104 protein-coding genes and 2 pseudogenes (2 of these 106 running past the window's edge) are annotated in these 114,791 nt (G+C 67.5%); 66 read left to right on the top strand and 40 right to left on the bottom strand.

The window, feature by feature from the left end:
* The 10 genes and pseudogenes from EV645_RS39425 to EV645_RS39385 form a co-directional block, all read left to right on the top strand.
* Positions 1–2,679, top strand: the 3' portion of a protein-coding gene (locus tag EV645_RS39425; RefSeq protein ID WP_130449984.1) for a helix-turn-helix transcriptional regulator. 102 nt of this gene lie to the left of the window's left edge; only the last 2,679 of its 2,781 coding nucleotides appear in the window; the start codon falls outside the window, past its left edge; it ends in the stop codon at positions 2,677–2,679.
* An 86-nt stretch (positions 2,680–2,765) separates the two neighbouring features.
* On the top strand, positions 2,766–3,812 hold the full coding sequence (locus tag EV645_RS39420) for a thioredoxin family protein (protein WP_157997264.1): 1,047 nt from the start codon (positions 2,766–2,768) through the stop codon (positions 3,810–3,812).
* Positions 3,813–3,826: 14 nt separating this feature from the next.
* Positions 3,827–4,102, top strand: coding sequence for a hypothetical protein (locus EV645_RS39415; RefSeq protein WP_130449982.1), 276 nt, complete (start codon positions 3,827–3,829; stop codon positions 4,100–4,102).
* 16 nt (positions 4,103–4,118) lie between these two features.
* Positions 4,119–4,361: pseudogene (locus tag EV645_RS43495) on the top strand (anaerobic C4-dicarboxylate transporter family protein); the annotation flags it as partial.
* Between the two features lie 73 nt (positions 4,362–4,434).
* The gene (locus EV645_RS39410) at positions 4,435–5,451 is read left to right on the top strand and encodes an anaerobic C4-dicarboxylate transporter family protein (protein WP_198682175.1); all 1,017 of its coding nucleotides are present in this window, start codon (positions 4,435–4,437) and stop codon (positions 5,449–5,451) included.
* 13 nt (positions 5,452–5,464) lie between these two features.
* Positions 5,465–6,814, top strand: a complete 1,350-nt coding sequence (locus EV645_RS39405; RefSeq protein WP_130449980.1) for a M20/M25/M40 family metallo-hydrolase — start codon at positions 5,465–5,467, stop codon at positions 6,812–6,814.
* 26 nt (positions 6,815–6,840) lie between these two features.
* On the top strand, positions 6,841–7,422 hold the full coding sequence (locus EV645_RS39400) for an HdeD family acid-resistance protein (protein ID WP_130449978.1): 582 nt from the start codon (positions 6,841–6,843) through the stop codon (positions 7,420–7,422).
* A 9-nt stretch (positions 7,423–7,431) separates the two neighbouring features.
* The gene (locus EV645_RS39395; RefSeq protein WP_130449976.1) at positions 7,432–7,869 is read left to right on the top strand and encodes a hypothetical protein; all 438 of its coding nucleotides are present in this window, start codon (positions 7,432–7,434) and stop codon (positions 7,867–7,869) included.
* A gap of 91 nt (positions 7,870–7,960) precedes the next feature.
* Positions 7,961–8,392, top strand: coding sequence for a hypothetical protein (locus EV645_RS39390; protein ID WP_130449975.1), 432 nt, complete (start codon positions 7,961–7,963; stop codon positions 8,390–8,392).
* Between the two features lie 842 nt (positions 8,393–9,234).
* Positions 9,235–9,426 (top strand): amidase family protein, encoded by a 192-nt coding sequence (locus tag EV645_RS39385; protein ID WP_130449974.1) that lies wholly within the window; start codon positions 9,235–9,237, stop codon positions 9,424–9,426.
* On the opposite strand, the gene EV645_RS39380 is transcribed toward EV645_RS39385, so the two are convergent.
* Genes EV645_RS39380 through EV645_RS39350 form a run of 7 tightly spaced genes read right to left on the bottom strand, consistent with a single transcriptional unit; the run spans position 9,416 to position 16,335 of the window.
* Entirely contained in the window at positions 9,416–9,787 is a 372-nt protein-coding gene (locus EV645_RS39380) for a YybH family protein (RefSeq protein WP_130449973.1), read from the bottom strand. The two genes, EV645_RS39385 and EV645_RS39380, sit on opposite strands and share 11 nt — an antisense overlap.
* Positions 9,788–9,797: 10 nt before the next feature.
* A complete protein-coding gene (locus tag EV645_RS39375; protein ID WP_130449972.1) occupies positions 9,798–10,757 on the bottom strand; it encodes an N-acetylglucosamine kinase in 960 nt (319 codons plus the stop codon).
* The gene (locus EV645_RS39370; RefSeq protein ID WP_198682155.1) at positions 10,754–11,848 is read right to left on the bottom strand and encodes an SIS domain-containing protein; all 1,095 of its coding nucleotides are present in this window, start codon (positions 11,846–11,848) and stop codon (positions 10,754–10,756) included. The genes EV645_RS39375 and EV645_RS39370 overlap by 4 nt, the downstream gene beginning before the upstream one ends.
* Entirely contained in the window at positions 11,845–13,209 is a 1,365-nt protein-coding gene (locus EV645_RS39365) for a family 4 glycosyl hydrolase (protein ID WP_198682154.1), read from the bottom strand. Before EV645_RS39365 ends, EV645_RS39370 begins: the two co-directional genes overlap by 4 nt.
* Before the next feature lie 26 nt (positions 13,210–13,235).
* The gene (locus tag EV645_RS39360; protein WP_130449970.1) at positions 13,236–14,072 is read right to left on the bottom strand and encodes a carbohydrate ABC transporter permease; all 837 of its coding nucleotides are present in this window, start codon (positions 14,070–14,072) and stop codon (positions 13,236–13,238) included.
* Positions 14,069–15,013 (bottom strand): carbohydrate ABC transporter permease, encoded by a 945-nt coding sequence (locus EV645_RS39355; RefSeq protein ID WP_130449969.1) that lies wholly within the window; start codon positions 15,011–15,013, stop codon positions 14,069–14,071. The genes EV645_RS39360 and EV645_RS39355 overlap by 4 nt, the downstream gene beginning before the upstream one ends.
* A complete protein-coding gene (locus EV645_RS39350) occupies positions 15,010–16,335 on the bottom strand; it encodes an ABC transporter substrate-binding protein (protein ID WP_157997263.1) in 1,326 nt (441 codons plus the stop codon). Before EV645_RS39350 ends, EV645_RS39355 begins: the two co-directional genes overlap by 4 nt.
* A 156-nt stretch (positions 16,336–16,491) precedes the next feature.
* Between EV645_RS39350 and EV645_RS39345 the strand changes: the two genes are divergently transcribed.
* The 5 genes from EV645_RS39345 to EV645_RS39325 all read left to right on the top strand — a co-directional run bounded on the left by EV645_RS39345 (position 16,492) and on the right by EV645_RS39325 (position 22,270).
* Complete coding sequence (locus EV645_RS39345) at positions 16,492–17,247, top strand: DeoR/GlpR family DNA-binding transcription regulator (protein ID WP_130449967.1); 756 nt, start codon at positions 16,492–16,494, stop codon at positions 17,245–17,247.
* Positions 17,248–17,650: 403 nt separating this feature from the next.
* Entirely contained in the window at positions 17,651–18,973 is a 1,323-nt protein-coding gene (locus tag EV645_RS39340; protein ID WP_130449965.1) for an ABC transporter substrate-binding protein, read from the top strand.
* Between the two features lie 11 nt (positions 18,974–18,984).
* A complete protein-coding gene (locus EV645_RS39335) occupies positions 18,985–19,911 on the top strand; it encodes a carbohydrate ABC transporter permease (RefSeq protein WP_130449963.1) in 927 nt (308 codons plus the stop codon).
* Positions 19,904–20,797: a carbohydrate ABC transporter permease gene (locus EV645_RS39330; protein WP_130449961.1), complete on the top strand. Its 894-nt coding sequence runs from the start codon at positions 19,904–19,906 to the stop codon at positions 20,795–20,797. The genes EV645_RS39335 and EV645_RS39330 overlap by 8 nt, the downstream gene beginning before the upstream one ends.
* Positions 20,798–20,854: 57 nt before the next feature.
* The gene (locus EV645_RS39325; protein WP_130449959.1) at positions 20,855–22,270 is read left to right on the top strand and encodes a hypothetical protein; all 1,416 of its coding nucleotides are present in this window, start codon (positions 20,855–20,857) and stop codon (positions 22,268–22,270) included.
* On the opposite strand, the gene EV645_RS42065 is transcribed toward EV645_RS39325, so the two are convergent.
* A complete protein-coding gene (locus EV645_RS42065; RefSeq protein ID WP_157997262.1) occupies positions 22,271–22,636 on the bottom strand; it encodes an MBL fold metallo-hydrolase in 366 nt (121 codons plus the stop codon). It lies immediately after the preceding gene.
* A 94-nt stretch (positions 22,637–22,730) separates the two neighbouring features.
* Between EV645_RS42065 and EV645_RS39315 the strand changes: the two genes are divergently transcribed.
* The 3 genes from EV645_RS39315 to EV645_RS39300 all read left to right on the top strand — a co-directional run bounded on the left by EV645_RS39315 (position 22,731) and on the right by EV645_RS39300 (position 27,780).
* The gene (locus tag EV645_RS39315; RefSeq protein ID WP_130449955.1) at positions 22,731–23,060 is read left to right on the top strand and encodes a type 1 periplasmic-binding domain-containing protein; all 330 of its coding nucleotides are present in this window, start codon (positions 22,731–22,733) and stop codon (positions 23,058–23,060) included.
* Between the two features lie 1,197 nt (positions 23,061–24,257).
* Positions 24,258–25,262, top strand: coding sequence for a LacI family DNA-binding transcriptional regulator (locus tag EV645_RS39305; protein ID WP_130449951.1), 1,005 nt, complete (start codon positions 24,258–24,260; stop codon positions 25,260–25,262).
* 355 nt (positions 25,263–25,617) lie between these two features.
* Positions 25,618–27,780 (top strand): CBM35 domain-containing protein, encoded by a 2,163-nt coding sequence (locus tag EV645_RS39300; protein ID WP_198682153.1) that lies wholly within the window; start codon positions 25,618–25,620, stop codon positions 27,778–27,780.
* 88 nt (positions 27,781–27,868) lie between these two features.
* On the opposite strand, the gene EV645_RS39295 is transcribed toward EV645_RS39300, so the two are convergent.
* Complete coding sequence (locus EV645_RS39295) at positions 27,869–29,344, bottom strand: PucR family transcriptional regulator (protein WP_198682152.1); 1,476 nt, start codon at positions 29,342–29,344, stop codon at positions 27,869–27,871.
* Between the two features lie 121 nt (positions 29,345–29,465).
* Between EV645_RS39295 and gabT the strand changes: the two genes are divergently transcribed.
* The gene (gabT, locus tag EV645_RS39290) at positions 29,466–30,821 is read left to right on the top strand and encodes a 4-aminobutyrate--2-oxoglutarate transaminase (protein WP_130449945.1); all 1,356 of its coding nucleotides are present in this window, start codon (positions 29,466–29,468) and stop codon (positions 30,819–30,821) included.
* A gap of 158 nt (positions 30,822–30,979) precedes the next feature.
* On the opposite strand, the gene EV645_RS39280 is transcribed toward gabT, so the two are convergent.
* The gene (locus EV645_RS39280) at positions 30,980–31,822 is read right to left on the bottom strand and encodes a GNAT family N-acetyltransferase (protein WP_198682151.1); all 843 of its coding nucleotides are present in this window, start codon (positions 31,820–31,822) and stop codon (positions 30,980–30,982) included.
* A gap of 80 nt (positions 31,823–31,902) precedes the next feature.
* Here EV645_RS39280 and EV645_RS39275 point away from each other — a divergent pair, with 80 nt between their 5' ends.
* From EV645_RS39275 to EV645_RS39260, 4 genes are read left to right on the top strand one after another with little or no spacing between them, the layout of a single operon-like run.
* Complete coding sequence (locus EV645_RS39275; protein ID WP_130449941.1) at positions 31,903–33,576, top strand: alpha-amylase family protein; 1,674 nt, start codon at positions 31,903–31,905, stop codon at positions 33,574–33,576.
* Positions 33,577–33,626: 50 nt separating this feature from the next.
* The gene (locus tag EV645_RS39270; RefSeq protein WP_130449939.1) at positions 33,627–34,178 is read left to right on the top strand and encodes a CGNR zinc finger domain-containing protein; all 552 of its coding nucleotides are present in this window, start codon (positions 33,627–33,629) and stop codon (positions 34,176–34,178) included.
* Positions 34,175–34,885 (top strand): AzlC family ABC transporter permease, encoded by a 711-nt coding sequence (locus EV645_RS39265; protein WP_130449937.1) that lies wholly within the window; start codon positions 34,175–34,177, stop codon positions 34,883–34,885. The genes EV645_RS39270 and EV645_RS39265 overlap by 4 nt, the downstream gene beginning before the upstream one ends.
* Positions 34,845–35,141 carry an AzlD domain-containing protein gene (locus EV645_RS39260; RefSeq protein ID WP_130449935.1) on the top strand — a complete coding sequence of 99 codons (297 nt, stop codon included), beginning with the start codon at positions 34,845–34,847 and terminating at the stop codon, positions 35,139–35,141. Before EV645_RS39265 ends, EV645_RS39260 begins: the two co-directional genes overlap by 41 nt.
* On the opposite strand, the gene EV645_RS39255 is transcribed toward EV645_RS39260, so the two are convergent.
* The 5 genes from EV645_RS39255 to EV645_RS39235 form a co-directional block, all read right to left on the bottom strand.
* Positions 35,128–36,138: an acetylxylan esterase gene (locus EV645_RS39255; RefSeq protein WP_130449933.1), complete on the bottom strand. Its 1,011-nt coding sequence runs from the start codon at positions 36,136–36,138 to the stop codon at positions 35,128–35,130. The genes EV645_RS39260 and EV645_RS39255 overlap by 14 nt on opposite strands.
* 119 nt (positions 36,139–36,257) lie before the next feature.
* Positions 36,258–38,201 carry a glycoside hydrolase family 127 protein gene (locus tag EV645_RS39250; RefSeq protein WP_130449931.1) on the bottom strand — a complete coding sequence of 648 codons (1,944 nt, stop codon included), beginning with the start codon at positions 38,199–38,201 and terminating at the stop codon, positions 36,258–36,260.
* 8 nt (positions 38,202–38,209) lie between these two features.
* Positions 38,210–39,025: a carbohydrate ABC transporter permease gene (locus EV645_RS39245; RefSeq protein ID WP_130449929.1), complete on the bottom strand. Its 816-nt coding sequence runs from the start codon at positions 39,023–39,025 to the stop codon at positions 38,210–38,212.
* A 2-nt stretch (positions 39,026–39,027) separates the two neighbouring features.
* Positions 39,028–39,933, bottom strand: a complete 906-nt coding sequence (locus EV645_RS39240) for a carbohydrate ABC transporter permease (RefSeq protein ID WP_130449927.1) — start codon at positions 39,931–39,933, stop codon at positions 39,028–39,030.
* A gap of 12 nt (positions 39,934–39,945) precedes the next feature.
* Positions 39,946–41,247, bottom strand: a complete 1,302-nt coding sequence (locus EV645_RS39235) for an ABC transporter substrate-binding protein (protein ID WP_130449925.1) — start codon at positions 41,245–41,247, stop codon at positions 39,946–39,948.
* Between the two features lie 160 nt (positions 41,248–41,407).
* Between EV645_RS39235 and EV645_RS39230 the strand changes: the two genes are divergently transcribed.
* From EV645_RS39230 to araA, 5 genes are read left to right on the top strand one after another with little or no spacing between them, the layout of a single operon-like run.
* Positions 41,408–42,439, top strand: coding sequence for a LacI family DNA-binding transcriptional regulator (locus tag EV645_RS39230; RefSeq protein ID WP_130449923.1), 1,032 nt, complete (start codon positions 41,408–41,410; stop codon positions 42,437–42,439).
* Between the two features lie 22 nt (positions 42,440–42,461).
* Positions 42,462–43,487, top strand: a complete 1,026-nt coding sequence (locus EV645_RS39225; RefSeq protein ID WP_130449921.1) for a LacI family DNA-binding transcriptional regulator — start codon at positions 42,462–42,464, stop codon at positions 43,485–43,487.
* 51 nt (positions 43,488–43,538) lie between these two features.
* Positions 43,539–45,203 (top strand): ribulokinase, encoded by a 1,665-nt coding sequence (araB, locus tag EV645_RS39220; protein WP_130449919.1) that lies wholly within the window; start codon positions 43,539–43,541, stop codon positions 45,201–45,203.
* Entirely contained in the window at positions 45,200–45,877 is a 678-nt protein-coding gene (locus tag EV645_RS39215; protein WP_130449917.1) for an L-ribulose-5-phosphate 4-epimerase, read from the top strand. The genes araB and EV645_RS39215 overlap by 4 nt, the downstream gene beginning before the upstream one ends.
* Positions 45,878–45,893: 16 nt before the next feature.
* Positions 45,894–47,393, top strand: coding sequence for an L-arabinose isomerase (araA, locus tag EV645_RS39210; protein WP_130449915.1), 1,500 nt, complete (start codon positions 45,894–45,896; stop codon positions 47,391–47,393).
* Here the strand turns inward: araA and EV645_RS39205 are convergent.
* Positions 47,383–47,757, bottom strand: coding sequence for a DUF1398 family protein (locus EV645_RS39205; RefSeq protein WP_130449913.1), 375 nt, complete (start codon positions 47,755–47,757; stop codon positions 47,383–47,385). The genes araA and EV645_RS39205 overlap by 11 nt on opposite strands.
* A gap of 20 nt (positions 47,758–47,777) precedes the next feature.
* The gene (locus tag EV645_RS39200) at positions 47,778–49,466 is read right to left on the bottom strand and encodes a cytochrome c biogenesis protein DipZ (RefSeq protein ID WP_130449911.1); all 1,689 of its coding nucleotides are present in this window, start codon (positions 49,464–49,466) and stop codon (positions 47,778–47,780) included.
* 89 nt (positions 49,467–49,555) lie between these two features.
* Here EV645_RS39200 and EV645_RS39195 point away from each other — a divergent pair, with 89 nt between their 5' ends.
* Together EV645_RS39195 and EV645_RS39190 are read left to right on the top strand one after the other, a co-directional pair.
* Positions 49,556–50,140 carry a patatin-like phospholipase family protein gene (locus tag EV645_RS39195; protein WP_198682150.1) on the top strand — a complete coding sequence of 195 codons (585 nt, stop codon included), beginning with the start codon at positions 49,556–49,558 and terminating at the stop codon, positions 50,138–50,140.
* Positions 50,137–50,979 (top strand): alpha/beta fold hydrolase, encoded by an 843-nt coding sequence (locus EV645_RS39190; RefSeq protein WP_130449907.1) that lies wholly within the window; start codon positions 50,137–50,139, stop codon positions 50,977–50,979. The genes EV645_RS39195 and EV645_RS39190 overlap by 4 nt, the downstream gene beginning before the upstream one ends.
* Here EV645_RS39190 and EV645_RS39185 read toward each other — a convergent pair.
* On the bottom strand, positions 50,942–52,345 hold the full coding sequence (locus EV645_RS39185; RefSeq protein WP_130449905.1) for an MFS transporter: 1,404 nt from the start codon (positions 52,343–52,345) through the stop codon (positions 50,942–50,944). The two genes, EV645_RS39190 and EV645_RS39185, sit on opposite strands and share 38 nt — an antisense overlap.
* A 46-nt stretch (positions 52,346–52,391) precedes the next feature.
* On the opposite strand from EV645_RS39185, the gene EV645_RS39180 reads away from it, so the two are divergent.
* Complete coding sequence (locus EV645_RS39180; protein WP_130449903.1) at positions 52,392–52,826, top strand: MarR family winged helix-turn-helix transcriptional regulator; 435 nt, start codon at positions 52,392–52,394, stop codon at positions 52,824–52,826.
* On the opposite strand, the gene EV645_RS39175 is transcribed toward EV645_RS39180, so the two are convergent.
* The gene (locus tag EV645_RS39175) at positions 52,823–53,764 is read right to left on the bottom strand and encodes an aldo/keto reductase (protein WP_130449901.1); all 942 of its coding nucleotides are present in this window, start codon (positions 53,762–53,764) and stop codon (positions 52,823–52,825) included. The genes EV645_RS39180 and EV645_RS39175 overlap by 4 nt on opposite strands.
* Before the next feature lie 132 nt (positions 53,765–53,896).
* Here EV645_RS39175 and EV645_RS39170 point away from each other — a divergent pair.
* Positions 53,897–54,730: pseudogene (locus tag EV645_RS39170) on the top strand (helix-turn-helix domain-containing protein).
* A 7-nt stretch (positions 54,731–54,737) separates the two neighbouring features.
* Here EV645_RS39170 and EV645_RS39165 read toward each other — a convergent pair.
* From EV645_RS39165 to EV645_RS39155, 3 genes are all read right to left on the bottom strand, one after another.
* Positions 54,738–56,792 (bottom strand): DUF222 domain-containing protein, encoded by a 2,055-nt coding sequence (locus EV645_RS39165; protein ID WP_130449899.1) that lies wholly within the window; start codon positions 56,790–56,792, stop codon positions 54,738–54,740.
* Between the two features lie 286 nt (positions 56,793–57,078).
* Positions 57,079–57,441, bottom strand: coding sequence for a MerR family transcriptional regulator (locus EV645_RS39160; protein WP_130449897.1), 363 nt, complete (start codon positions 57,439–57,441; stop codon positions 57,079–57,081).
* 25 nt (positions 57,442–57,466) lie between these two features.
* Entirely contained in the window at positions 57,467–58,102 is a 636-nt protein-coding gene (locus tag EV645_RS39155; protein ID WP_130450272.1) for an ANTAR domain-containing protein, read from the bottom strand.
* A 211-nt stretch (positions 58,103–58,313) separates the two neighbouring features.
* Between EV645_RS39155 and EV645_RS39150 the strand changes: the two genes are divergently transcribed.
* From EV645_RS39150 to EV645_RS39130, 5 genes are all read left to right on the top strand, one after another.
* Positions 58,314–59,747 (top strand): SpoIIE family protein phosphatase, encoded by a 1,434-nt coding sequence (locus EV645_RS39150; protein ID WP_130449895.1) that lies wholly within the window; start codon positions 58,314–58,316, stop codon positions 59,745–59,747.
* Between the two features lie 72 nt (positions 59,748–59,819).
* Positions 59,820–60,239 (top strand): hypothetical protein, encoded by a 420-nt coding sequence (locus EV645_RS39145; protein WP_130449893.1) that lies wholly within the window; start codon positions 59,820–59,822, stop codon positions 60,237–60,239.
* Positions 60,236–61,465 carry an NRAMP family divalent metal transporter gene (locus tag EV645_RS39140; RefSeq protein ID WP_130449891.1) on the top strand — a complete coding sequence of 410 codons (1,230 nt, stop codon included), beginning with the start codon at positions 60,236–60,238 and terminating at the stop codon, positions 61,463–61,465. Before EV645_RS39145 ends, EV645_RS39140 begins: the two co-directional genes overlap by 4 nt.
* Positions 61,466–61,467: 2 nt before the next feature.
* Entirely contained in the window at positions 61,468–61,761 is a 294-nt protein-coding gene (locus tag EV645_RS39135; protein ID WP_130449889.1) for a hypothetical protein, read from the top strand.
* Positions 61,748–62,089, top strand: a complete 342-nt coding sequence (locus EV645_RS39130) for a hypothetical protein (RefSeq protein WP_130449887.1) — start codon at positions 61,748–61,750, stop codon at positions 62,087–62,089. The genes EV645_RS39135 and EV645_RS39130 overlap by 14 nt, the downstream gene beginning before the upstream one ends.
* 1 nt (position 62,090) lies before the next feature.
* On the opposite strand, the gene EV645_RS39125 is transcribed toward EV645_RS39130, so the two are convergent.
* Positions 62,091–62,975, bottom strand: a complete 885-nt coding sequence (locus EV645_RS39125) for an MBL fold metallo-hydrolase (protein WP_130449885.1) — start codon at positions 62,973–62,975, stop codon at positions 62,091–62,093.
* 82 nt (positions 62,976–63,057) lie between these two features.
* Here EV645_RS39125 and EV645_RS39120 point away from each other — a divergent pair, with 82 nt between their 5' ends.
* Positions 63,058–63,921 carry a LysR family transcriptional regulator gene (locus EV645_RS39120; protein ID WP_130449883.1) on the top strand — a complete coding sequence of 288 codons (864 nt, stop codon included), beginning with the start codon at positions 63,058–63,060 and terminating at the stop codon, positions 63,919–63,921.
* On the top strand, positions 63,908–64,678 hold the full coding sequence (locus tag EV645_RS39115; protein ID WP_130449881.1) for an SDR family NAD(P)-dependent oxidoreductase: 771 nt from the start codon (positions 63,908–63,910) through the stop codon (positions 64,676–64,678). The genes EV645_RS39120 and EV645_RS39115 overlap by 14 nt, the downstream gene beginning before the upstream one ends.
* 242 nt (positions 64,679–64,920) lie before the next feature.
* On the opposite strand, the gene EV645_RS39110 is transcribed toward EV645_RS39115, so the two are convergent.
* Together EV645_RS39110 and EV645_RS39105 are read right to left on the bottom strand one after the other, a co-directional pair.
* A complete protein-coding gene (locus tag EV645_RS39110; protein ID WP_130449879.1) occupies positions 64,921–66,189 on the bottom strand; it encodes an ABC transporter ATP-binding protein in 1,269 nt (422 codons plus the stop codon).
* A 122-nt stretch (positions 66,190–66,311) separates the two neighbouring features.
* Positions 66,312–67,457: an N-acetylglucosamine-6-phosphate deacetylase gene (locus EV645_RS39105; RefSeq protein WP_130449877.1), complete on the bottom strand. Its 1,146-nt coding sequence runs from the start codon at positions 67,455–67,457 to the stop codon at positions 66,312–66,314.
* 140 nt (positions 67,458–67,597) lie between these two features.
* On the opposite strand from EV645_RS39105, the gene EV645_RS39100 reads away from it, so the two are divergent.
* Complete coding sequence (locus EV645_RS39100) at positions 67,598–68,377, top strand: glucosamine-6-phosphate deaminase (RefSeq protein WP_130449875.1); 780 nt, start codon at positions 67,598–67,600, stop codon at positions 68,375–68,377.
* A 21-nt stretch (positions 68,378–68,398) separates the two neighbouring features.
* Here the strand turns inward: EV645_RS39100 and EV645_RS39095 are convergent, their stop codons facing one another.
* Together EV645_RS39095 and EV645_RS42060 are read right to left on the bottom strand one after the other, a co-directional pair.
* Positions 68,399–69,727: a Gfo/Idh/MocA family oxidoreductase gene (locus EV645_RS39095; protein WP_130449873.1), complete on the bottom strand. Its 1,329-nt coding sequence runs from the start codon at positions 69,725–69,727 to the stop codon at positions 68,399–68,401.
* A gap of 11 nt (positions 69,728–69,738) precedes the next feature.
* Positions 69,739–70,389 (bottom strand): SGNH/GDSL hydrolase family protein, encoded by a 651-nt coding sequence (locus EV645_RS42060; RefSeq protein WP_157997260.1) that lies wholly within the window; start codon positions 70,387–70,389, stop codon positions 69,739–69,741.
* 93 nt (positions 70,390–70,482) lie between these two features.
* Between EV645_RS42060 and EV645_RS39085 the strand changes: the two genes are divergently transcribed.
* A complete protein-coding gene (locus EV645_RS39085) occupies positions 70,483–71,694 on the top strand; it encodes a putative glycoside hydrolase (RefSeq protein WP_130449869.1) in 1,212 nt (403 codons plus the stop codon).
* Positions 71,695–71,707: 13 nt separating this feature from the next.
* Complete coding sequence (locus tag EV645_RS39080; protein ID WP_130449867.1) at positions 71,708–72,964, top strand: alpha-amylase family protein; 1,257 nt, start codon at positions 71,708–71,710, stop codon at positions 72,962–72,964.
* A gap of 89 nt (positions 72,965–73,053) precedes the next feature.
* Here the strand turns inward: EV645_RS39080 and EV645_RS39075 are convergent, their stop codons facing one another.
* Positions 73,054–74,052: a LacI family DNA-binding transcriptional regulator gene (locus EV645_RS39075; RefSeq protein ID WP_130449865.1), complete on the bottom strand. Its 999-nt coding sequence runs from the start codon at positions 74,050–74,052 to the stop codon at positions 73,054–73,056.
* Positions 74,053–74,243: 191 nt separating this feature from the next.
* On the opposite strand from EV645_RS39075, the gene EV645_RS39070 reads away from it, so the two are divergent.
* From EV645_RS39070 to EV645_RS43035, 6 genes are read left to right on the top strand one after another with little or no spacing between them, the layout of a single operon-like run.
* A complete protein-coding gene (locus EV645_RS39070) occupies positions 74,244–75,839 on the top strand; it encodes an ABC transporter substrate-binding protein (protein ID WP_130449863.1) in 1,596 nt (531 codons plus the stop codon).
* A complete protein-coding gene (locus EV645_RS39065) occupies positions 75,836–76,840 on the top strand; it encodes an ABC transporter permease (RefSeq protein WP_130449861.1) in 1,005 nt (334 codons plus the stop codon). Before EV645_RS39070 ends, EV645_RS39065 begins: the two co-directional genes overlap by 4 nt.
* Entirely contained in the window at positions 76,837–77,739 is a 903-nt protein-coding gene (locus EV645_RS39060; protein WP_198682149.1) for an ABC transporter permease, read from the top strand. Before EV645_RS39065 ends, EV645_RS39060 begins: the two co-directional genes overlap by 4 nt.
* On the top strand, positions 77,736–78,722 hold the full coding sequence (locus EV645_RS39055) for an ABC transporter ATP-binding protein (RefSeq protein WP_130449859.1): 987 nt from the start codon (positions 77,736–77,738) through the stop codon (positions 78,720–78,722). Before EV645_RS39060 ends, EV645_RS39055 begins: the two co-directional genes overlap by 4 nt.
* Positions 78,706–79,668, top strand: a complete 963-nt coding sequence (locus tag EV645_RS39050; protein ID WP_130449857.1) for an ABC transporter ATP-binding protein — start codon at positions 78,706–78,708, stop codon at positions 79,666–79,668. Before EV645_RS39055 ends, EV645_RS39050 begins: the two co-directional genes overlap by 17 nt.
* A 30-nt stretch (positions 79,669–79,698) precedes the next feature.
* A complete protein-coding gene (locus EV645_RS43035; protein WP_242000941.1) occupies positions 79,699–80,094 on the top strand; it encodes a PASTA domain-containing protein in 396 nt (131 codons plus the stop codon).
* A 40-nt stretch (positions 80,095–80,134) separates the two neighbouring features.
* Here the strand turns inward: EV645_RS43035 and EV645_RS39040 are convergent, their stop codons facing one another.
* Positions 80,135–80,779, bottom strand: a complete 645-nt coding sequence (locus EV645_RS39040; protein WP_198682148.1) for an HAD family hydrolase — start codon at positions 80,777–80,779, stop codon at positions 80,135–80,137.
* 43 nt (positions 80,780–80,822) lie between these two features.
* Here EV645_RS39040 and EV645_RS39035 point away from each other — a divergent pair, with 43 nt between their 5' ends.
* The 3 genes from EV645_RS39035 to EV645_RS39025 all read left to right on the top strand — a co-directional run bounded on the left by EV645_RS39035 (position 80,823) and on the right by EV645_RS39025 (position 83,853).
* Entirely contained in the window at positions 80,823–81,476 is a 654-nt protein-coding gene (locus EV645_RS39035) for a class I SAM-dependent methyltransferase (RefSeq protein WP_157997259.1), read from the top strand.
* The gene (locus tag EV645_RS39030) at positions 81,473–82,492 is read left to right on the top strand and encodes a DUF4037 domain-containing protein (RefSeq protein WP_130449853.1); all 1,020 of its coding nucleotides are present in this window, start codon (positions 81,473–81,475) and stop codon (positions 82,490–82,492) included. Before EV645_RS39035 ends, EV645_RS39030 begins: the two co-directional genes overlap by 4 nt.
* A gap of 326 nt (positions 82,493–82,818) precedes the next feature.
* Positions 82,819–83,853: an enolase C-terminal domain-like protein gene (locus tag EV645_RS39025; RefSeq protein ID WP_130449851.1), complete on the top strand. Its 1,035-nt coding sequence runs from the start codon at positions 82,819–82,821 to the stop codon at positions 83,851–83,853.
* Here the strand turns inward: EV645_RS39025 and EV645_RS39020 are convergent, their stop codons facing one another.
* Positions 83,854–84,549 carry an SDR family oxidoreductase gene (locus tag EV645_RS39020; protein WP_198682147.1) on the bottom strand — a complete coding sequence of 232 codons (696 nt, stop codon included), beginning with the start codon at positions 84,547–84,549 and terminating at the stop codon, positions 83,854–83,856.
* Between the two features lie 123 nt (positions 84,550–84,672).
* Between EV645_RS39020 and EV645_RS39015 the strand changes: the two genes are divergently transcribed.
* From EV645_RS39015 to EV645_RS38995, 5 genes are all read left to right on the top strand, one after another.
* On the top strand, positions 84,673–85,686 hold the full coding sequence (locus EV645_RS39015) for an acetylxylan esterase (RefSeq protein WP_130449847.1): 1,014 nt from the start codon (positions 84,673–84,675) through the stop codon (positions 85,684–85,686).
* A gap of 91 nt (positions 85,687–85,777) precedes the next feature.
* Positions 85,778–86,191 (top strand): glyoxalase superfamily protein, encoded by a 414-nt coding sequence (locus tag EV645_RS39010; protein WP_130449845.1) that lies wholly within the window; start codon positions 85,778–85,780, stop codon positions 86,189–86,191.
* On the top strand, positions 86,188–87,153 hold the full coding sequence (locus EV645_RS39005) for an RNA polymerase subunit sigma-70 (protein ID WP_130449843.1): 966 nt from the start codon (positions 86,188–86,190) through the stop codon (positions 87,151–87,153). The genes EV645_RS39010 and EV645_RS39005 overlap by 4 nt, the downstream gene beginning before the upstream one ends.
* 10 nt (positions 87,154–87,163) lie before the next feature.
* Entirely contained in the window at positions 87,164–87,952 is a 789-nt protein-coding gene (locus EV645_RS39000) for a beta-phosphoglucomutase family hydrolase (protein ID WP_130449841.1), read from the top strand.
* A complete protein-coding gene (locus EV645_RS38995; RefSeq protein WP_130449839.1) occupies positions 87,952–90,321 on the top strand; it encodes a glycoside hydrolase family 65 protein in 2,370 nt (789 codons plus the stop codon). Before EV645_RS39000 ends, EV645_RS38995 begins: the two co-directional genes overlap by 1 nt.
* Before the next feature lie 20 nt (positions 90,322–90,341).
* Here the strand turns inward: EV645_RS38995 and EV645_RS38990 are convergent, their stop codons facing one another.
* Positions 90,342–90,611 (bottom strand): GlsB/YeaQ/YmgE family stress response membrane protein, encoded by a 270-nt coding sequence (locus EV645_RS38990; protein ID WP_130449837.1) that lies wholly within the window; start codon positions 90,609–90,611, stop codon positions 90,342–90,344.
* 115 nt (positions 90,612–90,726) lie between these two features.
* Positions 90,727–91,476, bottom strand: a complete 750-nt coding sequence (locus tag EV645_RS38985; protein WP_130449835.1) for a hypothetical protein — start codon at positions 91,474–91,476, stop codon at positions 90,727–90,729.
* 184 nt (positions 91,477–91,660) lie between these two features.
* On the opposite strand from EV645_RS38985, the gene EV645_RS38980 reads away from it, so the two are divergent.
* Together EV645_RS38980 and EV645_RS38975 are read left to right on the top strand one after the other, a co-directional pair.
* Positions 91,661–92,767 carry a DNA glycosylase AlkZ-like family protein gene (locus tag EV645_RS38980; protein WP_130449833.1) on the top strand — a complete coding sequence of 369 codons (1,107 nt, stop codon included), beginning with the start codon at positions 91,661–91,663 and terminating at the stop codon, positions 92,765–92,767.
* A gap of 31 nt (positions 92,768–92,798) precedes the next feature.
* Complete coding sequence (locus EV645_RS38975) at positions 92,799–94,193, top strand: ricin-type beta-trefoil lectin domain protein (RefSeq protein WP_130449831.1); 1,395 nt, start codon at positions 92,799–92,801, stop codon at positions 94,191–94,193.
* On the opposite strand, the gene EV645_RS38970 is transcribed toward EV645_RS38975, so the two are convergent.
* A complete protein-coding gene (locus tag EV645_RS38970) occupies positions 94,092–95,021 on the bottom strand; it encodes a DMT family transporter (RefSeq protein WP_130449829.1) in 930 nt (309 codons plus the stop codon). The two genes, EV645_RS38975 and EV645_RS38970, sit on opposite strands and share 102 nt — an antisense overlap.
* A gap of 82 nt (positions 95,022–95,103) precedes the next feature.
* Here EV645_RS38970 and EV645_RS38965 point away from each other — a divergent pair, with 82 nt between their 5' ends.
* A complete protein-coding gene (locus EV645_RS38965) occupies positions 95,104–96,000 on the top strand; it encodes a LysR family transcriptional regulator (RefSeq protein WP_130449827.1) in 897 nt (298 codons plus the stop codon).
* Positions 96,001–96,056: 56 nt separating this feature from the next.
* Positions 96,057–96,614 carry a hypothetical protein gene (locus EV645_RS38960; RefSeq protein WP_130449825.1) on the top strand — a complete coding sequence of 186 codons (558 nt, stop codon included), beginning with the start codon at positions 96,057–96,059 and terminating at the stop codon, positions 96,612–96,614.
* Here EV645_RS38960 and EV645_RS38955 read toward each other — a convergent pair.
* The 4 genes from EV645_RS38955 to EV645_RS38940 form a co-directional block, all read right to left on the bottom strand.
* A complete protein-coding gene (locus EV645_RS38955; protein ID WP_130449823.1) occupies positions 96,611–97,375 on the bottom strand; it encodes an SDR family oxidoreductase in 765 nt (254 codons plus the stop codon). The two genes, EV645_RS38960 and EV645_RS38955, sit on opposite strands and share 4 nt — an antisense overlap.
* A gap of 47 nt (positions 97,376–97,422) precedes the next feature.
* Positions 97,423–97,614 carry a DUF1918 domain-containing protein gene (locus EV645_RS38950; protein WP_242000940.1) on the bottom strand — a complete coding sequence of 64 codons (192 nt, stop codon included), beginning with the start codon at positions 97,612–97,614 and terminating at the stop codon, positions 97,423–97,425.
* Between the two features lie 64 nt (positions 97,615–97,678).
* The gene (locus EV645_RS38945; protein WP_198682146.1) at positions 97,679–99,097 is read right to left on the bottom strand and encodes a sensor histidine kinase; all 1,419 of its coding nucleotides are present in this window, start codon (positions 99,095–99,097) and stop codon (positions 97,679–97,681) included.
* A 22-nt stretch (positions 99,098–99,119) separates the two neighbouring features.
* On the bottom strand, positions 99,120–99,797 hold the full coding sequence (locus EV645_RS38940; protein WP_130449819.1) for a response regulator transcription factor: 678 nt from the start codon (positions 99,795–99,797) through the stop codon (positions 99,120–99,122).
* A gap of 124 nt (positions 99,798–99,921) precedes the next feature.
* Here EV645_RS38940 and yicI point away from each other — a divergent pair, with 124 nt between their 5' ends.
* Positions 99,922–102,171 (top strand): alpha-xylosidase, encoded by a 2,250-nt coding sequence (gene yicI / locus EV645_RS38935; RefSeq protein WP_130449817.1) that lies wholly within the window; start codon positions 99,922–99,924, stop codon positions 102,169–102,171.
* Here yicI and EV645_RS38930 read toward each other — a convergent pair.
* Both EV645_RS38930 and EV645_RS38925 read right to left on the bottom strand, forming a co-directional pair.
* Complete coding sequence (locus EV645_RS38930; RefSeq protein ID WP_130449815.1) at positions 102,120–104,918, bottom strand: glycoside hydrolase family 3 C-terminal domain-containing protein; 2,799 nt, start codon at positions 104,916–104,918, stop codon at positions 102,120–102,122. The two genes, yicI and EV645_RS38930, sit on opposite strands and share 52 nt — an antisense overlap.
* 159 nt (positions 104,919–105,077) lie before the next feature.
* On the bottom strand, positions 105,078–106,265 hold the full coding sequence (locus tag EV645_RS38925; protein WP_130449813.1) for an ROK family transcriptional regulator: 1,188 nt from the start codon (positions 106,263–106,265) through the stop codon (positions 105,078–105,080).
* Between the two features lie 106 nt (positions 106,266–106,371).
* Between EV645_RS38925 and EV645_RS38920 the strand changes: the two genes are divergently transcribed.
* Genes EV645_RS38920 through EV645_RS38900 form a run of 5 tightly spaced genes read left to right on the top strand, consistent with a single transcriptional unit; the run spans position 106,372 to position 113,950 of the window.
* The gene (locus EV645_RS38920) at positions 106,372–108,036 is read left to right on the top strand and encodes a type 2 periplasmic-binding domain-containing protein (protein WP_130449811.1); all 1,665 of its coding nucleotides are present in this window, start codon (positions 106,372–106,374) and stop codon (positions 108,034–108,036) included.
* A 58-nt stretch (positions 108,037–108,094) separates the two neighbouring features.
* A complete protein-coding gene (locus EV645_RS38915) occupies positions 108,095–109,003 on the top strand; it encodes an ABC transporter permease (RefSeq protein WP_130449809.1) in 909 nt (302 codons plus the stop codon).
* On the top strand, positions 109,000–109,905 hold the full coding sequence (locus tag EV645_RS38910) for a carbohydrate ABC transporter permease (RefSeq protein ID WP_130449807.1): 906 nt from the start codon (positions 109,000–109,002) through the stop codon (positions 109,903–109,905). The genes EV645_RS38915 and EV645_RS38910 overlap by 4 nt, the downstream gene beginning before the upstream one ends.
* A complete protein-coding gene (locus tag EV645_RS38905) occupies positions 109,902–112,058 on the top strand; it encodes a carbohydrate-binding protein (RefSeq protein ID WP_130449805.1) in 2,157 nt (718 codons plus the stop codon). The genes EV645_RS38910 and EV645_RS38905 overlap by 4 nt, the downstream gene beginning before the upstream one ends.
* Entirely contained in the window at positions 112,055–113,950 is a 1,896-nt protein-coding gene (locus EV645_RS38900; protein WP_130449803.1) for a beta-galactosidase, read from the top strand. The genes EV645_RS38905 and EV645_RS38900 overlap by 4 nt, the downstream gene beginning before the upstream one ends.
* Here the strand turns inward: EV645_RS38900 and EV645_RS38895 are convergent.
* Positions 113,926–114,791, bottom strand: partial view of a LacI family DNA-binding transcriptional regulator gene (locus EV645_RS38895; protein ID WP_130449801.1) — the 3' portion only. Its footprint extends 154 nt past the window's final position; 866 of the gene's 1,020 nt are visible here — the last part of the coding sequence; the start codon falls outside the window, past its right edge; its stop codon occupies positions 113,926–113,928. The genes EV645_RS38900 and EV645_RS38895 overlap by 25 nt on opposite strands.

The following is a 114,791-nucleotide window of genomic DNA, read 5'->3' as shown; positions in this document are numbered from 1 at the left end:
TCGGTTCGTGCTGGCGACGGCCGGGCCGTGGTCGTGCGCGGTGAGCCGGGTGTCGGCAAGTCGTCGCTGCTCGACTACTTGGTGGAGAGCGCGTCCGGTTGCCGTTTGGCGCGCGCGGCGGGCGTCGAGTCCGAGATGGAGCTGGCGTACGCCGGTCTGCACCAGCTGTTGGCGTCGATGGTGCACCGCTTGGACGGGCTGCCTGGACCGCAGCGGGACGCGCTGCAGACGGCATTCGGACTGAGCGACGGCCCGGCGCCGGACCGGTTTCTGGTCGGGCTGGCGACGCTAAGTCTGCTGGCCGACGTCGCCGAGGACCATCCGCTCGTCTGTGTGGTGGACGACGAGCAGTGGCTGGACCGTGCCTCTGCGCAGGTGCTCGGGTTCGTCGCTCGGCGGCTTGTCGCCGAGCCGGTCGGCGTGGTCTTCGCGACCCGGGCTGCGATCGACGACCTGGCCGGCCTTCCGGAGGTCGTGATGGAGGGCCTCGAGGATGCCGACGCTCGCGATCTTCTCGAGGCCTCGCTGTCCGGGCCGCTGGACGCGCAGGTCGCCGATCGCCTGATCGCCGATGCCGCCGGTAATCCGCTGGCACTGCTCGAGTTGCCGCGCGGGCTGACGCCGGCGGAGCTGGCCGGCGGGTTCGCGTTGCCGAACGCGATGCCGCTGCCCAGCCGGATCGAGGCGAGTTTCCGGAGAAGACTCGACGAGCTTCCCGAGGAGACCCAGCGCCTACTGCTCGTGGCCGCGGCCGAACCGATCGGAGATCCAGTCCTCGTCTGGCAGGCCGCTGAGCGACTTGGGCTTCCCGCCGACGCCGCGGCACCGGCGGCTGAGGCCGGTTTGTTGGAGGTCGGCGCACACGTCTGGTTCAGGCACCCGCTGGTGCGCTCAGCGGCGTACCGCTCGACCTCGGTCCGGAGTCGTCAGGAAGCGCATCGTGCGCTGGCCGACGTTACAGATCCGGTCACCGACCCCGACCGTCGCGCCTGGCACCTCGCGCACGCAGCGACCGGGCCGGACGAAGGAGTTGCTGCGGAGCTCGAGCGATCGGCGGAGCGGGCCCGCGCTCGCGGCGGGATAGCAGCTGCCGCTGCGTTCCTCGATCGTGCGGTCAGGCTGACAAGTGATCCGATCCAGCGTGCGGAGCGGGCGCTGGCCGCGGCAGAGGCGGGCTTCCAGGCCGGTGCGTTCGACGCCGCGCTCGGCCTGCTGTCCGTCGCCGAGGCCGGTCGACTCGACGACTTCGAGCGAGCTCGGGTCGAGTTGCTCCGCGGTCACATCGCGTTCGCCGCGGGGCGGTTCACCGACGCCCCTGGCCTGTTGCTGGCTGCGGCCGGACATCTGGAGAACTACGACCTGCAGCTCGCCCGCGAGACCTATCTGCACGCCTGGGCGGCCGCGGTCGGAGCCGGTCACCTGGCCGAGGACGGCATCCTGCTGTCGATCTGTCGCGCGGTCCGGACCCTGCCGCCCGACTCCGACACCGGCGATCCGCAACCGCTCGTCGTCCTGCTCGAGGGGCTCGCGGCGCTGATTGCCGACGGCCGGGCCGCGTCGACGCCTGCCCTGCTGCTGGCGGCGCGAATGTTCGCGAGTGGCGATCGCTCGGTCGACGAGATGCTGCGTTGGGGCTGGCTGGCCGCGGCGGTGAGCATCGCGGTCTGGGACGACGACGGCCGGCTCGCGATCGCCGAGCAGACGGTCCGGACGGTCCGCGAGTCCGGCGCACTCGCGCAGCTTCCGGTCATCCTGACCGTCCTCGGGACGGCCGCCCTGCTGAGCGGCGACTTCGCCCGAGCGGCAGCGGCAATTGCCGAAGGCGACACGATCGCGACGGCCACCGGAAGCCAGGTCGCGCCCCATGTCGCCCTGCGGTTGCTGGCCCTGCAGGGCAAGGAGAACGAGGCGTCGGCCATGATCGCGGCCACGATCGAGCAGGCCGGCGAGCAGTCCATCACAGCCGCCAACGCGTACTGGGCTGCGGCGCTGCTGCACAACGGCTGCGGCCGGTACGCCGAAGCAGCGGCCGCGGCGCAGCAGGCGACGTCCAACACGTTCGAGCCGTGGATCTCGACGTGGGCGTTGCCGGACCTGATCGAGGCTGCGGTGCGCGCCGGCGACGTCGACCTCGCACAGGGCGCGTTCGACCGGCTGACCGAGACCACCCAGCCGAGCGGGACCGATTGGGCGCTTGGGATTGAGGCGCGAGCGCAGGCCCTGCTGAGCGATGGCGCAGTGGCTGACAAGCTCTACCAGCAGTCAATCGAGCGTTTGAGCCACACGCAGCTGCGGCCGGAGCTTGCCCGAACCCGATTGGTGTACGGCGAATGGCTCCGCCGCGCGGGTCGACGTACCGATGCTCGCGATCAGCTGCGTCTCGCGCACGAGCTGTTCGAGGTGATCGGGATGGCAGCGTTCGCCGAACGTGCCTGGCGGGAGCTGGCGGCGACCGGAGAACGTGTCGGCCGGCGCGGTGAGGCCGTCTCCGGCGAGCTCACCGCGCAGGAATCCCTGATCGCCCGGCTCGCCCGAGACGGACTGTCCAATCCGGAGATCGGTGCGCGGCTGTTCCTCAGCGCGCGGACGGTCAAGTACCACCTGGCGAAGGTGTACACGAAGCTCGGCATCACCTCCCGTGCGCAACTCGACCAGGTTCTGCCTGGCCCAGGCCAGTAGCGGTCCGCCCGGACGACTGTCCACTGGCCGATGCGAGCCGGTGGACCGAACGGCCAGTGTGTTCGTGGGTCCCAGGAAGGGGTGCCATGAACCATTCACATCCGTGGCGTACCGCGTTGTCACGGTTCAGTCCGTTCGCGAGTGGCTGGAGCACGGTCGATCCGGGTGAGCAGGGCAGCGCCGGCCCGCTGGCGGCGCTCGGGCTGGCCACGAGCTGGCTCAACTCGCCTCCGCTGACGGCCGAGGCTCTCCACGGTCGCGTCGTACTGGTCGATTTCTGCACCTACACCTGCGTCAACTGGCTCCGGACGCTGCCGTACCGCCGGGCCTGGACGGAGAAGTACGGGCGGTACGGCCTGGCGGTGATCGGCGTCCACACACCCGAGTTCGACTTCGAGCACGATCTCGGGAACGTGCAGCGCGCCGTCGACGAACTCGAGATCGACCATCCGGTGGCGATCGACAACGACTACGCGATCTGGACTTCGTTCGAGAACCACTACTGGCCGGCCCTGTACTTCGTCGACGTGCTCGGTACCGTCCGGCACCACCACTTCGGCGAGGGCGAGTACGAGCAGTCGGAGTTGATGATCCAGGGGCTGCTGGCCGAGGCCGGTGCGACCGGCTTCGACCCCGAGCCCGTCCAGGTCGACGCGATCGGCGTCGAGGCGGCGGCCGGATGGGACGACCTGTGGTCACCCGAAAACTACCTCGGCTACGAGCGCGCGGAGAACTTCGCCTCACCCAACGGCACCGTCCTCGGAACCGTCCACGACTACGTGACGCCGTCGGACCTCGCCCTCAACCACTGGGCCCTGGCCGGCGACTGGAGCATCGACCGGCGGGCAGTCCTGCTCAACCGCGCGAACGGGACCATCACGTACCGCTTCCACGCTCGCGACGTCAACATCGTGCTAGCCCCGTCCATCGGCCGCGTTCCTTTCCAGGTCCGGATCGACGGCAGGCCGCCGACCGGAGCGCACGGTGCCGATGTAGATGCCGACGGCAACGGTCTCCTAGACCGGCCACGGCTCTACCAGCTCATCCGTCAGTCCGGCCGGATCACCGACCGGACCTTCGAGATCGTCTTTCACCAGGCCGGCGTACAGGCCTATGCCTTCACGTTCGGCTGACAAGGAGAGTCGTCATGCCTGAGCACCTCAGCAGCCACCATCGCGCCGTACTGCGGAAGATCTTCCAGCATCCCGTGAGTCACAACATCGAGTGGCACGACGTGCTGTCGCTGCTCGAGGCGGTCGGGACGGTCGAACGCCGTCACGACGGCAAGGTCGAGGTCACGGTCGGGTCCGAGACTGGGTTCTTCGACTTACCCGAGCACAAGGACACGGAGATCGAGGCCGTGGTCGGCATCCGCCGGCTGCTCGAGGCAGCCGGCTTCTCCGAAGCCGGTGCGCCGGACTGATCAGGAGGTCGAGCACATGTCACCGACATGGCAGGCAATACTGGAGGGGCTGGTCGTGCTCCTCGCAATCTTTCTCGGGGTCCGGACCGGCGGGATCGGTCTCGGCCTGTGGGGTGCGACCGGTACGGCGGTACTGATCTTCGCGTTCGGGGCCGACCCCGGCACGCCGCCGGTCGACGCGTTCTTCATCATCATCGCGGTGATCACGGCGTCGGCGGTGATGCAGGCCGCCGGCGGCATCGACTGGCTGGTGTCGATCGCGTCAAGGATCATCCGGCGCAACCCGCGCAGGATCACGCTCGTCGCTCCGCTGGTGGGCGTTCGCCTTCACGCTGGGCGCCGGTACGTCGAACATCTTCTTCGCGCTGATCCCGGTGATCTACGAGACGTCGTACCGCAACGGGGTCCGGCCGGAGCGGCCGTTGGCGGCGTCGACGGTGACGTCGGCGCTCGGGATCACGGCGAGTCCGGTGTCGGCGGCGATGGCGGCGTACCTGACTCTGCTTCCGGACGACTTCACGCTGGCGGACATCCTCAAGATCACGATCCCGGCCTCGATCGTCGCGTGTGTGGTGACGTCGCTCGTCCAGAACCGGATCGGCAAGAACCTGGCCGATGACCCGCAGTACCAGGCCCGGCTCAAGGAGGGTCTCGTCCCGCCGCCTGCCGAGGTGGGTGCCGACCAGCACCGGTCACTTCCGAAGACGGCCGCCCGCAGCGCGTACGTGTTCCTGGCTGCGGTCGTGGTGATCGTGATCCTGGGCCTGTTCGACGAGCTCCGGCCGACCGTGACCGTGGCCAAGGTGTCCGGGCCGCTCAGCATGACCATCGTGATCGAGGTGGTGATGTTCACCGCTGCACTGGTGAACCTGCTGTGGAACCGGGTCCCGCCGGGTGATGTCGTCAAGGAACCGCTGATGGAGTCCGGGCTGGTTGCGGCGATCGCCCTGTTCGGTATCGCCTGGATGGCGGACACGTTCCTGGTGAACAACCAGGAGACCGTGGTCAACCCGCTCGCCGATATCGTCAAGGACCATTCCTGGTTCCTTGCCGTGGCGATCTTCCTGGTCGCGGGCCTGACGACCAGTCAGTCGGCCACGACCCGGACCATCGTGCCGATCGCGCTCGCCTCGTTGTCGCCGGCAACGATCACGGCGATGTGGCCGTCGTTGGTCGGCGTCTGGCTGTTCCCGGCGAACGGGTCACAGATCGCCGCGGTGAACATCGACAAGACCGGTACGACGCGGCTGTCCAAGGTGCCGATCTGGCACTCGTTCACGATCCCGATGCTGGTGTCGTGGATCTCCGTGGTGCTCGTCGGACTACTGATCGCAAGCCTTGCGTACTAAGGAGGATCCAGCCATGAACCGCGACGACGTACGGAACAGGGTCGCCAAGATGATGCCGGAGCTGCTCGCAGACCTCGAGGGATTCACCAGGCTGGCTTCGATCGCGTTCCCCGGCTACCCCGCTGAGCCGGTCCATCAGATGGCGGCGAAGACCGTGGAGGTGATGCGCGCAGCGGGCTTCCGCAATGCGGCGCTGCAGGAGGTGCCGGACGGGTATCCGCCGGTCTACGCGACGGTCGACGGGCCGGAAGGTTCGCCGACAGTGATGCTGTACGCGCATTACGACGTACAGCCTGCCCCTCCCGAACAGAACTGGACGTCGGACCCGTGGACGCCGACGCGCAAGGACGACGGGAGGTTGTACGGACGAGGGATCTCCGACGACAAGAGCGGCTTGGTCATTCACGCCGGAACGATGAAGGCCTTCGACGGTACGCCGCCTTGTCACGTCAAGCTGATCGTCGAGGGGATGGAGGAGACGAACTCGAATCTCGAGGCGTTCGTCGCGGCGCACCCGGAGCTCTTCCAGTGCGACGTGTTCGTGGTCGCGGACATGGGCAATCTGAAGGTGGGGGAGCCGACGCTGACCACGACGCTTCGGGGTGATGTGGCCTGCATGGTGACGGTGCGGACCCTCGAGCACTCGCTTCATTCGGGGGTGTTCGGCGGACCGGTCCCGGACGCTCTCATGGCGTTGGCTCAGCTGCTGGCCACCTTGCATGATGCCGACGGCAACGTTGCGGTGGAGGGCGTGTCCGGGTCCGACTGGGACGGGTTGGACTTCTCCGAAGCGGACCTCCGCGCCGGTGCCGACCTCGTGGACGGCGTACGCATGATCGGGACGGGCACGATCGGGTCCCGCCTGTGGTCGAGGCCGTCGATCAACGTGATCGGGCTCGACATGACCTCGGTCGACGGATCGTCCAACGTGCTGATCCCCGAAGTACGAGCGAAGCTGTCGATGCGGATCGTCCCCGGCTCGTCTCCCAGGGCGGAGCTGGACGCGCTGGTGCGGCACCTCGAGTCGCACGCGCCGTGGGGCGCCGAGGTCACGGTGGAACGCACGAAGGAAGCGGCCCCGTTCCGGGCCGCGACCGACGGGCCTGGGTACGCCGCTGCTCGTCAGGCGTTGGCGGATGCCTACGGCTCGCCGGCTGGGGAAGCCGGGTCCGGGGGCTCGATCCCGTTGCTCCAGACGTTGCAACATGCCGCTCCGAACGCCGAGTTCATCCTCTGGGGAGCGGAGGACACGGCGCAGGCTCGGATTCACGCCTCGGACGAGAGCGTCGACCCGAGCGAGATCGAGGCGATGACGTTGGCCCAGGTGTTCCTCCTCCAGGACCTGGCCGCTCACAAACCGTAGGACCGATTGGAGTAAGGAGCTCAGTCATGAACACGAAGGGAAGTGTGGTCGGGGCCGTGTCCAAGGCGCTGGTCTGGCGCGGGCTGCTGGCTATCGCGATCGGCGTCGTGTCGGTCGTCTGGCCTCACATCACTGTTGGCGCATTCGTCATCCTGTTCGCCGTGTATGCCTTCATAGCGGCCGGCATGGATGCGGTCCGCGCCTTCACCAGCGGCGGGGCCGGAGGAGTCGTCGGCAATCTGCTGCTCTCGCTGCTGTCGCTCGCGGCCGGCGTGATCGCGTTGGTCTGGCCGGGGCCTACGGCAACGGTCCTGACGCTGATCGTGGGCTGGTGGGCGTTGTTCACCGGCCTGGTCGAGATCGCAATGGTGTTCACCAGCGGTCGTCGGGCCGGGGAGCGTGCCTGGCTGATTCTGAGTGGGCTGATCTCGATCGTTTTCGGCGTGGCGCTGTTCATCCGGCCTGATCTCGGAGCGCTGTCGCTGGCGACCGTCTTCGGCCTGTACAGCATCTTCTTCGGCATCAGCTCGCTTGTCGTCGCCCGCGACGGACACGACCTGCAACGCGCGACCCGGCGTACCGCCGAGGCCGTTCCGGATCCAAGTTAGGAGAGAATCATGAACTACACCGAGAAACTGCAAGAACTGCAGCAGCGCGTCGACGGCGCCGTGAAGGAGGTCCGGCAGGCCGCCACGGAGGACCACGAGCAACTTGAGGCGCGCATCGACAAGCACCAGCAGAACGTGCAGTCGGCGGTCGACAAGGGACAGCAGCGGATGGACAAGGCAGCTGACCAGCTCGACAGCAAATGGACCCAGGTCATGACCGACGCCTCCGCCAAGGTCGCCGACCTGAAGGCCAAGGTGGACCAACGCCGCCGCGAACACGACGCCGAGGCGGCCAGCACCGACGCCGACTGGGCCGAATCCGACGCCGCAGCCGCCATCGACCTGGCCTCCTGGGCCACCGACAACGCCCGCCTGTCAATTTTCGACGCCCTGGACGCCCGCGCCTACGCCAACGACCTCACCGCCCGGGCCGCCCAGCACAACTGACCCCACCTCGCGGAGGCCGTTGCCCCCAACAACGGCCTCCGCCCACCGCGAGTGCTGGCTAAGCTGCCTGGTGTGACTGTGGGGTCGACGGGTGGCAGCGGAGTGCTTTCGACGTGCTGTCGGGTCGCTGAACGCAGACCCGGAGTACAAGGATTTCTCGGTCTGGGGTACGGCGATGTACTGCTGGATGCGTGGCACGCAATGGCAGCAGGCGATTGTGCGGCTGGCTCGGAACATCCAGCTGGGAGTGCGGATGGACCTTGCCGGACTCGACGTTGGCCTGGCGTGGTGGTACGCGCCGCGGGTGCAGATCGAGCAGTACCGGACTGCGGTGGCGGACGATGGTCCGGGACGGCGGCTGGTTGCGTTCCTGCAGGGTGTCGAGCGGGACGGGTTCGCCATCTCGGGGGGATCTGCTGGAGCGGCCGCCGGAGCGTTGTGCTGCACACCATCCGCGCGCGGAGATGTCGCGGCACAAGTCGGGCCATCGAGGCAGTGGTCCTGGAAGGCATTGTGTCGCTGACTACCAGTAAGAAATGCTTCACGCAGGGGTAGCGAGACAGCAAGCTCCGCAATAGCCTGGTCTTCCCCGGAGGGTCCAAGCCTGGCGCCACCCCACACGCGCCGCTGGGCCCTTCGCCGCATATCAGGGTGGAGTCCAGAAGTCCGGCGGGCACTTGTCCGCATAATCGAACCTATGTTCTATTCTGTTCTCATGGGGACCAACCGACGCTACCCGAGGCAGCCGCTTCCGGATCTGCGGAGGCGGCACTGTTGGGTGCTTGCCACTGCATCGGAGCGCGGCCCCTGGCCGGGCTTGATTTTGGAGTGGCGGCGGACCAATGGGGACGGCTGGGCGCGAGGGCCCGGCGACGGGTTGTGCCGGCTGGGAATCTTCGTGGATGGGATGTCGCGTCCAGGCGGCTGCCGGACCACTCCCGGCTGCCATGATGCCTGCGTCCATCGCTTGGCATTCGTCGACAGTTCGGTCTCCCGCCTGCTCCGTCACTGCTCCGTGGAAGCCTGACAAGCATCGGTCATCGACGCGTGGCAATGAGTATCGAAACCGCAGGTCAGACGGTATATCGGCAGGCAGGTCCGATCTCCCCCCGCATGTACCAGGAAGATCCTCGACATCTTCGAAGGCACCCAACAAATCCAGCAACTGATTGTCGCCCGCAGACTGCTGGGGAAGACATCAGCTGAGCTCAAATAGCCTTATTGCAGGGCGTTCTGTCTCAGGCTGAGATCCTGCGCGACTATCCGATCGTCCTCACGCCCTCGTCGGCCTAGCCCGCCTTCAGGCAGGATCGCGACACCCGCGGGGTCGACGAGGTCGGAGCGCTGACCGCTGCCCAGTGGCCGATGATCGCGATCCCGGTGCTCGGGCTGCCGGCGGTTTCTGTCCCGACCGGTGTTGCTGATGGACTCCCGACGGGCGTCCAGCTCTTCGGCGGTCGCTACAGCGACCACCTACTGCTCGATGCGGCCGACCGGATCGAGGAACGCGCTGGTCGCTTCTGGCCGGACCTGCAGGAGGCTGTCGTCAGCCCCTGAGCTCGTCGGCAAGGTACGTGCCGGCACCGCGCTCGACCAGGCCGTGGTTGTTCAGTTGCAGGACCTCGTTGACGAGGGCCCCGGTGTGGTTGCGGTAGTTGATCACGATTGTGCTGAGTCCGGTGTAGACGTGAATGACCTCGAAGTGCAGGTCGGGGATCTTCTCCAGCCCGAGCGCCCAGTAACCGCGGATCGCCTGCTTGCCGCGAAGGACGCCCTGCGTCTCCGGAAGTAGCCGTGCTGCGACCGGAGAGGAGAACTCCGCATCTTCGGTGAAGTGCGAAAGCACCGCTTCGAGATCGTGCGCGTTCCATGCCTCTACCCATTGCTGAGCGAACTTCTCAGCCGCTGCAATATCCACGGAGCTCACCCTACCGGCCGACACCCGACGGATTAGCGCCGGACAGGGATGCGGCGTAGTGGGCTGCGCCGATTGCTGGGGTGTGGATGGGGGTGCGGAGGTCGTAGGGATGGTCTTGGGCTGCGAGGTGGTGTGTGAAGACGCGGAGGACTTCTGGTGCGGTGAGGACGCCGCCCGAGTAGGAGACGGGGACTGGGATTGCCGGGGGGAAGGCGAGGCGGGTGCGGGTGGTTTCTACCAGGCGGACCAGCTCGGTGGCGGCTTTGTCGATGATGCGCAGCGCGGCTGGGTCTCCGAGGGTGGCCGCGTGGACGGTCGGGCGGGAGAGGGCGGCGATGGCTCGGCGGCTTCCGTGCCAGCGGTTGAGGACGATGTCGACGAGGTCCAGGTCGGAGGTGAGGCCGAGGTGTTCGCGGAGTACGTCGAGGAGTGGGCCGGGCGGGAGGCGGCCGTCGCTCATCTGGGAGAAGGCTTGCAGGCCGCGGATCCCGATCCAGTAGCCGGATCCTTCGTCGCTGAAGAGTTCGCCCCAGCCGCCGACACGGATCCCGGTGTCGCCGCAGCGGCCGTACGTCATCGAGCCGGTGCCGCTGATCACGTTGATGCCGTCGGCCAGGGCGAGTGAACCGGCCCAGCCGCAGACCATGTCGTTGTCACAGCGGTACCGGTCGTGCCCGAGCGCGGACCGTGGCGCCGCGTCGAGCGTGGGCACGTCGGCGCTCACTTCTCCGTACGCCGGTAGTCCGAAGAACGCGTAGGTGATGTCGGCGGGCCGGATGCCGGCCAGCGCGCAGACGTGAGCCACGGCCTCGACCAGCACCCGCTCGACCAGCTCGACTCCTTCGCCGGAGCTTCTGCCGAGGTAGTAGCAGCTCGGCGCGTCCGCCTCGGCGATCACCTCGCCTGCGGCGCTGACGAGGCAGAGCGCCGTACCTGAACCGCCGCCGTCGACACCGAGGTAGGTGGTCATGGTTCGAGCGGGTGGATGCTGACGCCCTGGACGACGCGGTTGACCTCGCCGTCGGGGAACGGGTTGTCCGGCGTCCGGCCGAGCGCTACCGAGAAGCGCAACGCGAGTAGCTGAGCGATCACGACGTACGGCAGCGCAAGAAGGGCGTCGTCCACAGCGTCCACACCGTCGACGTGCCACGCGCCGTCGGAGGATTGCCCGTCGATGACCAGCACGTTCTCCGGGCCGATCGCGGTCCGGAGTTCGGCCGCGATATCCTCGTCGTACTGCCTGGTGTACGGGTCGTTGGACAGGTAGACGACCGCGAGGGTCCGCTCCCCGAGGACGGCCTTCGGTCCGTGCCGGAAGCCGAGTGGGGTGTCGAAGTAGCTGATCACCTTGCCTGCGGTGAGTTCGAGGAGCTTCAGCGCCGACTCGCGGGCCAGGCCGCCGAGAGCGCCGCTGCCGAGGTAGACGATCCGTTCGTAGCGACGATCGGCGTACGGCGCCAGGTCGTCCGCGCGGGTGAGGACCTGCTCGGCCGCGGTGGCGAGCTGGTCGGTCAGCTGGATGTCCTCGTCCGGGACGAGCACCAGCCAGGCGGTGAACAGCATCGAGGTAAAGCTCGACGTCATCGCGAAACCCCGGTCATTGGTTGCCGAGGGCATCAACAGTACGAGCGACGAGGCAGCGGCTCGGTGTTCGCGCGCCAGCCGGCCGTCCGCGTTGCAGGTGATGACGAGCTGATGGACCGAGCGCAGGCAGGTCGCCGCCAGTTCGGTGGCGGCGACGCTCTCCGGGCTGTCGCCGGAACGGGCGAACGAGACCAGCAGTGTCGGCACGTCCTCGGCGAACATCTCCCGCGGGTTCGAGACGATGTCGGTGGTCGCGATCGCCTCGACCCGGCGCTTCAGTTTCCGCGCGAGTGCCGGGGCCAGCACCTCGCCGACGAAGGCCGACGTACCGGCGCCGGTCAGCACGATCCGCAGGTCCGGCTGGGTGAGCACCGGCTTCAGGAACGCGGCGACCTCGTCCGACCTGGCCGCCAGCATCGCAGCGGCCTCACGCCAGACGGAGGGTTGCTGCACGACCTCTCGATAGGTGACGGTCACGCGGCGACCTCGTTCGCGGCAAAGCGATCCAGCAACGGGCCGTGGGCCTTGATCGCGTCGTCGAGGATGCCGGTCGCGACGGTCAGTCCCCCGACGAGCGGGTCCAGGACCAACGCCTGCAACGCGAGCGAGCGGTCGCCGGTCAGCGCCGCGCGGACGGTGATCTCCTGCTGCGGCGCCCGTGCGGCCAGCACGGCGGCGATCCCGTCCGGTAGCGCGCCGACCCCGAGGCCGATGATGCCGGCGGCGCCGACCACAGCCGGGACCTCGACGACCGCAGTCGACGGCAGGTTGGGGATCTTGCCCTCGTTCGGCAGGTTCACCGCCAGCTCGACATGGTCCTTGCCGGTAACGATGGCCTCGGCGATCGCCACCAGGCGCTCCGCCTCCTGGTTGTCGGTCCGGGGGAGCGGTGCCTTGCCGTCGGCCTGGGCGTGCAGGTTCTCCCAGAGGTCGTCCTTCTGGCCGATGTACCGCATGGTGGCGTCCCGGCCGCCCTGTAGGCCCCAGGGCAGGTCTGCCTCGTCGGCCGGGCTGCCGTCCCCGGCTCGCAGATACCCACCGAAGAACTCGGCGACATGCCGGTCGCCCGGCGCCGGATAGCGCCCGAACGCCCGCATCAGGTCGGCCGACACCGGCAGGTGCACGCCTTCCTCGCTGGTCGAGGGCGCGTCGATGCCGCCGGCGCGCCCGGCCACGAACTTCCGCAGCAGCGGATACGCGTCCTCGGTGCCGCGGCGGAGGTCGAGCAGCCAGCAGAGATGGTTCAGCCCGGCGAAGACGGCCTTCAATTCACCCGGCCGGTAGCCCAGGTCGGTGGTCAGTTTCGAGAGCGTGTGCATGGTGCCGTGGCACAGGCCGACGGCCTTGAGCCCCGTCTCGGCGGTGATCGCCCGGACGTTCGCGGTCAATGGGTTGGAGTAGTTGATCAGCTGGGCGTCCGGCGCCAGGTCGGCGACATCGTTGCCGATCGCCACCAATTCGGGCACGTGCCGCAGGGCCCGCAGTACGCCGCCCGGCCCCACGCTGTCGCCGACGGTCTGGGCGATGCCGTACTTGGCGGGTACCTCGACGTCGGCCCGCCAGCCCGCGGCCGCACCGACAGCGATCGTGGTGGTGACGAAACGGGCCCCGGGCAACGCTTCGCGCCGGTCGGTGTGCGGGACGAACTCGAGCTCGGCCCCTCGCTCGGCGGCGATCCTGCGGCCGACCCGGGCCATGGTCTCGGCGGCCTCGCCGTTCAGGTCGACCAGCTGGACGGTCCAGCCATCGAACGTCCGGGTGGACGCGAGGTCGGTCATCAGCCCCGGTGTGAATACCGTGCTGCCCGCGCCGATCAGGACGATGGACTTCTCACTCACGGATTTCCCCTTCAGAAAGTCAGTTGTCACTTGGTGCTGCCGGCCAGCAGGCCGTTGACGATGTAGCGGTTGAACGCCAGCGCCAGCGCAGCCGGGACGACGATTGCTAGTACGCCGGCCGCGTTGAGCAGGGTCGACGGGACTACGTGCCGTCCCTGCAGTGCGGCGATGACCACGGTCAGCGGCTGGGTGGACAGATCGCTGGACAGTACGAGCGGGAACAGGAACTGTCCCCAGGCGAACAAGAAGGTGATCAAAGCGGTCGAGATGATGCCCGGTCGCGCCAACGGCAGCAGCAGATGCCACAGCACTTGGAGGCGACGGGCGCCGTCGACGAGACCGGCCTCCTCGATCCCGACCGGCAGGCTGGCGAAGTAGTTGTGCAGGATCCAGGTCGCCAGCGGTACGAAGCCGGAGACGTAGACCAGCACGATGCCGGTGTAGGTATTTACCAGGCCGAAGGTGCTCATGATCCGGTAGAGGGGGATCAGCGTGGTGTACGCGGGGAACGCCATCGTCGCCAGAACCGCGTAGAACAACACGTTCCGGCCGCGGAACCGCATCCGCGCGAACGCGTATCCCGCCAGCGTGGCGAGTAGTACGGTCACGATCGTCGCGGCACCGCACTCGATCACGATGTTCACCGCCGACTGGCGGATCTGCGGCGCGATGTCGCTGTTGCCGCTCAGCAGGGCCGAGTAGTTCTGCAAGGTCGGGTTCGTCGGCAGGTAGTGGGCCGGCTTGGCGCGTGCGTCGGCTTCGGTCTGCAGGCTGGTCTTGATCGCCCAGTAGATCGGCCCGAGGGACCAGATCAGGATGAGCGCGACCCCGATGCTCCGGCCGGCGCCGGTACGACGCTTCACAGCTCGACCCTGCGGTAGACGAGGCGGACCACGACGAGCGAGATCAGCAGCGTGACGATGGTGATCAACAGGGACAACGCGTACCCCTGACCGAAGTCGAGATCCTGGAAGCTGATGAAGTACGTCTGCATGGTGACCGAGGCGCCGGTGTTGGCCGCCCCGTTCAGCACGTACGGCTGGTCGAAAACGTTGAGCGTCGCAATCACCGCTTGCACCATGGTGACCGCGATCCCCGGCCGGGCCAGGGGCAAGGTGATCCGGGTGAACGCCGACCACGGCGTACAACCGTCGATCTGGGCTGCCTCGTAGAGCTCGCCCGGGATGAGTTGCAGGACGGCGAGGATCAGCAGCACCGAGAGCGGCGCGATCTGCCAGACCTGGACGAGCTCGATCAGCGCGATCGTGAGCAGCCGGTTCTGGCCGAGGAGGACCGCGTCCCCGTCGCTGAGATGCAGTGACGACAGCACGCTGTTGATCAGGCCCGCGTTCGGATCGAAGATGCCGGTCCAGAGGATGCCCTCGACCACCCCTGGCATCGCCCACGGCAGGATCAGGACGGCGATCACGAGGCTGCGGCCGCGGAACGGCTTCTGCAGGACGACGGCCGCACCGATCCCGATCAGCGTCGATAGCGTCACACCGATCACGACGTACAGCGCGGTGTTGCCGATGCTGCCGACGACCGCGTGATCCTTGGCCAGCCTGACGAAGTTGCCGAAGCCGTCGAACCGGGTCGGCGGGTCCAGCGCGTCCACCTTGAAGAACGACTGCACCACGGTGAACACGGCCGGCACCAGGGCCAGGCAGGCGATGAAGATCATCACCGGCGCGATCAGGAGATAGGGCAGCAGGTCGGGGCGGGAACGGCGTACCGGAGCCGGGCCGGCCGGGATCTTGCTCTCGGCCGGCCGCGGTGTGGTGGTCGAAGAGGTCACGGTCACGACCCGGACGCCAGCTGGTCCGCCGTGTCGCCGATCGTCTTGATGGCCTGCTCGACCGACATCGATCCGGTCGCCGCGCCGTGCAGGTTGGTGTAGACCGCGTTGGAGAACTTCGGGTACCAGGACGGTGCGCCGCCCTCGAAGACGGGCTTCGAGCCTTGCAGCATCGGCACGAGGTCCTCACCGCCGACGAGGTTGCCCTTGGCGGTCATCTGCTTGACCGCCGACAGGTGCGACGGGATCGGGTACGTCGGGAAGGTCTTCTCCGGCCCGTTCACGCCGGCGAAGTCGGCCTGCTGCTCGGTCGCCGTGAACCACTCGATGAACTTGGCTGCGGCGTCCGGGTACTTGGCCTGCTTGGGGATTCCGATGCCGTCGGGGTTGCTGAGGTTCGCGGCCGGTCCGGAGGCACCCGGGGTCCGGAGGTACTTGACCTTGCCGACGACCGAGGACGACTTCTTGACGTTGTACAGCGTGCCGACGTTGCCGGAGTAGTCCGAGAACGTACTGGCGACCTGGCCCTTGGCCATCAGGTTCTGCTGGCCCTGCGAGTCGGTCACGTTGATGTTGCCGGGCGGCACGAGACCGGACTTCAGCGCGTCGACCATCCACTGGGCCGCCTTGTAACCGGGCGAGTCCGGGCTGGTGAACTGCGGCTTGCCGTCCTTGTCGAGGATCGAGCCTCCGAACGCACCGGTCGTCTCGTACCAGTACGTCGACAAGCCCTCCGCCGCGGCGAACGGGATGTTCAACGGGTACTGGACGACGCCCTTGGCCTTGATGGCCTTGAGTGCCGCGGTGTACTCGTCGAGCGTCTGCGGAGCCGGGTTGGCGCCGGCCTTCTGGAACAGCTCGGTGTTGACGGTCGTGACCATGAACGAGGCGTCGTACGGGATGCCGACCACGTGGCCGTCGACGGTGAAGGACGCGAGCTGCGGTACGTCGGCCGCCATCGCCTTGGTGTCGACGTAGGAGTCCATCGGGTAGTACCAGCCGAGCTTGCCGAGCTGACCGACCCGGGACCAGTCGACGTTGGTGGCGTCGGCGAAGTAGGTCTTCGCCGTGGCTGCGGCGGAGATCTTGCTCTGCAGGCTGTCCCAGTCGATGTTCACCCAGTTGACGGTGATGCCCGTTTCCTTGGTGAACGCGTCCAGGGCTGCCTTCGGGGGAGCGTCCGAGGCGAGCGCGACGGTGATGGTCACTCCGCTGGTCTGCGTCGATCCGCCACTGGCCTTCTTGTCGTTCGATCCACTGCAGCCCGCGAGGACCAGGGCCAGACTCGTGACACCGGCCAGCAGCGCCGTACGGGTACTCCTCAACATGGTTGCTCCGGGGGATCGAGTGCGCAAATGCGCAGTTCCACGCACGATGATGATTGAAAAGTAGTTCGATAGAAAACTTCCGGTCAAGGCATTCGAATACATGCGCAGCTTTTTGCGCGAGTGCGCACTTTATGTGCATCTTGTACAGTGCGGTTCGTGCGGAAGACGGAGCGGTTGAGCGTGATCCTCGATCAGGTAGGCCTGCAGGGCACGGTGGACGTCGCCGCCCTGGCCGTCGCGCTCGGCGTGTCCGGGGCGACCATTCGCCGCGACCTGCAGACGCTGAGCCGCAACCAGTTGCTGGTGCGCACCCACGGCGGAGCGATCTCCAACGAAGCCGGCGACGAAGTGCCGACCCGGGTCAAGGCCGCGCTGCGGCAGGCGGAGAAACGCGCGATCGGTCGCGCCGCCGCAGCGTTCGTCGAAGAGGGTTCGGTGGTCGGCATGACCGGTGGCACCACCTCGCTCGAGCTGTCCCGCGCCCTGGCCCAGCGACGCGGGATCACCGTCGTCACGAACGCGATCAACATCGCCTCCGAACTGGTCGGCCACGCCGGGATCCGGCTCGTCCTCGTCGGCGGTATCGCGCGCTCGTCGTACGAGCTGGTCGGTCCGGCGGCAGAGGCGATGCTTGCCAACTACCACCTGGACATCGCCTTCATCGGGGTCGACGGCCTGACCCCGGAAGAGGGCTGCACGACGTACGACGAGATGGAGGCGCAGACCGACCTGGCCTTTCTGCGCCGGGCCCGCCGCAGTGTGGTGATTGCCGACAGCTCCAAGATCGGCCGGGTGACGTTCGCGCGGATCAGCCTGATCTCCGGTGTCACAGACGTCGTCACCGACCGCGGAGCCCGCCCCGAGCAACTCGAAGCGCTGGAACGGGCCGGCGTTCGCGTGACCGCGGTCTAGCTGCGCTCAGCCACCACGAGTTGGAACATCTCGAAGGTCAGTACGCCGGGCACAGGGTGTACGCGTCCCACCAGGCCACGTCTTGTTTGTTGCCGTCGGCATCCAGTAGCAACCCGTGTGCGCGAACCGGGATCTCCACGCACTCCGACTCCGCGACCGCCACCGAGCATGACCAGCCCCGAGTGCCCGCGGCAGCACTGTAGCGATGTGCGCAGAGATGCGCACTTGCTCATCTAAGTGCTCATGTATTCGTATCCCTTGACCAGAAATGGGCAATACGGCTACGTTCGCATCAACTTCGCGCGAAACATGCGCATATCTGCGCAGTGTGCTCACTTGATCGGCCGGTGGCCGCCACCCCGCCGTGCGACACCCCGTTCACCGTCACAAAGGAGTCGAATCAATGGGCTTCAACCCATCAGGCATACGTCGTCGGCGGCGTCGGATCGCCGGCCTCGTCACGATCGGGACGATCGCGATGTCACTCGCCGCCTGCGGAGGCGGGGGATCCGATGACGCGGCCGGGGGCAAGGTCACGATCACGTTCATGAACGACCAGGTCGTCGCCGGCATGCCGCTCGAAGAGGCAATTCACAAGTTCGAGCAGGAGAACCCCGACATCAAGGTCGACGTACTCCCGGTTCCCTCGGAATCCGACTACGAGGCAAAGATGCGCACCTCGTTGGCCAGCAGCAACCCGCCGGACATCTTCCGGATCAACGACGACTACGTGCAGCAGTTCACGCAGAACGGCTCGCTGTTCGACCTCGCGCCGTACGTGAAGTCTGCAGGGCTCAAGGATTCCGACTACGCCACCCAGGTGTTCAACTTCGGTAAGCAGTCGGACGGTCGAATGACCTCGTGGCAGCTCGGCTACCAGTCCACGATCGTGTTCTACAACGTCGATGCCTTCAAGAAGGCCGGACTGCCGCTTCCGCCCGGTACGTGGAGCAGCAAGGGGTGGACGACGGCGGACTTCCTGGCCGACGCCCAGAAGATGACCGACGGCACCAAGATGTACGGCGCCACAGTGACCGCGGCGACGAACTACGAGCAGACGTTCACGCACAACAACGGCAGCCCGACCGGGGTCTACAGCGCCGACGGCAAGAAGTTCACGCTGGCCGACCCGGTCGGGGTCCAGACCGTCCAGTGGGTCGCGGACCTGACCTGCAAGTACCACGTCCAGCCGGCGTGGGCGGATCTGTTGCAGGACAACGCAGACATCCAGCTGTTCGCACAAGGCAAGACCGCGATGCTGTTCGAGCAGTCCGGGTCAGTGCCCTATCTGCGGCAGACCATCAAGAGCTTCGACTGGGACATCGCGCCGCCGCCCGCCGGGACCGCGGATCAGGCCAATGAAGCCAGCGTGGTGAGCTACGCAGTGCCGGCCAAGGCGAAGCACCACGACGCCGCCTTCAAACTGCTCAACTATCTCGCCGGTCCCGAGGCCGGCCAGATCTTGGGCAAGGGTGGCTCCTTCACCCCGGTGAACAACCAAGCTGCCGAGGCGATCTCGAAGGCGAGCTCCGGTGCGCCGAAGCACGCCGACCTGTTGGCCGAGGCGGCCCACCACCTCACAGCCGGGAGCAAGACCAACAACACCCTCGGCGCTCGTGCGATCTACCGTCCGGCGCTCGACCAGGTCTACAACTGCAAGAGCAGTGCTCAGGATGTGCTGTCGGGGGCGAGGCCGCAGGTCGAGCAAGCCCTTGGTCAGGGCTGAGGCCATACCCCATGGCGACTCACACAGCAGTGCGACGCGCTGAGGTTCCGCCGGAGCTCCGGCGGAAGCGGCGACGCCGCACCCTCGAAGGCTGGTTGTTCGCACTGCCGCTGGTGTTCGGCATCGTGGCCTTTCAGGCTGCGCCGATCGTCGTGTCGATGTACACGTCGTTCACGAGCTGGGACGGGTTCAACTCGCCCCGGCTCGTCGGCGGGCGCAACTACGTCGACCTGATCGTGCACGACCCGATCTTCCTGCAGGTGGTCCGCAACACCATCGTCTTCACGGTCCTGGGCGTACCGGCGACGGTCGTCCTGGCGCTCGTCCTGGCACTGCTCGGGAACCTGAAGATCCCGGGTACGGCGTTCTTCCGGATGGCGTTCTTCGCCCCGTACGTGATGAACGTCGTGGCGATCGGGTTCGTCTGGTACTACATCTTCGGACCGACCAACGGGCTGATCAACCAGTTCCTCCGGAACCTCGGAGTCACCGGCCCGGCCTGGCTCGCCGACTCCGCCTGGGTGATCCCGGCAGTGGTGGTCGTCAGTGCCTGGCAGGGCGTCGGATATCCGATGATGATCCTGCTCGCCGGCCTGCAGGGAATTCCGGAGGAGATGTACGAGGCGGCGCGGATCGACGGAGCCTCAGCCTGGTCACGGCTGTGGCGCATCACCTTGCCGTTGCTGACGCCCCAGATCTTCTTCGTCACCATTTCTCAGTTCATCGCATCGTTCCAAGTGTTCGGACTGATCTATGTCCTGACCAAAGGCGGACCGGGCTACTCGAGCAGCGTCTACATCTTCTATCTGTGGCAGGTCGCTTTCCAGCAGGGCAAGTTCGGTTACGCGGCGGCAATGGCCTGGCTGATCGTCGCGCTCATCGCGGTACTGACGTGGATCCAGTGGAAGCTGCAGAAGAAGTGGGTGTTCTATGACTGACCTGGCGGTCGACGACAGACCAGTCCTCGCGGATGGAGGGGACCGTAAACCTCCCTCACCCGGCAAGCGGAAGTTCAACGGGCGGCGGATCATCCTGATGATCTTCCTGTTCTTGCTCGCGTTGTCCTTCCTGACTCCGGCGTTGTGGATGCTCAACGCGTCACTTCGCCCGGAAGAGCACGTGATGGACTTCCCGCCGGGATTCGCTCTGTCTCATCCGCAATGGGGCAATTACACGACCGTGCTCCGCAACATGCCGGTCTACTTCCTCAACAGCGTGAAGCTGGCGGTCCTCAACGTTGTCGGTGGTTTGATCGTCTCGTCCCTGGCCGGCTACGCGTTTGCCCGGCTGACCTGGAAAGGCCGCGACGCCCTGTTCGGGATCGTGCTGGTGACGGCGATCGTGCCGAACATCATCTATCTGCTGCCGCAGTACATCCTGTTCCAGAAAATCGGCTGGATCGACACGTTGTTCCCGCTGTGGGTGCCGAGGGTGCTGACTCCGGTCTTCGGGACCTTTCTGATGCGGCAGGCGTTCAAGAGTCTGCCGGCCGGTTTGGAAGAAGCCGCGCAGGTGGACGGTGCGTCCACCTTCCGGACCTTTCTGACGATCATGGTGCCCCAGACCAAGCCGGCGCTGGCCGCGGTCGCGATGTTCACCTTCCTGGATTCCTGGAACGACCTGTTCGGACCGCTGATCTTCCTCACCTCGCCGGACAAGCAGACCCTGCCGATCGGACTGGCCCAGTTCCAGAACGAGTTCTTCACCCAGGTCGGACCGCTGATGGCGGGTGCGACAGTGACCGTCCTACCTGTCTTCGTCGTCTTCTTCCTCGCTCAACGCTATTTCATCCAAGGAGTTACCGGCAGCGGCTTCAAGGGCTGACTGTCCAGGATCACTTGGACCCCTTCAATTGCCACTCGACAAGGAGCACGCATCCAGATGTCAGACAAGTTCGTGGCCATCCAGATCGGCGCCGCATCATTCATCGACGAGGGAACCGACAAGGTATTGGACATCCTCGCCGACCGGGGCGGGGTGAACCAGCTGTTCCTGGCCACTCCGACCTGGACGAGAGGCACCGGTGGACGCCAGCTGCCCGGGCACCCGATTCCCGATCACGGCGTCCAGGAGTACGACCTCGACTGGATCGGCGGAAACTACGCCACGGTTCACCCTGAATTCTACGGGAACACCGTCCTCGGATCGATCGGCCGGGCGCCAGAGCATCCGGAGTACGACATGCTCGAGGACGTGATCCCGAAGGCGAAGGAGCGCGGGATGGGCTCGTACGCCTGGATCGAGGAGTCGAACTACTCCCAGGCTCTGCGCGACTACCCGAACTTCCCGAAGATTCTCGAGGTCGACCTGTGGGGCCGGCCGACCCTGCACACCTGTTTCAACAACCCCGACTACCGGAACTGGCACCTGAGCATCGTCGAGGACTACGCGAAGTCGTACGACCTCGACGGGATCGCGTGGTGCTCGGAGCGGCCGGGTCCGCTGAACCTCGCGATCCAGAAGCCGGTCGAGGCGGGCGAGCTCGGCTGCTTCTGTACGCACTGCCAGCAGCTCGGCCGGAACCTGGGGATCAACGTCGAGCGGGCCCGCGAGGGAATGGAGGCGGTGCTTGCCTGGAACAACAAGACGTCGTCGGGGGAGAAGGACCCTGACGGTGCGTTCACCTCGTTCTGGCGGATTCTCCTGCGTTACCCCGAGGTGCTGGCCTGGCAGAACCTCTGGACCTCGAGCCAGCGCCAGATGTACGCCGACATCTACGGTGTCGCCAAGGCGTCCAACCAGGACCTCCAGGTGGGCTGGCACGTCTACCACAACATCTCCTTCAGCCCCTTCTACCGGGCCGATCAGGACTATGCGGAGCTCGCCAAGGTCTCGGACTTCCTCAAGGTCGTGATCTACAACAACTGCGCCGGACCTCGCTTCTTCACCTGGGTCACCCAGATCTGCCGCACGTTGTTCGCCGACGCCACTCCGGCCGAGGTCTATCCGCTGATGCTCAAACTTCTGAACCTGGACGAGGGCGAGTTCAGCGATCTGTCCCAGATCGGCTTCAGCGCGGACTACGTCAGGCGGGAAACGGCCCGCGCGAAGGCCGGCGTCGAGGGTACTGAGACGAAGATCTACTCCGGCATCGACATCGACATCCCGGTCGGGATGAAGGAGGAGTACGACCTCACCTCCGGCGACAACCTGACCCGGTGCTCTCCCGACGGCGTCCGCGACGCGGTCACGGCCGCCTTCAGCGGCGGCGCCGACGGGGTCGTGCTCAGCCGCAAGTACTCGGAAATGTTCCTGGACAACCTCTCCGGTGCGGGTGACGCGGTCCGGAAGCTCTGATCACCGGATCTGTGGAGTCTCGGCGCGGCGGGCTGACGCCCGCCGCGCTGAGCCTTTGTCGGTTGATCTTGACGGCTCGGGTACTCGTCGAGTCAGGTGTAGTCGCTCGAGTACGTCGAGCCCCGCCAGCCACTGGTCGATGCCGCCGGCAACCGACTCCGCGAGGTACAGGTGGACCTCGTCGTAGACGACGTCACCGGCGATGACCAGGCCGATCGACGGGACGTGCAGAGCCGAGGTGCCGTCGGTGCCGGTGTGGCCCAGATCGATCGCGACCAACTGCTCGCCTTCCAGGCCGAATGTGTCACCAGCAAGCGGCTCGCCGACGACGGCCGGTACGGCGACCTCCTCCCGCCGCAGCCCCACGACCCGCTGATCACCACCGGCCGGCAGCCCAACCGCCGGTCCCGGCAAGCGTCGGTACGTCGTATTCGATGACGAGTGTGTCACCGAGGTTGCGGTGTCCCACCTGTTGGAGCTCGGCCATACCAGGTTGGCTTTCTTGAGTGGTCCGTCGGACAGCGACACTGCTGAACGACGTCGGCTCGGGTACATCGCTGCGATGAACAAGGCCGGCCTCGATCCCGGATTCGTTGCCCACGGCGACTACACGGCCGACGGTGGAGCGGCCGGCATGGCCGCTGACATGGTGCGGATGTCCTTGACCGGTCTCGGCGCGCGGGCAGTCGAACTATTGCTGACCCGACCGCGCAACGAAGAAATCCGCGAGGTCCTACAGCAGCCCATCGACCTAATCGTACGAAAGTCAACAGCACGACCCAGCACCTGAGAGCCCGTCGATCATCACAGTGAGGTCCAAGTCGAGATTCTCTGCATAGCGTGGATCGATCGGCTCGGGCTCGAACGGCAACGCACGCGGGCCTGGCTGTTCGCTCTGGCAATCCAAGCGGCATCCTGGCTCTGTCCACTGGAGGCAGGCCGCTGCACGACGCATACAGGTTTGAACCGCGATGCATTCAGGGGTTACGAAATCAGTGGCTCGGGCTGCCTTCGACTGCCAGGGTTGGTCGGATGTTGCTGATACTGACTGGTTCGAGTTGCTCGGGTAAGACGACGCTGGCCCGCGCGCTGGGCGACCGGGTGGCGGGCGCGGCTGTCCATGATCATGACGAGATCGGCGTACCAGACGACGCGGACACGCGCTGGCGAAATCGGACGACAGAACAGTGGATTCGGCGAGCCTTGGAGTACCAAGACCGTGGGCTGGATGTTGTCTTGACCGGGCAGTCCCCGCTCGGGGAGATTTTGGCCTCGCCCTCAGCGCCCCGACTCGACGGCATCGCGGTGTGTCTAGTGCACGTCGCCGACGAGGAGCGACGGCGGCGTCTCAATCGACGTGACGACGGTCGCTGGCCACCCGCAGTCCTCGACTCTTTCGTCGGTTGGGGTGCTTGGCACCGTGGGCACGCCGAAGACCCTCGCTACCGGCCTGGCGTGATCATAGACGGTAGCTGGGCGGGTATGGCCTGGGATCGATGGTCGACATGGACCAAGGACGATCGCCGGTGGGACACATACGTGCTCGACACCACGGGACGATCCATCGCTCAATCTGTCGATGACCTTGAGCACTGGGTCGTGGGTCAGCGCACCGCCCATCGCTCCGGTCGGCTTGCGCTCTCCAAAGGCTGGGTTGACGTCGAACCCTGATCCGAACGAGTGCTGTCTGGTACCCGGAACGTAAGTTCGTCATGCAAGAATGGATCGAATCGATTCGACCAGGTGTTGCGCTCCAGCGTCGGTGTGGGCGCAAGTTCGGCGTAACGGGCACTCTGGCGAAGACTAAGAGAGAGGCACATGGGATGCGCACATCGAGCGCTCAGACCTTCCTCAGGAGGGCTGGGTGTGGGCAACTGTCAGCGGTACGTGTGGTGCAGTACTGTCGACGGCTAATGCCGGTGCTCGACGTCGGACGGCGGTCGGAGCCGTGAACCTACGCATGTCGTGTCGCTAGGAAGAGAACGTATTGGCAACCATCGGTGACGTTGCGAGGGTGGCGGGAGTCTCCCGGAGCACGGTTTCCTATGCGCTCTCGGGGAAGCGGTCGATTTCGCCGGAGACTCGCCGCCGGGTGGACGATGCCATCAGGGAGTTGAAGTTCACCCCGAACGCCGGCGCACGGTCCTTGCGGACAGCGCAGACTGGCGTGCTGGGGTTGCTGGTCCAGTTCCACGAGGACGAGTTCGCGCCGGCGATGCTGCAGTACATCCTGCCGATCACCGAGACCGCCCGCACGCTCGGCTACGACATCTTGATGATGACGGAGAATGACGGAGCTGAAGCGCTCACGCGAGCGGCCGAGTCCGGAATGGTCGACGGCCTGATTCTCTTGGATGTCATCGATGGCGACCCGCGGGTCGACGCCCTGCGAGCCACCCATCAGCCAGGCGTCCTCGTCGGACTCCCCGGGGACACGCGCGGCTTGGACGTTGTGGACCTGGACTTCGTGGCCGCCGCACGCAATCTCGTCGACCACCTCGTCGAGCTGGGCCACCGTGACGTCGTACTGGTATCCCCGCCGCGGCACGTCTTCGACCGAGGCGGCACCTACTCCTGGCGGTTCCGTGACGCCGCCGTTCAGCGCGCCTCTGAGATCGGCCTGAAGTTGACTGCCCGCTATGGGGAGTCTCAGCAGCCGGCCATCGACGCGAACCTCCACGAGATCCTCGACGAGAGCCCGGACGCTACCGGGCTCATCATGCACAACGATGCGTCGGTCGCCGCGCTACCGCGCTTGCTGCACGAACGGGGCGTGCGAGTACCCGACGATCTGTCGGTCGTCAGCCTCTACTCTCGAGACTTCGCCCGGTGGTTCTCGCTGCCCTACACCGCGATCGAATCCTCGCCGGGGCTGCTGGGGAAGGTCGCCATCACGCAGCTGACCCAGCGCATCGCCCATGGGGACGATGCCGGCCCGCACGGAACGCGGCTCGTGGCGGCCGAGATTGTCGATCGCGGCAGCACCCGCTGAGTCGCCGCGCTCGTCCGTATCGAGCGCATTGCGGATCGCCTGAGGTGATGGTGTCGCCGACGGCGCTGGCCAAGTCCTGCGGCCGGACGAGTGACCTGCCTGCCGCGAGCAATCGCAACGTTGTCAGCCTCTTGTTGCCCGGCTCGATTCGAGTTATGTTCGTCGAACTGTCCGTCGAATCGATTCGACGACGACAGGGCCGAAATTACGACCGAGTGCCTCTCCCGGTCGTGATGGTCGGCTCGTCGTCGAGCACGCACACCCCGGGCGACTTCCCTTGCCTGCGTGTGCCTGTGACGTCCGTCATCGAAAGAGGAGAACCATGTCATCCAGTCAAGGACATCTATCGAACGGAGTGCGCCGTAGAAAGGGACTCGCCACCCTCGGCGCGCTTGTCTTGTCGGCCGCGCTCTTGGTCAGTACCCAGAAGCCCGCGTCGGCGGAGACGGCTGTCGAGGCCTCAGGCGCAAAGCAGTTGAGTGTCGACCTGTCCGCAAAGACGAAGCGGTCTACGGGTGTCGGCCTCGGCATCCTGTACGGCGTTACGCAGGACGGGTTACAGCCCTCCGATCAATTCATCGACCCGCTGAAGCTCAACGCGTTTCGTAGCGGTGGTTGGTATGCCGGCGGCTGGATCAAGGACAATTTCACGTTCGGAGCGGCCACGCAGGCCAACATCGACGCTGTCATCGCCGAGGCGAAGCGGTTGCAGCAGCCACCACGGCACAAGTTCGAGTACCAGGTCCTGCTCAGCGACGTGTTCGGTTCGACCGGCGGAGCGCCGGCGAGCACCCTGTGGCCGTGCACCAACGGCGACTGCAGCAACTGGATCAGCTTCATCGACGCGACCGTTACCCAGCTGCAGGCATCTCGTCAGGACTTCACCTACGAGATCTGGAACGAGCCGGACCTCAGCATCTTCTGGAGGCCGGGGGTGAACACGGACCAGTACTTCCAGATGTGGGACAGCGCCTACCGCGAGATCCGACGCCTTGCCCCACATGCAACGATCGCCGGCCCTTCGTTCGCATACACCCCTGAGCGGCGTCCGGAAGAATGGCAGACCTTCCTGGCCCATGCGAAGGCCGCTGGCACCGTCCCCGACGAGATCACCAACCACGACGAAGGGGACATCGACGACCCGGTGACGGTGGGCCAGTCGCTGGCCGACGCGCTGGATGCGAACGGGATCACCCAGCGGCCGCTCTCGGCGAACGAGTACCAACCGGCAGACCGGCAGACCGCTGGCGACACTGCCTGGTACAACGCCCGGCTCGCACAGTCGAACTATGCCAACGCCATGCGCGGAAACTGGATCTGCTGCACGATCCCGAACCTGACCGGCCTGCTTACCAAGACCCCAGCCGGCTGGGCGCCGAATGGCAACTGGTGGGCCATGCGAACCTACGCCGACCTGACCGGGACGCTCGTCTCCACCTCTGAACAAGTCGGGTCGACCGCGATCTCGGCATCCGAGGACCCCGCGGAGAAGCGAGCCGTCGCGCTGATCGGTGACATCCAGGGCGCGTACGTCGGGCCGACGGCGGTGAACTTCACAGGCTTGTCCTCGACGCCGTGGCTCGTGCGCAAGGGCGTCGTCCACGCGACCGTCTACCGGATCCCGGACCAGGGCCCGCTCTTCGCGCGCCAGGTTGTCTTCAGCCAGGACGTTAAGGTCAATGGCGATTCCATCGCCGTGCCCTTCGACTTCCAGTCGAAGCACGATGCGTACGGCATCTACTTGTCCTCGTCCGAACCGCAGGGGCTCTCGCTCGAGGCTCCGAGCGCAGTTCAGGCCGGGAGCACCTACACCGTCCCGGTCACGTTCACCAACGGCGGCGACCAGGTCGATCGCAAGGTCCAGACCGGTCTTGCCGTCTACACCGCGGCCGGCGAATCGGCCCCGGGGTTCACCATCACCTGTGGCGGCACCCGCGCAGCTGCCTGCCCCAGCGTTCCTGCGCTCGGCGCCGGACGAAGCGTCGTTGCGCAGTACACGGTGACCACGTCAGCCGACCTTGCTAAAGGCAACTATCGGTTCACGGCTACCGCGGCCGCCAAGTCCGAGGGGCGGGACATCTCTGTGCAGAACTCCTTCGACGTTTTGCAGCAGTGCGGGATCGGTGATGTCTGCGAGGCTGAGGACGGGACGCTCGCCGGTGGTGCGTGTCCGGCTACTGACCATCCGGGGTACACGGGGTCCGGCTTCGTCGCCTGCTTCACGTCACCCGGGGGGAGCGTGATGCAGCGGATCATGGCCCCGTCTGCGGGTACCTACACACTCGACCTTCGCTATGCAGCTGGTCCTAACGGTCCGGCTGGAACCCGGAGCGCTTCGGTGTCGGTGAACGGTGGAGCTCCCCAGCAGATTCCACTGCCCCTCACCGGGAGCTGGAACACCTGGGGAGACGCCACCATCCCGGCGAACCTCTTGGCCGGCTCCAACACGATCAGCGTCCTCTACGGGTCCGGCGATGCCGGATGGTTCAACCTCGACCACCTGGTGGTCACCCAGTAGCCGATCGATCGATTAACGCTCGCATCTAGAAGTCGCCCGTCCGTCACCGAGTCGCCCAGTGACGGACGGGCGGCGGTGCCAAATGGGCTTATTTGGAAGGGGTTCTGGACTGGAGGGCTACCCAGGCGTTGACTCGGGATTGGGGGTCTTCGAAGGAGGTGGTGAGGAGGGTTTCTATGTGGGTGATTCTGTTGCGGACGGTGTTGCGGTGGACGCCCAGTTCGGTGGCTGTGTCGCCGCGGGAGCCGTGGTGGCGGAGGAAGGTGGCGAGGGTCTCGAGGAGGATCGGGTCGGCGGCTAGTGGGGCGAGGTATGAGTTTGCGAAGGCGGCTGCCTGCTCGGTGCCTAGGAGGCCGATGACGCCGGTGTCGATGAGGTCGTCCCAGGTGCGCACCGGCGCCGTGCGGCCGGTTGCGGCTAGGGCGTGGCCGGCGGTGTCATAGCTGATACTGCTTTGCGGCAGAGGCATCGCGCGACCGACGCCGACCTGCAGCCCGACGTTCGCCAGCTGATGGGGGATGTCGTCCACCCGGGCTCGAAGGACCGCAATGAGTTCGCCGTCGAGGATGGTGGCGAGAATGTGCTGGTCCTCAAGCAGTGCGAGTGCGTCTTCGGTCTGCTCCCGCGTGCCCCGCGCCCGGATCATTCGGACCTCGGTCGGCAGTTTCGCGCCGGCGCCAGTGAGGGCCGTTGCCTCGAGCACTATTCGGGCGGTTCGGACGTCGTCGGCGAGTAGCAGTTCGACGGCGCGCGAACGGAGTTGGCGGTCGGTCGCGCGGCGCTCGTGGCGTCGCTCCAGGCTCAGGCTGAGCAGTGATCCGGCTGTCGCGATGGCCAGGCGGTCGGCATCGCTGCTCAGGCCGGGAACGAAGACCGCCAGCCAGGCCTCGGGACGGGATCGCACGCCGAGCGGCCGGATGATGGTGGAACCGGTCACCGACGACGAGCTTGCGGCCGCACGCAGGCCCTGCGCCTGGATCCGTTCGACGGCGCTCCGGACGTCGTCGAGCACCAGGTCGTCGGTCCGGCTGCCGAACGGGCCGTCGATCGGCTCGCCGTCGCGCGTGACGATCGTGGCGGCGCCGTCGACGAGGCTGGCAAGCCGCCGTACGAGCGTGGCCTCGTCCGCGACCTCGAGCGCAGCTCGGGTGAGGATTCGTTGTGCGTCCAGCGCGCGTCGGGCAACGTTCCCGCGGGCGGTTTCGATCATGCTGGCGGCCGTGCGGGAGACGGCCACGAAGGTCGTACGTCGCGGCACCTCGAAGAGGTTGAAGCCGAGATCCTCGCAGGACTGCCGGAGCGATTCCGGCGTCCGCTCATGCGTCAGCCCGACCCCGAGCCCGAGGGCAGCGACACCGGCACCGACGAGGCGCTCGACGTACTCCTGCCACTCCTCGGCCCACTCGGCGGTCTCGAGCCCGGTTGTCAGCAGCACCTCGCCGCCCTCGAGGTACGGCGTCGGGTCGACGAGCTCGCTGGTCGCCACCCAACGGACCTCGGCGCCCGCAGGGGACAGGTGCACCGGAGCCAGGGCCAGCTCCGGAACGGCCAACAGATCCCCCACCGTCACCACCCTGTCATTCTCGCACAAGGATCCGGTTTCGATTGTGCGAAGGCGACATGGCCACGAGCCGGTGCGAACTCCTACGGTCAGAAGTAACTGCACCCAAATTTGGAGCGCACCGATGACCGTTACCGTCACACAGCCCGCAATCGGCGGACCGCAGCTTCCCCAGGAGCGCCGTCTGGTGACCGAGATCCCCGGTCCGTTGTCGCGGAACCTCGCAGCTCGGAAAGACGGCGCGGTCAGCAGCGCTGTCGGGACGATGCTTCCGGTGTACGTCGCAGCCGCCGGTGGTGGCGTGGTCGTGGATATCGACGGCAATTCGCTCATCGACCTCGGATCCGGCATCGCTGTTACCACGGTCGGCAACAGCAATCCGCGAGTCGCGGAGGCAGTCGCCGCACAAGCGGCTGCCTTTACGCACACCTGCTTCATGATCACGCCGTACGACGGGTACATCGAGGTGGCCGAGGCGCTGAACCGACTCACGCCCGGCGATCACGACAAGCGCACGGCGCTGTTCAACTCCGGCGCCGAGGCGGTCGAGAACGCGGTCAAGATCGCCCGTTCGCACACCGGTCGGCAGGCGGTGGTCGCGTTCGACCACGGCTACCACGGCCGGACCAACCTGACGATGGCGCTGACCGCGAAAAGCATGCCCTACAAGAGCGGCTTCGGTCCGTTCGCGCCCGAGGTGTACCGCGCGCCGATGTCGTATCCGTTCCGCGACGGAGGCGCAGACGGCGTGACCGCCGCGCGCCGCGCGATCGAGGTGATCGAGAAGCAGGTCGGCGCCGCCAACCTGGCCGCTGTCGTGATCGAGCCGATCCAGGGCGAGGGCGGATTCGTCGTACCGGCTCCGGGGTTCCTGCCCGCGTTGGCCGCGTGGTGTACCGCGAACGGTGTCGTCTTCGTCGCGGACGAGGTGCAGACGGGGTTCGCCCGCACCGGCGACCTGTTCGCGTGCGAGGACGAGGGCGTCGTACCGGACCTGATCGTGACCGCCAAGGGCATCGCCGGAGGCTTGCCGCTGGCCGCGGTGACCGGGCGCGCCGAGATGATGAACGCCCCGCACGCCGGTGGCCTCGGTGGGACGTACGGCGGTAATCCGATCGCCTGCGCAGCTGCTCTGGCTGTGTTCGAGAGCATCGAGGCGGACGGGCTGGTCGATCGGGCAGGCCAGATCGGGGCGACGCTGGCGGAGCGGCTCACCGCGCTGCAAGCTGCCGATGCGCGGATCGGCGATGTCCGTGGTCGCGGCGCGATGATGGCGATCGAGCTCGTCGAGCCCGGCACGACCGAGCCCGACGCGGCCCTCACCCAGCGGGTCGCCGCGGCCGCGCACGCGCAGGGCCTTGTGGTGCTCGTCTGCGGCACCTGGGGCAACGTACTCCGGTTCCTGCCGCCGCTCTCGATCCCCGATCACCTCCTCACCGAGGCACTCGATGTCCTCGAACGGATCTTCAAGGACAGCTGATCTCAGACGAGGCTGTGGCGAGGGTGGGAGCCGCTTTCGGCTGCCGGCGCGCACGAGTGCGGACGTGATGAGCCATGGTTTCCCGGCAACGCACAGGTTGCGGAGACAGGCTCTGCGGCGTACTCGACACCGGAGGCTTCGGGCCGGCCGATCCCGCTTCAGTCCTTCACGAGGATGGCGCGGGTGTAGAGGAGGTCGAAGCCGCTGCGTTGGGCGTTCTGCTGGGACTTTGACGCCGGTTGGGTGGTGATGACACCGACGTCGCAGCCTGCTGCGGCGGCGTCGGCCAGGCGGGTCAGGAGGAGCGCGGACTGGATGCCGTGGCGGCGATGGGCGGGGAGGGTGGCGGCGCCTGCGAACTGGGCGATGCCCTTGGTTGTTCGGAGGCCGGCCCCGCCGGCGGTCTCGCCGTTCCGTACGGCGAGGTAGCGCGCGATGCCGGCTGCCGCGGCGTCGCGTTCGGCTTCGACGTAGGTGTCGCGCGGGAACTCCTCGCGCCACGAAACTCCCTGGGTGTCCGGTACGGCGACCGCGTCGGCCATCAGGTTCAGCCAGAGGTCGAGCTCGTCGTCACCGCTCGGCCGGATCTCGATCCCGTCGGGCAGCGTGACGTCGTACTTGTCGGCGATGGCGATGCCGAGCACGTTCTCGAACGACTCCAGCCGATAGCCGCGCCGGCTGAGGACGATGCCGATCTCGGGGTCGGCGAGATGCGGCAGTTCGACCTGCACGGGCGCGCCAACGGCGGCGTACGCATGCTCGATCTCGTCGAGTACGTCGTCGGTCGGTACGCCGCCGAAGCCGAGCCCGACGACCTTGTTGAACGGTGAGTCGTCGTCGGCGAAGCTTGCGAGGCCGCCGGCCATCGGGATCACGAACCCCCGCCCGTCGTCGAGCCGGCGGTGCGCGGCAAGGGCGGTGGCTTCGATGAGCTCGGTCTCGGCGCGCTCGATCCGCCCCGCCAGTTCGGCGTCGCAAAACAATGGTGTCCGCTCGGTCATCATGCCTCCTGCAGGCTTCGGGTCTCCGGATGTCTGTGTCGCAGACGCCGCGAGACGTTACACGCTGGGCACGGGAAGGTATGCGACTGACAGAGACGGCGGATGTGTGGTGGAAGAACGCGGTGATCTACTGCCTCGATGTCGAGACGTTCTTCGACACCGACTGTGACGGGTCCGGGGATCTGCGTGGGGTCGCCCAACGGATCGATCATCTGGCCGATCTGGGCGTGACGTGCGTGTGGCTGATGCCGTTCTATCCGAGTCCGGATCGCGACGACGGGTACGACATCACCGACTTCTACGGTGTCGATCCGCAGCTGGGTACGCACGGTGATCTGGTCGAACTGATCACGCTGGCCCAGGATCGCGGGATCCGGGTGATCGCGGACCTGGTCGTCAATCACACCTCGAACCAGCACCCGTGGTTCCGCAGCGCCCGCGCCTCGCGGCAATCGCCGTACCGCGGGTGGTACGTCTGGCGGGACGAGCCGCCGGCGAACCAGCACGAGGGCATCGTGTTCCCTGATCAGGAGACGAGCCTGTGGGAATACGACGACGAGGCGGGGCAGTACTACCTGCACCGTTTCTACAAGTACCAGCCGGATCTCGACATCGCGAACGCCGAGGTGCGCGAGGAGATCGAGCGGGTGATCGGCTTCTGGTCGCAGCTCGGGCTGTCCGGTTTCCGCGTGGACGCCGTACCGTTCCTGCTCGACACGTCCGGTGCCGAGGACGCCGGCAAGCTGCCGGATCCGCACGACTACCTGCGCGATCTGCGAGCGTCGCTGGACCGTCGGTACGGGCGGTCGATGCTGATCGGCGAGGTCAATCTGCCGTACGCCGAGACGCGCCGCTTCTTCGGTGACGAGGACGGCGACGAGCTGACGATGTGTTTCGACTTCATCGGGATGCAGCGGCTCTACCTGTCCCTGGCGCGCAACGATCCGGCCGAGTTGGTGGAAGCGCTGCGGCAACGCCCGCCGACTGCCGAGGAGAGCCAATGGGGGACGTTCGTACGCAACCACGACGAGCTGACGCTGGACAAGCTGTCCGAGAGCGAGCGCCAAGAGGTGTTCGACGCGTTCGGACCGGACAAGGACATGCAGCTCTACGGGCGCGGTCTGCGCCGGCGCCTGCCGCCGATGCTCGGCAACGACCAAGCGCGGCTCAAGATGGTCTACAGCCTGCTGTTCTCGCTACCCGGTACGCCGGTGCTGTTCTACGGCGAGGAGATCGGAATGGGCGAGAACCTCGCTATCGAGGGCCGGGGTGCCGTCCGCACGCCGATGCAGTGGACCTCCGGCCCGAACGGCGGCTTCTCGACCGCCGATCCGTCGCAGCTCAGGGCACCGGTCACCGAAGGGGAGTTCGGCCCTCAACACGTCAATGTGGCCGCCCAACGCCGCGACCCGGACTCCCTGCTCAACTGGGTCAAGCTGCTCATCCGGCGTTATCGGGAGTGCCCGGAGCTGTCGTGGGGAGAGTGCACGATTCTCGAGCACAACGCCCCGGCTGTCGTCGCGCACCGGTCGGAGTACGAAGGCGGCGCGATCGTTGCCGCTCACAACTTCGCGGCCGAGGCGACCGAGGTAACTCTCGCGGTCGCCGGCTCGGGCGTCGGACTCCGCGCCGTCGATCTGCTGCGCGACGAGACCACCGACCTGGCCGAGAACGGCACGCTGTCGCTGCGGCTCGAGCCCCATGCTGCCCGCTGGCTACGCATCGTCGGGCCGCAGGACCGCTACCTGCTCTAATGGGCAAAATCCATATAGCCTGTTAGAGTCGGGTCCGGAGGTGGTTCGGGATGGCGTATCGGCCGGAGTTGATCGGTGGGCACCTCGGGCTGGATCTCGTGAACACCGTTGCCTGGCGTCTGGATGCCGGGCGGACCGTTGATCGCTTCGCGGAGTTGGCGAATGTGGAGCGCTGGTTGCTCGCTGCCGGTGTGAGCTCGGGCGAGCCGGTGACGGCGCGGTTGCGTGACGATCTGGTGACCGCGCGGGAGGTTGCGTACGACGTACTCGCGCGCCTTGCGGTCGGAGGACAAGCCACCCGCGCGGCGATCGACGCGTTGCACGGGCTCATCGCCGGCGTTGTCGGGTCAGCCTCGGTCGAGGTGGATCCGTTCGGATGGCGAGCCGATGATGTGGCAGGCGCCGTACGGCTGGCGGTGTGGCGGTTGTTCGAGGATGAGGACCTCGGTCGGCTGCGTCAGTGCGGAGATGAGGGCTGCGGCTGGCTCTTCCTGGACCGGAGCAAGAACGGTTCGCGCCGGTGGTGCAGCTCGGGCGACTGCGGCAATCGGGCGCGCGCTCGAAGGCACTACGAGCGGGCCAGGGGAGGGACGACAGCATGAGGTCGCCCGATCGCGAGTCGTTCGTCGGCGGGCTCCGCCTCGGCGTCGGACCGGCGCTCGCGACCGGAGTGCTGGCTCTCAATTTCGGGGCCGAAGCGCGTGCGCGGGGTTGGGGGAGCGTGGAGACGGTGGCGTTCTCCGCCTTCGCGTTCAGCGGATCGGCGCAGTTCACGTTGCTGAGTTCGTTGTCCGGGGCAACCGTGCTGGCCGCGATCGTCGCGGCGATGGTGATCAACGTGCGGTACATGGTGATGAGCGTCGCGATTGCGCCGAGCTTGCGCGGTGGGCGGTTCGCCCGCGTGCTGCAGGCACAGGCGATCGTCGACGCGTCGTTCGTGGCCGCGCACGAGGAGGACAACCGGTACGACGTCTGGCGGTTGATCGGAGTCAGCGTCCCGCAATGGATCTGCTGGACCGCGGGCACGGCCGCCGGCGTACTGGCCGCGCCCTCCCCGGAGCTGATGCACAGGCTAGGTCTCGACGTGGCGTTCCCGGCGTTCTTCATCATCTTGCTGATCGACGAAGTACGCCGTTCTCGGCGCGCGGTCCTGGCCTGTGTGCTCGGCGCGATGATCTCCGCCGGATTGTTGTTCGTCACCGGCCCCAGCTACGCCTTGCTCGGCGCGGCTGCGGCCACCCTGATCGGATTGCGACGAAGGAGGCCCGATGAAGCTGTGGCTGTCGATCCTGGCCGTCAGCGCCGCTAACTGGCTGATGAAGGCGGCAGGCCCGCTGATCTTCGGGAAGCGGGACCTCCCGCCGGCCCTGGTCGATATCACCCGACTGACCGCACCCGCGCTGCTCGCCGGGCTGATCGTCACCGACCTCGGCCGCGACATCGACTGGACCGAGCTGATCGGAGTAGCCGTTGCCGGCACCCTCAATCTGTTGAGGGTGCCGATGCTCCTGTCCGTCACCGCCGGCGTCGCCACCACAGCCCTCATCCGCCTCACCTCGGCGTAGCGCCGGCTCCGGTTGACAGGTCGGCGAACCAGTCCAGTTGGGCGTCTAGTTGGTAGGCGCCGCCGCCCTCGTGTTCGTTGTGGCTGTAGATGTTGATGTTCTTGGCGACCGCGGCATAAGCGTTGTAGGCAGCGAAGACGGTTGAGGGTGGGCAGTTCGGGTCCATCAGGGCGACCGAGAACAGTGCTGGTGCCGTGGCCAGCGTGGCCAGGTTGACGCCGTCGAAGTAGCTCAGAGTCCGGTAGGCGGTTTCGACGTGGTCCCGGAAACCCCTCAGGTACTCGGTGATCTCGGCGTACGGCGGCTCGTCGGTGATCTGCACACCCCGCTGGAAGTGGCACAGGAACGGTACGTCGGGTGCGCAGCCGACCAGCTCGATCCCGGCCAGCCCGGCCAGGCCGGCCGCCGCGATGGCGATGCCGCCACCTTGGCTGACGCCCGTGACGATGATCTTGTCCGGATCCACGAGCGGAGACGTCCGGACCGCGTCCAGCGCGCGTACGGCGTCGACGAAGACCCGGCGGTAGTAGTAGGTCTCGGGGTCGGTGATGCCCGCGGTCATGAACCCCGGGCTGTGGTTGCGACCGGCGAACGCACTGTTGTCCGGGGTCGCGTCGGGGCCGCCGCTGTCGTAGCCCTGACCCCGGTTGTCCATCTGGAACAGGGCGTAGCCGGCTTGAGCCCACAGCGTGTTGCTGTGCGGGAAAGCGCGGCCGCCGGAGTACCCGAAGTACTGGACCACGGTCGGCAACGGGCCGGTCGTGCCGGCCGGGACGTGCAGCCAGCCCTTGATCGGCGTACCGCCGAAGCCGGCGAACGTGACGTCGTACGTGTCGATCACGGCGAGCTTGTTGTCGACCGCCGTGAACGTTGCGGACAGGTCGTGCGTGCGTGCATCCTCGATCGAGCGGCGCCAGAAGTCGACGAAGTCGTCGGGCTTGGCGACCTCGGGCCGGTACTCGCGGAGTTCGTCGAGGGGAAGGTCGAACATAGCCATGGGCAACCAATCTGAACCGGACGCATGAGCCTGCTCGTAGCCTACTGCGACCTCGCCGGCGGACACGTCGAAATCCGTCTGCTCAAAGGAGAATTGCCCTTACCCACAAGGGTTTCTCCTCACTGCGCCGGCAGCCAGACTCGCATGGTGGAAGGCCCGCGTTCGGCCCAGTCGTGGTAGGGGATGAGCGGTACTTCGACTGCGCTGGCGAGACTCGGTTCGGGATCGAGGTCGGCGTACGGCCAGGGGTGCTCATCGTCGTTCTGCACGATCAGGAGGCGTACGACGGGAGCACCGTCCTTCGCGATGATCGGGGTCGAGGTGTCCAGCCGGATGGCTGCGACGTCGTCAACGGCGCCGCCGCTGGCTGTGGCGAGGTCGACAGATTCCAGGCAGAAGACTTCCGGACCGCGTTCGACGGCGACGCACCCGCGGACGGAGTCGATGCGGCCGTCGGGGTGGACCACTCGCGGTTCCATCGGCAGGTCGAGCTCGACGCTGTCGCCGGCGCGGAAGGTCCGGCGTACGGCGGCCCAGCCCGGCTGTACGACCTCCGACGTCACGAGCTCACCAGCTGAGTGAACCCGCACTTCGGCGCCGTCGGCCCACGGCGGGATGCGCAGCGACAAGGTGACCGGATCGTCGATGGCGACAGGTGTCGTGATGCGAACGCTGCCGGAGCGCGGGTAGTCGGTGTCGATCTCGAGACAGACGACTTGTCCGCTTGTCAGACGAGTGCGAATACTGCTGGCGGCGTACTGATGGATCTGAATGCCTTCGCTGTCGGCGGTTGCGATGAACGCGTCGAGGCTGGCCAGGGTTCGCGCGACGTTCGGGGGACAGCAGGAGACCTCGAACCAGGGCGCTCGCAGCGAGGACTCGGCGCGGGGCGAGACCACGTCATCGGCGGCCGGCGTACCGGGAGTGCGCTGGTGCAGCGTATTGGCGTAGTAGAACGCCGTGCCCGAGGTCGATGGCGAGGTGGCGACCACGTTGAAGAGTGTCCGTTCGACGAGGTCGCTGTAGCCCGCGTCCCCGAGGGCCAGCGCCAGTCGCCAGCTCAACATCACCGACGCGACGCTGGCGCATGTCTCCGAGTAGGCGCGATCCGGTGGGAGTACCCAGTCCTCGCCGAACGCCTCGTCCTGGTGATGCGATCCCTGCCCGCCGGTGATGTAGGTGCGTCGGGCAACGGTGTTCCGCCACTGCGTCGCCAGCGCCGAGAGCAGCTCCGCGTCGCCGGTATCGACGGCGACGTCGACCGCTCCAGCAGCGAGATAGTTCGCCCGTACGGCGTGGCCGCGCGCCACTGTCGCCGTACGAATCGGCATGTCGTCCTGGAAGTACTGCTGACCCCACTCGATCTGCCGCAGCGTTCCCTGGCCGCGTCGCTCGATGAAGAGCCTGGCCTGCTCCAGGTACCGAGGCTCGCCGGTGACTCGCGCCAGCTCTGCCAGCCCGGTCTCGATCACGGCGTGCCCGCACACGCTCTGGATCCCCTCGGATCCGAAGGCGTCGCAGACGAGGTCCGCGGCCCGTGTGGCGATGGTGAGCAGGCCGTCATCGCTACCCGGACGGGTTCGCGCCCGCGCGACCGCGGCCTGGAAAAGGTGCCCCAGGCAATAGAGTTCGTGCCCCCACTCGAGGTCGGACCAGCGGGCCGGCTGGCCGGGACGTCCGGTGTAGGTGTTGAGGTAGCCGTCCGGCTCCTGCGCTGCCGCGGCCCTCGTCACGATCGATCGGAAAACCTCTTCCAGCTCCTGGTCGTCCGTACGCCCGATCTCCCAGGACAGAGCCTCGAGGAACTTGTACACCTCGGAGTCGGAGAATTCACGTCCGCGCCGGCCCGCCGGCAACGTGCCCCGGGCGGCGAGATCGAAGTTCGGCAGCCAGCCCTCGCGCTCCAGCCAGTGCTTGATGTGGGGCAAGGTGCCGGCCGCGTTGACGCGCTGCCGCTCGGCCCAGAAGCCGCCGGTGATATGTACCTCGTCCGATCCGAGCGGGCGAAACCGGCCGGAGCTCGGCGCGACCGGTACGAATCCTTGGCTCTCAGTCAGTGTCATCCCGTGTGTCATCCCTTGAATGCGCCCGACATGAATCCGCGGACGTAGTGGCGTTGAAGGAGAAGGAAAAGCACGAGGCACGGCAGCGCCAGTACCACGACGCCCGCCTCGGTGGCCCCGTAGTCGACGACCCCTTGGACCTGGACCCGCAGGTTGGACACGGCCAGCGGCAGGGTGAGCTTGTTCGAGTCGTTGATCAGGATCAGCGGCGCCATGAAGTCGTTCCACGCGGCGAGGAACGCGAACAGCCCGACGGTGATCAGCCCTGGTTTGACGGCGGGCAGGAGGACCCGCCACAGCGCCGTCCAGGTCGAACAGCCGTCCACCATCGCGGCCTCGTCGAACTCCCGCGGGATCGCTTCGAACGAGATCCGCATCATGAAGGTTGCGAAGGGCAACTGGAACATCGTGAGGACCAGCGCGACCCCGAACAGCGAGTTCTGCAGGCCGAGTTGGTTGAGCAGCACGTAGAGCGGGATCAGCAGCGTCGCGTACGGGACCATCAAGATCGCGAGCGTGGTCAGGAACAGCAGGTTCTTGCCCGGGAACGAGAACCTGGCGAACGCGTAGCCGCCGAGCAGCGAGATCAGCAGCGTGAGCACGACGGTCGTCAGCGAGACGAACGTCGAGTTCGCCAGGTACCGCCAGATCCCCGCCTGGTACGACGACAGCGTGGCGTAGTTGCCGAAGCCCCACCCGGAGCTTTGGCTCGTGCCGGCGTGCGGGGACACCGACGAGACGGCCGTCCACACCAGCGGGAACAGGAAGATGATCGCCAACCCGCCGGTGAAGATCCAGTACGGCGTTCGCAGTACGAACCTCATGCTCACCTCTCGTCGGTTCGGAAGGCGCGGAGTTGCAGGATGTTGATCAGCACCAGTGCGACCAGGACGATCACCGAGAGCGCGGCGGCGACGCCGAGGTCGTTCTGTCCTTGGAAGGCCACGATGTAGATCAGTTGCACCACAGTGATCGTGCTGTTGTCCGGCCCGCCCTTGGTGAGGATGTAGAACTGCTCGAAGGCCAGCAGCGATCCGGTGACGCACAGGATCGTGGTCAGCGCGAGCGTCGGACGGAGCAGCGGGAGAGTGATCCGGCGGAACGTCTGCCACCGGGACGCGCCGTCGACCCGCGCGGCTTCGTACACGTCACCCGGAATGCCCTGCAGGCCGACGAGCATCAGCAACATGTAGAAGCCGGCGAATCGCCAGACGATCAGGAACGTGGTCGAGTAGAGCGCGGCGTTCGGCGTACCGAGGAAGGACACACCGAGGCCGCGCAACGGGCCGGCCAGCGGCGAGTACAGCACGTAGAACAGCAAGGACGCGGAGGCCAGCCCCAGCGCGCTCGGGACCAGGAAGGATGCCCGGAGCAAGTTCTTCCAGCGACTGGATTCCTGCACGAGGAGTGCCAGTCCGAGGCCGAGCCCGATCAGCAGCACGGTGGCCAGCACGGTGTACTTGAGAGTGAAGACGATCGAGTCGGCGAAGAACCGGTTGTGGATGACCTTCGTGTAGTTGTCCGGAGCGTTGAATCCCTGGTTTCCGCTGAGCAGCGGCCACCGGGACACCGACATCCGGACGACCAGGATCAGCGGGATCAGGAACAGCACCACGACGAAGATCGTGGTCGGGGCGGCGTAGAGCCAGCCCTTGACGGCGCGCCGGCGACTCGACGAAGACACCGTCCTCGTCAGCCGCCGGGCGCGGCCCGTGGTTACGAACAAAGTCATCGGCAGCGAACCTCACTGCGACGACAGGACGCTGGTGATCTGCTGATTGTCGGGTTCCAACTTGCCGGCATCGCCGAAGACCTGGTTGCGGACCAAGGTGAGCCACGGGCTGTTGGCCGCGTTGTAGGCCTGCTGGAAGTTCAGCGCGACCGGAGTCTGGCCCTTGCCCGCAACCTGGTTGATCGTGACGAGTCGCGGATCCTTCGCGGCGTACTTGTTGTTGGCCAGATCCGTCCGCGAGACGACGTCGTTGTCCTTGGCAAGGACCTCGACCTGGGCGTCCTCGCTCATCATCCAGTTCAGGAAGTTCCAGGCCTGTGCGGCCTTCTTGGAATCCTTCGAGACGCCGATACCGTCACCGCCGACGAAGGTCGAGGAACCGCCGCCAGGTCCGGGGATGCCGGCGACACCGGCGTCGAACTTGGTGGTCGACGACAGCAGCGTCGCCGGGTAGAACATCAGCCCGACCTTGCCCTCGGTGAACCCTGCGGTCCAGGTCGCACCGGTCTCGTCCTTCGACGACGGCAGTACGGCTCCGGAAGACCAGAGATCGCGCCAGGTCTGGAAGATCTTCTTGCTGGTGTCGTTGGTGAAGTTGGCCTGGTTCCCCTCGGCGTTCATGACCTGGTCACCGGCCGCCCAGACGCTCGGGAACCACGTGAACACCAGGCAGCCGCCGCAGTTGAGGCCGGTAGCCGTGCCGTAGGTGTCCTTCTTGCCGAGGGCCTGGATCTTCTTGGCGTCGGCGGCGTACTCCTCGAGAGTGGCCGGCGCCTTCTCCGGGTCGAGCCCGGCCGCTTTGAAGAGATCCTTGTTCCAGAACAGCATCGACAGGTCGAGCACGAACGGAAGCACGTACTTCTTGCCGTCCATCGTCCCGGCCTTCATGTGGCCCTGGTTGATCTGGTCCTTGAAGCTCAACTGGTCGACGTTCGAACTGATGTCGCGGAAGAGTCCCTGCTTGACCCAGTTGGGCACGTAGACGATGTCGGCGGCGAACAGGTCCGGCAGGCCGCTCGAGCCGGCCGCGGCGCCCACCTTGGCGACGTAGTCGTCGTTCGGCACCACCGTGAGGGCGACCTGGTTCTTGTGGCTCTTGTTGTACGCCGCCACCAGGAGTTTCGCCTGCTTCTCGAGGGGGGCTCGGGTCCACAGAGTCAGGTTGGTTCCGTCGTCGGTGCCTTCGGCCCCGACGCTCACCGCTGACTCCGGGCTACTCCCGCCGCCACCGCACGCGGCCAGCGCCAGCACCGCCGTACTCACACCGATCGTCAACAGGGCCCGCAGCCGGCTGCCGCGCTGGAACGCGATCATTTCCCACTCCTCTGCTTGTTCACTGAAAACGCTTTCTCTCACCCTGGCGCAAAGAAAGCGCCATTCCCCGAAACAGACCGAAAAGGTTTTCTGTTGACGGTAAGGTAAGGGTGGGTCGAGTGGGGGTCAAGATCTCGGGACCGATCGGAGAAGAGGACGCATGGCGGGCACTGGCCGGAACGGCGACACGAAGGTGGTCACCCTCAGCGATGTCGCCCGGCTGGCGGGCGTCTCTGTCGCGACGGCCTCGAAGGCGCTCAACGGTCGTAGCCAGGTGGCGGCCCGGACCCGGGCCCGGGTGGAGGCTGCCGCGGAGCAACTCTCTTTCGTCCCGAACCGGATGGCGCAGGGCCTGCTCGCCGGTCGAACCGGCACGGTCGGCCTGCTGACCAGCGACCTGCAGGGACGCTTCGTGATCCCGATCCTGATGGGCGCCGAGGATGCCTTCGGGGCCGGCCGGGTCAGCGTCTTCCTGTGCGATGCCCGTGAGGACACGATCCGCGAGCAGCACCATCTGCAGGCTCTGCTCAGTCGCCGCGTCGACGGCCTGATCGTCGTCGGCAGCCGGACGGATCCGCGATCCACGCTCGGGCACGACATTCCGGTCCCAGTTGTCTACGTCTATGCGCCGTCCGACGATGCAGGCGACCTGTCCCTCGTCCCCGACAACGTCGCTGCCGGACGGATCGCCGTCGAGCATCTGGTCGCCTGCGGCCGGCGCAAGATCGCCCACGTGTCAGGAGATCCCGGGTACGCCGCCGCGCTCGACCGTGGGGTGGGCGTGGGGGAGGGCCTCGACGCCGCCGGTCTGAAGCTGGTCGGCGACAGCATGTACGCCGACTGGTCCGAGCGATGGGGACGGGACGCGAGCGCGGTCCTGCTGGACCGTCACCCCGACATCGATGCGATCGTCTGCGGATCCGACCAGATCGCCCGCGGCGCGCTGGACGCCGTACGGGACCGGGGCCGCGTCGTACCGGATGACGTGGCGGTGATCGGCTTCGACAACTGGGAGCCGATGGTCGAGGGCTCCCGCCCGGAGCTGACAAGCATCGACCCGAATCTGGAGCTGCTCGGCCGTGCGGCTGCCCAACGCGTCTTCGCGGCATTGGACGGAGACGAGCTCGGAGACGGCGTACATCTTCAGGCGCCACGGCTGGTGATCCGCGGCTCAACCGTGCCTCGAAGCTGAGCTGGATCCTTACTATCTGTCCATGGCGAGAGCGAGCGACGGCGTCGGACGGGCTCCGAGCATGACCGATGTGGCGGCCGCGGCCGGCGTCTCGCATCAGACCGTTTCTCGCGTGCTGAACGGATCGGAGCTGGTTCGCGCCGACACCCGCGCCCGCGTGGAGGCGGCGATCGCAGAGCTGGGCTACCGGCGCAACAACGCGGCTCGGCTGCTGGTGACGAACAGGTCGCGCCGCATCGGGATGATCGCGGCGCACCTTGTTCTGCACGGGCCGGGCATGATCGCCGTGTCGGTTCAGGATGCCGGCCACAAGGCGGGGTACGACGTCTCGCTGGTCGCGGTCGAGGACTTCTCGTCGCAGTCGCTCCGGGAGGCTGTCGGTCGCCTGCTCGACGAGGCGGTCGAGGCGATCGTCGTGGCCGTTGCGCATCGGGAGGCGCTCGAGCAGGTCAGATCGCTCGACGCGGCCGTCCCCATCGTCGTCGTGCAAGGCGTGAGCGCGGGACAGCCGATGGCGGTAGGGATCGACCAAGAGGCAGGTGCTCGCCTGGCGGTGGAGCATCTGCTCGACCTCGGTCACCGTCACGTCGCCCATGTGACCGGACCGCTGGAGTGGGTCGAGGCCGGTCAGCGTCGTACGGGCTGGCAGCGTGCACATGAGCAGCGTCATGTCCTGCCCGGGCCGGAGTTCGCCGGCGACTGGTCGCCGAAGAGCGGGTACGAAGCAGGTCTGCGGATCGCTGACGAACCGGACGTGACGGCCGTCTTCGCGGCCAACGACAGCATGGCCATCGGGCTGATGTCCGCCCTGCATGCGAAGGGTCGCGACGTGCCTGGCCAGATCAGCGTCGTCGGGTTCGACAACATGCCCGAGGCGCCGTACCTCTGGCCGGCTCTCACGACCGTCGACCAGGAATTCTCGCTGCTCGGCCGCCGCGCGGTCGAGCTGACCCTGCGGGCGCTGGAGGGGGATCTCGATCCGTCGACCCAGCTGATCAGTCCGGCTCTGGTCATCCGCGACTCGACGGCCGCACCGCGGCTCGGTTAGCGCTCTGCCAGCCTTGACAGCGCAGAATGTTAACGCTCACAATTTCATCTCATGAGCCCTGCCGAACAGTTCGTTGTCGGAGTGGACTTCGGGACGCTGTCCGGTCGTGCCGTTGTCGTCCGAGTCTCCGACGGGGCCGAGCTCGGTGCCGGCGTGCACGAGTACGCGCACGCCGTGATCGACGACCAGCTGCCCGCGACCGGCAAGAGGCTGCCGCCGGAGTGGGCGCTGCAGGTTCCCGACGACTACCGCGAGGTGCTGCGGACCGCCGTACCCGAGGCCGTCGCCGCCGCCGGGATCGACCCGGCGCAAGTGATCGGCATCGCCACCGACTTCACCGCCTGCACGATGGTGCCGTGCCTGGCCGACGGCACGCCGCTCAACGAGGTCGACGGACTCGCCGACCGGCCGCACTCCTACATCAAGCTCTGGAAGCACCACGCCGCCCAGCCGCAGGCCGATCGCATCAACGAGCTCGCGCGTGAGCGGGGCGAGAGCTGGCTGCCGCGGTACGGCGGGCTGATCTCGTCGGAGTGGGAGTTCGCGAAGGCCTTGCAGCTGTTCGAGGAGGACCGCGAGCTCTACGACCGGATGGAGCGCTGGGTCGAGGCGGCCGACTGGATCGTGTGGCAGTTGTGCGGCCGCTACGTCCGCAACGCGTGCACCGCCGGTTACAAGGGCATTCTGCAGGACGGCCACTACCCGTCGGCGGACTTCCTCGAAGGTCTCGCGCCGGGCTTCGGGACATTCGTTGCCGACAAGCTGGAGCACCCGATCGGTCAGCTCGGCTCCGCGGCCGGCACATTGACAGCCGAGGCGTCGGAGTGGACGGGTCTGCCGGCAGGTATCGCGGTAGCCGTCGGGAACGTCGACGCGCATGTGACAGCGCCGGCAGCTCAGGCCGTCGAGGCTGGGCAGATGGTCGCCATCATGGGTACGTCGACCTGTCACGTCATGAGCGCTGACGCGCTGCGCGAAGTTCCCGGCATGTGCGGTGTCGTCGACGGCGGCATCATCGCGGGAAGCTGGGGCTACGAGGCCGGCCAGAGCGGGGTCGGCGACATCTTCGGCTGGTTCGTCGACAACGCCGTACCGCCGTCGCATCACGAGGCTGCGGCCGCGGCCGGGGAGTCGCTGCACGAACACCTCACCAGGCTCGCCGCCGGGCAGGCCGTGGGCGAGCACGGGCTCGTCGCGCTGGACTGGCACAGCGGCAACCGGTCGGTGCTCGTCGATCACGAGCTCTCGGGCCTGATCGTCGGCGAGACGTTGGCGACGCGGCCCGAGGACTGTTACCGAGCGTTGCTCGAGGCAACGGCATTCGGCACGCGGGTGATCACCGAGACCTTCGGCGACAGCGGCGTACCGGTGAAGGAGCTGATCATCGCCGGCGGGCTGGCGAAGAACGCGCTGCTGATGCAGATCTACGCCGACGTCACTCGGCTTCCGCTCTCGATCATCGACTCCGAGCAGGGTCCGGCGCTCGGGTCGGCGATCCACGCTGCCGTCGCGGCCGGCGCCTATCCCGACGTACCGGCCGCCGCCAAGAACATGGGCAAGGTCAGACGCGGCGTCCACCTCCCCGACGAGGAGCGGGCCAAGGCCTACGACCAGCTGTTCGATCTGTACCTCGAGCTGCACGACTACTTCGGGCGGGACAGCAAGCTGATGCGCAAGCTCAAGTCGATCCGGCGCAGTGCCCTGGAGACCCGATGAGCGTGATCGGGGAAGTCGCCGGCACCCTGACCCGGCTGCGGTCCGAGGTGGCTCAGCTGCATGCGCATCTTCCGGCGTACGGGCTGGTGGTCTGGACGGCGGGCAACGTCTCCGCCCGGGTGCCCGGCCACGATCTGATGGTCATCAAACCGAGCGGGGTCGCGTACGACGAGCTGACGCCGGCCAACATGGTCGTCTGCGATCTCGACGGCCGTGTTGTCGACGGTGAGCACGCGCCGTCCTCGGACACCGAGGCGCAGGCCTACGTCTACCGGGAGCTGCCGCACGTCGGCGGTGTGGTTCACACCCATTCGCCGTACGCCGTTGCCTGGGCCGCGCGCGGGGAGGCGATTCCGTGTGTCACGACGATGTGCGCCGACGAGTTCGGCGGGCCGATCCCGGTCGGACCGTTCGCGATCATCGGCGACGACTCGATCGGCCGCGGCATTGTCGAGACGCTGCGCGACTCGCGCTCGCCCGCGGTGCTGATGCAGAACCACGGGGTGTTCACGATCGGGCCGAACGCCAAGGCCGCGGTCAAGGCGGCGGTGATGTGCGAGGACGTCGCCCGCACGGTGCACCTCGCCCGCCAGCTCGGTGAGCCGATCCCGATCGAGCAGACCTACATCGACCGCCTCTTCGATCGCTACCAGAACGTCTACGGACAACGATGATCGCCGGAAGGACCACATGTCTGTGAACAGCACGCTGCGCGAGGTCTGGTTCCTCACCGGCAGCCAGGGCCTGTACGGCCCGGGCACTCTCGAGCAGGTCGCCGACCAGTCCCAGGCCGTCGCCAAGCGGCTCGCCGGCGCCAACCTGCCGGTGGAGATCGTCTGGAAGCCCGTGCTGCTCGACGCCGGCGCGATCCACCGGCAGATGCTCGAGGCGAACAGTGCGCCGCAGTGTGTCGGCGTGATCGCCTGGATGCACACGTTCTCGCCCGCGAAGATGTGGATCGCCGGACTCGACGCGCTCCGCAAGCCGTTGCTGCACCTGCACACGCAGGCCAACGTCGCGTTGCCGTGGGCAACGATCGACATGGACTTCATGAACCTCAACCAGGCCGCCCACGGCGACCGGGAATTCGGCTACATCCAGTCCCGGCTGCACGTACCGCGCAAGACCGTTGCCGGCCACGTCGAGTCGCGGGACGTCCAGGAGCGGGTCGGGCACTGGGCCCGTGCCGCGCTCGGCGTCGCGGAGCTGCGGTCCCTCAAGCTCGCCCGGTTCGGTGACAACATGCGCGACGTCGCCGTCACCGAGGGGGACAAGGTCGAGGCGCAGCTGAGGTTCGGCGTATCGGTCAACACCTACAGCGTCAACGAGCTCGTCGCCGCGGTCGACGGTGTGGCCGACGCCGAGGTCGACCCGCTCGTGCAGGAGTACGCCGACACCTACGCGGTCGCGCCCGAGTTGCTGCCCGGCGGCGACCGGCACGAATCCCTGCGGTACGGCGCCCGGATCGAGCTCGGCCTGCGGTCGTTCCTGACCGAGGGCGGGTTCGGTGCGTTCACCTCGAACTTCGAGGATCTGGGCGGGCTCCGTCAGCTGCCCGGCCTGGCTGTGCAGCGGTTGATGGCCGACGGGTACGGATTCGGCGGCGAGGGCGACTGGAAGACGTCGGTGCTGCTCCGGGCGAGCAAGGCGATGGCTGAAGGGCTGCCGGGCGGCACGTCCTTCATGGAGGACTACACGTACCACCTGGTGCCGGGGGAGGAGAAGATCCTCGGCGCGCACATGCTCGAGGTGTGTCCGTCGCTCACGTCGGCGCGGCCGTCGCTGGAGATCCATCCGCTGTCCATCGGCGGTCGCGAGGATCCCGTCCGCTTGCGGTTCACAGCCGATCCCGGAGCGGGTGTCGTGGTCGGGATCGCCGATCTGGGCGACCGGTTCCGGTTGACGGCGAACGTCGTACACGTCGTCGAGCCGGATGAGGCGCTCCCGCAGTTGCCGGTCGCGTGTGCGGTGTGGAAGCCCGAGCCGTCACTGGCCACGTCCGCCGAATCCTGGCTGACGGCGGGCGGACCTCACCACACCGTGCTGACGACGGCTCTCGATCGCGAGGTGTACGAGGACTTCGCCGACCTGCTCTCCGTCGAGCTGGCCGTTATCGACGCGTCGACCACCGTGCGCGAGTTCCAGCGTGAGCTGCACTGGAACGACGTCTACCACCGCCTCACCCGCTGACGTCCTCTTCGAGGAGGGTGTTGCCGGCTTTGTCGAGGTAGGAGATCGTCAGGGCGTGGGTGTCGAAGATCCACGTCTCGATGCCGCTGTCGGCGAGAGCCTTGGACATCTTCACGTAGTCCTTCACCTTGAGGGCTTCGGCGAGCATCGCCCGATCGCTCACCTCGGCAATGGCGAACCTCTGGTGAGCCGGCGGCGTCGACACGACGTACCCGTCTGCGCCGCGATGCTCGGTGTGGCCGTCCGTCACGAACGACACGGATTCCTGTACGCCGATCTCCCTCAAGGCATTGAGGTACGCCGGGAGCGTTGTCGCCTTGCCGTGCGTGTCGTGGATCTCGTTGATCTGGTCGAGCGTGAACATGACGTTCACTATAAGGACGATCAGCCGAAGCTGAAGGTGAACGCGGAGACTCCTGCGGTGTAGGTGAGGGTCATCGTCTTGCGTTCGGCGGTTGACTTGTCGACCAGTTGATAGGCGTTCGGGGTGCCGTCGACCTGGATCACTCGGTCGGGTTCACCGGGGATCGAGACTATGACGGTGCCGTGGCCGGAGAGGACGTGGTACACCTTCGACGCGTTGAAGTTGATCCTTGCCTGGGAGCCGGTGGTCGACGTGACGCTCTGGGTGCCGACAGCCCAGTTGCCGCCTAGGCTGTACGTGTCATTCGGTTGCGCCTGATTGAGGCCGAAGGCAACGGTCTTGCCGGGCGTGAGCTTGCCCGACGTACCGGAGAGGTTTGCCGAGCGCGAGTAGGCCAGATAGGTCTCCGGCGTACGGCCGTCGACACCGACGTCGGCCTTGACGCTGCCGTCCACTGCCTCAGGCAGCTTCGTTTCCGGGTTGGCGGCGGTGAGGAGATCGCGGATCTGCTGTTCGGTCTGCGCGTAGTTGCCTTCGCCGAAGGTGATCGCGCGAACGGTGCCGTCCGCATCGATCAGGTACTTCGCCGGCCAGTACTGGTTCCGGTACGCCGTCCAGGTGGCGAGGTTGTTGTCCTGGACAACCGGATACTCGATGCCTTCCTTGCGGATTGCCGACTGGACGTTCCGTGCGTCCTTCTCGAAAGCGAACTCGGGGGAGTGGACGCCGATGATCTCCAGCCCCGACGACTTGTACGCCTTGTCCCACGCGAGCAGATGCGGCGTCGCGCGCTGGCAGTTGATGCACGAATAGGCCCAGAAGTCGACCAGGACGACCTTGCCCTTCAGATCGGCCAGAGTGGTGGGCGATCCGTTGAACCACTTCTGCGTACCGCGGAATTCCGGCGCCGCCCCACACGAGGCCAGCTCCGCCGCGCCCGGCGTGCACTTGCTGAGCTCGGCCGACGCGTTGCCGATGGCCGGCGCGAGCGCGCCCTGCACTGTCTTGTTCTCGGCGACCTTCTTCTCCAGCCCACTGGTGTACGACGGCAGCTCGCGCTGGATCACATCGGTGATGTTGAACGCCAATGCGCCGGCGAGCAGGATCATCACGACCCCGCCACCGATCCGGAACCCGCGTGCATGACTGCGGTACGCCTTGACCCGCTGGGAGATGCGCGAACCGGCCGAGGCGAAGATCAGCAGCGGCAGCGCGGCGCCGAGCGCGAAGGACACCGTGAGTACGACGGTCCGCCAGCCGATGTTGCCGGTGGCGCCCGCGACCGTGATCGCGGCGAGGACCGGACCGGCGCACGGCACATACAGCGTGCCGAGTCCCAGACCGAGAACGAACGCGCCGTTGTCGTTCCGGTTGATCTTGGGGAGCCGGTAGAACGGCTTCTCGATCAGGTGTCCGAGGGCCGGCACGATGAGGCCGAGTCCGACCAGGGTGAGGATGGTCAGACCGGCCCATCGGAGGAAGTCGTCGGGTAGTCCGAGCGCCGAGAGGATCACGGATCCGACCAGCGTGAAGACGCTGAAGCTCACGATGATGCCGACGATGATCTTCACCGGCCGCAGGTCGCGCCGGGTCGAGTTGTCGCCGGTTCCGGCCCCCGCGAAGAAGATGATCGGGAGCATCGGCAGGACACACGGGGAGACCCCGGTGATCAGACCGCCTATTAGTCCGATGAAGGCCAGCGTGATCATCAGTAACACCCCAAGGCGGAAGCTCGACAGGACACCGGTACTTCGTCCCAGCTCACCCCTCGGATGGGTCCAGACCGTATAAAGGACTGGTGACCGAGTCTGTGATCCAGTTGCTACGTGATCGCCGGAAGCAGGAGAGTACGCCGGGGAATCGCCCGACCGATGCGATGACCGGTCGGCCCGTCGACCTGCATCCGCATATCCACGACCGGGCAAGCCTGCAGGCGGCCCTTCGTGCTTCAGCCGCGATGCCCCTGCTCGCCGGTCCGCCCGTGGAGATCGACGGAACGCCGTACGTTGACGCCGGGGTGAGTGAGGGCACACCTGTGCGTACGGCGCTCGCGCAAGGCGCCTCGCACATCGTTGCCTTCCGCACGCGTCGCCTGGACGAGAAGCAATCGCCGCCGTCGCGCGGCGAACGGATCCTGATGACGCGCTGGTTCAGTCGCCATGCCCCGGGCGCCCTCGAGCCGTGGTTGCATCGCGTCGAGATCCGGGCCGAGGAGGAGCGGTTGCTGACGTCGCATCCGGCAACTATCCAGGTCCGTCCGCCGGTCGGAAGAGTAAGCATCGGACGTACGGAGCGGCGGCCCGATCCACTCAAGGCGGCAGTCGAGACAGGACGTCGTACGGCTCTCGATGCGTTGTCCGGAAGTGTTGAGGTGTCGGTGTGAAGACCGCCGTCGGTGTGACCTATACGGAAACCGGCACCGGACCGGCCGTCGTGTTTGTCCACGGCCTGCTGGTCGATGCGGGCCTCTGGCGCAAGGTCGTGCCGGAGGTCGCCAAGGCCGGCTTCCGCTGCATCGCGCCGAACTGGCCGCTCGGTGCACACCAGTTGCCGATGGCACCTGACTTCGACCTCACGCCGCCGGGTGTCGCGAAGCTCATGGCGGATTTCCTGACGGAGCTCGACCTCACCGACGTCACCATTGTCGCCAACGACACCGGCGGCGCCCTCACCCAGATCCTGATGGCCAACCATCCCGAGCGGATCGGCCTCGTGGTGCTTACGCCGTGCGACGCGTTCGAGGACTTCTTCCCATCGCCGTTCGACAAGCTCCCCAAGCTGGCCCGCCTCCCCGGTGCGATGTGGATCGGTAGCCGCCTGCTCCAGTACAACGCCGTACGTCGACTGCCCAACACCTTCGGCTGGCTGGCCAAGCGCGGTGTCCCGGCCGCGATCCTCGACTCCTACCTGCAGCCGATCCGCGACAGCGCCGAGATTCGCCGAGACGCCACGAGGTTCATCGCGAGCGTCGACAGCAGCTACACCCTCGCGGCTGCCGAGGTGCTGACCGAGTTCGACAAGCCGGTCCTCCTCGTCCGAGCGGCGGACGACCGCATCTTCGCACCGCACCTCTTCGAACGCCTGGCAACAACCTTGCCTGATGCGACGTTGGTCACCGTCCCGGACTCCTACTCCTTCATCCCGGAAGACCAGTCCGAGGAGCTGACCCGGCTGATCCTGGATTTCACCAGGTCCCGCGGTGGTCGGGGACCAGGAAGGTGATGGGGATCATCAGCAGCAGGATGGCGGCGAAGACCACGAAGCTGTGAGCTTGGCTGGCGCCGGCGTCGCTGGCGTGGTTGAGGATCGTGGTGGTGATGGAGACGGCGACGATGCCGCCGGATTGACGGAACATGCCGCGGAGGCCGGCGATCGCGGAGATCTGGTCGGGGGCGAGTTGCAGGCTGGCGTTGTTGGAGGCGGGGATGGACAGACCCATGCCGATGCCGGTGATGCCCGCGGCCATGGCCAGCCAGGCGTACGGCGTGAGGCCGTGCGGGGCGAGCGACATCAGCGTCATCCCGCCCGCGACCAGCACGAACCCGCCGACCATCGGAGCTCGATACCCGGTACGCCGGAGCGCGAACACCGCTAGCCCCGCGACGCAGATCATCCCGACTGCTCTTGCTGTGAGCAGCGTGCCGGCCTGGAGCGGCTGGATGCCGTACCGCGATTCGGCGTACAGCGGGACGAGCGCGCCGAAGCCGAGCATGGCTGCGCCGAAGAGGAAGTTGATCGTGTTCATGGCGCCGAAGCCGCGTCCGCGTAAGAGGCTGACCGGTATGAACGGCGCCGCATGCCGGTTCGCGTGCCGGACGAACAGGAAGCCGAGTGCCAGCGCCATCACCATCGACACGATGAACAGCGGATCGGTGGGCTCCGCACCGGCGCTGCCGAGCGAACTGATCCCGTACATGCCGAACAGCATCGTCAGTGCCAGCAGCGCCGCTCCGGTCCCGTCGATCCGCGAGGCGGCCTTCGGCGGGCTGCTCGGGATGAATTTCAGGCCCAGGACGATCAGCAGCAGGCCGATCGGGATGTTCACCACGAAGATCTCGCGCCAGGACCAGTACGTGACGATGATGCCGCCGATGATCGGGCCGATGATGCCGCCGATCGGGAAGATCGACGTGAACATGCCGATCGCCCGGTCCCGGTCCCGGCCGAACTGCTCGGCGACGATGCCGGTCGCGGTCGGCATGAACGCGCCGCCGCCGATCGCCTGGAACGCGCGGAAGATCACCAGCAAGTAGATGTTGTCCGCGAGACTGCAGCACAGTGAGGCGACCGTGAACAGCGCCGCTGCGCCGAGGAAGATCTTCTTCCGGCCGAACTGGTCGCCGAGCCGCCCGGCCAGCGGCATCACGATGATCTGGCCGAGCGCGTAGACGGTGATCGTCCAGCCGCTCCAGGTCAACTCGGCATTCAGGTCGCTGCGGATTGCATTCAGCGCCGTCGCCACTATGGTCTGATCGATCGATGCCATCAGCAGGGCGATCGCGACGATGCCGAAGACGAGCCGCCGGTGCGCCAGTGGCTCATCCGCGGACGGCTCGGTGATGACTGAGGGTGAACTCGACGGTTCCATCGATGAACAGACTACATTGCTTGCTGGCAGGCAATAAAGGGGTGACATGACTGACACCGAGACGTTGAGCAAGCTTCGCGGCGTGATCTCCAAGCTGGCGCGGGAACTCAACGCCACGGCGACCGACGAGGGCCTGACGCCGACCCAGGCGTCCGTCCTCGGCCTGATCACGTTCCGTGGCCCGCTCGGGCTGACCGAACTGGCTCAGCTCGAGGGGCTCAATCCGACCATGTTGTCGCGGGTTGTGGGCCGGCTGACCGAGCTCGGGCTGATCCAGCGCGACCCGAACCCGGACGACCTGCGCGCCGTCCGCGTCGAAGCCACCGACGCCGGCCGGCAGTTGCACGAACGCGTCAAGCTGCTCCGCACCGAGGCCCTCGGCGCCTGCCTAGACCAGCTCCCGAAGGCCTCGGCGCAGACGATCATCGACGCCCTCCCGGCTCTGGACGATCTCGCCCAGAGCCTCCGTGCGAATCGCTAGCGGACGTCGAGCTGCTTGAGCTGGTCCTCGGTGAGGGCCAGGGCGACACCGTCGAGCGCCGCTTCGAGCTGGTGGAGTTTGCTGCCGCCGAGCATCGGGCGGATGCCTTGGGCAACCAGCCAGGCGAGGACGACCTGGCTGCGGGTTGCGCCGGTCTGCTGGGCGACATCGTCGAGTGCGGCTAGGCGACGGGTGCTGCCGAGGTGGTCGTAGGCCTCGGGGATCTGCTTGTCCGGGTTGTCGTACGCGCCGGACAGGAGCGGCGTATAGGCCCAGACGTCGATCCGGTGCTCGCGCGCGTGGTCCAGCTGTTCCGGGCTGAGCTGGCCGAACGGGTGCGCCGTCGCCTCCGGCAGCGTGCCAGGGCGGACCTGGAGATAGGTGGCGCTGAGCTGGAGTGCGTCGATCGGCAGGAGCCCTTTGGATGCGGCATGTGCCCGAGCGCGTTCGATGCGCCAGGCCGGGTGGTTCGACGCGCCGATGCGTCGTACCCGGCCGGATTGGTTGAGTTCGGCAACGGCGTCGACGGTTTCCTCGATCGGCGTACGGCGGTCCTCCTGGTGGAGCCACAGCAGATCGACCTGATCGATACCGAGTCGCTCGAGGCTGCCGGCGAACGCGTCGTGGATCGCGCGCCGGCTCAGGCCCGCGCGCTGATCCGGCCACGAACCGGCCCACAGCGGTTCCGCGCCGACCTTGGTGGCGATGCGGATCCGGTCGCGTACGCCGGGGCGCGCGGCCAGCCACCGACCGAGCACACGCTCGCTCGCGCCACCGCGCCCGTCTTCACTGGCCCAGAACGCATAGCAGTCGGCAGTGTCGATCCAGACACCGCCACGCTCGACGAACCGATCAAGCAGCGCGAACGACGTGTCCTCGTCGACCGCCGTACCGAACATCATCGCGCCGAGCACCAACGGGGAAGTCAGAGAGTTCATGCCGACGACGATGCAACCTGGAGCGCACACCAGGTCAAGCCAACCCAGAGGGCCGACCCAAGGGAAAGAAAGAGGATTTCGAGTGGTGGCTGGCTCAGGTCGCCGGCCGCAAGTTCGACGGTGCCGCTACTTGTGAGGATCTACAGCTCTGGCGGCGGCTGCGCCCGTTTGCGGCTGGCACGTCTGGTGGTGGATGACGGTTTGGCCGGTGGCGCGGGCCGCGGAGCTGTTCCAGGTGGCGTGGCCGACCGCGAACCGGTGGGTTGTGCGCTACCGCGAGTTCGGTGAGGCCGGTATGTGGGACCGGTCATCTCGTCCACATCACCAGCCGAACCAGACACCGCCACACGTCGTACGCCGGATCGGCAGCCTGCGCCGCTGGCACCGGCTCGGCCCGGTGCAGCTCGCCGACCAGACCGGCGTACCCGCCTCGACCGTGCACGCCGTACTGACCCGATGCCGTCTGAACCGCTTGACCCATCTCGACCGGCACACCGGTGAACCGATCCGCCGCTATGAGCACCCCACCCGGGCGACATGCTGCACGTCGACGTGAAGAAACCGGCAACATCCCCGACGGTGGCGGCTGGCGTTACCTCGGCCGTGCGCAAGGCCTGAAGAACCGGGCCGCCACTCCAACAAGAAAATGGGAACCGCGTTCGTCCACACCGTGCTCGACGACCACTCCCGCGTCGCCTACGCCGAGATCCGCAACGACGAAACCGCCGCCATCGCAGCCGCGGTACTGCGCAACGCGGTCGCCTGGTTCACCGACCGCGGCATCACCATCCAGCGAGTCTTGTCCGACAACGGCTGGGCCTTCAAACAGCTCTACCCCACCGAACAAGCCCGCCGCGACGCCCTCCCCGCCGGGCTCCACCACTACAACCACCACCAACCCAGACCGCCGCCGGCAAACTCCCACCCATCACCCGCCTAACCAACCTCCCTGGGCAGTACATCTAGCTCCGCATCAGCTGTCGGGTGCGGGGTTAGGCAGGCGGTGTGTCCCGGTGGGGCCGATCTCGAAGATGAAGCCGTGGGGTGTGGTCCATTCGAGGGTCTTGTGGTCGATGCGGCGGACGTTCCAGCCGCGGGCGTGGGTCTTCACCCGATGGCCGAACCGGCTGAGCGGGGCGAGGTTGCGGGTACTGGTCTGACCGGCCGGGCCGTACGGATCGTAGGGCTGGATGTGATCGAGGTCGATCGTGCGATGGGTCTCGCGGGTGCCGTACGGGAACAGCTCGACGGGGTGCGTGAGTCGGACCCGTTCGCGGATCCGGGCAGGGATCTCGTAGGCGTCGGCGCTGACGGCGTCGTTGAGATCGATCACGGGCTTGACGGTGTACGGCGCGTGGCCGACGAGCTCGGTGAGTTGGTCGGCCAGCAGCGGACCGATCCCCTCGGCACGCAATACCCCGTTGCCGGTAGCCAGCGTCAGGTCGGTGAGATGCACGAAGACCTCGGTCTGCCCAGGACGCACCTGTCCACCGTCGCGACTCGCGGGGCTCGCGGGGTTGGCGTAGGCGTCGTGCTTGATCTGCGCGAGCCGCGCGTCCAGCGCCCGCTGGGCGGCGGTGTCCATCGGCACGCCGTCGTCGGGCTCGCTGCGCGGACCAGGAATGTACTCGATCGGCCGACTGTCGAACGGGTCGCTCGGTGGATCGGGATCGTACGGCCCCGCGCCATCGGCTAACGGGGGATCCCGCATTTCGACCGGAGCAGCCAGGTTGGCGTCACCGGCATGCACTCCGTCGTACGGCGGCCTTGCCGGCAGCGCCGCGGTGCCACTGCGAGGGTCTGCGGACGTACATAGTGTGTCGCTCGAGTGGTCGCGTGCGCGGTCGTACGGTGGGCCTGCCGGGGGCGCCGGAGTACCTCCGCGGGCCGGGTCTGTCGATGTACGCGGTGTGTCGCTCGTGCGGTTGCGCGGGCCGCTGTACGGCGGGCTTGCCGGGAACGCCGCTGTGCCAGCGTGAGCCGGGTCCGCCGACGTACAGGGTGCGTCGCTCGTGTGGTCGCGGGGGCCGAAGGCGTCGCGGTCTGCGGCCGATCGCGTGCCGAGGCCGGCCCGCGGGTCTGCTACGGCAGATCGCGTACCGCCGGGCGCTTGCGGGTCCGCTGCTGCGGATCGCGAGCCGGAGGCTGCTGCGGAGCTCGCCTTCGCGGAGTGCCGGCCAGGGGTGGAGGTGGCGGCGGTTGAGGCGGCGGTGCCCGTGGAGGTGCCTGTGGAGGTGGTGGTTGGGGTGGGGTGGTTGTGGGCTTGGGTGAGGAGTTCTTGGGTGAAGCGGGGGTCGGCGATGATGCCGATCGCGTCGGCGCGGCGGTGTTGCACTTGGCGGGTGTCGCCGATGGTTTTGAGGGCTTCGGCGATCGCGGCGATGGTCGCGTCGTGGCGGATCACCGCGCCGGCCGGGGCCTTCACGTAGATGGTCTTGTTGCCGTGCTCATCGCTGCGGCCGACGAACACGCCCCGCTCACGCGCGGCCTCGGCGGCTTCGTCGCGGGCCAGGTCGGGGTCGGCGTGGAATTTGGCGGCGCGGATGATCTTGTCGAGGCGGTACGGGGTGATGGAGTCGATCAGCGGTGCGACGCGCTTGTCGACGTACCGGGCGGCTTCCTCGGACAGTTTCAGGCAGAGCGTGGCGAGTTGGCGGGCTTTCCAGGGGGTGGCGTCGCCGGCTTGGACGCGGGCCCAGGTGAACGGGAACCGGTGCCGCAAGGCCAGTGCCTCGCCGAGGAACTGGCGTGCCACCATCGGCGAGATCCCGAGCATCACACCGAACTCGGCGATGGCGAACTCCGCGATCTCCGGGCAGCCGTCACCGCCCAGCACCACGGCGCGTTCCCTCCCGTCGGCGGACCGGCGGCCGGGCCGGATGCCGCAGACCGACGGGTGGAACCGGTCGGCGTAGATCTGGGCGTGCTGCAGCAGCCGCGCGTCGGCCCGGTTGGCCATCGCGCGGTGCTCGGCGGCCGACTCGAGCAGGTCGGCCGTCGAGAGCTCATCCAGATCGTTCTCGAACATGCGTTCGATTCTATCTGATAGACGCTCGCCTGCCAAATCGCCCAGCCGCCAAGAGCCCTTATTTACAAGGCGAATGCGTGCTTATCCCACCGCCGCAGTTGGGTCCTCCGGTCGAACCCCGGACCGCCTTCATCGCCCTTCTCAAAGCAATCGTGATGGCTGTGCTGGTTGGATCGTTCTTGCTCTGTCTGCCGGTACAAGCCGAGGGGAGGCAGGTACGTGGAGCCGCGGGCGGTCACCGAGGCTGGCCAGTACTCTAAATCTCTTGTTTTCTTGGTCTGCGGGGCTATTTGTCGAGTTGTTCGCGGTACCAGGCTGCTTTTTCTTTGAGGCGGGTGCGTTGGGACTCCAGTTCGGCGATTCGGCTCTCGACGACGTTGGTGTGTTCCTCGATCAGGGCTAGGCGTTCGGGCATGGTTTGGTCGGAGCGCGCGAGTTCGCCGTACCGGCGCAGGCGCTCGATCGGCATGCCGGTGTCGCGTAGGCAGCGGAGGAAGTCGAGCATGGCGAGGTCGTCGTCGGAGTACTGCCGGCGGCCGCCTGAGTTGCGCGCCACCGGCGGCAGGATGCCCTCACGTTCGTAGTAGCGCAACGTGTCGATGCTGAACCCGGACCGCTCAGCTGCCTCTGCCGGACCGTATGTAGTCATCCCCCGAGCCTAGACGCGCCCGCGGTCAGGATCGAGGGAGACTTCGGGTGTCGATGAGTTGGCGGGCGACGTCGTGGAGTTTGGTGTTGGTCTGCTGGGAGTAGCGCTTGAGGACCAGGAAGGCCCGGTCGCCGTCGAGGCCGTAGCGCTCCATCAGGATGCCCATCGCCTGGCCGACCAGCTTGCGGGCGTCGACTGCGAGGTTGAGGTTCTGCTCGCGGCGGGCGGTCGCGACGGCGACGGACGCGTGCCGGGCCAGGATGTGGGCGATCGCCTCCGCGTCCGGTCCGAAGGCATCCGGCTCGACGCTGTAGAGGCCCAGTACGCCGACGGTGCCGGCGGCGGTCCGCAGCGGTACGTCGAGAACGCTCCGCACTCCCAGCTCGAGGACCTTCTTGGCCCACTCCGGCCAGCGCAGCTCGGACGTGGTGTCGGGCACCAGGACAGTCGTCTGGCTGCGCATGCATTCGACCAGCGGCCCGGCTTCGCCGTCCATCTGGAAGCGATAGATCTCGGCCACAGTCGGATCGGTGACCGCCGGAACCTCCGGGTGTCCGCCCTTGGCGTAGAGCGCGACTCCGGCGTACTGACAGTCGACGGCCTGCAGAGCGAACTCCACCACCGCCTCGACCGTCTCCTCCACACCGCCCGCGTCGTGCATGTCCAAGGCAAGCCGGGCGAAGGTCGCGGCGACTTGATCCGGGTCGCGCAGGGAGGGCTGAGGCTCGATCTCATCCACCTTTCCATGATGCACCTCAGCCTCACCGCGAACAGGGCGACGCGGGACGTCAATTGCGCCGCGGGTGCGTTGACCGGCCCGGATTGGGCACAGGGAGGTCTCAGCCCGAGGTGGTTCTCGGAGGAGGTCGGGGATGGATGAGCAGGCTCGGCGGACCGCGAGCAGGTTGAGGGACGCGCCGCCCCCGACTCGATTGCCGGTGTTGCCCGGAGTCGAGCTGTCCGCTCGCTACCTACTGGCAGAGGCCGGCGCGACCACGGGTGGCGACTGGTTCGACACCCTGGTTCTCGACGACGACCGGGTCGCGTTGATGGTCGGCGACGTCGTCGGGCATGGAGCCCGCGCATCCTGGGTGACGGATCGGCTGTCTGCCGCGCTGTCGATGGCGCTGCTGGTCGGCGCGGATCCGGCGGCCGCGATCAGCCGGCTGGAGAAGTTCGCGAGCCGGGTGCCCGGCGCAGAGGCCGCCACGGTGTGTGCCGCCGTACTCGATCCTGTCACCGGGGACCTGACCTACTGCACCGCCGGTCACCCGCCGCCGCTGATCGCGTCGACGGACGGCAAGGCCCGGTACGTCGAACCGTCCGGCGGCACCCCGCTCGGTGCGCCCGGCGGCTACCAACTCGGTCATGACCACCTCGAGCTGGACGACGTGCTGTTGCTGTACACGGACGGGATCATCGAACGCCCGCAGAGCACCCCGGACCAGGCGACCGCCGAGCTGCTGAGCGCAGCCGCTGCGGCCGCCGTCGCCGGATCGCAGTACTCCGCTGAGCGCGTCACCGAGCAGGTGCTGGAGTTGGTCGCCGGCCATTCCGACGACGTCACGGTGCTCGCCGCTCACCGGCGTACTCCGGTGGTGGCGTTGACGCGGAGCGGCCCGGCTGTCCCGGCGACGGCGGCGCGGTTCCGTGACGAGTTCTCTGCTTGGCTGCGCGGTCTGGAGCCGGAGCCGGTCCTGGTGATCGGAGTGGAGAGCTCCGTCATCGAGCTGATGGCGAACGTGGTCGAGCACGCGTACTACGACTGCGCACCCGGTCAACTCGCACTGACGGCCGACCTGACGCCGAGCGGGGACCTGGAGATCTCGGTGCAGGATCGCGGCCGGTGGAAGGACTCGGAGCCGGCTGCCGACCGCGGGCACGGGCTCGCGTTGGCGGGTGCGACGGTTGACGACCTGACCGTCGAACGAACCCCGGCCGGTACGACGGCGACCGTGCGTACGGCGCTGACCAAGGCGCCGAGCATGCTCGTGGGGGAGGCACAGCCCGCAACCGAGCGGGCCGACTTCTCCGCGGCGGTCACCGGCGGGAGGCTCCTGGTCGGCGGCCCGATCGACATCGCCACCGCGCGCAGGTTCGACCGCATCCTGCGCGACGTGGCGCGCCACGCAACCCGACCGCTCACCGTCGACCTGTCGCGGGTGACGCACCTCGCCAGTGCGGGCATCCGGGTGCTCGCCGCCGCACTACGCCGCAGCGATCGGAAGCTCGAACTGGTCGCGCTGCGGGGAACTCCAGCCGACCACGTGCTCGCTCTGACGCAGCTCCCGCATCGCACGGCCTGAACCAGGTGTGACGCCGGGTACAGGTGCGTCGTACGACTATCGGGCCTCGGATGGTGACGCGTGCTGCGGTGGATGGCAGTCGGAGTGCTGGCGGCCGTACTTCTGGCCGGATGTGGTGATCCCGACCAGAAGCTCCGGGACAACGCTGCACAGACAGCGCGTACCGCGGCCTCGGACGTGAACACGACCCGCCTGGTCGTCGAGCAGCTGCAGGCGCACCGGCTTTGGATTCAGCCGGCCCGCCGGATGGTCGATGACGCTGAGAAGAGTCTCGGGACGACGGCCGACTCGTTCTCGACCCAGCAGCCGTCGACCGAGCAGTCGGCGAGGTTGTACGAACAGGTCAACTCGACGCTCGACGACGCGGTGGCCGCGGTGACGGCGGTCCGCATCGCGCTCGGGAACAGCGACCTGGCCGCGGCCGAACGGCAACTCGCAGCACTTCAACTGTCCGGCGAGGACCTCGATCAGGTCGGGGAGCTGGCGAAATGAAGAAGCTGCTCGGTGTCACGCTCGGGATCCTGACCGCGATCGGCGGGTTCGTCGACATCGGCGACCTGGTCACCAACGCACTGGTGGGCGCGCGATTCGGGATGCACCTGGCCTGGATCGTCCTGGTCGGCGTGATCGGGATCTGCTTGTACGCCGAGATGTCCGGCCGGGTCGTGGCGATGTCCGGACGGCCGGTGTTCGACCTGATCCGCGAGCGGCTCGGACCGCGGACGGGGTTGCTCGCGTTGGTGGCGTCGTTCCTGGTGACGCTGCTGACGTTGATCGCCGAGATCGGCGGTGTGGCGCTCGCGTTCGAGCTGGCGAGCGGGGTCAGCTATCTGTTGTGGATGCCGCTGGCGGCGCTCGCGGTATGGCTGGTGATCTGGCGGGTCAAGTTCTCCCGGCTGGAGCAGGCCTTCGGGTTGCTCGGGTTGCTGCTGATCGTGTTCGCGGTCGCGCTGTTCAAGCTCGGTCCGGACTGGGGGCAGTTGTTGCACCAGGCAACACAGCTGCATCCGATCGGGCACGAGGGCTGGGCGACGTACGCGTACTACGGGATCGCGTTGTTCGGCGCCGCGATGACGCCGTACGAGGTGTTCTTCTTCTCCTCCGGAGGGGTTGAGGAGAAGTGGACGCGCCGCGACCTGGGGACCGAGCGGACCAACGTGTTCATCGGGTTCCCGCTCGGTGGACTGCTGTCGCTGTCGATCATGGGGTGCGCGGCCGTGCTGTTCCTGCCGGCCGGGATCCAGGTCGGCACGCTGGGGCAGGTGGCGCTGCCGGTGGTCGTTGCCTTCGGCAAGATCGGGTTGGCGGTCGTGCTGATCGGGATGTTCGCGGCGACGTTCGGCGCGGCGCTCGAGACCGCGCTGTCGTGCGGGTACACGATCGCGCAGTACCGCGGCTGGCAGTGGGGGAAGTTCGTCCGGCCGCGGGAGGCGTCGCGGTTCCACGTGGTCATCATCGTGTGCCTGGTGCTGGCGGTGCTGACCCTGTTGACGGCGGTCGACCCGGTGAAGGTGACGGAGTACTCCGTGGTGTTCGCCGCGATGGCGTTGCCGTTGACGTACCTGCCGATCCTGATCGTCGCGAACGATCCCGACTACGTCGGGCGGGAGACGAACGGTCCTGTTCGTAACGCCGTCGGGCTGTTCTATCTGGCGCTGCTGACGATTGCGTCGGTGGCCGCGATACCGCTGATGATCATCACCAAGGCAGGAGCTTGATCATGTCGGGACGAGTCCTTCACGCGCAGTTGCATCTGCTCGACCGGCAGCTGATCGACCGGGCCGACGGTCATCTGGTCGGCAAGGTCGACGACGTCGAGCTCGACCTCGACGCCGACCCGCCGGTGGTGGCGGCGTTGATCTCCGGCCGGGTGGAGATCCCGGCGGGGCGGATCGCCGAGGTCGAATCGGCGGTGACGATCTCGACTGACGGCCTCGACCTGGATTACTACGACAACTGGATCGAGCACCACATCATCGACAAGATCCCCGGAGCCGGCGATGCGACTGAATGAGCTGCTCGGCCACCGGGTGATCGATGCTGACGGCAACGAGCTGGGCGGCGTCGCGGATGTGCGCCTGGTGCAGGACGGGCCGCTGCTGGTGTCGATGCAGCGGGCGTTGCGGGTCGACGGCCTGATCGTGGTCGAGAACCGGTCCACCCGGCTGTTCGGCTACGAGCGCCATGTCGGACCAGAGTTGCTGAGGCGCCTGGTCCACGCGCGACTGGGCGGCGTCTGGTACCTGCCCTGGCACGAGGTCGACGAAATCACCGCCGGCACCGTCACCACAACGAGCCGCGGCAACGACCTCCGTCCGCTCGAGGACATGGCGCGGTATTGAGCTACTCGGTGCAGAGGCAGTTGATGCCGTGCTCGATCCAGTCCTGGCCGGACCATTCGGGGTGACGCTCGATGAGGACGGCCTTGACCTCGGTGCGGAGGTCGGACTCGTTCATCGCGGAGTCCCGTCGGCGCCAGGTCTCGTCGCGGAGTTCGCGGAGGTAGTCGGCGACGGTGGTGAGGATCTCCGGGCCGCCGAGCTCGCCATGACCCGGTACGACGATCTTCGGCGCGGTGGCGGTCAGCCGATCCATCACGGACAACCAGCCGACGCCGGAGACATCCACGTCGTACGGCGGGAACCACGGGAAGATCGCGAACTGTCCCGTCTCGGCAAGATCGCCGGTGAACAGCACGCCGGCGTCCGGCACCTGGATGACCTGATCGCCCTTGGTGTGCCCGCGACCGGTGGCGCGCAGCTCGACGATCCGTCCGCCGAGATCGAGGTCGTGCACGTCGCCGTACACCTCGTCAGGCGTGGGGATCTCGACGTTCTCGAGCCGCTCGGCGATCGAGCCGCCGAAGCCGCGGAACATCTCCAGGTAGCCGGTGCCCTTGGCCTCCAGGTCGTCCGCCTGTGCGCGGTTGACCAGGTACGTCGCATGCCCCGCGAAGACCTGTGCGCCGAACGCGTGCTCGGGGTGGAAGTGGGTCGTGGTGAGGTACAGCCGCCGGCCGCGCGCCACCTCGGTCGCCAAGGCCAACACCTCCGAGGCGTTGGCGATGCCGATGCCCGTGTCGACGACCAGGACGGCATCGGTGCCGCCGATGATGCCGATGTTCGGCACGAGGTCGACCTGCTTGTTCGGGATCACGAGCAGGTCGGGCGCGAGTTCCAGGGCGTCGGCAACGCTGACGGCGGGGTCGGGCAGCAGTACATCGGTCATGTTCCGATCCCACCGCCTGCGCCGTGGCGCTGTCCAAGACCGATCCGCTTGCGGCGATACCGTGCGGGTATCGTCGCTGGTCATGGAGCTGCGCACCCTGCGGTACTTCGTCGCCGTTGCCGAGGAACTCCACTTCGGCCGGGCAGCGGTGCGGCTGCAGATGAGTCAGCCGCCACTGAGCCGGGCGATCAAGCAGTTGGAGCGAGAGCTCGGCGCCACGCTGTTCGACCGCTCCGCGGCGGGGGTCGCGCTCACGCCGGCAGGCGTCGTACTGCTGGAGGAGGCAAGGACCCTGCTGGAGCAGGCCGATCAGCTAAAGGCGCGGGTACGCGGCGCGGTCAGCTTCACGATCGGCATGCTGGGGGACAGCACCGATCCGGGCGCGACGCGGTTGGCGGCGGCGTCCCGGCAGCAGCATCCCGGTCTCGAGGTCCGTATTCGCGAGGCTGATCTGACCGATCCGACGTGCGGTCTTCGGGCCGGGCTCGTCGACGTGGCGCTGACCCGCGCGCCGTTCGACGAGACGGGATTGACCGTGCACGAGCTGCGGGCCGATCCGGTCGGCGCCGTACTGCGGGCCGATGATCCGTTGGCTCAACGCGATGAGTTGAAACTTGCGGATCTGGCGGATCGACGGTGGTTCCAGTTCCCGGCGGACACCGATCCGATCTGGCAGTCGTACTGGAACGGTGGTCAGCATCGGAAGGGGCCGGTCGTGCGGTCGGTGCAGGAATGTCTGCAGGCTGTGCTGTGGAACGGCACGGTTGGGTTGAGTCCGCTAGGGCACAACCCGCCTGGCGAGCTCACCGTCGTACCGATTCTGGATCTGCCGCCGAGCCGGGTCGTGACGTGCTGGAAGAAGGGGGAGACCAATCCGCTCGTGAAGTCTTTTGTTCAGCTTGCGTCCACCGCGTACCAGGGAGAATGGCCCGATGAGCGTTCTTGACAAGTTCTCGTTGGCCGGGCGGACGGCGTTGGTGACTGGCGGTTATCGCGGCCTCGGGCTCGCGTTCGCCACCGGATTGGCCGAGGCCGGCGCCGATGTGGTGATCGGGGCGCGCGATGCCGCGGCGTCCAAGGAGGCGGCCGCGCGGCTGGCCGAGGCGACCGGGCGGACGGTGATCGGCGTCGGTCTCGAGGTGAACGACCGCGCGTCCGGTCAGGCCGCGGTCGAGGCTGCGCTGGAGGCGACCGGTCGCTTGGACATCCTGGTGAACAACGCCGGCGCCTGCGTGCATCGGCCGTCGCTCGACATCCCGGACGAGGAATGGGACGAGGTGTTCTCGACGAACGTCGACGGCCTGTGGAAGCTCAGCCAGACGGCCGCGCGCCACTTCACCACCGTCGGCGGCGGCACGATCGTCAACATCGGCTCGATCTCCGCGCAGATCGTGAACCGCCCGCAGTGGCAACCGGCGTACAACGCGTCGAAGGCCGCGGTCCATCAACTGACCAAGTCACTCGCCGCCGAGTGGGCGCCGTTGAACATCCGCGTGAACGCCGTCGCGCCCGGTTACGTGAAGACCGAAATGGCGCCGGTCGACGAGCCCCAGTTCAAGGCCCGCTGGATCGACGACGCCCCGATGCAGCGCTACGCCGCACCCGAGGAGATCGCGCCGACGGTCGTCTTCCTCGCCTCGGACGCCTCCAGCTTCATGACCGGCTCAGTCGTGGTCATCGACGGCGGCTACACCCTCCACTAGCCGCTGTCCAACAGGCAGGGACGCTGGCGCCGGCCGAGACCACGGCCATCTGAGGGGTCAACCCCCGGCGTTGTCGGTTCTCCCCTCGTGTGAAGCGGGAGAACCGACAACTCAAGGGGTTAACCCCTCGTGTGTCCCGGGCCGTCATCACCGCAGCACCCCGTACTGCGGTGGTCTTCGCGTACGGCGGGCGCGTCGCCATACCGCGCCGGCGGCGTGAGCTCGGCCTGAGGAGGGTGAAGCTAGCGGGTGATGCGGTCTACGCGGCGGCCGGTTTGGTCGAAGACATGGATTCGGGTGGTGTCGAGGGCCAGGTGGATGCGCGAGCCGCGTTTCAGGTCGGCGTCGGCGGGGAGTTCGATGACCAGGTCGGCGCGGCGGTGAGTGGGAGGGGCGAGTTCTGCCGGGGCGGCTGTGCGGGCAGACCGGATTCGGGACAGGACCCGGGTCAGCGCCGACGCGGGCGCGTCCCGATGGGGGACGGCGTGCATCGGTCTCGCCTGGCCGACCTGGTCGGGGTTGACTGCCTCGATCCCGCACTCGACGAACGCGATGGATTGCTGCCCGTGGAACTCGAACGCGCGCAACGTCCCGGAGAGCTGGTTCGCGACGTCCTCGTTCGTGATGATGCGGAAGGCGTTCGAGCGGGCGCCGACGATGACCTGGGCGCCGTCGTGGTGGCGCAGGATCAGCGAGCGGCGGTCGGGCGGGGGCAGGGCGATGGACTGGGTGCCGAAGTCGAGCGCGACCCGATGGTGTGCGGTGACGCGGACGGTCGCGGACAGCAGGTTGATCCTCGGGGCGCCGAGGAAGCCGGCGACGAATGCGGTCGCGGGGTCGTTGTAGACCTGCGCCGGGGTGCCGACGTCCTCGATCCGGCCGTCGCGCATGACCGCGATCCGGTCGGCCAGCGTGAGCGCCTCGACCTGGTCGTGGGTCACATACAGCGTGGTGACGTTCAGGTCCCGCGTCATCGCGCCGATCTCCTGGCGCAGCTCGGTCCGCATCGTGGTGTCGAGGTTCGACAGCGGCTCGTCCAGCAGGAACACGTTCGGCCGGCGTACGAGCGCGCGTCCGATCGCGACGCGCTGACGCTGCCCGCCGGAGAGCGTCCGCGGCATCCGGTCGAGCACCGACCCGATGCTGAGGATCTGCGCCAGGCCGGCGGCGGTCGAGCTCGCGTCGTCGTCGCCATGGCCGGCGATCTGGAGCGGGAACATGATGTTCTCGCGGACCGTCCGGTTGGGGTAGAGCGCGCCGGTCTGGAAGACCATCGCCACCTGGCGATCCTTCGGCGGCAAGCGGGTTCCGTTGGTCCGGCCGAACCAGACCTCGCCGGCCGTCACCCGCTCGAGCCCGGCGATCATCCGCAGCAGCGTCGTCTTCCCGCACCCCGACGGCCCGAGCAGCACCATGAACTCGCCGTCGGCGATGTCGAGGGACAGCTCGTCCACGGCCAGGTGTTCACCCTCGAACACCTTGGACACCCCGTCGAGCCGGATCGCTGTCATCCCGTTTCTTATACGGGAAGACCAGGTTCACCGGCAAGCACCGAACCCCGCTTTGCAGGTACGTGCAGACGGCAAGATTGAGCACCTGACTGTTGCCTCAGGCAAGCGGTTGTGAGGTCTGGTCAAACGTCGGTCCGAGTGATGCCGTTGACGACGATCGTGACGAGGTCGCCGATACCGCCCTCGGGGGTGCGGGTCAGTTGAATGAGGTCGGCTCGGGCGCCTACCTCGAGACGGCCGCGGTCGGTCAGGCCGAGGAGGTTGGCGGGAGTGGTGGTGGCCATCGTGACGGCGGTGTCGAGGGGGAGACCGCCCCGGCCGGTGGACCAGCGGAGGCAGTCGAGGAGGGAGGCGCCGCTGCCTGCCAGGTACGGCGTACCTTGCAGGCGGAGGCTGCCGTCGGGGCCAACGGTGACTGCGCCGCCGACTGCCGTCTTGTAGTCGCCGGGGGTGCATCCGGCGAGGGCGGCGGCGTCGCTGGTGAGTACGCAGCGGGCGGGGCCCTTGGCGCGAACAAGGGCGGCGAACGTGTCGGCCGGAAGATGATGGCCGTCGGCAATCAGCCCGGCGGTCAGCGCATCCTCGTTCAGCTGCGCCCAGATCGGGTTGCCGTGCCGGTCGATCTGCGCGGGCAAGCCGTTCCCGAGGTGCGTCGAGAGCCGCCCACCCGCGGCCGCGAAAGCGTGAACCTCGTCAGCGGTCGCAAGCGAATGCCCGACCGACACCACCACACCGTCCGCGAGACGCCGAGTGAACTCGATGGCGCCTTTCCGTTCCGGGGCGAGGGTCGTGATGGCGATAGCGCCGGCTGCGGCCTTCTGCCAGCGGTCGAACTCGTCCGGGTCGGGGTCGCGGATGACCGCCGGATCGTGTGCACCGCGGGCACCCTCGGCGCTCGAGATGTACGGGCCCTCCAGATGCAGCCCGGGTACGCCGTACGCCACGACCGGGTCGGATGCTCGAGCCGCCGTCGCACGGGTGATGAGCGCGGTTGTGGTGGCGTCGTCTGCCGAGATGATCGTGGGGTAGACCGTTGTGACGCCCTGTCGCCACAGGGCGCGGACCAGGTCGGACAAGTCACTCGCCGGGCGTGAAGGATCGTTGACGTCCAGGCCGCCGTACCCGTTGAGCTGGATGTCGATCAGACCGGGAAGCAGCAGGAGGTCGGGCGCGGCCGGGTGGTCGGTGATCTCCTCGATGCCGTCGGCGGAGTACCGCACCCGCACGCGGCGGCCATCGGCGGTGTGACCTTCCAGGACCTCGCTCATGCTCGGGCTTCCTCCTCGGCTCCGGTGCTGGACTCGATGCTGAACTCGATGCTGGGACACACAACTACATCTTGGGCTCAGCAGCAAGACATGCTAGTTTGCTGCAAACGTTTGTAGTCAACCCGTCCAAGGAGTGCACCGTGCTCGACACCCGGACCCAGATCGAAGACCTCCGTCTCGAGGTCTTCGCCGCCACCGCGGACATGGCCGCCGCGGCCGCCGCCGGCACCGCCGAGGTGCTCACTCGCGCGGTCGCCGAGCGCGGCGCAGCGCGCGTCGTGATCGCCACCGGCAACTCGCAACTCGCCTTCGTCACCGCTCTCGCCGGGTACGACGTCCCGTGGTCGAAGGTCACCGTCTTCCACATGGACGAGTACGTCGGCATCGACGCGGACCACCCGGCATCGTTCCGGCGCTGGATCCGGGAGCGGATCGCGGCGCCGTTCGGCCCGGCCCAGGTCGAGTACATCGACGGCGAGGCGTCGGATGTCGAGGCCGAGTGCGCGCGGTACGAGGCGCTGTTGCGGGAGGCGCCGATCGACCTGACCTGCATGGGGATCGGCGAGAACGGACACCTTGCCTTCAACGAACCCGGGCAGGCCGACTTCGACGATGCGCGCTGGGTCCGGCAGATCTCGCTGACCCCGGAATCGCTGCATCAGCAGGTCGGCGAGGGTCACTTCCCGAACGTCGACGCCGTGCCGCCGACCGCGATCTCGCTGACCGTCCCGGCGCTGCTCAGCGCGCGGCACGTTCAGGTCGTCGCGCCGGAGAGGCGCAAGGCGGCCGCAGTACGCAACACGCTGACGCTGCCGATCGACGCGAGCTGCCCGTCGACGATCCTCCGGCGTACGGCCCACGCCACCCTGTACCTCGACGCCGACTCCGCCGGCGACTCGCTCGACCTGCTCCCTGCCTGACGCGTCCTTGCCCGGGTCCGCTCAAAGGACCCGGGCAAGGCCGAGCAGGGCAGGAAGATCGACCGGTCGGTGCGAGGCGATCGACTGGACGAGACCGTCGCCCATGGCAACGGCATACGCCGCCTCCGTGCTTGTTGCCATCAGCCCCAATTCGAGCGACTCGGGGCTCGGTCCAGCGAAGAGGTCGCGCCGCATCAGGGGGTCCGCGCCGCCGTGTCCGCCCGCCTCCGCAACCACCTCCAGGACTCGCGTCGGGCCGAAGAGCTCCGAGACGGTGACCTGGTCGGAGGTCGGCAGGGCGGCGCCGTCCACGGTCCGGCCGTGCAGCAGTTCGATCGATCCGTGGGTGCCACCAATGCTGACGCGGTACCCCTCCCAGGTGCTCGAGAAGTCCACCGAATAGGTCATCGAGGTCCCGCCGGGGTAGCCCGCGATCGCGCTGTAGGTGTCCTCGATGTCGATCTCGGCGTCGTACAGATAGAGCGGTCGAGACGCCGGATACTGACCGGGATAGTGGAGTCCGAAGAGGCCTTCGCGGGCTCCGTCCTCAACTGGGAACACCCCGGCTGCCTCCTGGGCGAGAAAGTACGGGTCCTTGGAGCGCAGTCCGCCGTCCGGACGATGCGGGCTCGAAGGGCCGTAGTAGTTCAGGGCGCCGTACCCGAAGATCTCCTCGGGCGCGGAGCCGATCCACCAATTGAGCAGGTCGAAGTGGTGCGACGACTTGTGCACCTGCAGTCCGCCGGAGAACTCGCGCTGCCGGTTCCAGCGCAGGAAGTAGCTCGCGCCGTGGCGCAGGTCGACGTGGTAGTCCATCACCACCCGGGTGACGCGCCCGATCGTGCCGGCCTGGATCAGCCGCTTCACCTCACGGTGCGCGGCCGGATACCTGAAGTTGTGGGTGACCTGCACGGTTGCGTCCGACTCGCGCTCGGCCGCAAGTACTTCCCGGGCGGCCGCACCGGTGCTGACCATCGGCTTCTCCGTGATCACATCCACGTCGTGCCGCAAGGCGCCGAGGATGTACTCCGCGTGGGTGTGATCGGGCGACGTGACGATCACCGCGTCCGGAGCGACCGTCGCGAGCAGTTCGTCATACTGCTTCTGCGCGAAGAACGGGATCGGAGTACGTCCGAGCCGTTCCAGGGCCTGGTTGAACTCGGCGACCCGGTCCGCGTCGGTGTCGACGATCGCCACCACCTCGGCGTACTCGGACAGGTCGTCCTCGTCGCTGCCGTACCCGAACCCGCCGTCGGCGGTGCGATCGGTCAGCCCGAGGATCGGAAGGACGAAGCTCGCCAGCCCGCGGGCGGACAGCCCGCAGACGGCGTACCGGCGGATCGAGGACATCGGGCGCTCCTTCAGTCGAGCAGTCGGCAGCAGGCGCTGTCGGCCGCGTACAGTCCAAGGCTCTCGAACAAGGTCCGCGCCATCACCCTGTGACCGCGGCCGCCGGGGTGGATCGGGTCGGCCATCCACTCGGCCGGCGCCCAGCCGTCACCGGCCGCGGTCCAGCGCGCGAAATGATCCACGAGCGGCACATCCCGCCGCATCGCCACGGCACGGATCGTTTCGGCGTACGCCGGGAGGTGGTCGCCGAGGTTGTACCGGCACGTCCGCAGTACGGCGGTCGGCGTCTGCGCGATCAGGAGCGCGCCGGTGTCGAGGATCGTGGTCAGCAGCGTGTCGTAGCGCCGCTCGAACTTCTCCAGCCCGTCCGGCCCCGCTTTCGCGTCGTTCGTGCCGACGCCGATCAGCACCAGGTCGGGGGAGAGGTCGAGCGCGGCGGGGAGCCGTCCGAGCGTGTCCTCGGTGGTCGCTCCGGAGACTGCCCAGCGGACGAACGAGTCGCCGTACCGCGTGAGCTCGTAGCGGACCCGCTCCTCGAGCAGCTGCACGTAGTCGCGCTCGGCGCCGGTCCAGTGTGCGCCCTGGGCGATGCTGTCGCCGATCGTCGACCAGCGGATCGGGTCGCCCGACTGCAACCGGGCCGTCACGGGGCTCTCTGCCATGACCGACACCATAGCAAGATTCTCTGCTATTGCGACAAACGTTTGCAGTCCGTATCGTCCAGCGCAGCCCGTCCGTCGCAGAGGAGCCCGCCCATGAGTGACGCCCCCAGAATCACGCACGGAATCACGCGCAGGAGTTTGCTTGCCGGGACGGCAGCCGCCGCCCTGCTCGCAGGTACGACGACGTCGGCCCAGGCCACGCCGTCCCTCACCCTCCCGAATCCGCCGGCTGACGGGATCGCCCGCGGCCAGGTGTTCGACAATCAGATCCCGGACCGCTCGGTGTACGCCGGTCTGGTCTCGTTCGTCTGGGGCGCGTCGAGTTTGGCGCAGCCGGCCGGCGCGGTGCCGTCGGCGTACATGCCGGCGTTCCGCGATTTCGACCAGACCCACACGCTGGCCTGGTATCAGGCGAACCATCCGGACTGGATCGCGTACAAGTCCGACGGTACGACGGTGGCGTGGGAGTTCGGCAACATGACCTACGTACCGATCGACTTCCAGAACCCGGACGTGCGGACGTTCTACTGGAACTCCTTCGTGCAGCCGAAGATCGATGCCGGATACCCGATAATTGCCTTCGACAACGTCCTGACCTTCAACGGGTACGGGAACGCCGGGCACTACAACGGTACGGACTGGGTCCCGCAGTACAGCGGTGACCGGGTCGACGATGCCTGGGCCGAGGCGGTGCTCGACTGGCTGTCGTATCTGTCCGGGCGTCTGCACGCGGCCGGGATCGGGATGGCCGCGAACATCACCTGGAACGCGTCGGTGAAGGTCGCCGACATGCTCTCGGCGGTGGGGCTGGTTGACGTGTACGTCGATGAGCAGGGGTTCACGGTTCATCGGCCGGAGAACTACAACGACTCGGCCTGGGACAACAAGTACAACTTCACGCGGCAGATCGCCGGGCAGACGTTGCACTTGGCAATCAACGAGACGACCGAAGAGACACTCGCGACCGCGACCCAGGCACAGATCGACTGGGCGGTCGCGAACTACCTGCTGTACCGCGAGCAGAAGAGCATGATGGCGCTCTGCGGGGTGGGCGAGTATCACGTGTTCGTCGATCGCCCGCAGTTGCACACGAACATCGGTACGCCGTCCGCCGCGCCGGTGCTCGACGCGTCCGGCGCCTACACGCGCCTCTACCAGCACGGCATGACGCTGGTGAACCGATCCTCCACGGCGACGGCCGTGGTCACTGTTCCCGCCGGGACCTGGACCGATCTGCACGGCGCCACGGTCTCCGGCCAGCTGACGATGCCGCCCAATTCCGGCAGCGTGCTGTCGAACCTCTGAGAGGAATCCGTCCATGAGACTCCGCCGAATGTCCTCGGCCGCGCTCGTCGTCGCGGTCGGCCTGGGTCTGCTCACGCCGACCGCCCAGGCGAGTGAGCCCAGCTGGTCCGGGGGCGGTTGCCCGGCTCCCCAGGCCGATGTCCCGCTGCCCGTGACGCGCGATCACGGCGTACTGCAGGCGCAAGTGTTTGATCGGCAGGTGCCTGATCCGTCTGTCTATGCGGGTCGGGTGGGCTTCGTTTGGGCTGCGTTGCAATCTGCTCAACCTGGTGGTGTGTTGGCCAGTTCTTATGTGACCGCGTTCCGGAACGCGCCGGCGCGGGAGTACACGCCGGAGTGGTTCAAGACGAATCACCCGGACTGGATCGAGTACACCCCGGACCGGACCACGCCGGCTTGGGAGTTCAACAACCAGGTGTATACGCCGATCGACATCAGCAATCCGGCGGTTCGGCAGTGGTACACCTCTACGCTGATCGATCCGGCGATCGCCGCCGGGTTCAAGGTGATTGCCGTTGACAACATCGGCGTACGGAACGACTTCAACGTCAGTGGTCACTACGACGCGAACGGTCAATGGGTGCAGCAGTTCGGGACCGATCCGAAGGACCCGGCGTGGGTCGCGGATGTGCTCGACTGGCTGCGGTACCTGCGAGACTACGCGCATGCGCGTGGGGTGGCGGTCGCATTCAACCTGACGTTCAACGGCAGTCTGCACGACCAGTTCCAGGACAAGTCGCCGGAGTACATCGCGGACCTCGACCAGATGATCGACATCTCCGACATCTGGCTGAACGAGCAGGGCTTCACCGTGCACCGCGTCGAGAACGTCACCGACGACGAGTGGCAGCTGATGTTCGACCTGCTCCGCCGGCACCGCTGCAAGCCGTCCGTGGTGATGAACAAACTCCCAACCGCGTACTGGAACGAGGCCACACCCGAGCAGCGCCAGTGGGTAGTCGCCAACTACCTCCTCTACCGCGAGGCCCCCGCAATGCTGGAAAGCACCGGCAGCAAGGACTACGCCGCCTTCAACGAAATCCCCGAAATGGCAGCCGACCTCGGCACCGCGATCACTCCACCCCTACGCCGCGGCCCGGTCCTGTGGACCCGCCTGTATCGCGAAGGCATGACCGTCGTAAACCCGTCTTCAACCCAGTCGACCAACCTCTCCCTCCCACCCGGCACCTGGACCGACCTCCACGGCGTCCAGTACTCCGGCCACATCATCGTGTCGGCAAACACAGGCCTGGTCCTCAAGAAGAACTAGCCCGTAGCCTGAAGTGGTGACTGGGGACCTGCAATATCAGGTCTCCGGTCACCGTTTCGGGTCCCAGGCTGCATCAATTGCAGGGTGGTTCAGCGGGGAGCGGTTGGGGCTACGCCGGTGGAGCCTCGGATTACCAGGCGGGTTTCCAGGCGGACTGTTGTTGGGGTGGTGAAGTCTTCGCCTTCGCGGAGTTGGTCGAGGAGGAGGTCTACGGCGGCTGAGCCTAGTTCGGCGGCGGGAACGTGGATCGACGTCAGCATGGGGTGGGTGACGGTGGACAGGGGGCTGTCGTCGATGCCGATGACGCTGATTTCGCGGCCTACTTGCATGCCGCGTTCGGTGAGGCGGGACATCACGCCTAGCGCGATCAGGTCGTCGTACGCGATCGCGGCCGCGGATTCGGCGGACTGCAACAGATCCGCGGCGCGCATGCCGGCTTGGATCTGGGGCTCGAAGGGGCCCAGTTCGCGGAGCTCGAGACCGTGTTCCGCGCACGCAGCGGCGAGGGCGTCTCGGCGTTGTTGGTTGGACCACGAGCGTCGCGGGCCGGCCAGGTAACAGACGCGGGTGTGGCCGAGGGACATCAGGTGTTCGACGGCTTCCGACATGCCCTCGGATTCGTCGATCACGACGCTCCCGGCGCCTTCGACCTCGCGGTTCACGAAGACGACCGGCAGTTGCTTGGCGAGGCGGGTCAGCTCGGCGGGGTCGGTCCGCGGTGATGCGAGGATCAGCCCGTCCACCTGCCGGCTCAGACCGCGGGCGAGCTCGAGCTCGTCGGCGACGTGCTCGTCGGTGTCGGCGATCAGTACGGAGTACCGCTTGTCGCGGGCGCGGGCCTGGACCGACTTGATGATCGGCGGGAAGAACGGGTTCGCGATATCCGGGACCACCAGGCCGATGGTGTCGGTGCGCCCGGACACCAGCGAACGGCCGGCCCGGCTCGGCGCGTACCCGAGCTGCCGGGCGACCCGCTCGATCCGGGTCCTGGTCTCGGCGTTGACCTTGTCCGGATCGGTGAGCGCGCGCGAGACGGTCGACGTCGACACGTTGCAGGCCGCGGCCACCTCCGCCAGCGTGACAGCCATCTCAGCTCCCCGGGATCGTGGATAAGTCCTGGCATCGTAGCGCAAACGATTGCCGTGATCATTGACCCTGATTGTAACCACTTGGACGGCTTTCCACTGCAAACCGTTGACTCTTGCTGCAAACGTTGGCAGTCTCGTCTCACCCCGGCCGATCCGGCCGTGGATCGAAGGGAGATCCCGTGCGCCCCAGGATGAAATTGACAGCGGTCGTGGCCGGTCTGGCTGCGCTGGCCGGCCTGACTGCTTGCTCAGGGGGCAGCAGCAGCGCGTCCGGGAGTACCCCGCCGTTGACCGTGGCGGCGTACTCGCAGCCGACGTTGCAGCCGAACTTCAACCCGTTCTCGGTGAACGCGTTGCGCGGCACGATCGGGCTGATCTACGAGCAGCTGTTCGACTTCAACACCGCGCACCAGAACGAGTTCATGCCGAGCCTGGTCACGAAGTACACCTGGGCCACCGGCGGGAAGGCGATCGACCTCGCCCTGGACAACCGGGCGAAGTGGTCCGACGGCAGCGCGCTGACCGCCGACGACGTGATGTTCACCTTCGACTACATGAAGCAGCACCAGTTGCTCGCGCTTCCGGTCGACAAGGTGACCAAGACCGCCGACGGCGTACACCTCACCTTCACCAAACCGGCGTACGCCGCGATCCAGGACCTGGGCCGGACCGTGATCGTGCCGAAGAAGGTCTGGGCGACGAAGGACCCCGACACCGACACGAACCTGAAGCCGATGGGCAGCGGCCCGTACTCGCTCGGCCAGGTGACCGGCCAGCAGGCCACCTTCAAAGCGCGCGACGACTACTGGAAGCAGAAGGTCCCGGTCCCGCAGATCACGTACGTGACCACCAGCAGCACCAACCTGCTCACCCAGCAGCTGGTCCGCCACGAGATCGACCTGGCGTACGCCGGGATCCCGGACGTGAAGAACCAGTTCGTACAGCGCGACCCGGCCCAGAACCATCTCTGGCCGATCTACGCGAGCATGAAGCCGCTGATGCTGAATCTGAAGCGCAAGCCGTTCGACAACGTACACGTCCGCAAGGGACTCGCACTGGCGATCGACCGGAAGGCGGTCACCGACGCGTACAACTCGGGCGTCTACGCGCCGGTGGGTCCGACCGGTCTGTACCAGGGGACCTGGTCGTCGTGGATCGCGCCCGCCGACCGCGATCCGGTGAAGCCGAACAAGGCTGCTGCGCTCGCCGAGTTCGCCCAGGCCGGCTACAAGCAGCAGGGCGGCAAGCTGATCGGTGCCGATGGCAAGCAGTTGAAGCTGCGGATCCTCACGGTCAGCGCGTTCGCGGACGGGATGGCGTATTCGCAGGAGCTCGCCGGAGAGCTCGCTGCGCTCGGCATCGACGCCGCCGTGAACGGCGTGCCGTCGGCGGCGTACACGGGTGACGAGGACAAGCGCGACTTTGACGCGATCTACGGTGACGCGTTCACGTTCGGCACGAACCCGTACACGTTCTACAACAAGATGCTGTCGGCCAAGTCGAAGACCAACGTCGTCGGCTGGGACGATCCGGCCACCGAGTCCGCTCTCGGAGCGCTCGCGCAGGCCGCGCCGGATGCGCAACTGGCGGGCTCCAAGCCGTTGCAGCAGATCATGCTGACCCAGCTCCCGGTCATCCCGGTCGCGGTGAAAGGTACGCCGTACATGTACAACACCGAGCACTGGACCGGCTGGCCGAGTGCCGATGATCCCTACACGACGCCGGATCCGGGTGCGATCAGCGGGGTGTTCGCGGCCAAGCTGTTCCTGTCCCTGAAGCCGGCATGACGCGACTTCTCGGTACGCCGTTCGTCCAGCGGATCGGGTTCTACCTGTTGGCCGCCTGGTCCGCTGTGACGATCAACTTCGTGCTGCCGCGGCTGATGCCCGGTGATCCGGCGTCGGCGATCCTGTTCAAGATGTCCGAACTCGGCCCGGTCTCGGATCAGCAGGAAGAGTTGGTGCACCGGCTGTTCGGCGGTGCGCGCGGGCAATCCTGGTGGCACGAGTACGTGAGTTATCTGAACGGGATCCTCCACCTGGACTTCGGCCGGTCGATCTCGTTCTACCCGGCGACCGTGTCGTCGGTGGTGAAGTCCGGGTTCCTGTGGACGCTGCTGCTGGTCGGCAGCGCGACCGTGATCGCGTTCGTGCTCGGAACCAGCCTCGGCATCGTGGCCGGCTGGCGGCCGGGCCGTGCGGTGGACTCGGTCGGCAGCCTGGTGTCGATCTTCCTGCACTCGCTGCCGTACTTCTGGGTCGCGTTGATCCTCGTGTACGTGTTCGCGTTCACGCTGGGCTGGTTCCCGCTGTCCGGCGGCGCCGACATCGGGGTCGTGCCGGGGTTCACGCCGGACTTCCTCAACAGCGCGGTCCGGCACGCGATGTTGCCTGCCGCAACCATCGTGCTGACCTCGGTGAGCGGGTGGATGATCCACATGCGCAACATGATGGCCTCGGTGGTGAACGAGGACTACGTGCTGCTCGCACAGGCGAAGGGCCTGGCCGGTCACCGGGTGGTCTTCTCGTACGCCGCGCGGAACGCCGTACTGCCCAGCATCAGCGGGTTCGCGGTGTCGATCGGCATGGTGGTCGGCGGTTCGCTGCTGACCGAGATGGTGTTCAACTATCCCGGCCTCGGCAGCCTGCTCAACCAGGCGATCGTCAACGTCGACTACCCGTTGATGCAGGGCCTGTTCCTGATCATCTCGCTGACCGTGCTGGCGGCGAACTTCGTGGTCGATTCGCTCTACGTGCTGATCGACCCGCGCACCCGGGAGGCGGCGTGAAGCGACTGATGGGCGGTGACCGGAAGGTGACCGTCGGGCTCGTGATTCTGGCCGTGATGCTACTGATCGCACTGGTCGGACCAGTGCTCGTCAGCCTGGTCCTCGGCCAGTCACCGACCAAGCTGCACGCCGGTCCCGCGCTCGCCGGACCCTCCGCCGATCACTGGTTGGGTACGACGTCGTCCGGCGTCGACGTCTTCGCGCAGTTCATCACCGGTACGCGCGTCTCGGTGTTCGTCGGACTGGTCGGCGGGACGATCTCGACGTTCCTCGCCGTACTGTTCGGGCTGGTCAGCGGCTATCACACTGGCCGGACCGGTGCCGCCCTGACCGGATTCGTCAACATCTTCCTGGTCATCCCGGGGCTGCCGTTGCTGCTCCTGATCGCCAGCTACACGCGCGGCCGGGGCGGCTGGGCGGCGGTCGCGTTGATCATCGGTCTGACCAGTTGGGCCGGTGGTGCGCGGGTGAAACGGGCGCAGACGTTGTCGCTGCGCAACCGCGACTTCGTTGCCGCCGCGCGGTACAGCGGGGACAAGCAATCGAGGGTGCTGTTCATGGAGGTCGTCCCGCATCTCGCGCCGGTGATCGCGTCGACGTTCCTGTTCGCGGTCGTCGGATCGATCGCGGCGGAGGCGGGGCTGGACTTCATCGGCGCCGGCAACACCAACACGGTCAGCTGGGGCACGATGCTCTACTGGGCGCAGTCGCAGGGCGCGCTGCAGAGCGGGGCTTGGTGGTGGTTCCTGCCGCCCGGTCTCGGGATCGCCCTCGTCGGTACGGCGGCCGGTCTGGTGAACTTCGGCATCGACGAGTTGTCCGATCCGCGTCGTCGTACGCTCCGCGCCGGATCCAGGCCGAAGCGGCGCAAGGTTCGCCGTACGGAGGTGGCGGCATGACGTTGCTCGAGGTACGCGACCTGGTCGTCGAGTACGGGACGGTGCGGGCGGTCGACAAGGTGTCGTTCGACGTCGGGCGCGGCGAGATCTTCGGCGTACTGGGGGAGAGCGGCAGCGGGAAGACCACGCTGATGACCGCGATCACCCGGCTGCAACGCCCGCCCGCGCGGATCGCCGGTGGCACGGTCGCCTATCGGCCGGCCGACGGCACGCCGGTGGAACTGGTCGGCTGTACTCCGAAGCAGTTGCGTGAACTGCGCTGGGAGCGGGTGGCCGTGGTCTTCCAGAGCGCGATGAGCTCACTGAACCCGGTGATGCGGGTCGGCACGCAGTTCGCCGACGCGATCCGGGCGCACCGGTCCGTCAAGCGTGCCGAAGCGTGGGACCGGGCCGCCGAGTTGCTGGAGCTGGTCGGCATCCCGCGCGACCGGGTCGGCAGCTACCCGCACGAACTGTCCGGCGGGATGCGCCAGCGCGCCGCGATCGCGTTGTCGCTCGCCTGCCGGCCGGACCTCGTCGTGATGGACGAACCCACCACCGCAGTCGATGTGGTGATGCAGCGCCAGATCCTCGACAACCTCAAGGAACTGCAGGCGACGTTCGGCTTCTCGGTCCTCTTCGTCACGCACGACCTGTCGCTGCTCGTCGAGCTGGCCGACCGGATCATGGTGATGTACGCCGGTCGCGCCGTCGAGATCGCATCAGCCGAGGACATCTACCGCGACCCGCAACACCCGTATACCCAGGGACTGCGGGACTCGTTCCCCTCGCTGCATGGACCGCGCCGCGAGCTGCGCGGGATCGGTGGCGCGCCGCCCGACCTCAGGCACCTGCCGACCGGCTGCGCGTTCGAACCTCGATGTCCGCAACGCGTCGACGACTGCCGGGAGACCTTGCCGTTGCTGATCGAACGCGACCGTACCCAGGCAGCCTGCCTGCTTCTGGATGACCGGCTGGAGGTGCGACATGCTGGAAGCCGTTGACGTCACGAAGCGGATGGCGCTGCACGGTCGTCGCCGTGGGCAATGGTTCACCGCGGTCGACTCGGCGTCGCTGAAGCTGGAGTCCGGCAAGGTGCTCGCGCTGGTCGGGGAGAGCGGTTCGGGCAAGAGCACGCTGGCCCGGATCCTGACGCTCGGCGACGAGCCGTCCTCCGGGACGATCCGCTTGGCCGGCAAGGAGGTCAGCCTGCGTCGGCGGGCAGATCGGCAGGCGCACTTCGGCCAGGTCCAGCTGATCATGCAGGACCCGTTCGCCTCGCTGAACCAGCTGCACCGGGTCCGCTACATCCTCAGCCGACCGCTGCGGAACTTCGGGGCGAGCGGCGACCTGACCGACCGGATCATCGAGCTGCTCGAACGGGTGAACCTGACACCGGGGGAGCAGTACATCGACAAGTACCCGCACGAGCTGTCCGGTGGCCAACGGCAACGAGTCGCGATCGCCCGTGCGCTGGCGGCGGATCCCGTCGTACTCATCGGCGACGAGCCCGTGTCGATGCTCGACGTGTCGATCCGGCTCGACGTACTGCGGTTGTTCGCGGACCTGTGCGCGCAGGACGGGCTCGCGATGCTGTACATCACGCACGACATCGCCAGCGCCCGGTACTTCGCGGACGAGATCAACGTGATCTATGCGGCCCGGATGGTCGAGGGCGGGCCGGCCGAGGAGGTGACGCAGCGGCCGCGGCACCCGTACACGCAGCTCCTGCTGGAGTCGTCACCGGACCCGGATCGCATCGGCGAACGCAGTACGTTGCCCATCGTCGACACGTCGAACGAGCCCGTCGACCGCGAACAGGAGCTCGCGGGCTGCCCGTTCGCAGCCCGCTGCCCACACGCCATGCCGATCTGCTCCGAGCAGCCGCCGCCCACGACCACGTTCGCCGAAGGCCACTGGTCCCGCTGCTGGCTGCACACGGAGAGTTAGGTCCGCGGGCGATCGGGGTATTGGTAGTAGGTGGCCAGGGGATGGTTTGCGATCGCGCTCGGCTCGCTGCTGCTACTGACAGCGTGCGGGGGAGCAGGCACCGTCGGGGCCCAACCGACGGTGACAGTCACAGTCACTCAGACCGTCACCGCACCACCAACCAGCACGCCACCGCCGTCCTCGGCCGTGCGCCCTTCCGCGCAGGCCGGGGTCGTGCCCAACGTGGTCGGCCTGAACCATCAGTTGGCCCAGGACACCATGCAAGCCGCAGGCTTCTACTTCCTGACCGAAGAGGACGCCACCGGCCAGGGCCGCCTGCTGATCGACGACCGCAACTGGGTCGTCGTCTCCCAGCAACCCGCCGGCGGCACCCACGCACCTGCCGACACCAAGATCATCCTGCGCTCCAAGAAGATCGGTGAGTAGCCGGTGAACCGGGCGAGCTGCTCGACCTGCTCGCGCTCATTCAGCTCAGCTGACGGATTGCCTCGGTGATCGACTCGGTGACCGGGGCGCCGGTCGCCTCCAACGCCGAGCGCGTCATTGCGCCGGTCGAGACGAGGATGCACTGGGTGCCGGCTGCCTGGGCGGCCTGGCCGTCGTCCACGACATCGCCGATCAGTACGACGGTTGCCGGGTCGAGCTGCTGCGCCTCGAGATGGCGGATGAGGCTGTCGGCCTTCGAGCCACCGCCGACGTCACCAGCCAGTCCGTCGATCCGCGTGAAGTACGACGTGAGCCCGTACTGCTCGACTGTCGGAGTCAACCGCCCGTGGAACCACATCGACAGCAACGACTGGGTCCGCCCGCTCTCGATGCATTGCCGCAGTACGTCGAGGGTGCCGCTGGCGAGCTCGCACGTGTGCAGCAGCGCGTCGTACCGCTCGTGGTAGAGCTTGTCGACCCGCGCCCACTCCTCGTCGTCGAGCGTGCGCTGCAGGATCTGCTCGTACGAGACCTGCATGGGCCGCGCGTACGCCGCCTGCCAGTCACCCCAACTGAGCTCCGGCCGACCGAACCCGACACAAACCTCGTTGACCGCAGCTAGTACGGCGTGATTGTCATTGAGTAGCGTCCCGTTCCAGTCCCACACCACATGCGAAGCCTTCACCGGGGTAACTGTAGACGGGCTCTCAGACCGGAAAGGTGAAGTAGTGGGTCAGATCACCGAGCTGACACAGGTAGTACCGGCGGACCCCGGGAAGCCTGTCCGTCCAGAAGCAGCGGCCAGTCAACGGTCCTCGCGCGAGCTCGCCGAGGACCCGACAACTTGGTCGCAAGACCAGGCGGACGAGGTCGTACGGCGCTACACCGAGCTGGCTCCGGTCTGGGACGGTGACCGTGGCGGCTACCGCTCTGTCCCGCTGACCGACGCACTGCACCGTGGTGGCCCGTGGCCGGACGGACTGTGCTTGGAGGTCGGCTGCGGGACCGGACTGCTCTCCGCACTGATCCAGGGCGTCTGGCCGAAGGTGGTCAGCCTCGATCTGACCTGGGCGATGCTGAGCCGATCACCTGCTCCGTGGCGCGTTCTGGGCGACGCGTCGCAACTGCCCGCCGGCGACGCATCAGCGCAGGCGGTCGTGCTGGCTGACGTACCGCTGTTTGCTGATGAGGTTGTGCGCACGCTGACGCCGGACGGTGTGGTCGTGTGGTCCAACGCGCTCGGTGAGGACGCCCCGCATCACGTGCCGATCGGGACCGTGCTGGACGCACTGGAGAGGGCCTCGCAAGCGGACTGGTCTGCTGTTATGTCTCATGCGGGCTGGGGTCTGTGGGCCGTGCTTCGTCGAGGGGAGGCGGCGTGAGCTTCCGGAGTGCGGCGGACATAGGAGTCGGGTTTCACGCGGACGTGATTGCACCTCTGGTCGGGGACGTCGGGTACGCGGCCGGACTGCTCGGCTGGGGATCGGATGTGCTCGGGTACGACACGGAGCGCTCGACGGACCACGGGTGGGGTCCGCGAGTTGTTGTGCTGGTCGATACGGGTGAGGTCGAGCGGGTGCGGAAGGCCATCGACGACGGGCTGCCGAACGAGTACGACGGGCATGCGGTCCGCTTCGGCTGGGACAGTCAGGAGCCAGTCCACCACGTCACCGTCGCGACGCTGGGCGACTGGCTGCGCGGACAGCTCGGATTCGATGCATCGCAGGGCATCGAGATCGCGGACTGGTTGGTCACGCCGCAGCAGCAGTTGCTAGGTGTCGTGGCTGGTCAGGTGTACGCCGACGACGGACGGCTCGCCGCAGTACGTGATGCGCTCGCCTGGTATCCGGACCAGATCTGGCGGTGGCTGCTCGCTTGCCAGTGGTCGCGGATCGCCCAGGAAGAGGCGTTCGTCCAGCGCACGTACGAGGTGGGAGACGAGCTCGGGTCGCGGGTTGTCACAGCTCGCCTGGTGCGTGACGTGATGCGCTTGGCGCTGCTGCAGTCGCGGATCTATGCGCCGTACACGAAGTGGCTGGGTACGGCGTTCGCGCGCCTCGACCACGCCGACGGTCTGGACCAGGCGCTCGCCGACGCGACAGCAGCCGTGCGGTTCGCTGATCGCGAGCAGGCGCTCGTCACGGCGTACGAGCTGGTCGCACGCCGCCACAACGCGCTCGGCATCACCGAGCAGCTCAACCCGGCACCACGTCCGTACTTCACCCGGCCCGCACAGGTGATCGATGCCGGCCGCTTCGTGCACGCGTGCCTGGCGACCGTGACCGACGAGGCGGTGGCGCGCTGCGGGCTGATCGGATCGATCGACCAGTTCGCCGACAACACCGACGTACTCAGCAATCCGGAGGCCTTCCGCAAGTTCATCGCCGTCTACCGTTGAACTCCAGAAAACGAACAAACAAACAGAAGATTTGAAGACGGGTCAGGCCGGGCGCACGGCGTCGGAGGTCAGCACGCACTCGTGCTCGGTCGCGAAGAGACGACCGAGCTCGTACGTCGGGAGGGCCCCATGGACCAGCTTTCCGGAACAATATTGCCCCTAGGCGCAAACTTCCTTCCGCAGAGCAGGCCGGAACCGCCGGCCTGATACGGCACATGGTCACCACGTCCGGTCGTCCAGGGCCGGAGCCCGCAGCCGGCGGACCGGGCCTCTTCTCGTTCTTGAAGGTCTCCCGGGGCTTCTGAATAGGCCACTATCGTTGAGCGATGACCCTTGCCAGCCATGTCGTCCGCTCCGTCACGACTGCCGACCACCACTACGACTACCTCCGCACGATCGGGCGCAACTCGTTTCTCGGCAGTCACGGGAACGGGGGCAAGCAAACTGTGTATGTCGTGGAGACCGATCGCGGCGCCATCGGCTGGGGTCTGCCGTTGTACGACGCTGACCCGCGGGCGCTGATCGGCCGCAACCTGGCCGAGTTGATCGACCCGGATCGCGGCGTTATCGATCCGGCGGCGGAGTTCCTCGACTACCCGCTGCACGACCTCGCGGCCCGGATCCTCGACGTACCCGTCTATGCGATGCTCGGCGGCCGCGGCTCGACCCGGGTGCGCTGCTACAGCGGCGGCATCTACTTCGACGACCTCGATCACGGGTTGGAGGCGATCCGGACGAACCTCGCGCAGGACCACGCTTTCGGGTTCCGCGACTTCAAGCTGAAGATCGGGCGCGGCCACCGCTGGATGGATTCGCGGGCCGGCCTGGCGCGCGACATCGAGGTGACCCGGCTGACGCGCGAGCTGTATCCGGACGCCGGGATCCTTGTCGACGGCAACGACGGGTTCAACCTCAACGGCCTCTTCGAGTACCTCGACGGCGTCACAGACTGCGACCTCTACTGGATCGAGGAACCGTTCCAGGAACGCCGACCCGATCTGCAGGCGCTCCGCGAACGCCTGCAGACCATGACCAACCGGCCCAAGGTGGCCGACGGCGAATACGGCCCGGACGTCGACCACGTCCTCCGTCTGGCCCGTGAAGGCCTCATCGACGTAGCCCTGATGGACGTCATCGGCCACGGCCTCACCGCCTGGCGTCTCACCATGCCGCAACTCGCCTCCGAAGCCTCACCGCACGCCTGGGGAGTCCCACTCAAGACGTTGTACGCCGCTCACCTCGCAGCCGGTCTCGGCAACATCCCGATCGTCGAAGGCGTCCCGGGGCCCGGCGCATACACGCTGGAGGACGGGTACGTCGTCCTGTCCGAGGAGCCGGGCTTCGGCCTTGCCGCGCCGTAGTCAGGTCAGCGGTTCGCCGCCGTCCACGCGCAGCGTCGTACCGGTCACGAAGGTGCTGGTCATCGCGAACAGGACGGTCTGCGCGACGTCGTCCGCCGTACCGATCCGCCGGGCCGGGTTGCGCCGGCTGATGTCGCGGAAGTAGTCGTCCTTGCCCGCGCCGAGCCCGTCCCACGCGCCGGTGTCGATGACGCCGGGGGAGATCGCGTTCACCCGGATCGGCGCCAGTTCCAGCGCGAGCGAGCGGGCGAGCACGTCGGCGGCGCCGTTGGTGATTGCGACCGCGAGCGTGCCGACGGCGATCTTCGCGGCGGCGACACCGGAGAAGATCGTCAGCGAGCCGCCTTCGTTGATCCGCGGCGCGAGGTGCTTGGCGAGCATCAGCGGGCCGATCACCTTCGTGTCGAACGACGCACGGACCGCGTCCCGGTCGAGGTCCGCGATCTTCCCGCGGGCCCGGGCCGATGCGGTCGAGACGATGTGGTCGACGGTCCCCAGCCGCTCGCCGAGCGACGCGATCGAGGCCTCGTCGGTCAGGTCGACGTACTCGGTGGTGATACCCGGCTCACCGTCGTACGCCGCTTTCAGCTTGTCCTGGCTGCGGCCCGCGGCGACGACCTGTGCGCCGGCGTCCCGTGCGGCCAGGGTCACCGCTCGGGCGATGCCGCCGCCCCGGCCGACAACCAGAACTGTCATGCCTTGAAGTGTCATGACGCTTACCGAACACGGGCGGACGCCAGGTTCGCATCCGCCACTGGCTGGCCTCCGCGGTTTGGACACCGTTTTCCGAAGGATCGCGGTTGGGCGTAAATTTCCCTCATGGCCATGTTCGACCTTTCCCTCGACAAGCTCCGTGAGTATCGGCCCGACGTGGCCGCACCCGCCGACCTGGTCGATTTCTGGCGCCGTTCCATCGAGAAGGCGCGCACCGACGATCTGTCCGCCTCGTTCACGCTGATCGACAACAAGCTCGCGCTGATCGACACCTACGACGTCACGTACGCCGGCTTCGGCGGTACGCCGGTCAAGGGCTGGCTGCACGTACCGGCAGGCGCCACCGGCCCACTGCCGACCGTCGTGCAGTACCACGGGTACTCCGGCGGACGGGGCTTCCCGCACGCGACCACGCTGTGGGCGCAGGCAGGCTATGCCCACTTCGTGATGGACACCCGCGGCCAGAGCTACGGCGCCGGCGGTCTGGACGCCACGCCGGACGACACGCCGTACGCCGGTCTGAACCACACGCCAGGCTTCATGACCGCGGGCATCACCGATCCGGAGACCTACTACTACCGCCGTGTGTACATCGACGCGGTCCGTGCACTCGATGCCGTGAAGACGTCGCCGCTGGTCGACCCGGCCAAGGTGATCGTCACCGGCGGCAGCCAGGGCGGTGGCATCTCGATTGCCGCGGCCGGTCTCGCACCGATCGCCGGGATCGAGCTGCTCGGCTGCGCGCCCGACGTACCGTTCCTGTGTCACTTCGAGCGGGCGCTGCAGATCACCGACAAGGACCCGTACGGCGAGATCACCCGGTACCTGAAGGGGTTCCGGCAGGACGTCGACGCGGCACTTCGGACGCTGAGCTACTTCGACGGTGTCAACCTCGGCCGGCTGGCCACGGCGCCCACGCTGTTCTCGGTCGCGCTGATGGATGCGACCTGCCCACCGTCGACGGTGTTCGCGGCGTACAACCACTACGGCGCCACCGGGAGCGAGCAGAAGGACATCGAGGTCTACCAGTACAACAACCACGAGGGCGGCCAGACGTACCAGCAGCTGGCCCAGCTCGACTGGTTCGCGCAGATCTTCGAGGCATCTGTAGTCGGCTGATCGATGGACCGATGAGTTTCTGGGGCGGCCGTCGTTACACGGTTATTGATGTCGGTCAGACTGGACCGACGGTGACCGCGGGAGGCCGCAGATGGACTGGAAACTCGAGCTCGTGATCGTGCCGGTGTCGGACGTGGATCGGGCCAAGAAGTTCTACACCGACCAGCTCGGGTTCGCCGAGGACGTCGACCACCGGGCCGGCGACTCGTTCCGGGTCGTGCAGCTGACCCCGCCCGGGTCGGCGTGCTCGATCACGATCGGGACCGGGGTGACCTCGGCGAAGCCGGGCAGCTACCAGGGCACCCACCTGGTGGTGAAGGACATCGAGGCGGCCCGGGCCGAGCTGGTCGGCCGTGGTGTGGAGGTCAGCGAGCCGTTCCACTTCGGTGCCCAGGGCAAACAGGACGGCCTCCACCCGGAGCGCTCCGACTACGGCACCTTCTTGTCCTTCGACGACCCGGACGGCAACAACTGGACCGTCCAGGAGGTCGGACACACCTCATGACCACGCTGGAGGAGGCGGCGTTCGCGGGCGACGAGGCCGCGTTCGCCGACCTCGCGGGGCGGCACCGGCGCGAGCTCCACGTGCACTGCTATCGCATGCTCGCGTCGTACGACGATGCCGAGGATGCCGTGCAGGAGACGCTGCTGCGGGCGTGGCGCAGCCGGGACCAGTACGACGGGCGCACGTACTTCCGCGCCTGGCTGTACCGGATCGCGACCAACGTCTGTCTGGACGTGACCCGACGACAGACCAGACGCAGTACGTCGCCCGGCGACATGGTCTGGCTCCAGCCGTATCCGGACCGGTTGCTCGACGAGATCGCTCCACCGGCCGACCAGCCCGATGCCGTCGCGGTGGACCGGGAGACGATCGAGCTCACGTTCCTGATCGCCCTCCAGGCCTTGCCTGCTCGTCAGCGTGCCGCACTCATCGCGCGTGACGTCCTCGGTTGGTCGGCGTCGGAGACTGCCGGTCTGTTGGAGACCAGCGTGGCCGCGGCCAACAGTGCGCTCCAGCGCGCCCGCGTGACGATGCAGCAGCGCCTGCCGGCGCGACGGTCCGACTGGAGTGCGCCACGCCCGACGGCCGAGGAGCGCGAGGTGCTGGATCGCTTCATCGACGCGCACCAGCGCTGTGACGCAGCGGCCGCGATCGCGATCGCGGCCGAAGACCTGCGGATCTCGATGCCGCCTGACCAGTTGACGTTCGACGGTCTGGCCGCGTGCCTGCCGTTGTTCGAGCGGGGCATGGGGCCGAAGCGCGACGGCGAGTGGAAGTTGGTGCCGACCTCGGCCAACCGGTTGCCTGCAGCAGCGTCGTACCTGATGCGTCCGGGGGACACGGTGTGGCGGGCGTTCAAGCTGGACGTGCTGTGGGTGAGCGACCACAAGATCGTGGAGATCACCACCTTCGGCTACTCCCGATTCCCTGCCTTTGGCTTGCCGGACCGGTTGACCCCCTAGTGTGGTGACCATGCTGGGACTACCTGCGGGGATCCGGGCCTGTCTGTTCGACCTGGATGGTGTGCTGACCGACACCGCTGCCGTCCACGCCGCCGCGTGGAAAGAGATGTTCGACCTGTTCCTCCGTGATTATTCGGCGCAGCACGGGATACCGTTCCAGCCGTTCGACGCGCGGTCGGAGTACGACGCGTATGTCGACGGCAAGCCCCGCGCGAACGGAGTGCGCGACTTCCTGACCGCGCGCGGGATCACGCTGCCCGACGGTGCGACCGACGATCCGCCGGACGCCATGACGGTGAACGGCCTCGGCAACCGGAAGAACGAGGCCGTCCAGCGCCGGATCCGGACCGAGGGCGTGCACGTGTTCGAAGGCTCCCGGCGATACCTCCAGGCCGCCGAGCAGGCCGGACTCCGCCGCGCGGTGGTGTCGTCGAGCGCGAACACCCGCGAGGTGCTGGACGTCACCGGACTCGCCAAGTATGTCGAGCAGATCGTCGACGGCGTGACGATCCGGACCGAAGGCCTGAAGGGCAAGCCGGCGCCCGACACGTTCCTGGCCGCGGCCAAGGGCTTCGGCGTCGACCCGTCCGAGGCGGCCGTGTTCGAGGACGCGCTGGCCGGTGTGGCGGCCGGCCGCTCAGGCCACTTCGGCCAGGTGATCGGAGTCGACCGCGTCGGGCAAGCCGCCGACCTGAAGTCGCACGGCGCCGACGTCGTGGTCCGCGACCTGGCAGACCTGCTGTCAGCCGATGTGTCAGCCGATGTGTCAGCCGACGTGTCAGGAAAGGTGGGGGGCTGATGATCGATCGAGGCCATCACCCCATCGAGCCCTGGCGACTGCGCGAGACCCGTCTCGCGCTGGACAAGCTGGCGCAGTCGGAGTCGCTGTTCGCCCAGTCGAACGGCCACATCGGCCTGCGCGGCAACCTCGACGAAGGCGAGCCGTACGCGATTCCGGGCACGTACCTGAACTCCTTCTACGAGCAGCGCCCCTTGCCGTACGCCGAAGCCGGCTACGGCTATCCGGAGTCGGGGCAGACGCTCGTCGACGTGACCAACGGCAAGCTGATCCGGCTGATGGTCGACGACTCGCCGTTCGACATCCGGTACGGGTACCTGACCAAGCACGAACGCTCGCTCGACTTCCGCACCGGCATCCTCGAACGCGACGTCGACTGGACTTCACCGGGCGGCAAGCGGATCAAGGTCCGCAGCCGTCGGTTGGTGTCGCTGACCCAGCGCGCGGTCGCCGCGATCGAGTACGTCGTCGAGCCGGTCGACCAGCCGGCCCGGTTCGTGATCCAGTCCGAGCTGGTCGCCAACGAGGCGCAGCCGAAGCTGTCCGACGACCCCCGTGTCGCGGCAGTGCTCGACAACCCGCTGAAGCCGGTCAGCCACGACGGCGGCGAGCACGGCGTCGTGCTGATCCACCGGACCACGCGCAGCCAGCAGTTGATGGCGGCTGCGATGTCGCACGAGGTGGACACCACCGTCCGGTACGCGATGGACCAGGACGTGCGCGAGGACTGGGCCCGGACCACGGTGATTGCTCACCTGCAGCCCGGCGAGAGTCTGCGTGTAGTGAAGTACCTGGCGTACGGCTGGTCGAGTTTGCGTTCGGAGACAGCGATCCGGGACCAGGTCGCAGCGGCGATCGCGAGTGCACAGTTCTCGGGCTGGGACGGACTGACCAAGCAGCAGGTCGACTTCCTCGACGACTTCTGGGACGGCGCCGACGTCGAGGTGCAAGGTCATCCGGAGCTGCAGCAGGCGGTGCGGTTCGCGCTCTTCCACGTGCTGCAGGCCGGCGCGCGCGCCGAGCGTCGCGCGATCCCTTCCAAGGGACTGACCGGCGCCGGGTACGACGGGCACACGTTCTGGGACACCGAGGGCTTCGTGCTGCCGGTGCTGACCTACACCATGCCCGACGCGGCCGCCGATGCGTTGCGCTGGCGACATTCGATCCTCGAGCTGGCCAAGGAGCGGGCGGAGGTGCTGGGCTTCAAGGGCGCGGCTTTCCCGTGGCGGACGATCCGCGGCCAAGAGTGCTCCGGCTACTGGCCCGCCGGTACTGCGGCGTTCCACCTGAACGCCGACATCGCGGAAGCGGTCATGCGCTACCACACCGCCACCGCCGACGACGGCTTCCTCGAAGAGGTCGGGCTGGAGTTGCTGGCGGAGACGGCCCGGCTGTGGATGTCGCTGGGACACCACGACCGCGAAGGGCGTTGGCATCTGCCTGGCGTGACCGGCCCGGACGAGTACAGCGCCGTTGCCGACGACAACGTTTTCACCAACCTGATGGCGGCGCGCAACCTGCGGTTCGCGGCGGAGGTATCGGTCAAGCTGCCGGCCAGGGCCCGCGAGCTCGGCATCGACGCCGAGGAGGAGGCCGCGTGGCGCGACGCGGCTGCTGCCGTGTATGTGCCGTACGACAAGGATCTCGGCGTACATCCGCAGTCCGAAGGGTTCACCGGGTACGCCGTGTGGGACTTCGACGCCTACAAGGACAAGTATCCGCTGCTGCTGCACGCGCCGTACTTCCAGCTGTATCGCACGCAGGTGGTGAAGCAGGCCGACCTGATCCTCGCGACCTTCTGGTGCGGTGACGCGTTCACCGCCGAGGAGAAGGCGCGGAACTTCGACTACTACGAGCGGCTGACGGTGCGGGACTCGTCGTTGTCCGCGTGCGTGCAGGCTGTGATGGCCGCGGAGGTCGGGCATCTGGACCTTGCGTACGACTATGCGTACGAGGCCGCGCTGATCGATATGCGCAACCTTCACCACAACACCGGCGACGGGCTGCACATGGCGTCGCTCGGTGGTGCATGGAGTGCGCTGGTCTGCGGCTTCGGCGGGTTGCGGGACCGCGACGGCCACCTGTCGTTCGATCCGGCGCTGCCGATCGGGCTGGGCGGGCTGAGCTTCTCGATCCGCTGGCGCGGGGTCCGGTTGAAGGTGGAGATCGATCCGGTGGCGGTGAAGTACACCGTGCACAACGGCCCGGACGCCGAGATCACCCTCCGGCACGCCGGGGAGGAGATCACGGTCCGGGCCGACAAGCCGGTCGTTCGGACGCTGGAGAAGCGGCGCCCGTTGCTGCCCCGGCCGCCGCAACCGCCGGGCCGCGAACCGCGGCCGGCGATGGCGATCAACGAGGGCGGCTAAGGCGGCGTGCTCAGTGCTGCTTAGCGGCTGATGGACGAGTTCTTGCGGCGGGCCGACAGTGACTCGGCCGTGCCGACGAGCAGCACCGACGAGATCACCGCGATGATGAAGCCGAACACGTTCAGCTCGAAGATGCTGCCGGTGCCGAGGATCGCGGCGATCGTGCCGCCGATCACCGAGCCGGCCAGGCCGAGCAGCAACGTGGCGAGCAGGCCGAGCTTCTGCTTGCCGGGCGTGAAGAGCCGGGCCAACGCTCCGATGACGAGTCCGGCGACGATGAAGCCGATCATGACTGAAGACCTCCGAGGGTCGAACGGTAGGACTCCAGTCTCCGGCCGCGGCGGGGCAAGCGGCAGTGGAGTTCTCCCTGATCGGACCCGGACCCGACCCTGGGATCAGCTCCGGTCAGCTTCGGGCGGTGGTGATGACCAGGTCGCTGTTGGGCTTCAGCCTCGGGGTTGCCTGGAGTTCGCTGAGCACCGCGGTCGCTAGCTGATCGGCGGCGTCCCGGTCGCTGTGCAACAGGGCCTGATAGCTGTTGCGGCAGGGTGAGCCGGGGGCGAGGATCTCGACGTACTGCTCGATATCCGACAGCGTCGGCTTGCCCTTGACGACGTCCGCGGTGCTCTTCGCGCACCTGATCAGCGTCGGCTGCGTCCTGGCGATGCTGTTCTTGCCGAGCACCTGGTCCGCGAGTGCCTTCGACAGGAAGTACTGCGCGGTGGTCGACTTGTCCTGCAGGTACCGCGCCGAGGCGAACTCCTTGAGGCTGTCGCTCAGCACGCAGACCCCCCACTGCGGCGGTACGACGATGACCTGGTTCTTGGGCATGAACACAGGGATGTCCAGGACCCCGGCGAGGCCGCCGCTGTTGTTGACGGCGATCAGTGCGGCCCGCGACGCCAGATCGGTCGGGTTCCCGGCCGGCGCAGCGATCAGCCGGCTGGTGAAGCCCGCGTCCGGCATGATGATCGCCGTCAGCCCGCCGATGTTCTTGAGCAGCAACGACGTGCGGGTCGGATCGGTCGTCGCGGCCAGCGCGACGCCGTCCGCCTGGGCCTCCGGCGGGAGTTGCTCGGTGGAATGGGCGCAGTCGGCCGCGGCCTTGACCGGACCCGTGGTCCGGGGAAGAACGATCGAGGGGGTTTCGGTCACCGGGCTCGACCCACTCGAACCTTCGGCGCTCGTACAACCGGCGACTGCCAGCAGAACTACACCGGACATAACTGTCCAACCACGTAGCGCCACGATCTATCCCCCCTGCCCCCGAGCCCAAGGTCCCCACCTAGCCCAGCCTTCGTCCCAGAATACTGTCCGATCGGTCGCTTAGTCTCTCTTTGTGACCGTTCTTCATCAGTTGTCGAAACGAGACGCCAGGCGGCTGGCGGTGCGCGCACAGCTGCTGACGAGTGAGCGGCCCGACGATCTGTTCGACATCGTGCGCGGGTTGAACGCGATCCAGCTCGACCAAACGGCGTATGTCGCGCCGAACGCGGACCTGGTTGCGTGGAGTCGGCTCGGTTCGTCGTACGACGCTGCCGAGCTCGCGGATGCGCTGGCGACGCAGCAGTTGCTCGAGCTGCGCGGGTTCGTGCGGTTGCCGGAGACATTAGCGCTGTTCCGGGCCCAGATGGAGGCGTGGCCGTCGGACGGCGAGTCGCTGGACTGGCAGCAGTACCGCGGCGACTGGGTGAAGTCCAACGAGGGCTGCCGGCTCGACATCCTCGAGCGGCTGCGTCAGGACGGTCCGCTGGTGATGCGCGAGCTGCCGGACACCTGCGTGCGGCCGTGGAAGTCGAGCGGCTGGACCAACAACCGCAACGTGTCGCAGCTGCTCGAGTTCATGATCCAGCGCGGTGAGGTGGCGATCGCGGGTCGTGACGGACGCGACCGGCTGTGGGACCTGGCGTCCCGGATCTACCCCGACGAGCCGGTGGTTCCGCTGGAGAAGGCGGCCCGGATCCGCGAGGAGCAGCGGCTGAGTTCGATGGGGATCCTGCGGGCCAAGGGACCGGCGTGCCCGGGCGAGCCGCTCGACGCCGGCGAGGCGGGGGAGCGGGCGGTGGTCGACGGCGTCCGTGGCGAGTGGCGGATCGATCCGGAGCTGCTCGGTCAGCCGTTCACCGGGCGGACGGCGATCCTCTCGCCGCTGGACCGGCTGGTGTACGACCGGAAGCGACTCGGCGAGATCTTCGACTTCGACTACCAGCTGGAGATGTACAAACCGGTCGCGAAACGTAGATGGGGGTACTTCGCGCTGCCGATCCTGCACAACGACCGCCTGGTCGGGAAGGTCGACGCGATGTCGGACCGCAAGGCCGGGATCTTCCGGGTCGACGCGATCCACGAGGACGAGCCGTTCTCGAAGACGCTGACCGCGGCCGTGCACCGCGAGATCCGCGATCTGGCGAAATGGCTGCGCCTGGAACTCGTGCTGACCCCTTGACGCGGGGCCATGTTCACGTAAACATCACCGGGTGAGGTCAACCGCTCGCAGTATCGCAACCGTCCTGTTGTCCCTCGTCACGCTGGCCTCAGGGCTGGCTTCTGGGCTGGCTCTGCCGGCTCAGGCCGGTCCGCCGCGGACCGACGATTTCCGCGGCGTGAACTGGGCCGATCCGCGCGACAACTACGCCCACGACGAAGTGGTCCCGTCCGGTCTGAGTACGGCGGACGACTACCGGACGACGTACCGCAAGGCGACCGGGATCGTCGGCGAGTTCCGCAAGGAGCTCAAGGCGAACACGATCCGCCTGCCGATCAACCCGTCGAGCGTCGGCACCCCGTGGTGGAACTCGTACCGCGCCGCGATCGACGCGTCGGTCGCGAGCGGCTACAAGGTCATCCTCAGCTACTGGGAGGCCGACAACGCCAAGGACGGTCGGGTCGACGACCCGGCGAAGTACGCCGCGATGTGGGACACCGTCGTGAAGGCGTACGGGCGCAACCCGCATGTGTACTTCGAGCCGATGAACGAGCCGTTCGGGTACTCGCTGACCGAGTGGGTGTCGCTGACGTCGGCGTGGATCGCCCGGCACCGCGACGTACCGCGGGGGCGGATCGTGATCTCGGGCACCGGCTACAACGACAACGTGACCGGGGTCGGCGCGGCGCCGGAGCTGAAGGGCACGCTGCTGTCGCTGCACTTCTACGGCTTCTGGGCGTCGGATACCACCGAGGCCGCCTGGCTGGCGAACCTCCGGCCGCGGATCGGTTCGTACGGCTGGCGCACGATCATCGACGAGGCCGGCTCGCCGATGACGATCGGCCTGAACTACGGCAACCACGAGGGCAACGTCTACACGGCGTACCTCGGCGCGCTGACGCAGGTCGCCCACGAGCAGAAGATGGGCATCGTCTACTGGCCGGGTCTCCGCACCGGCGACTCGTACTCGATGACAACGCAGGTCGGGCCGAGCGATCTCCAGGTCAACAGCCAGAGCGGCCGGGACCAGCTGTGGTGGGGCTGGGGTCTGCTGAAGAAGGAGCCGACGAACACCCTGCCGCCTGCCCCGCCGGGTGAGCCCCTTCGAGGTGTCGCGAGCGGCCGGTGCGTCGACGTACCAGGCTTCTCGACCAGCCCGGGTACAGCGCTGGACCTGTGGGACTGCAACAACGGCGGCAACCAGTCCTGGAACCAGACTGCCAGCGGTCAGCTGACTGTGTACGCCGACAAGTGCCTGACGGCCGGCGCCTCCGCAGCCACCATCGAGAGCTGCAGCGGCGCCGCCGACCAGACCTGGCAGGTGAACGCCGACCAGACGGTCAGCTCAGCCGCTGGCTGCCTCACGGCAAACGGAACCGGCAACGGCGCTGCGGTCATCGTTGCCCCCTGCAACGGATCCGACGACCAGAAGTGGACCCGCTCCTAGCCGCGCGTTGCGTTCGATGGCTTGGCCCCAGGTGGTGCCGGCCAGGAGGAGTACGGCGCCGAGCGCGGCGGTGATCGTCAGCTGCTCGGAGCCGAGTCCGATCCCGATGGCAACCGCCCAGATCGGCTCGGTGCCGAGCAGCAGGCTGGCCCGGCTGGCTGAGGTGCGCTGGACCGCCCACGTCTGCACGAGGAACGCGAAAACGCTGCAGAACAAGGCGAGATAGGCCATCTGGAGCCAGCCCACGGCGGCGATCGCGGGCAGGTGATGTACGGCGGGTACCGCGAAGAGCGCTGTGCCGACGAGCGTCTGGACTGTTGTCAGTTGCAGAGGCCTGAGGCCGGTGGCAAGGCGACCGACCAGTGCGACATGGCCGGCTCGGACGACGGCGGCAGCGAGCATGAGGAGGTCGCCGACGCCGGGGACGTGGAGTCCGTGGCTGGACATCAGCAGGCCGACAGCCCCGACGCAGATCGCCGCCGCGAGGTAGAACCGCGGCGGGAGCCGGCGACGATCGAGCAATGGGGTCAGGACGAGCGTGAGGCTGATGATCAGCCCGGCATTGGCGGCGCTGGTGTGCGTCACGCCGTACGTCTCGAGGATCAGTACGGCGGCCTGCGTGAGGCCGAGGATCCCACCGATCCGGAGCTCCTTGCGGCTGATCCGTCGTACGAAGAGCAGCAATGCGACCGCGGAGATGGCATACCGGACGAAGAGCACAGTCAGCACCGGCGTGGACGCGGTCGCGGTCTTGGCGGCGAGGTAGCTCGAACCCCAGACGATGGCGACCAGCAGGAGCAGGAGATCGGTACGGCGGGAGGCGGGCACGACTCCAACGGTGACCGCTGGCGACGTTGAAGCCAAGTACCACCTTCTTAAGCAACCCTGTAGAACACCTACAGTATTGAAAATGGACGAACGACAGCTGCGAGTACTCCGCGAAGTCGGCGAACTGGGAAGCGTGACGGCCGCGGCCGAGGCGATGCTGGTGACCCCGTCCGCGATCTCGCAGCAGCTCAGGCTGTTGCAGCGATCGATCCCCGTCGCGTTGACCGAGCGCGACGGCCGGAGAGTGGTGCTCACCCCGGCCGGGCGTGCGTTGGCAGCGGCGGCGGCCGACGTGGAGTCGGCGTTGGCGCGGGCCCGGCAGGTGGTGGACGACTTCGCCGAGCAGCCGGATGCGGTCGTGTCGGTGTCCGCGTTCCACAGCGCGGCCGCCGCGTTCTTTCCGTCGCTGCTGCTGGCGGGGGACGGGCCGCGAGTCAGCTTGCACGACGAGGATGTCGCGCAGGACGAGTTTCCCCCGTTGACCCGGGAGTACGACGTGGTGCTTGCGCATCGGATGGATCATGCCGCCGCCTGGCCGCGGACGGTCGCGGTCACGCCGTTGCTGCACGAGCCGTTGGATGTCGCCGTACCTGTTGGTCATCGGCTGGCGTCGAAGTCCTCGCTGGCACCGCGGGAGGTGGCAAGCGAGCCGTGGATCACGGTGCACGACGGGTTTCCGTTGATGGCGACGATCGAGGCGATCGGGGCGGCGGCGAACCAGCGACTCGAGTTGGTCCACCGCGTCAACGAGTTCACGGTGGTCACGGAATTGGTTGCCGCGGGCGCCGGTTTGGCGTTGATCCCGCGGTGGACCGCCAGGTCACATCCGGGGGTCGTGCTCGTGCCGATGCGGGGCGTGCACGTACGGCGGCACATCGACGCCCTGCACCGACCTGAACGCACGGCTCGGCGGGCCGTGCGGACGACGCTCGCGAACCTACGGGCCGCGGCCGCGACGATCCGGACCGCGAGCACTTGATAGCCTCCTGACAAGTTCGCTCCCCGCCCGGAGCAGTCGTTCCGGGAGAGGGAGACATGACGGGAAGAGTGCGCGGCGTCCTCGCTGCGGTCGGGGTGCTGGGAGTGGTCGGCGCGATCGCCGGGCCGATGGCGGCGGCGCAGAACCGGCCGCCCGGCGTACCGCGTGGCGAGATCGCGATCCCGGTCGCGCCGGTGTCGAGTGTTGCGTCAAGCAACGGACCGCTGCGGCAGCTCGAGCCGAACGGACCGTTCCGCGGTGCCCGCGCGGTCGTCGTGATGGTGTCGCACGGCGCACGGACCAGCGTTCGGCTTCATGTCACCGGCGCCGAGCATGCCCGCGGCACCTTCGGCGCGCATCTGCACACCGGCCCTTGTGTGGCAGGCGACGGCGCCGCCGCCGGACCGCACTACAACACCGACGTGATCGCAGGCCGCAAGCCAGTCCGAATGGACCGTGAGCGCGAGATCTGGCTCGACTTCACGGTCGGCCCGAGCGGCGCAGGTACGGCGTCAACCGTCGTCCCCTTCGCGCCGAAACCCGGCAACCGCTCCATCGTCATCCACGGCACCACAGGCGCCCGCGCCGCCTGCCTCCCACTGACCTGGGACTAAGCGGACCCGCCGTTGCTCTTCAGCAGTTGGCCGTTGATCCATTGGCCTTGCGGGGAGCAGAGGAAGTCGACCAGGTGAGCGGTGTCCTGGGGTGTGCCCAGTCGGCCGAGTGGGGTTTGCTGGAGGCAGGCGTCGCGGACCTCGTCGGTCATCCAGCCGGTGTCGATCGGGCCGGGGTTGACGACGTTCGCGGTCACGCCGAGCTCGGACAGTTCCTGCGCCGCCGCGAGCGTGATGCGGTCGAGTGCTCCCTTGCTCGCGCCGTACGGGAGATTGTGGACGGTGTGGTCGCTGGTCAGCGCGACGATGCGGCCGGTGCCGTGGGCTCCGGTGAAGCGCTGGGCGAACTCGCGGATCAGCAGCCAGGTCGCGCGGGCGTTGACCGCGAAGTGCCGGTCGAAGCTCTCGATGGTCGTGTCGAGGATGCTCGAGTCGATGGACTCGCAGTGGCACATCACCAGCGCGGTGACCTTGCCGAGCTGCTCCTCGGCGGCAGCGAATATCCGCTCCGGCGCCGCCGGGTCGACGAGATCGGCCTCGATCGGCACCACGGTTGCACCGAGATCGCTCAGCTCCTTGACGATCTCGTCCGTCGCACCAGACTGCACACCCCACTGCATGCGGTCGTCGTACGCCGTCCAGTAGCTGAAGGCGATATCCCAGCCCGAGGCGGCCAGCTGACGGGCGATACCGGCGCCGATGCCGACGGTACGGCCGACGCCGGTGACGAGGACGACTGGGCGGGCAGCTGACTGAGTCATGCCGGCGATCCTGCTCGACGGCCCGCCCGGCCGGCAACCGGATTGTTCTACGTCCTATGGACTATGTGCGCGTCCGGCCCCGGGAAGAACAGCGACTCGGTGTCGGTGTCGCTCCAGTGCACGAGGTACGGCGGTGCGCCGTCCGGATCGTGTACCTCGACGATCTTCCCCTCGCGCCGGTGTGCCAACAGATGGCTGCTCTCGACCACAACCTGGTCGCCTGCTGCCGCTTTCACCACACCCACCTCCTTCCACCCCCAGCTTCGTCCTGCCAGGCGGCCCGCACCACCCCCCAGAGAGGGTCTACTCGATGTTCGGTAGCGTGACGGTGGCCGTCGTACCTCCGGCGCTCGACGAGGTCAGCGTGATCGTGCCGTTGTGGGCGCGGGTGATCTCCTGGGCGATGGACAGGCCCAGCCCCGAGCCGCCGCTCGCGCGGGAGCGGCTGGTGTCGAGCCGGACGAACCGTTCGAACACCCGCTGGCGATCCGCCTCGGGGATCCCGTCGCCGTCGTCCTCGACCGTAATGATCGCCGATCCGTCCTTCTCGGCCGTGCTCAGGTGGACACTGGTGTGCGCGGCGCGAGCAGCGTTGTCGACGAGGTTCCGCAGTACCTGACCCAACCGGGCCGGGTCGCCGACCACCCGGACCGGACGGACGTCACCGGTCACCTTCAGCTCGGGCATCGAGCTCCGCAACCGCTGGATCTCGGCCGCGACCAGATCGTCGAGATCCACGTCCGTCTGCCGCATCCGGATCCCGGTGTCGTCGGCCTTGGCGAGCAGCAGCAGGTCCTCGACGAGTTGCCGCATCCGGTCGGTCTCGGTCTCCATCACCGCACGCAGCTCGTTCCACGCCTGCCCGGTGGTGTCTGCCTCGATGACCTCCAGCGCCGCGGTCAGCGTGGCCAACGGCGAGCGCAGTTCGTGACTGGCGTCCGCGACGAACGCTCGCTGCGTCGTCTGGCCGGTCTCGAGCCGGTCGAGCATCTCGTTCATCGTCACCGCCAGCCGCGCGATCTCGTCCCGCGTCTCCGGCACCGGGACCCGCTCGGTCAGGTCCCGCGTGCCGATGCCCTGCACCCGGGAGCGGATTCGCTCCACCGGACGCAGCGCCTGCCCGACCATCAGCCACCCGGCCACGCCGACCACGATCAGCAGCGCCGGGAACCCGATGATCAGGTACTTCGCGACCGTGGTGACCGTCTGCCGCTGCGTCTCAACCGACGACGCGACCACGACCGTGTACGTCTGTCCGTCGTACGACGCTCCTTGCGCGACGATCAGGTAGTTGTGATCGTCGTCGATCAGCGGCATCTCGCCGACCTCGGCCCGCATCAGCGCGCCGGCCGGCGGACGGAAATCGGTCAACGGCGTGTTGCCGACCCGGCTCGACGAGGCGGCGATGACGCGTCCGGCCGGGTCCAGGACCTGGACGAGCTGGGTCGCGCGGGTCGTCTCGACCAAATCGCGCGCGAGGCCCGCCGTACCCTCTGAGCTGATCTGGCCGGCCACATCTCCGACCCGGCCTTCAGCCGCGTCGGAGACCTCGGTGATCAGGGCTCGCTGCAGAAGGAGGAGCAAGGCGGCAGCGCCGAGCATCATCGCGACGGCGACCACGATCACGGCCGCAGCCGTCGAGCGACTCCGCACGCTCGCCTGCCGCAAACCACCCGCGGTCCGGTACCACCCGTCGACCCGACGTCGCACGACCGTGCTCACCCCGCCAGTTTCGCAGGTGCGGCTATCCGCCCTCGGGGTTGAGTCGGTATCCCATGCCTCGGATGGTCTCGATGGCGTGCCGGGCGAAGGGGGTGTCGATCTTCTTCCGGAGGTATCGCACGTAGACCTCGACCACATTCGGGTCGCCGTCGAAGGCCGGGTCCCAGACCGATGCCAGGATCTCGGCCTTGCTGACGGTGTCGCCGCGGTGCCGCATCAGGAACTCGAGCAGGCCGTACTCGCGGGGCGTGAGCGTGATCTCTCGCCCGTCCCGCTCCACTCGCCGCCGGGCCACGTCCAGCGAGAGGTCGCCGGCGGTCAGCACCACGGGCCGCTCCGGTCCGCCGCGCCGGATCAGCGCCCGCAACCGGGCGATCAGGACCAGGAAGCTGAACGGCTTGGTCAGATAGTCGTCCGCTCCGAGGTCGAACGCGTCGGTCTGGTCGTACTCGCCGTCCTTCGCGGTCAGCATCAGCACCGGCGTCCAGATCCCGCGCGCCCGCAGCATCTCGAGCACGCGATACCCGTTGAGCTTCGGCAACATGATGTCCAGCACGATCACGTCGTAGCTGTGTTCGGTCGCGGCCCACACCGCGTTCTCGCCGTCGTGCACCATCTCGACGACGAACCCGGCGTCGGTCAGACCGCGGTGGACCGTGTCGGCCAACCGCAGCTCGTCCTCGACCATCAGCACTCGCATCCACCCAGTGTCACTGAGGCCCGCTGAGAATCCGCTGAGAGGTGGACAAACTTGACGCGATGAAGGCGGCCCACCTAGCGTTGTCGAAGCGCTTCGACAACGCTTTCGGGAGAGGCTGGCCAGGATGAAGTTCAGCGACGGGTACTGGCAGCTCCGCGAGGGATTGACACGGTTGCGGCCCGCCGAGGTCGAGAGCGTGCAGGCGGGGGAGCGCGAGCTGACCGTGTTCGCGCCGGCCAAGCGGATCGAGCGGCGCGGCGACACGCTCAACCAGCCGATGTTCACGGTGACGTTCTCCTCGCCGTCGCGCGGGGTGATCGGGGTCCGGATCGGGCACCATCTCGGCGGCCTGCCCGCGCGACCGACGTACCGCTTGAACGCCGATGAGGATCATCCGGTGAAGGTGGACGTCGGCGCCGCCGAGGCGCGGTTGACGTCCGGGGAGCTGAGTGTGGTGATCGCTCTCGAGGGTCCGTGGGACGTGCGCTTCGAGCAGGACGGGAAGCCGCTGACCAACTCCGGCGCGCGGAGCGTAGGCCTGATTACCGATTCCGACGGCAAGCATTACGTCCACGAACAGCTGGCGCTTGGCGTCGGCGAGACGATCTACGGCCTGGGCGAACGCTTCGGTGCGTTCGTGAAGAACGGCCAGATCGTCGACACCTGGAACGCCGACGGCGGCACGTCGAGCGAGCAGGCGTACAAGAACGTGCCGTTCTATCTCAGCAGCAAGGGGTACGGCGTACTCGTCGACAGCCCGGCCCGTGTGTCGTTCGAGGTCGGCTCGGAGGTCACCTCCCGCAACCAGTTCAGCGTCGAGGGCCAGGAGCTCGGGTACTACGTCTTCGCCGGTCCGACCCCGAAGGACGTCCTGCGCCGCTACACCGCGCTGACCGGGCGGCCCGCCCGCGTGCCGGCGTGGTCGATGGGGCTGTGGCTGTCGACGTCGTTCACCACGGACTACACCGAGGAGACGACGAGCGGGTTCGTCGACGGCATGGCTGAGCGGCACCTTCCGTTGAGCGTGTTCCATTTCGACTGCTTCTGGATGCGTCAGTTCCACTGGTGCGACTTCCTGTGGGACCCGATCGCGTTCCCGGATCCGGCCGGCATGGTTCGCCGGCTGAAGGACCGCGGTCTGCGCGTCAGCCTGTGGATCAACCCGTACATCGCTCAGCGGTCGGTGCTGTTCGAGGAGGGCAGTCGGCTCGGTTATCTGCTCAAGCGACCGGACGGCTCGGTCTGGCAGTGGGACATGTGGCAGGCAGGGATGGCGATCGTCGACTTCACCAACCCGGACGCGACCGCGTGGTACCGCTCGAAGCTGCAAGCCCTGATCGATCTGGGCGTCGACTGCTTCAAGACCGACTTCGGCGAGCGCATCCCGACCGACGTCGTCTGGCACGACGGTTCCGATCCGGAGCGGATGCACAACTACTACGCGCAGCTCTACAACGCGGCCGTGTTCGGACTGCTCGAGGAGAACCGGGGCGAGGGCGATGCGGTGCTGTTCGCCCGCTCCGCGACGGCCGGCGGGCAGCAGTTCCCGGTGCACTGGGGCGGCGACTGCGAGTCGACATTCGAGGCGATGGCCGAGTCGTTGCGCGGCGGGCTGTCGCTGGCCGCGTCGGGGTTCGGGTACTGGAGTCATGACATCGGCGGATTCGAGGGCTTGCCCGATCCCGCGATCTTCAAGCGCTGGGTGGCGTTCGGGCTGCTCTCGTCGCATTCGCGGTTGCACGGCTCGTCGTCGTACCGGGTGCCGTGGGCGTTCGACGATGAGGCGGTCGACGTACTGCGGAAGTTCACGAAGCTGAAGCTCTCGTTGATGCCGTACCTGATGACCGCCGCCGCCGAGGCGCACCAGGACGGGGTGCCGATGATGCGGCCGATGGTTCTGGAGTTCCCCGACGATCCGGCGGTCGCATATCTGGATCGCCAGTACATGCTCGGTGCGGATCTGCTGGTCGCGCCGGTGATGAGCTTCGACGGTGAAGTGCCGTTCTACCTGCCGCGTGGGCGATGGACGTCGTTGCTGACCGGCGAGGTGCTGTCGGGTCCGGGCTGGGTTCAGCAGACGCATGCCTTCGACAGCGTGCCGTTGTTCGTGCGCGAGGGCGCCGTGATCCCGATCGGGGCGGTCGACGATCGGCCGGAGTACGACTGGGCCGACGGGGTCGAGTTGCGCTGGTTCGCACCGAGCGAGGGGCAGACGACCGTGGTCGAGCTGCCCGACGCCGACGGGGGAGTGGCGGCCGTGATCGAGCTGACTTTGCGCGACGGTGAGGTCGAGTCGCGTGTGGTCGAGGGCGTGTGTGAGCGCTACACCGTCAAGCTCTCGAGTACGACGTCCGCCGCGGAGAAGACTGCGTAGAGCGTTCGTACGCCGGTCGCCGGGGCGAGCTGTGTGGTGATCGGCCTGAGCTGGCTTGAGAGGTGGACTGTGCCGAGGAGCTCACCTTGCAACGGGTCGTCGAGGCGGAGTGCGATCGTCGCCGGCCCGGTTCCGCGGTTGGCGGCGGTGACGGCGACGGCTGTTTCGGAGTTCAGCTGGACGTCGTGAAACGCCAACCAGGCTTGGGGTTCCAGCGAGACGGTCGTCTCGTCGGACAGCGTGATTCCGCAGTACTCGTCGAAGCTGGTCGCGGCGAGTCCGAGCGTTCGCGGCGGGATGCGTTCCCCGCGCACATCGAGGGTTGTGGTCAGTCGAAGGTCGGTGCTGGATCGGCCGACCATGACGCTGTGGCGCGCCGACTCGACGCAGTGGCGGTCCCGCGTCACGTCCCAGAAACCTAGGTCGGTTGCAGCGACGATCAGCTCGATCTCGGCGCTCTCTCCGGGTGCGAGCGACAGCCGGCGGAACCCACGGAGCTGTCCGAGCGGTTGCTTGACGCGTGAACGCTGCTGACGGGTGTACAGCTGGGCCACCTCGGTGCCCGGCCGATCGCCGGTATTGGTAACTGTGAAGGTGACTCGGACCTCGCCGTCGGACGCGATCGACGGTGCGCTCAGCTGCAGATCGGCGTACCTGAAGGTCGTGTAGCTCAGGCCGTGGCCGAACGGGTAGAGCGGTGTGCCACGGTAGTACAGGTACGTTGCGTCGGTGGTGATGATGTCGTAGTCGAGCAGGTCGGGGAGGTCTGCCGCGGAGTCGTACCAGGTCTGGGTCAGTCGTCCGGCCGGGTCGTGGTCGCCGAACAGTACGTCGGCCAGCGCGCGACCGTACTCCTGCCCGCCGTGGGCGGACCAGAGGATCGCCGGCAGATGCTGCTGTGCCCAGCCGATCGCGAACGGGTAGCTGCTGCTGAGCACGAGCACCGTGCGCGCGTTCGCGGCGTGGACCTGGCGGATCAGCCGATCCTGGGCCGCCGGGAGGTCGAGGCTGTCGCGATCCTCGGTCTCGCGGCCGTTCACCAGCGGGTGGTTGCCAGCGACAACGATCGCGACGTCGGCGCGGGCGGCGACGGCGGCTGCCTGCGCGGCGCCGTCGACGACGATGTCGAGCACGAGCGGCGTCGCCTGGTCGGCCAGGCTGATCGCACCTTCCGCGTCGACGTGGAGGTACCGATCACTGTGCAGGTGCTGGATCAAGACGGTGCCGGCCAGCTGCACGAACCTGAACGTCTGCTTGACCTCCCAGCCGTTCGGACCAGGCTGATCCGCGACGAGCTCCCCGTCGTCGCTCACACTCAGGTGCTGCCCGTTCCGTACCGACCGCAGGGCGAACGCATCCCCGCCCCAGTCGAACAGGTCGAACTCGCCCGGCTCCCGGTCGGCGCGCAGTACCGCGTCCGGGCCGACCGTCAGGTACGACGAGGAGTCGGCGATCCGGAGCGTGATCCGGTCGACGCCCTCGCAGTAATCCACCCCCGCGCTGGACCCGACGCGGCCGAGTCGCTCGACGATGCCGTCCAGCGCGGTGATCTGATACGGCAGCGTTCCGGCGTACCAGTCCTCCCTGACAGCGCCGGCGAGCGGTCCGATGACGGCGATCCGCTGGATGGACTCGGCGAGGGGCAGGACCTGGCACTCGTGCTTCAGCAGCACGATCGCCTGGCGCGCGGCGTCCTGGGCCAGCTCGCGGTGGGCGGGACAGTTGACCAGATCAGGCTCGAGACCGCGGTACGGATCGAGCTCGGTCGGGTCGAACTCGCCGAGCCGGAGCCGGATCGCGAGCACCCGCCGTACTGCGGTGTCGATGTCGGCCCACGTGAGCAGACCGCGATCGAGCGCCTCGCGGAGTCGGTCGATCGTCGGGGCAGAGTTCGTGTCGTCCTGCGTGAAGCTGTCCACGCCGGCCTTGACCGCGGCGGCGTACGCGGTCGGGCCGTCCGACACGTAGTGCTGCAGGCCGAACAGGTTGGCCGGCGCGTACGCGTCGCTGACGACCAGCACGTCGTCGGTGGTCCAGGTGCGGAGTACGTCGTTGATCAGCGGGCTCAGATGGGCGGGCCGTCCGTTCACCAGGTTGTACGACGGCATCACCGCGACCGCTGCGCCGGACTCGATCGGCGCGCGGAACGCGGGCAGTTCGTACTCGTGCAGGACCCGCGGCGGCAGGTTGCTCGAGGTCGTGCAGCGATCGGTTTCGTTGTTGTAGGCAAGGAAATGCTTGAGCGTCGGGGCGGTCCTGAGGTACGACGGATCGTCGCCGGCGAGCCCGTGCCCGTAGGCGGTCGCGATGACGCCGGTCAGCCAGGGATCCTCGGCGTACCCCTCCTCGTTCCGGCCCCAGCGCGGGTCGCGGAGCGGGTTGACCACCGGGGCCCAGACGTTGAGGCCGACGCCGGCCGGGTCCTTCTGGTGGAAGACGCGGACCTCGTCGCCCACCGCGGCGCCGACGGCGCGGACCAGGTCCGGGCTCCAGCTCGTGGCGAGGCCGATCGCCTGCGGGAAGACGGTGGCCGGACCGAGCCAGGCGACGCCGTGCAGCGCCTCGGTGCCGGTGCGGAACGAGTCCAGGCCGAGCCGCGGGACGGGCGGCTGGTACTGGTGCAGCAGCGCGACCTTCTCGTCCGGGGTGAGCCTGGCGAGGAGATCGTCGACCCGCTCGCCGGTCGGCCGGGCCGGATCGCGGAACGGGGGCGGAGCTGAACGGGGGAGGGGAGCTGGAGTACTCATCGGCGATCGACTCCACGGGCTGTGTGTCGAAGCGCTTCGAACGATCATCGGCGACGGTTGATCGAAGCGCTTCGACAGATCGGGCGTGAACAGAGGGTTGCATCCCGAGCGCCGACGGTCAAGACCTCATCCGTCACCCAGGTACGCGCTTGCCAAGGGCTACCGGACGGGCAGGTGGCCTCGGGTCAGGGGGGTGAGGGCCTGGGCGGTCGCGCCCAGGGGAGTGGCGGTGTCGGGGAGGGTGGAGGCGAGGACGGTGCAGCCGCCGGCGTCGGGGGCGATGGTGGCTTCGCGGAGGGCCTTGTCGAGGGCCGGGGTGAGGTGGTCGGCGAGCAGGGCGTAGGCGCCGCCGAGCAGGACGACCTCGGGGTTGAGGATGTTGACGAGCGCGGCGATGCCCTGACCCAGGTAGGCGCCCGCCTCGGCCAGAACCTGGGTCACAGCGGTCTCCTGGGCGTCGGCGCGGCGGATCAGCTCCTCGAGTTGGAGCTGCGGATCGCTGTCGGTCACGTCCGCCCTGGCCAGGATCGCCGGCAGGCTCGCCAGCGCCTCGAGACAGCCGCGTCGACCGCATCCGCAGCGCGGGCCATCCGGGACGAGGCGCAGATGGCCGATCTCCCCGACGTACCCGAGATGACCTTCGAGCGGCTTGCCGTCGACGATGATGCCTGCCCCGACGCCGGTGTCCCCGGTGAGCCGGATCAGGTTCCCGGTCCCGGCGTGCGGGCCGTAGAGATGCTCGGCCAGCACGCCCAGCGATGCGTCGTTGTCGACCGTCACCGGGATGTCCGGCCGTCCGATCGCCGCTACAAGTTCGGCCCGCATCGGCACATCCCGCCAGCCCAGGCCGGCGGCCAGTACGACGGCGCCGTCGCGATTCACGAGGCCCGGAACGCCCACGGTGATCCCGAGCACCTGCCGACCGGACGACTGCACGGCGGTCACTGCCCGTCGGGCGAGGTTGGCCAGCGACGCGATCGTCTTCGCGGGCCCGGCGTCCACGCCCGGCCCGGCGCGGTGCCAACGCAGTACCTGCTCGCCGGCCGTGTCGCAGCCGAGCGCGGTCAGGCCGCGGGCGCTCACCTCGAGCCCGATGGTCGCGTACGCCGATCCGTCGAGCACGAGCAGGGTCGCCGGACGACCGACATGATTCTGGGTCTGCTGGGTCTCGCGGACCAGGCGGCGCTCGAGCAGATCCCCGACGATGCTGGTCACGGTCGCCTTGTTGAGACCGGTCCCGGTGGCGATCGCGGCCCGCGAGCAGGGTGCCTCGCGGCGCAGGTAGCCCAGCACCGCGGCCAGGTTGGTCGCGCGGATATGCGTGTGGTCCGCGGTCTGTGTGCTCAACGTCCGTCCCTAGATCGAGTCCTGCGTCAGTTCTACACCTTGTCGAGCCGTCGACTGTGCGTTAATTTGTTTGGCTACTAGCCCAACTAATTCTAGGGGATGCGACGTGACCGGACCAGAGATCGGCGGCACCAGGCGCCGGACCTTCATCTCCCTGCTCGGCGTCGGTGCCGCGGCCGCCGGCGGTGTCACCCTGACCGGCTGCTCCAACGGCAGTTCGGGATCCAGCACGAGCGGCCGGGCCGAGACCGAGGACAAGTTGTCCGGCCTGTTGCCGAAGTTCATCGCCTACGACGCGGTGCAGTCGGACCTGCCCGGCGAGAACGGCGCGTCGCCCGGTTTCTCGCATTATCCGAGCGAGCTGAAGCGGGCCGTGCCCGGCAAGATGGTGCCGAGCGGCAAGGAAGTGTCGGCAATGACGCCGCTGTGGAGCCCGATGCCGCCCGGCCTCGGCAAGAACTCCTACTACGACGCGAACAACGAGCGGATCGGGGCGCCGGTCCGGTTCAACATCCTCAACGGCAATGACTACGGCGACAAGCTCGGCCCGATCCTTGCGGCCGGCAACGTGCCCGAGCTGCTCTGCATCCCGGGCTGGAACATCTCCGGGTTGACCCGGTTCGGTCAGGCCGTGGACAAGCTGTTCGAGGACCTCACGCCGTACCTGGCCGGCGACAAGGCGGCGGCGTACCCGATGCTGGCCAACCTGCCGACCCGGGCCTGGGCGTACGGCGTGTGGAACTCGCAGCTGAAGGCGGTGCCGTTCCCGTCGGACGGGTTCCCCTGGGCGCTGTTCTACCGCAAGGACATCTTCGACCAGGTCGGCGCGCAGCCGCCGAAGAACGCCGACGACGTGCTGGCGCTGGGCAAGCAGCTGACCGATGCCAAGGCGGGCCGGTGGGCGTTCGGCTCGGTCGCCGACGAGATGGCCCGGATGTTCGGGGCGCCGGGCGGCTGGCGCAAGGACTCCAGCGGCAAGCTGGTGAACAAGATCGAGACTCCGGAGTTCGAGGAGTCGGTGGCCTTCGTCCGCAGGCTGTTCCAGTTGGGGTATGTGCATCCGGAGGTCGTCGCGAACGCCGGCGCGGACGAGAACGCATTGTTCGAGGGTGGCAAGTTCGTGATCCGGCAGAACGGGCTGGGCGGCTGGCACGAGGCGTTGCAGCGGCAGCAGACGATCAACCCGAAGTTCGATCCGCAGCCGGTGATGCCGTTCGCTCACGACGGCGGTGCGCCGATCACCTGGGGCGGTGATCCGGCCGGCATCTTCACGTTCGTGAAGAAGGGGGTCGGCGAGCAGCGGGTGAAGGAGCTGCTCGGCGTCATGAACTACACGTCGGCGCCGTTCGGAACGGAGGAGTACGTGCTCTACAACTACGGGGTCGAGGGCAAGCACTACGTGAAGCAGTCCTCCGGCGCTCCGAAGCTCACCGCGCTCGGCCAGAAGGAGGTCTCGCAGACCTACATCTTCCTGGGCGGCCGTCCGACGGCGATCACCGAGAGCGAGTACCCCGGGTATGTGCAGTCGATGAGTGCCTGGCAGAACGCGGCGGCGAAGGTCCGGGAGAAGAACCTCTTCGAGGGGATCCGGGTGGAGCAGCCGGCCAAGATGGCTGCGCTGAACCAGCCTTTCGACGACGCGCTGCAGGACATCTTCCGCGGCCGGAAACCGGTCAGCGAGCTGAAGACGGCCGTCAAACAGTGGCAGACCAACGGCGGCAACGACGGCCGCGACTTCTACGCCAAGGTCCTCAGTGACAACGGTCGTTAAGCCCCCGGAGCGGGCGGCTCGGCAGGCGGCTCCGGTGCGGTCCGAAAAGCCTACTGGCATGCGGTTCCGGCATCGGTTGCGGCGGGATTGGCCGTTGCTGGTGATGGTTCTGCCGGTGATCGTGTTGCTCGGGGTGTTCCACTACTTTCCGACGCTCGGCAACGTGATCGCCTTCCAGGACTACTCGCCGTATGCCGGGATCCGGGGGAGTGAGTTCATCGGGTTCGCGAACTTCAGCCGGATGTTCTCCGAGCCGGCGTTCTGGCGGGCGGTGGCGAACACCCTGTCCATCACCGCGGTCCAGTTGGTGTTCTTCTTCCCGATCCCGATCGGACTGGCGTTGCTGCTGAACAGCGTCCTGTCGGCCAAGCTGCGCAACGTCATCCAGGGCGTGGTGTACCTGCCGCACTTCTTCTCCTGGGTGCTGGTCGTGTCGTTGTTCCAGCAGATGATCGGCGGCGCGGGCCTGCTCGCGCAGACTGTGCGGGATCACGGACACTCGGCGGTCGACCTGATGACCAAGCCCGACACCTTCATCCTGCTCGTCACCGCGCAGTCGGTCTGGAAGGACGCAGGCTGGGGAATGATCGTCTTCCTCGCCGCCCTCTCCACCATCAACCCGGCCCTCTACGAAGCCGCCGCGGCCGACGGAGCCAACCGCTGGCGCCGGCTGTGGCACATCACGTTGCCCGGCCTGCGTCCGGTGATCGTCCTGCTCCTGATCCTCCGTCTCGGCGACGCGCTGACGGTCGGCTTCGAGCAGTTCATCCTGCAACGCAGCGCCGTCGGCGGAGGCGCCGCCGAGGTGCTCGACACGTACGTGTACTACCAGGGTCTGCTCGTCGGCGACTTCGGGTACGGCGCCGCAGCCGGTCTCTTCAAAGGGGTGATCGGCCTCGTCCTGGTCCTGGTGGCCAACCGATTCGCTCACCTGGTGGGCGAGCAGGGGGTGTATTCGCGCTCATGACCGCAAGGGCTGTCTGGGAAGAGGAACCGACCGCGATCGGACGGCTGAGTAAGCCGGTCGTGCTGACGCTGATCGCTCTGGCAGTGGCGTTCCCGCTGTACGTCGTGGTGGTGACAAGCCTGTCCAGCACGGAAGCGGTGACCCGCGCCGGCGGGCTGGTCGTCGTACCACGCGAGCTGACCGTCGCGGCGTACGTGCAACTGCTGTCGGGCGGCGTGGTCACTCGCGCGTTGTTCATCAGCGTGATGATCACCGCCGTCGGTACGGCGTTCAGCCTCGGCATCACCGTGCTCGCGGCGTACGGGCTGTCGCGGCCGGGGTCGGTGTTCCATCGGCCGCTGCTGTTCGTCGTACTGCTGACGTTCCTGTTCGGGCCGGGCATCATTCCGAGCTATCTGCTGGTGAACTCGCTCGGCCTGATCGACCACTATGCGTCGCTGATCCTGCCGACCGCGATCTCGGCGTTCAACCTGATCGTCATGCGCTCGTTCTTCATGGGCATTCCGGGCGAGCTGATCGACAGCGCGCGGATCGACGGCGCGGGCGAGTTCGCCATCCTGCGCCGGATCGTCCTGCCGCTGTCGAAGGCCGTCGTCGCGGTTGTCGGCCTGTTCTACGCCGTCGGCTACTGGAACGCGTTCTTCAACGCGCTGCTCTACATCAACGACAACAACAAGTGGCCGTTGCAGATGGTGTTGCGGACCTACATCGTCCAGCAGCAGCCCTTGCCGACCGGCGCCGGCGGCATAGCCACCGGAACCGGCCTCGGCCTGCAGCCCGCCCCCGGCCTGGCCATCAAGATGGCAATCGTCGTGATCGCGATCGTCCCGGTCCTCCTCGTCTACCCCTTCATCCAACGCCACTTCACCAAGGGCGTCATCATCGGCGCGGTGAAGGGATGAGCACGCGACGGCAGTTCCTTGCCCTCAGCACCGGTACGGCGATGCTCGCGGCAACCGCGGGTCACGCCCAGGCTGCGCCGTCGAACAGGTATCGCTGGCGAAACGTCGAGCTCGTCGGCGGCGGCTTCGTCACCGGAATCACCCACCATCCGGGCCGGCGCGGGCTGGTCTACGCGCGCACCGACATCGGCGGTGCGGTCAGGTTCGACAACCGCACACAGCGTTGGGTGCAACTGCTGCACTGGATCGGCTGGGACGAGTGGAACTGGACCGGCGTCGAGAGTCTCGCCATCGACCCGGCGGACCCGCGGCGGCTGTACCTTGCCGTCGGCACCTATACCAACGACTGGTCTCCGATCAACGGGGCGATTCTCCGCTCCGCAGATCAGGGCCGGACGTTCGTACGGACCGACCTGCCGTTCAAACTCGGCGGCAACGAACCCGGCCGCTCGATGGGTGAGCGGCTGGCCGTCGATCCGCACGACGGCCGGATCCTGTTCCTCGGGACCCGCAACCAAGGGCTGTGGCGCAGCGCCGATCGCGGTGTGACCTGGGCGCGCGTCGACGGTTTCCCGGACACCGGCACACCAGGTCTCGGCATCGGCTTCGTTTTCTTCGACCCACGCGACGGCACGATCTACGCCGATGTGACCGATACCGCGGCCGGGCTGTACCGCAGCACCGATGCCGGTGTGACCTGGGCGCGGATCCCCGGCCAACCGACCGGACTGCTGCCGCACCACGGCGAACTAGGGGCTGACGGCAACATCTACGTGAGCTACGGCGACCTGCCGGGACCGTACGAGATGTACGACGGCGCCGTGCACAAGCTGGATACCGCCACCGGCGAATGGACCGACATCACCCCGCTACGACCGAACACCGGCGGCGAGGCCGGGTTCGGGTACGCCGGCCTCGCGACGGATCCGCGTCGGCCCGGCACCGTGATGGTGGCGACGATGGGCCGATGGGGCCCGGTGGACGACATCTTCCGATCGGTCGACGGCGGCCGGACCTGGTCCTCGATCGGCGAGCGGATCGTGCTCGACACGTCGGGGGCGCCGTACCTGAACTTTCACGCGACGCCGAAGCTCGGCTGGATGATCGGCGACATCTCGATCGACCCGTTCGACTCCGGCAAGGTCCTCTACGTCACCGGTGCGACGATCTTCGGCACCGACGACGCGACCGAGGCCGAGGCAGGCCGCAGTACGCACTGGTCGGTGCGTGCGCAGGGCCTGGAGGAGACCGCCGTACTCGACCTGGTCAGTCCGCCCTGGGGCCCGCCGTTGATCAGCGCGCTCGGGGACATCGGGGTGTACCGGCACGACCGGCTGGACCGGGTGCCGCCGGACGGACAGGCGTCGAATCCGGTCAGCGGCACCTCGCCGAGCCTGGACTACGCCGCTCGAGCCCCGGGATTCGTGGTTCGGCTGGCGAACGCGAACGCGGGGGAGCGCGGCGCCTACTCGACCGACGCCGGCGTGAGTTGGCAGCCTTTCTCCGGCGAGCCGGCACCGATGACGCAACCGGGCCGCGTCGCGGTCGGCGCCGACGCACGGACGATCGTCTGGGCGCCGGACGACCTGGTCGCGCACTACTCGCGCGATCGTGGCGCGACGTGGACCGCAGTCACGGGCCTGCCGGTCAAGGCCGCGGTCGTCGGTGATCGGGTCGACGGCCGGGTGTTCTACGGCTTCGATCCAGCCACCGGTACGGCGTACGTGAGCACGAACGGCGGCGCTTCCTTCACCGCGACTGCCGGCGGTCTCCCGACCGGGGCGGGGAAGCTGGAGACCGTGCTCGATCGAGTCGGGCACTGCTGGCTGGCCGTAGGCGCCGGCGGGCTGTATCGGTCGATCGACCGCGGACTAACGTACTTGCCCGTGACGACAATCGAGGAGGCGTACACCATCGGCTTCGGCAAGGCCGCGCCCCGGCGCCGGGACATGGCCGCGTACACGTCGGGGAAGGTGGCCGGTGTCCGAGGGATCTTCCGATCAGACGACAGCGGCGCCTCGTGGATGCGCGTGAACGACGACCGGCATCAGTACGCGTCCACCGGCGATGCGATCGCCGGCGATCCACGGGTGTACGGGCGGGTCTACCTGTCCACCAATGGCTTCGGGATCCCGTACGGAGAGCCGGTATGACGAGACTCTGGTACGGCGGCGACTACAACCCGGAGCAGTGGGATCCGGCGGTGTGGAAGGAGGACGTCGACCTGATGCGTCGGGCCGGCGTGAACCTGGTGACCGTCGGTGTCTTCTCCTGGTCGACCCTGGAACCGTCGCCGGGGCAGTACAACTTCACCTGGCTGGACCAGGTTCTCGACCAGTTGTACGACGGCGGCGTCAGCGTCGATCTGGCCACGCCGACCGCGTCGCCACCGCCGTGGTTCAGCCGGCTGCACCCTGAGGCGCTGCCGGTGACGGCGGACGGCGTACGGCTCACGCATGGCAGTCGGGACACGTACTGCGCGTGCGCGCCGGCGTACCGGGAGGCTGCGCGCGGGATCGCTCGGGCGTTGGCCGAGCGGTACCACGATCATCCGGCGCTGGCGATGTGGCACGTGCACAACGAGTACGGGACCACCTGCTATTGCTCGTTGGCGGCCGAGCGGTTCCGCGAGTGGTTGCAGACGCGGTACGGCACGCTCGACCGGTTGAACGAGGCGTGGACGACTGCGTTCTGGAGTCAGGGGTACGCCGACTGGACGGACATCGAGCCGCCGCGGAAGACGCAGTACCTGGTGAATCCCACGCAGTACCTGGACTTCCGGCGCTTCTGGTCCGACGAATTGCTGGCCGCGTATCTGGAGCAGAAGACCGAGCTGCGGACGGTCTCGGCGTTGCCGATCACCACGAACTTCGTGTTCGGCGGCTGGGTCCCGGTGAACCATGCGCAGTGGGCCGCCGAGGTCGATGTGGTTGCCATCGACCACTATCCGGATCGCGCAGACGTCGGTGCCGAGGAGCAGACAGCCTTCGGGGCTGACCTGGCGCGCGGCTGGGCCGGCGGGAAGCCGTGGCTGCTGATGGAGCAGTCGGCTGGCGCGGTGAATACCGGGCGCCGGCTGCACGCGAAGGAGCCGGGACGGATGGCGCGACACAGCCTGTCCCACATCGCGCGCGGCTCGCAGGGTGCATTGTTCTTCCAGTGGCGGGCCTCCCGGGGCGGCGCGGAGATGTTCCACCCGGCAATGGTGCCGCACGCAGGCCCGGACAGCCGGATGTTCCGTGAAATCGTGGCACTCGGCGCGGAGCTCCCGCGGCTGGCGAAGGTTGCCGATAGCAACGTTGAGGCCGGCGTCGCAATCCTTTGGGATGCCGAATGCTGGTGGGCGATGCAGGGTACCCACCTGCCGTCGTCGTCGCTGGACTACCTGGCGGCGGTCCGGTCGGCTCACCGGCGGTTCTGGCACGCGGGCATCACCGTCGACTTCGCGACGCCGGCCGCCGATCTGTCGTCGTACCGGCTGGTGGTCGTGCCGTCGCTCTATCTGATCTCGGACGAGGCTGCGGCCGCGCTCACCGCTTACGTGGAGAGCGGCGGACAGTTGGTCGTCGGGTACTTCAGCGGCATTGTCGATCCTGACCTGAGGATCCGGTATCCCGGTGCGTTCACGGAGCTGCTCGGGGTGCGCGTCGAGGAGTTCCATCCGCTGCCGGACGACAGCGAGGTCGTCCTGTCTTCCGGTGGCCGTGGACGCTTGTGGAGCGAGCATGTCCACGCGGTGTCGGCCGAGGTCGTCGATCGGTACGCCGGGGGAGTGCTGGACGGTAAGCCGGCGATCACCCGTCGCCGGGTCGGCGCGGGTACGGCGTGGTACGTGTCGACCGAGCTGGACGATGCCGCCGCGGCACAGGTGTTCGAGCTGTCGGCGTCGCTGGTGGAGACCGTACGACGACGGTCCGGTGACACCACCTGGACCTTTCTGTTCAACCACGGAGACGCAGAGTTCGCCGTACCGGATGCGGGCGAGCTGGTGGTCGGCGAGCTGCCGGTCCCGGCCGGCGGTTATGCCGTGGTGAGGTCGACGTGAGGGCAGGTGCTGCCGCGGGCGGTCAGCGTCGGCGGGACCAGTGTCAGGCCGGGCACATCGCCGCCCTCGAGCTTCGTGATCAGCGACTCGACCGCCTGGTCGCCGATCCGTTCCGCCGGGATGCTGACCGACGACAACTGCGGGACCTGCCGCTCGGCGACGTCGTCCGCGCAGATCGCGACCAGCGACATGTCCTCCGGAACGCGACGGCCGAGGCGGCGCAGGACGTCGAGCAGCGGGCCGATGATCGGCTCGTTCTGGACGACCAGTCCGGTGATGTCAGGATGGTCGCTGAGGAGTTGCTCGACCGTGTGCAGGATCGCGTCGAAGGTGTGCTCACACGGCGTTTCGACCCCGAGCACGCCGCGGCGTTCGGCCGCCTCGACGAATCCGGTGAGCGTCCGCTGGGCGAACCCGGTCTGGCGTTCGTAGACGGCGGACGGCGTACCGAGCAGGGCCAGCGAGCGGTGGCCGAGGTCGGCCAGGTGGTCGACACAATGCGCGCCGGCGGCAACGAAGTCCAGGTCGATGCAGGTCAGTCCGTCGGCGTCGTCGGGGTAGCCGATCAGCACCGACGGCATCGGCAGCTCGCGCAGAACCGGCACGCGTTCGTCGTGCAGCTCGACGTCCATCACGACGAGCGCGTCGACCAGCGAGCTCTGCGCGACCCGCTCCAGCCCGTCCGGTCCTTCGTCGGCGGTCAGCAGCAGTACGTCGTGATCGAACCGGCGGGCCGTGGTCACGACCGCCGTGGCGAACTGCATCATCACCGGGACATGCATCCCGGTCCGCAGCGGGATGACGAGGGCGAGCACGTTCGATCGCTGACTGGCCAGCGCGC

It is taken from the genome of Kribbella rubisoli (assembly GCF_004217145.1).
Classification (GTDB): domain Bacteria; phylum Actinomycetota; class Actinomycetes; order Propionibacteriales; family Kribbellaceae; genus Kribbella; species Kribbella rubisoli.
The sequence above is the reverse complement of the archived record's forward strand: the minus strand, read 5'-3'. Positions and strand labels throughout refer to the sequence as shown.

Excerpts from the sequence above, each read along its gene's own strand:
- EV645_RS39420 (WP_157997264.1), top strand. The coding sequence starts at position 2,766 with ATGAACCATTCACATCCGTGGCGTACCGCGTTGTCACGGTTCAGTCCG.
- EV645_RS39415 (WP_130449982.1), top strand. The coding sequence starts at position 3,827 with ATGCCTGAGCACCTCAGCAGCCACCATCGCGCCGTACTGCGGAAGATC.
- EV645_RS39405 (WP_130449980.1), top strand. The coding sequence starts at position 5,465 with ATGAACCGCGACGACGTACGGAACAGGGTCGCCAAGATGATGCCGGAG.
- EV645_RS39400 (WP_130449978.1), top strand. The coding sequence starts at position 6,841 with ATGAACACGAAGGGAAGTGTGGTCGGGGCCGTGTCCAAGGCGCTGGTC.
- EV645_RS39395 (WP_130449976.1), top strand. The coding sequence starts at position 7,432 with ATGAACTACACCGAGAAACTGCAAGAACTGCAGCAGCGCGTCGACGGC.
- EV645_RS39385 (WP_130449974.1), top strand. The coding sequence starts at position 9,235 with ATGATCGCGATCCCGGTGCTCGGGCTGCCGGCGGTTTCTGTCCCGACC.
- EV645_RS39375 (WP_130449972.1), bottom strand. The coding sequence starts at position 10,757 with ATGACCACCTACCTCGGTGTCGACGGCGGCGGTTCAGGTACGGCGCTC.
- EV645_RS39350 (WP_157997263.1), bottom strand. The coding sequence starts at position 16,335 with ATGTTGAGGAGTACCCGTACGGCGCTGCTGGCCGGTGTCACGAGTCTG.
- EV645_RS39340 (WP_130449965.1), top strand. The coding sequence starts at position 17,651 with ATGGGCTTCAACCCATCAGGCATACGTCGTCGGCGGCGTCGGATCGCC.
- EV645_RS39335 (WP_130449963.1), top strand. The coding sequence starts at position 18,985 with ATGGCGACTCACACAGCAGTGCGACGCGCTGAGGTTCCGCCGGAGCTC.
- EV645_RS39330 (WP_130449961.1), top strand. The coding sequence starts at position 19,904 with ATGACTGACCTGGCGGTCGACGACAGACCAGTCCTCGCGGATGGAGGG.
- EV645_RS39325 (WP_130449959.1), top strand. The coding sequence starts at position 20,855 with ATGTCAGACAAGTTCGTGGCCATCCAGATCGGCGCCGCATCATTCATC.
- gabT (WP_130449945.1), top strand. The coding sequence starts at position 29,466 with ATGACCGTTACCGTCACACAGCCCGCAATCGGCGGACCGCAGCTTCCC.
- EV645_RS39280 (WP_198682151.1), bottom strand. The coding sequence starts at position 31,822 with ATGACCGAGCGGACACCATTGTTTTGCGACGCCGAACTGGCGGGGCGG.
- EV645_RS39275 (WP_130449941.1), top strand. The coding sequence starts at position 31,903 with ATGCGACTGACAGAGACGGCGGATGTGTGGTGGAAGAACGCGGTGATC.
- EV645_RS39270 (WP_130449939.1), top strand. The coding sequence starts at position 33,627 with ATGGCGTATCGGCCGGAGTTGATCGGTGGGCACCTCGGGCTGGATCTC.
- EV645_RS39265 (WP_130449937.1), top strand. The coding sequence starts at position 34,175 with ATGAGGTCGCCCGATCGCGAGTCGTTCGTCGGCGGGCTCCGCCTCGGC.
- EV645_RS39260 (WP_130449935.1), top strand. The coding sequence starts at position 34,845 with ATGAAGCTGTGGCTGTCGATCCTGGCCGTCAGCGCCGCTAACTGGCTG.
- EV645_RS39255 (WP_130449933.1), bottom strand. The coding sequence starts at position 36,138 with ATGGCTATGTTCGACCTTCCCCTCGACGAACTCCGCGAGTACCGGCCC.
- EV645_RS39250 (WP_130449931.1), bottom strand. The coding sequence starts at position 38,201 with ATGACACTGACTGAGAGCCAAGGATTCGTACCGGTCGCGCCGAGCTCC.
- EV645_RS39245 (WP_130449929.1), bottom strand. The coding sequence starts at position 39,025 with ATGAGGTTCGTACTGCGAACGCCGTACTGGATCTTCACCGGCGGGTTG.
- EV645_RS39240 (WP_130449927.1), bottom strand. The coding sequence starts at position 39,933 with ATGACTTTGTTCGTAACCACGGGCCGCGCCCGGCGGCTGACGAGGACG.
- EV645_RS39235 (WP_130449925.1), bottom strand. The coding sequence starts at position 41,247 with ATGATCGCGTTCCAGCGCGGCAGCCGGCTGCGGGCCCTGTTGACGATC.
- EV645_RS39230 (WP_130449923.1), top strand. The coding sequence starts at position 41,408 with ATGGCGGGCACTGGCCGGAACGGCGACACGAAGGTGGTCACCCTCAGC.
- EV645_RS39225 (WP_130449921.1), top strand. The coding sequence starts at position 42,462 with ATGGCGAGAGCGAGCGACGGCGTCGGACGGGCTCCGAGCATGACCGAT.
- araB (WP_130449919.1), top strand. The coding sequence starts at position 43,539 with ATGAGCCCTGCCGAACAGTTCGTTGTCGGAGTGGACTTCGGGACGCTG.
- EV645_RS39215 (WP_130449917.1), top strand. The coding sequence starts at position 45,200 with ATGAGCGTGATCGGGGAAGTCGCCGGCACCCTGACCCGGCTGCGGTCC.
- araA (WP_130449915.1), top strand. The coding sequence starts at position 45,894 with ATGTCTGTGAACAGCACGCTGCGCGAGGTCTGGTTCCTCACCGGCAGC.
- EV645_RS39205 (WP_130449913.1), bottom strand. The coding sequence starts at position 47,757 with ATGTTCACGCTCGACCAGATCAACGAGATCCACGACACGCACGGCAAG.
- EV645_RS39200 (WP_130449911.1), bottom strand. The coding sequence starts at position 49,466 with ATGATCACGCTGGCCTTCATCGGACTAATAGGCGGTCTGATCACCGGG.
- EV645_RS39185 (WP_130449905.1), bottom strand. The coding sequence starts at position 52,345 with ATGGAACCGTCGAGTTCACCCTCAGTCATCACCGAGCCGTCCGCGGAT.
- EV645_RS39180 (WP_130449903.1), top strand. The coding sequence starts at position 52,392 with ATGACTGACACCGAGACGTTGAGCAAGCTTCGCGGCGTGATCTCCAAG.
- EV645_RS39175 (WP_130449901.1), bottom strand. The coding sequence starts at position 53,764 with ATGAACTCTCTGACTTCCCCGTTGGTGCTCGGCGCGATGATGTTCGGT.
- EV645_RS39165 (WP_130449899.1), bottom strand. The coding sequence starts at position 56,792 with ATGTTCGAGAACGATCTGGATGAGCTCTCGACGGCCGACCTGCTCGAG.
- EV645_RS39160 (WP_130449897.1), bottom strand. The coding sequence starts at position 57,441 with ATGACTACATACGGTCCGGCAGAGGCAGCTGAGCGGTCCGGGTTCAGC.
- EV645_RS39155 (WP_130450272.1), bottom strand. The coding sequence starts at position 58,102 with ATGCACGACGCGGGCGGTGTGGAGGAGACGGTCGAGGCGGTGGTGGAG.
- EV645_RS39150 (WP_130449895.1), top strand. The coding sequence starts at position 58,314 with ATGGATGAGCAGGCTCGGCGGACCGCGAGCAGGTTGAGGGACGCGCCG.
- EV645_RS39145 (WP_130449893.1), top strand. The coding sequence starts at position 59,820 with ATGGCAGTCGGAGTGCTGGCGGCCGTACTTCTGGCCGGATGTGGTGAT.
- EV645_RS39140 (WP_130449891.1), top strand. The coding sequence starts at position 60,236 with ATGAAGAAGCTGCTCGGTGTCACGCTCGGGATCCTGACCGCGATCGGC.
- EV645_RS39135 (WP_130449889.1), top strand. The coding sequence starts at position 61,468 with ATGTCGGGACGAGTCCTTCACGCGCAGTTGCATCTGCTCGACCGGCAG.
- EV645_RS39130 (WP_130449887.1), top strand. The coding sequence starts at position 61,748 with ATGCGACTGAATGAGCTGCTCGGCCACCGGGTGATCGATGCTGACGGC.
- EV645_RS39125 (WP_130449885.1), bottom strand. The coding sequence starts at position 62,975 with ATGACCGATGTACTGCTGCCCGACCCCGCCGTCAGCGTTGCCGACGCC.
- EV645_RS39120 (WP_130449883.1), top strand. The coding sequence starts at position 63,058 with ATGGAGCTGCGCACCCTGCGGTACTTCGTCGCCGTTGCCGAGGAACTC.
- EV645_RS39115 (WP_130449881.1), top strand. The coding sequence starts at position 63,908 with ATGAGCGTTCTTGACAAGTTCTCGTTGGCCGGGCGGACGGCGTTGGTG.
- EV645_RS39110 (WP_130449879.1), bottom strand. The coding sequence starts at position 66,189 with ATGACAGCGATCCGGCTCGACGGGGTGTCCAAGGTGTTCGAGGGTGAA.
- EV645_RS39105 (WP_130449877.1), bottom strand. The coding sequence starts at position 67,457 with ATGAGCGAGGTCCTGGAAGGTCACACCGCCGATGGCCGCCGCGTGCGG.
- EV645_RS39095 (WP_130449873.1), bottom strand. The coding sequence starts at position 69,727 with ATGTCCTCGATCCGCCGGTACGCCGTCTGCGGGCTGTCCGCCCGCGGG.
- EV645_RS42060 (WP_157997260.1), bottom strand. The coding sequence starts at position 70,389 with ATGGCAGAGAGCCCCGTGACGGCCCGGTTGCAGTCGGGCGACCCGATC.
- EV645_RS39085 (WP_130449869.1), top strand. The coding sequence starts at position 70,483 with ATGAGTGACGCCCCCAGAATCACGCACGGAATCACGCGCAGGAGTTTG.
- EV645_RS39080 (WP_130449867.1), top strand. The coding sequence starts at position 71,708 with ATGAGACTCCGCCGAATGTCCTCGGCCGCGCTCGTCGTCGCGGTCGGC.
- EV645_RS39075 (WP_130449865.1), bottom strand. The coding sequence starts at position 74,052 with ATGGCTGTCACGCTGGCGGAGGTGGCCGCGGCCTGCAACGTGTCGACG.
- EV645_RS39070 (WP_130449863.1), top strand. The coding sequence starts at position 74,244 with ATGAAATTGACAGCGGTCGTGGCCGGTCTGGCTGCGCTGGCCGGCCTG.
- EV645_RS39065 (WP_130449861.1), top strand. The coding sequence starts at position 75,836 with ATGACGCGACTTCTCGGTACGCCGTTCGTCCAGCGGATCGGGTTCTAC.
- EV645_RS39055 (WP_130449859.1), top strand. The coding sequence starts at position 77,736 with ATGACGTTGCTCGAGGTACGCGACCTGGTCGTCGAGTACGGGACGGTG.
- EV645_RS39050 (WP_130449857.1), top strand. The coding sequence starts at position 78,706 with ATGCTGGAAGCCGTTGACGTCACGAAGCGGATGGCGCTGCACGGTCGT.
- EV645_RS39025 (WP_130449851.1), top strand. The coding sequence starts at position 82,819 with ATGACCCTTGCCAGCCATGTCGTCCGCTCCGTCACGACTGCCGACCAC.
- EV645_RS39020 (WP_198682147.1), bottom strand. The coding sequence starts at position 84,549 with ATGACAGTTCTGGTTGTCGGCCGGGGCGGCGGCATCGCCCGAGCGGTG.
- EV645_RS39015 (WP_130449847.1), top strand. The coding sequence starts at position 84,673 with ATGGCCATGTTCGACCTTTCCCTCGACAAGCTCCGTGAGTATCGGCCC.
- EV645_RS39010 (WP_130449845.1), top strand. The coding sequence starts at position 85,778 with ATGGACTGGAAACTCGAGCTCGTGATCGTGCCGGTGTCGGACGTGGAT.
- EV645_RS39005 (WP_130449843.1), top strand. The coding sequence starts at position 86,188 with ATGACCACGCTGGAGGAGGCGGCGTTCGCGGGCGACGAGGCCGCGTTC.
- EV645_RS39000 (WP_130449841.1), top strand. The coding sequence starts at position 87,164 with ATGCTGGGACTACCTGCGGGGATCCGGGCCTGTCTGTTCGACCTGGAT.
- EV645_RS38995 (WP_130449839.1), top strand. The coding sequence starts at position 87,952 with ATGATCGATCGAGGCCATCACCCCATCGAGCCCTGGCGACTGCGCGAG.
- EV645_RS38990 (WP_130449837.1), bottom strand. The coding sequence starts at position 90,611 with ATGATCGGCTTCATCGTCGCCGGACTCGTCATCGGAGCGTTGGCCCGG.
- EV645_RS38965 (WP_130449827.1), top strand. The coding sequence starts at position 95,104 with ATGGACGAACGACAGCTGCGAGTACTCCGCGAAGTCGGCGAACTGGGA.
- EV645_RS38960 (WP_130449825.1), top strand. The coding sequence starts at position 96,057 with ATGACGGGAAGAGTGCGCGGCGTCCTCGCTGCGGTCGGGGTGCTGGGA.
- EV645_RS38955 (WP_130449823.1), bottom strand. The coding sequence starts at position 97,375 with ATGACTCAGTCAGCTGCCCGCCCAGTCGTCCTCGTCACCGGCGTCGGC.
- EV645_RS38940 (WP_130449819.1), bottom strand. The coding sequence starts at position 99,797 with ATGCGAGTGCTGATGGTCGAGGACGAGCTGCGGTTGGCCGACACGGTC.
- yicI (WP_130449817.1), top strand. The coding sequence starts at position 99,922 with ATGAAGTTCAGCGACGGGTACTGGCAGCTCCGCGAGGGATTGACACGG.
- EV645_RS38930 (WP_130449815.1), bottom strand. The coding sequence starts at position 104,918 with ATGAGTACTCCAGCTCCCCTCCCCCGTTCAGCTCCGCCCCCGTTCCGC.
- EV645_RS38915 (WP_130449809.1), top strand. The coding sequence starts at position 108,095 with ATGCGGTTCCGGCATCGGTTGCGGCGGGATTGGCCGTTGCTGGTGATG.
- EV645_RS38910 (WP_130449807.1), top strand. The coding sequence starts at position 109,000 with ATGACCGCAAGGGCTGTCTGGGAAGAGGAACCGACCGCGATCGGACGG.
- EV645_RS38905 (WP_130449805.1), top strand. The coding sequence starts at position 109,902 with ATGAGCACGCGACGGCAGTTCCTTGCCCTCAGCACCGGTACGGCGATG.
- EV645_RS38900 (WP_130449803.1), top strand. The coding sequence starts at position 112,055 with ATGACGAGACTCTGGTACGGCGGCGACTACAACCCGGAGCAGTGGGAT.